Raw genomic sequence first — 114,826 nt, 5'->3', positions numbered from 1 at the left:
CAAGGCCGGCTTGTTCGGCAATGGCCTTTTCCAGCACGGGCGCGCTGTCGACAAAGGCGCGAAAGCCGAAAGGGCCGATCTGCGCCTGGATGCGGTCGGCCAACTGCTGCACGCGCTTGCGGATCAGCTTGTGGTAGTCGCGGCCCAGGGCATACCGGGAGATGTAGGCTTTTTCCGGTTTTGCCAGCAGTTGCGCCATCTGCGTGTCGCCGGGCAGGTAATCCATGCGCAGCGACACCACGCGCAGGGTACCCGGCACCAGTTCGTCCGGGTGCGAGCGTTTGCTGCCATGGGCGCCCATGTAGTCCATCTCGCCGTGGTAGCCCGCGTCGAGCCAGCGTTGCAGATGGTGTTCATGCTCGGCCAGGTCCAGGCCGCTGATGCCGACTTGTTGAAAGCCCAGCTCGCGGCCCCAGTCTTTGATCGATTGGGCGAGGGCGGGCAGATCGGAGGTAATAGCGGGCATGAGACACGGGAAACCACAGGTTAGATGCGTATAATTCTGCCAGACATCGGAGCTTGAAGACGCATGCCGCAGACAAAACACGAAATAACCGACGTTCAGCCTTTGTTGCACGGCCATTTGCCGCAACTGGCTGCGCGTTCCCCGGACGCCCATAAAGGCCAGCTCGGTCACCTGCTGATGATTGGCGGCGACCGGGGCTTTGGCGGTGCCGCGTTGCTCGGCGCCGAAAGCGCCTTGCGCAGTGGTGCGGGCATGGTGTCCCTGGCCACTCGCCTTGAGCATGTGCCGGCCGCGCTGGCCCGTTTGCCGGAAGTCATGAGCGTCGGTGTGAGCTCTGCCAACCAGTTGATGGGCTTGCTGGAAAAAATCTCGGTAATCGTCATTGGCCCCGGCCTGGGCGAAGCCGCCTGGGGTAAAAGCCTGTTGTCCGTTGCAGCCAATGCACGGCAGCCGCAGGTCTGGGATGCCGATGCGCTCAATCAACTGGCGACTGGCAGCGTGAGCCTGCCGGCCGATTGCGTGATCACTCCGCATCCTGGGGAAGCGGCGCGCTTGTTGGGGATTTCGACAGCCGAGGTTCAGGCCGACCGTCTTAAGGTGGCGCGCGCGTTGAGCCAGAAATTCAATGCAGTGGCTATCCTCAAGGGTGCTGGCAGTTTGATTGCCAGCCCGGACGGGCGCGTTTCACGCTGCGATCAAGGCCATCCGGCGATGGCGACGGCGGGCCTCGGTGACGTTTTGGCCGGCCTGGTAGGTGCGCTGCTGGCCCAGGGCATGCCGGCGTATGAAGCCAGCTGCCTGGCCGTCTGGTTGCACGCCACGGCGGGAGATCGCCAGGGCAGCTTTGGTCGCGGGCTGGCCGCCAGCGACCTGATACCCGCCATTCGTCAATTGCTGGAGGAACAGTCGCCGTGTCTGAAGTAATTCTTTTCCTGGCCGATGAAGACGCCATGGTGGCGTTAGGTCAGCGTATTGCCCAGGTCACGGCCGGGTCAGGCCTGATCTTTCTTGAAGGCGACCTGGGGGCGGGCAAGACCACGCTGTCCCGGGGGATCATTCGCGGTCTGGGCCACACGGGGGCGGTCAAGAGTCCCACGTTCACCCTGGTTGAACCCTACGAGATCGGCGCAGTGCGGGCGTTCCATTTCGATCTCTACCGCCTGGTCGATCCCGAAGAACTCGAATTCATGGGCATCCGTGATTACTTCGATGAAGACGCGCTGTGCCTGATCGAGTGGCCAGATAAAGGCACAGGCTTTTTGCCAAAGCCGGACCTGACCATTACCATTACGCCGCATGATCACGGACGTCAGCTGAAGTTGTTGCCCCAGGGTGCGCGCGGTGAGTCGTGGTGCGCCGCTCTGGCTTTGGAATTCAAATAATTGGTGGGGTTAGGTATGCGCTTTCGCGCGTTGGTTGCTGTCGTAGGGGTGTTGCTTGCGGCAATGACTGTCAATGCTCTGGCTGCTTCACAGGTGAAGAGTGTTCGCCTGTGGCGAGCGCCGGATAACACGCGACTGGTGTTCGACCTGTCTGGCCCGGTCCAGCACAGTGTCTTTACCCTCACGGCGCCCGATCGCCTGGTGATCGACATCAATGGTGCGACCCTGGCCGCGCCGTTGAACGTGTCCACCGCCAACACGCCGATTACCGCCATGCGCTCGGCGCAGCGCACGCCGACCGACCTGCGGGTGGTGATCGACCTGAAAAAGGTCGTGACCCCGAAAAGCTTCTCCCTGGCGCCAAACGCCCAATACGGCAACCGGCTGGTGGTCGATCTGTTCGACAACGCCGCCGATGCCGCGCCGCCGCCGGCGCCAACCCCGGCCGTGGCGACAGTGCCGGCCGTACCGGTCAACCCGTCCCAACCCCAGGTCAAGCTGCCACCGCCGCCGCCAGCGCCGGCCGGCAAGCGCGACATTATCGTGGTGATCGATGCCGGCCACGGCGGTGAAGACCCGGGCGCGTCCGGCTCGCGCGGCCAGCATGAGAAAGACGTGGTGCTGGCCATCGCCCGTGAGCTGCAGCGCCAGGTCAACGGCATGAAAGGCTACCGCGCCGAACTGACCCGTACCGGCGACTACTTCATTCCGTTGCGCGGCCGTACCGAAATCGCCCGTAAGAAGGGCGCCGACCTGTTCGTCTCGATCCATGCGGACGCCGCGCCTTCGACGGCGGCCTTCGGTGCCTCGGTGTTTGCCCTGTCGGATCGCGGCGCCACGTCCGAGACCGCGCGCTGGCTGGCCGACAGTGAAAACCGTTCCGACTTGATCGGCGGGGCCGGTAACGTGTCCCTCGATGACAAGGACAAGATGCTCGCCGGGGTACTGCTTGACCTGTCGATGACGGCCTCGCTGACCTCCAGCTTGAACGTCGGCCAGAAGGTGTTGAGCAACATCGGTCGGGTGACCTCGTTGCATAAGCAGCGTGTGGAACAGGCCGGGTTCATGGTGTTGAAGTCGCCGGACATCCCATCGATCCTGGTGGAAACCGGGTTTATCTCCAATGCCAACGAAGCCTCGAAGCTGGCCAGTGCCAGCCACCAGCAGGCCTTGGCACGCTCCATCAGTGCTGGCGTGCGCCAGTTCTTCCAGCAGAACCCGCCGCCGGGCACCTACATTGCCTGGTTGCGCGACTCCGGCAAAATCGCCCAGGGCCCGCGCGACCATCGCGTGCAGCCCGGCGACACCGTGGCCATGCTGGCCGTGCGTTTCCAGGTCTCGGCCGCGTCCCTGCGCAGCGCCAACAACCTGAAGAGCGATGAGTTGAAAATCGGCCAGGTATTGACCATCCCCGGCACTGAATTGGCGGCGCAGTAATGAGCGAATCAGTCTTGAACAGCGGGTCGCGCATTGAATTGCTCAGCCCGCGCCTCGCCAACCAGATTGCGGCGGGCGAGGTCGTTGAACGGCCGGCCTCGGTGATCAAGGAGTTGCTGGAGAACAGCATCGACTCCGGCGCCCGACGCATCGATGTCGATGTGGAGCAGGGCGGCGTCAAGCTGCTGCGCGTCCGCGACGATGGCAGTGGGATCTCCTCCGATGACCTGCCGCTGGCCCTGGCCCGTCACGCCACCAGCAAGATTCGCGACCTGGAAGACCTGGAGCGGGTGATGAGCCTGGGCTTTCGCGGTGAGGCATTGGCTTCCATCAGCTCCGTGGCGCGCCTGACCCTGACGTCGCGCACCCGTGATGCCGAGCAGGCCTGGCAGGTGGAAACCGAAGGCCGCGACATGGCGCCTCGGGTCCAGCCGGCTGCACACCCGGTGGGCACCTCGGTGGAAGTGCGCGACCTGTTCTTCAACACCCCGGCGCGGCGCAAATTCCTCAAGGCCGAAAAAACCGAATTCGATCACCTGCAAGAAGTCATCAAGCGCCTGGCCCTGGCGCGTTTCGATGTGGCGTTTCACCTGCGCCACAACGGCAAGACCATCCTCAGCCTGCACGAAGCCAACGACGACGCCGCGCGTGCTCGCCGTGTCGCGGCAGTGTGCGGTGCGGGGTTCCTGGAGCAGGCGCTGCCGATTGAAATCGAACGCAACGGCCTGCGCCTGTGGGGTTGGGTGGGCTTGCCGACCTTCTCCCGCAGCCAGGCGGACTTGCAGTATTTCTTTGTGAATGGCCGGGCGGTACGCGACAAACTGGTGGCCCACGCGGTGCGCCAGGCTTATCGCGATGTGTTGTTCAACGGTCGGCATCCGACCTTTGTGCTGTTTTTCGAGGTCGACCCTTCGGTAGTGGACGTCAACGTGCACCCGACCAAGCACGAAGTACGCTTCCGTGACGGGCGCATGGTGCATGACTTCCTCTATGGCACCTTGCACCGTGCCTTGGGCGATGTGCGCCCGGATGACCAGTTGTCTGCGCCCATCGTGACGGCGGTGGTGCGGCCGAGCGGCCCCGAAGCGGGCGAGTTTGGCCCTCAGGGCGAAATGAGCCTGGCGGCAAACCTGCTGCAATCGCCGCAACCCCAGCCGAGCTATACGGCGCCGGGCTCTGGCTCGGGAGCGGGTTATCAGTACCAATACACACCGCGTCCGCAATCGGCCGTGCCGGTCGCCGAAGCGCAGGCTGCCTATCGTGAATTCTTTGCGCCGTTGCCGGGTGCCGAGCCGGGCGCCGTGGCCTTGCCGGAAGGTGGCGGTGATATCCCACCCCTGGGCTACGCGTTGGCGCAGCTCAAGGGCATCTACATCCTCGCGGAAAATGCCCATGGCCTGGTGCTGGTGGACATGCACGCCGCCCACGAGCGGATCATGTACGAGCGTCTGAAGATCGCCATGGCCAGCGAAGGCCTGAGTGGCCAGCCGTTGCTGGTGCCGGAATCCCTGGCCGTCAGCCAGCGTGAGGCCGATTGCGCCGAAGAGCATCACGATGTGTTCCAGAAACTGGGCTTCGAGTTGCAGCGCCTGGGCCCGGAAACCCTGGCGATCCGCCAGATTCCCGCGCTGCTCAAGCAGGCCGAGGCCAACCGGCTGGTGGCCGATGTATTGGCTGACCTGATGGAGTACGGCACCAGTGACCGTATCCAGGCACACATCAACGAACTGCTCGGCACCATGGCCTGCCACGGTGCCATCCGCGCCAATCGCCGCCTGGCCCTGCCGGAAATGAACGGCCTGCTGCGCGACATGGAAAACACCGAACGCAGCGGCCAGTGCAACCATGGCCGTCCGACCTGGACCCAGATGGGCCTGGATGATCTGGACAAACTGTTCTTGCGCGGCCGTTGATGAGTGCCTTGCCCCCCGCGATCTTCCTGATGGGCCCCACGGCCGCCGGCAAGACCGACCTGGCCATCGAGCTCACCAAGGTGCTGCCGTGCGAGCTGATCAGTGTCGACTCCGCCCTGGTTTACCGGGACATGGACATCGGCACCGCCAAGCCTTCCAAAGCGCTGCTGGCGCAGTATCCGCACCGGTTGATCGACATCATCGACCCGGCCGAGAGCTATTCCGCAGCGGATTTCCGCACCGACGCCCTGGCCGCCATGGCCGAGATCACCGCGCGGGGCAACATCCCCTTGCTGGTGGGCGGCACGATGCTCTACTACAAGGCTTTGCAGGAAGGGCTGGCCGACATGCCGCCCGCCGATGCCCAGGTGCGCGCCGAACTCGAAGAAGAGGCTGCACGCCTTGGCTGGCAAGCCCTGCACGACCAGTTGGCAGCGGTTGACCCGGTATCTGCCGCGCGTATTCACCCCAATGATCCCCAGCGCCTCAGTCGCGCCCTGGAAGTCTGGCGGGTCAGCGGGCAGACCATGACTGAACTGCGGCTGAAACAAACTGCGCAAAGTGCTGATGCAGGCGCATCTGGACAGTCACAATTGCCCTATACTGTGGCGAATCTGGCCATCGCTCCGGCAAATCGCCAGGTGCTGCATGAACGAATTGCACAAAGATTCACAATTATGTTGGAACAGGGGTTTGTGGACGAGGTCGTAGCACTGCGTTCAAGAGGTGACCTGCATCCAGGGTTACCTTCGATACGTGCTGTAGGCTACCGCCAAGTCTGGGATCATCTGGATGGCAAGCTGACGTCAGCCGAAATGCAGGAGCGCGGCATCATTGCCACGCGCCAATTAGCGAAGCGCCAGTTCACCTGGCTGCGCAGCTGGAGCGATTTGCACTGGTTGGACAGCCTGGACAGCGACAATCTGTCACGCGCCTTGAAATACTTGGGAACGGTCTCCATATTGAGCTGAGTCCTTGCAATTGCCGTCTATCCTTGGGGGTGTGACGGCCATAAGCTATCTATTTTCCGATTTTTTATTATTGATCCTTAAAGGAGTGCGGCACATGTCAAAAGGGCATTCGCTACAAGACCCTTACTTGAATACTTTACGTAAAGAGAAAGTGGGGGTTTCCATCTACCTGGTCAACGGTATCAAGCTGCAAGGCACGATCGAGTCGTTCGACCAGTTCGTGATCCTGCTGAAAAACACCGTCAGCCAGATGGTCTACAAGCACGCTATCTCGACAGTGGTTCCAGTTCGTCCAATCCGTCTGCCTAGCGCCGCCGGTGATGATGCAGCTGACGCTGAGCCAGGTAACGCCTGATAGGAGTCTCCTTTGTTCTTTGAGCGCCACGGTGGTGGTGAGCGAGTCATCCTCGTTCACTTGGATGGACAGGACCCTGAGGCGCGCGAAGATCCGCAGGAGTTTCAGGAGCTGGCAAATTCGGCCGGCGCCGAGACCGTTGCGTTTTTTAACGTGCCGCGTCATCGGCCAACCGCCAAATTCCTGATTGGCAGCGGCAAGGTCGAGGAACTGCGCGACCTGGTCCATGCCGAAGAAGCCGATCTGGTGATCTTCAATCACACCCTCACGCCCAGTCAGGAACGTAACCTCGAACGTGTATTCGAGTGTCGCGTGATCGACCGCACCGGCCTGATTCTCGATATTTTCGCCCAACGCGCCCGTACCCATGAGGGCAAGCTCCAGGTCGAATTGGCCCAGCTTGACCACATGAGCACTCGGCTGGTTCGCGGTTGGACTCACCTTGAGCGTCAGGGTGGCGGTATCGGCATGCGGGGCCCGGGTGAAACCCAGTTGGAAACCGACCGGCGCCTGCTGCGGGTTCGCCTGCGTCAGATCAAGGGCCGACTGGAGAAGGTGCGCAGCCAGCGCGAGCAATCGCGACGTGGCCGTTCGCGTGCCGATATCCCTACCGTATCGCTGGTGGGCTACACCAACGCCGGCAAGTCCACGCTGTTCAACAACGTGACCAAATCGGACGTGTACGCGGCTGACCAACTGTTCGCGACCCTCGACCCGACCTTGCGCCGTCTGGATATCGACGACCTGGGGCCGATTGTCCTGGCCGATACCGTGGGTTTCATTCGGCACCTGCCCCACAAGCTGGTCGAGGCATTTCGGTCTACGCTCGAGGAGTCGAGCAATTCCGACCTGCTGTTGCACGTGATCGATGCGGCCGAACCGGATCGCATGTTGCAGATTGAACAGGTGATGGTCGTGCTGGGCGAGATTGGCGCCCAGGACTTGCCGATCCTCGAGGTCTATAACAAACTCGATTTGCTTGAAGGCGTCGAGCCACAAATCCAGCGCGACGAGAACGGCAAGCCCCAGCGGGTCTGGCTGTCGGCGCGCGATGGCAGTGGTTTGGAGCTGCTTGAACAAGCCATTGCCGAATTGCTCGGCAGCGATTTGTTCGTCGGCACCTTGCGCTTGCCTCAGCGTTTTGCTCGACTGCGTGCACAGTTTTTCGAGCTGGGCGCGGTACAGAAAGAAGAACACGACGAAGAAGGTGTCAGCTTGCTGGCCGTTCGATTGCCGCGCTCGGAGCTCAATCGGCTGGTCAGCCGTGAAGGCGTAGTACCGACAGAGTTCATCGAACAACACACTTTGCAATAAAAGCCTCCGAAAGCGGTTGTGCCGCAGTAGCAGGCATTCTGTAGCATTGGTCGGCGCGCCGTGGGTGCGTCTTTGCTTTATCAGATGGAGAGCGCTATGGCTTGGAATGAGCCGGGTGGCAACTCGAATAATCAGGATCCTTGGGGTGGTAAGCGCCGCAATAATGGCGACCGCAAGGGGCCACCAGATCTCGACGAGGCCTTCCGAAAGCTGCAGGAAAGCCTGAATGGGTTGTTCGGTGGTGGAAAAAAACGGGGTGGTGATGAAGGTGGTCGCACCGGCAAGGGCGGCGGCTACGGCCTGCTGGGCCTGGGTCTTGTCGTGCTGGCGGCCGTATGGCTGTACAGCGCCGTATACGTCGTGGACGAGCAGGAGCAAGCCGTGGTGCTGCGCTTCGGCAAGTACTACGAGACTGTCGGTCCTGGCCTGAATATCTATTTCCCGCCGATCGACAAGAAGTACATGGAGAACGTCACGCGTGAGCGTGCCTACACCAAGCAGGGCCAGATGCTGACCGAAGACGAGAACATCGTCGAAGTGCCGCTGACCGTGCAGTACAAGATCAGCAACCTGCAGGACTTCGTGCTGAACGTCGATCAGCCGGAAATCAGCCTGCAACACGCAACCGAAAGCGCCCTGCGCCACGTGGTGGGTTCCACCGCCATGGACCAGGTGCTGACCGAAGGCCGTGAACTGATGGCCAGCGAAATCAAGGAGCGCCTGCAACGGTTCCTCGATACCTATCGCACCGGTATCACCGTCACCCAGGTGAACGTACAGAGCGCAGCGGCACCGCGTGAAGTGCAGGAAGCCTTCGACGACGTGATCCGCGCCCGTGAAGACGAGCAGCGTTCGCGCAACCAGGCTGAGACCTACGCCAACGGCGTCGTGCCGGAAGCCCGTGGCCAGGCCCAGCGTATCCTCGAGGATGCCAACGGTTACCGTGATGAAGTGGTCTCCCGCGCCAAAGGTGAAGCGGATCGCTTTACCAAGCTGGTCGCCGAGTACCGCAAGGCGCCTGAAGTGACGCGTGAGCGTCTGTACCTGGACACCATGCAGGAAGTCTTCAGCAACACCAGCAAGGTCCTCGTGACCGGCAGCAAGGGTGGGCAGAACAACCTGCTGTACCTGCCGCTGGACAAGATGATCGAAGGTGGTCGCAGCAGCTCCAGTGCACCGTCCAGCGGTTCCAATGCCGCTGCCAATGAAGCGAGCGCCCGTGCGGCCGCTGACTTGCTGCAACAGCAAACACGTACCAGGGAGAGTCGTTGATGAGCAATAAATCGCTGACCGCCCTGATTGTGGGCGTCGTCGTGGTCATCGCTGCCTGGAACTGCTTCTACATCGTGGCTCAGACCGAGCGTGCGGTGCTGCTGCAATTCGGTCGCGTGGTCCAGGCGGATGTCCAGCCGGGCCTGCATGTGAAAGTCCCCTACGTCAACCAGGTGCGCAAGTTCGACGCGCGCCTGATGACCCTGGATGCACCGACACAGCGCTTCCTGACCCTGGAAAAGAAAGCCGTGATGGTTGACGCCTACGCCAAGTGGCGCGTCAAGGATGCCGAGCGCTTCTACACTGCGACCTCCGGCCTCAAGCAGATTGCCGACGAGCGTTTGTCGCGCCGTCTGGAGTCGGGCCTGCGTGACCAGTTTGGTAAGCGCACCCTGCACGAGGTGGTGTCCGGTGAACGTGATGCGCTGATGGCGGATATCACCCGTTCGTTGAACACGATGGCGGAAAAAGAGCTGGGGATCGAAGTTGTCGATGTTCGGGTCAAGGCCATCGATTTGCCGAAGGAAGTGAACCGCAGCGTGTTCGAGCGCATGAGCACCGAGCGTGAGCGTGAGGCCCGTGAGCACCGTGCCAAGGGTAACGAGCTGGCTGAAGGTATCCGTGCGGATGCCGACCGTCAGCGCCGTGTACTGCTGGCAGAAGCCTATCGCGAGTCTGAAGAGGCCCGTGGTGATGGTGATGCTCAAGCTGCGGCGATCTACGCCAAGGCTTACGGCCAGGACCAGGAGTTCTACGCGTTCTACCGTAGCCTGCGTGCCTACCGTGAAAGCTTCGCGAACAAAACCGACGTCATGGTGCTGGACCCAAGCAGCGACTTCTTCCGCTACCTGGAAAAGTCCAAGTAACCAGCCCGTGATTTTGTAGGGCGCACTCCGTCGGGCGGCTAAAACGCCTGGCGGGGTGATCCTTTCAGAAAACGGGTGTATGATGCGGCAGCCGGGAAATTCCCGGCTTTTTTGCGTCTGCATGTTTGATTCGGCAGGCGTGACAGGTTTTTCGAGGAAAGTGCCCGACGAGGCCGTTAACAGGTCGTTCGTCACGTCGCTCTTGCGCGTGGTTTATGCAGGGGGCGGGTATTTTCTGCTTCACTCAAGGCTCGGCCGAGGGCTGGCCGCCCGGATCATAGGGGAATGGCGTAATGGCAACGGTAGACCGCTGGCTGCTGCCAGATGGCATCGAAGAAGTACTGCCACCAGAAGCTGCGCGCATTGAAGTAGCGCGTCGCCAGGTGTTGGATCTGTTCCAGAGCTGGGGTTACGAGTTTGTCGTGACCCCCCATATCGAGTACCTGGAATCCCTGCTGACCGGCGCGGGCCAGGACCTGGATCTGCGCACCTTCAAGGTCATCGACCCGCAATCGGGCCTGCAAATGGGGTTCCGTGCCGACATCACGCCGCAAGTGGCACGCATCGATGCGCACACCCTGCGCCGCGAAGGCCCGAGCCGCCTGTGCTACGCCGGCAGCGTGCTGCACGCTCAACCGCGTGCCTTGTCGTCCTCCCGCAGCCCGATCCAATTGGGCGCGGAGTTGTACGGTGATGCCAGCCCGAGCAGCGACGTTGAAGTGATCAGCCTGATGCTGGCCATGCTGCAACTGGCTGATGTGCCAGATGTCCACATGGACCTCGGTCACGTGGGTATCTACCGTGGCCTGGCCCGTGCGGCCGGTTTGTCCGGTGAAGCCGAGCAACAGCTGTTCGATGCCCTGCAGCGCAAGGCGATCGATGAAGTCATCGCCCTGACCGCTGGCGTGCCTGCGGATCTGGCCGAGATGCTGCGTGCACTGGTCAACCTGTGTGGCGGCCGTGAAGTGCTGGTGGCTGCACGTGAACGCCTGGCCAAGGCGCCGGCGCCGGTATTGGCTGCACTGGATGACCTGTTGGCGATTGCTGAGCGGTTGTCGGCGCGGTTCCCGCAGTTGCCGCTGTATTTTGATTTGGGCGAGCTGCGCGGCTACCACTACCACACCGGTGTGGTGTTCGCGGTGTTTGTGCCGGGTGTTGGCCAGGCCATCGCCCAAGGTGGTCGTTACGACGACATCGGCGCCGACTTCGGTCGTGCGCGTCCGGCCACCGGCTTTTCCACCGATTTGAAAACCCTGGTGACCCTGGGGCGTGCTGAGGTCGAGCTGCCGTCTGGTGGCATCTGGATGCCCGACAGTACGGACGCAGCACTCTGGCAGCAGGTTTGCCAGTTGCGCAGTGAGGGTCAGCGTGTTGTCCAGGCATTGCCTGGGCAGCCATTGGCCGCCGCCCGTGAAGCGGACTGCGACCGGCAATTGATTCTGCAGAACGGGCTTTGGCAAGTATCGCCACTGGCTTCTTGAGTTTTCCTGCCGGCCATCGCCGGCACCAAGTTTGCGCGAATGAGGACAAGTGTTATGGGTAAGAATGTCGTAGTCCTGGGCACCCAATGGGGTGATGAGGGCAAAGGCAAGATCGTTGATCTGCTGACCGAACATGCTGCCGCCGTAGTGCGCTACCAAGGCGGTCACAACGCTGGCCACACCCTGGTCATCGACGGCGAAAAAACCGTCTTGCACCTGATCCCGTCGGGCGTCCTGCGCGAAGGCGTGCAGTGCCTGATCGGCAACGGCGTCGTGGTTGCGCCGGATGCCCTGCTGCGTGAGATCACCAAGCTGGAAGAGAAAGGCGTACCGGTGCGCGAGCGCCTGCGTATCAGCCCGTCCTGCCCGCTGATCCTGTCCTTCCACGTTGCGCTGGACCAGGCCCGTGAAAAGGCCCGTGGCGAGCTGAAGATCGGCACCACCGGTCGCGGCATCGGCCCGGCCTACGAAGACAAGGTCGCGCGTCGTGGCCTGCGTGTGGGCGACCTGCTCAACATGCCGCGCTTTGAAGACAAGCTGCGTGAACTGGTGGATTACCACAACTTCATGCTGGTGGGTTACTACAAAGAGCCAGCCATCGAATTCGACAAGACCCTGGCCGAGTGCAAGGAATACGCTGAGCTGCTCAAGCCGCTGATGCTGGATGTGACCGCCGAGCTGCACGACCTGCGTCGCGCCGGCAAGGACATCATGTTCGAAGGCGCCCAGGGTTCGTTGCTGGACATCGACCACGGTACCTACCCGTACGTGACCAGCTCCAACACCACTGCCGGCGGCGTCGCTACCGGTTCGGGCGTTGGTCCTATGTTCCTGGACTACATCCTCGGCATCACCAAGGCCTACACCACCCGTGTAGGTTCGGGCCCGTTCCCGACTGAACTGTTCGACGAAGTCGGTGCGCACCTGGCCAAGCAGGGTCACGAATTCGGCGCGACCACCGGCCGTGCTCGTCGCTGTGGCTGGTTCGACGCCGTTATCCTGCGTCGCGCGATCGATGTGAACAGCATCTCGGGCATCTGCTTCACCAAGCTGGATGTACTCGACGGCCTGGAAACCATCAACATCTGCGTCGGCTACAAAGATGCCGAAGGCAAGGACGTTGCCCCGGTTGACGCCGACAGCTACGTGGGCCTGCAGCCTGTGTACGAAGAAGTGCCGGGCTGGAGCGAGTCGACCGTGGGTGCCAAGACCCTGGAAGAGTTGCCAGCCAATGCCCGTGCCTACATCAAGCGCGTTGAAGAGCTGATCGGTGCGCCGATTGACATTATTTCGACGGGCCCGGATCGCAACGAGACCATCGTTCTGCGTCACCCGTTCGCTTAATAAGCTATTGATGTAAAAAGCAAAGGGCTCCTTCGGGAGCCCTTTGTCGTATCTGCATGCCAAGCGGCACGACCCTTGCTATGTTTCTTTCTTTCGCGGTGCTATCAAATTAATGGCACCCGTGGTGGAGGGATTCCCGATGTCTGCCGTTCTCTCGTTGTTACAAAGCCGTCTGTTGCGGCCGGTGTTCGTTACCCTAGGTATCGCTCTTTTGGTGCAAGTGCTGGTGGCGGTCGCTCTCACCCGGAGCACGGTCACGGCGCTGGAGGCCGATTTAGGCAGTCGCCTGGGCATCGACAGCCAGAAGCTGTCCGGTGAATTGGCCCAGGCCGGCAAGGAAGTCACGTCGAGCCTGGACAGCTTGTCCACCAGTACCCGTCAGCGTCTGACCGCCGGGCTTTCCGAGCGCCTGCAGGCAGAGCAGAAACAGTTGCGTGCGACCCTGGAAAAAGACCTGCAAGACTCCGCCAACGATATGGCGCAACTGCTGGCCTCGGTGGCGCCCCGCGCCATGTGGGACAGCGATGTGCCAACGCTGTCCGAGTTTGCCCGACGCGCCCAGCGCAATCCCAACGTGCTGTTCGTGGTCTATGACGACGCGGCGGGTGAGCACCTGACTCGTTATCTGAATCGCGAAAATCCGATCAACAAGGCCTTGCTGGAAAAAGGCCAGGGCGATCGCGCCCTGGACAAAGTCCTGAACGCCGCGAAGAACGATCCTTCGGTGTTCTACGTCGAGGCGTCCATCAGTCCTAACGGCGTGGAGATTGGCAAGGTGCTCATGGGGGTGTCGACCGCGTCGGTCGAGGCCGATCTGCAAGCGCTGGACAAGCGTTTTGCCGCACTGATAGCCAGCGGTGATCAGTTGGTCGGCGACAGCCTCAAAGGTGCCGCGGCGGATAGCGCGGCGGCCATGGGCGCTCGCCTGCAGTCGGCGCAAGCCACTGCGACCCAGATGACCGTCAACACCACCGGCGCCGTGCAGGAGGCTGCCGGCACCTTGCGTTGGCGCATCGGCATGGGGCTGGCGGTGGTCGGTTTCGGCGTATTGCTGCTGATCGCCGTGGTTCTCGGCCGTCGTGTAGTCAATCGCCTGAAACTGCTTATCGCGGCCATGGATGACCTGGCAGCAGGCGAGGGCGACCTCACCAAGCGCGTGCAGATCAACAGCAAGGACGAAATCGGCGACATGGCCTCGGCGGTCAATCGTTTTGTGGATAAGTTGCAACCCATCGTGCGCGAGGCGGGCGATGTGGCCCAGCGTACCGGCGTGGAAATCGGCGCCATGACCTTGCGCAATGCCGGCGCCGATGCGGCCGCTGGCTTGCAGCGTGATGAGGTGGCGGAGAGTTTGCGCGCGCTGTCGCAAATGGCCGACGAGGCCCAGGCCGAAAGCCACGCCATGCAGGCGGCGTTGCAGCAGGTGGTGGATATTCGTCAGGCGACGGACGAGAACTCGCGCACGTCGGCCGAAGTCGGCAGTTTGATCGAAGCGTTGGCGGGGCAGGTCCAGGCCGGGTCCCAGGTTATCGAGCGCCTGGCCCAGCAAAGCGAGCAGATCGAAGTGGTGCTGACGGTCATCCATGGTATCGCCGAGCAGACCAACCTGCTGGCGCTCAACGCCGCCATCGAAGCAGCGCGTGCCGGCGAAACGGGGCGTGGCTTTGCGGTGGTGGCGGACGAAGTGCGTGCGTTGGCCAGCAAGACCCAAAGCTCTACCGGCGATATCCAGGCCCATATCGTCGCGTTGCAGCAGGGCGCTCGGGAGGCGGTGGAAACCATCGGCAAGGCCGGGCGCCAGGCCAACGAAGGTTTGCTGGTGCTGCGCGACAGCGTGCGCTTGCAGCAGACGGTGCAGGCCTCGGTGGAGCAGGTGCATGCAGCGATTGGCCTGGCTACCCGCGCCGCCGAGCATCAGGCCCAGGGCGCCCATGCGGTACGAGGCCGGGTCGAGGTGATCCATGCCCAGGCCGAGCGTGCGGCGCAGGCGGTGGTGGAGACTACCGCCAGTGGCAAGGTGCTGGATGGGTTGGCGGCGCAGTTGAAGGCGAGTCTGGGGCAGTTCCGGGCTTAGCGTCGTCTGTTCAGGTCTCATCGGGGGCTTGCCCCCCGATAGCGATCTCAGCGGCTCAAGTACATCCGAGTTGTCAGCAGATAGACCGGCAACCCCGACACCACGATCAACAGCGCCGCATAAGGCGCCGCCGCCGCAAACTCCACATTCGAGGTGTGCGCCCACACGGCAGTCGCCAAGGTATTCAGCCCGGTGGGGCTGAGCAGCAGCGTCGCCGTCAATTCCTTCATGGCGTCCAGGAACACCAGCGCAAATGCCGCACCCAATGCCGGAAAAATAATCGGCAGCGTCACTCGGCAAAACGCACTGAACGACGATGCCCCCAGCGTGCGTGCAGCCTCTTCCAGTTGCGGTGCGGCTTTGTTCAAGGCCGTGCGGATCGGCGCCTGGGCCAATGGAAGAAACAACAAGGCATAGGCGATCAGCAGCAACGCAGAGGTCTGGTACAGCGCCGGCACGTAATGCAGGGCGAAATACACCAGTGTCAGTGCAATCACCAGGCCGGGCAGGGCGTGCAGCAGGTACGGCAGGCGCTCGGCCCAGATTGCCAGTCGGCCCTTGTAGCGCACCACCAGCAGCCCCACCGGTACCGCCAGCGCCAGGCACAGTGCCGCGCCACCCAGCGACAGCATCAGGGAGGACAGCAATGCCTCGCCAATCTCGGCCATTGGAAATGCCGCCGATGAACCTACCGCCAGCCAATAGCCGAGCATGCCCAAGGGGATGCCGCTGCCGATGATCGCCAGCGCCAGGCAATACACCTGGCCCAGTGGCGCCCACTTGCCCAGTCGCACCTGCTCCCCATGCCGCGCCGCGCCCTGGCCGATGCGCACGTGCCGGCCCTTGCCGCGCACGCGCAGTTCCAGCCACAGCAGGGTCAGGCACATCACCAGCAATACCGCCGAAAGCATCGCCGCATTGGCATTGCTGAATTCCAGCTCGAATTGCTGGTAGATCGCGGTGGTGAAGGTTTGCAGGCCGATGATCGACAGCGCGCCGAACTCGACCAGCATATGCAGGGCAATCAGCAGTGCCCCGGCCAGCAGCGACGGCCACAGCAAGGGCAGGGTGATCCGCAGGAATATGCCCCAGCGATTCAGCCCCAGGGTGCGGGCCGATTCTTCAAGGGAGGGGTCCAGGTTGCGCAAGGTTGCCGCCACTGGCAAAAACACCAGCGGGTATTTGGACAGGGTCATCACCAGGATCGCGCCGCCGAGCCCTTCGAAGTTGGCGCTCAGGGATACCCAGGTGAAGCTGCTGACAAACGCCGGCACCGCGAACGGCAGGCACAGGACCACGCCCCAGAATCGGCGCCCTGGCAGATTGCTGCGTTCCAGCAGCCAGGCCAGGGACAGGCCGATCATGCCGCACGCCACCGTCACGCCGACCATCAGCGCCAGGGTATTGCGCAGCAGCCCGAACACATAGGGGCGCCAGAGCAGATGCACCGCCTGCGCCCAGCCCGCATGCCAGGCCTTCAGCCCGACGTACACCAGTGGCAGCAGGCTCAGGCCAACCAGTAGCAGGACGGGGAGCAGTAGCCAGATCGAAGGGCGCTTGCGGCGCGGGCTGAGCCCCCCGCGCAGGGCGGGGGTGGGTAGCGATGGGTTCATCAGTTCAAGCCAACCTCACGTTCCAGGTCCAGGGCTTCTTCTGCGTTGCCCAGGTCGGCAGGCGTGACTTTCGGCGGCTGCAGTTCGCTGAAGGGCTTAAGGCCGCGGTTGGATTCCATGCCTTTGCGCAGCGGGTACTCGGCCGAGGTAGTGGTAATCACGCGCTGGCCTTCTTCGCTGGCCATGAACGCCAGCAGTTGCTGGGCTTCTTTGGGATGCTTGCTGGACTTCAGCGCGGCCGCCGAAGACACGGTGATCAGGCCGCCGGCATCGCCATCGGTGAAGTAGTGCAGTTGGGAATCGAGGTTGGTTTTTTCTTTCTTCAGGGCAAACCAGTAGTAGTTGTTCACCAGAACGGTGGCTACTTCGCCGTTTTCCACGGCCTTCAGGGCGACCATATTGTTGCTGTACACCTTGCCGAAGGCACGCAGGCCGGTCAGCCATTCTTCGGCGGCTTCACGGCCGTGCAGCTTGATGATCGCCACGGCCTGTTCCTGGAAGGCACCGCTGGTAGGTACGAAGCCGACCTTGCCTTGCCACTCGGGGCCGGCGAAATCCAATACCGACTTGGGCAGGTCTTTCTCGGCAATCAGTTTGGGGTTGAAGGCTACGACGCGGGTGCGTGCGGTCACGCCCATCCAGTCGCCGTTACGACCCACGTAATCCTTGGGCAGGACGTCGAGCGTGCCTGCATCGATCTTGGCCAGCAGGCCTTGCTCGCCAAGTTTGTTCAATGGCGGCGATTCTTCGGTGTAGATCACGTCGGCAGGGGAGCGGTCGCCTTCCTCCACGACTTGGCTGGCCAGTTGGTTGCTGCTGCCCTTGCGTACGTTGACGTGAATACCGGTCCTGGCTTCGAAGGCCTTGGCGAGTTCATCGCCGACTTCTTTGTGTTGGCCGTTGTACAGGGTCAGGGAGACTTTGTCGGCGGAGTAGGCGGCGGGGGAGAGTAGGGTCAGGCCGAGCAGAGTGATGGTCAGGCCACGCAGAAGGGATGTCTTGAGACGGGTATCGCGGATTATCATCCGGGGTTTTCCTCACTTGAGTGCAACAAATCATTGCAAGGATAAACGATAAAACTTCTCAAGTGCGCCAAAGGGGGGAAATTGCTGGTGGAGGTTTTCAAACCCCGGAAACGAAAAAACCCGCTTTCGCGGGTTTGATCTGAATTTGGTGCCCAGGAGAAGACTCGAACTTCCACGACCTTGCGATCACCAGCACCTGAAGCTGGCGTGTCTACCAATTTCACCACCTGGGCATTATCAAGCAACGTTGCCGCTGTTGATGGGGCGAACTATACGGCGGGCTTTTTAATCTGTAAACCCCTGATTCGAAAAATATAAATCGTTTTTCTCGTTAAAAATCAGAAGCCTGAAATGAAAAAACCCGCTTTCGCGGGTTTGATCTGAATTTGGTGCCCAGGAGAAGACTCGAACTTCCACGACCTTGCGATCACCAGCACCTGAAGCTGGCGTGTCTACCAATTTCACCACCTGGGCAGCATCAACAACGTTGCCGTCGTCGATGGCGCGCACTATACGGAGCGGTTTTTTAACTGTAAACCCCTGCTATGAAAAAAACCTGGAAAATTTCGCCAATGGTCGTGCAAGGTGCGCGGCGAGGGCTGTAAAAGGCTTTTAAACGCTTGTTGATGCCTGAAATTTCCCGTTTCAATACGCGTATGCCAAACTAACCCGCATATAGACAAGGTGAAAAATCTCTAATGGCCGATTGGCAGTCCCTCGATCCCGAGGCCGCTCGTGAAGCGGAAAAATATGAAAACCCTATTCCTAGCCGCGAACTGATCCTGGCGCACCTCGCCGATCGGGGTTCGCCTGCTAGCCGTGAGCAGCTGGTCGAAGAGTTCGGTCTGACCACCGAAGACCAGCTCGAAGCCCTGCGCCGCCGCCTGCGTGCCATGGAGCGCGATGCTCAACTGATCTACACCCGCCGTGGCACCTATGCGCCCGTGGATAAGCTCGACCTGATCCTCGGCCGCATTGCCGGCCACCGTGACGGCTTCGGCTTCCTGATCCCGGATGACGGCAGTGACGACCTGTTCATGAGCCCGGCGCAGATGCGTCTGGTGTTCGATGGCGACCGTGCCCTGGCGCGGGTTTCCGGCCTGGACCGTCGCGGTCGCCGTGAAGGCGTGATTGTCGAAGTGGTGTCCCGTGCCCACGAGTCCATCGTCGGCCGCTACTTCGAAGAAGGCGGTATCGGCTTTGTTGTGCCGGATAACCCGAAGGTCCAGCAGGAAGTGCTGATCACCCCGGGCCGCAATGGCGCTGCCAAGGTCGGCCAGTTCGTCGAGGTGAAAATCACCCACTGGCCGACTGCGCGCTTCCAGCCCCAGGGCGATATTGTTGAAGTGGTCGGCAACTACATGGCGCCGGGCATGGAGATCGACGTCGCGCTGCGCACCTACGACATTCCTCACGTCTGGCCTGAGGCTGTGCTCAAGGAAGCCGCCAAGCTCAAGCCGGAAGTCGAAGAGAAGGACAAGGAAAAACGCATCGACCTGCGCCATCTGCCGTTTGTCACGATTGACGGTGAAGATGCCCGCGACTTCGACGATGCGGTCTACTGCGAAGCCAAGCCCGGCAAGCTGCGCCTGTTCTCCGGTGGCTGGAAGTTGTTCGTCGCGATTGCCGACGTCTCCAGCTATGTGAAGATCGGTTCGGCCCTGGATAACGAGGCCCAGGTACGCGGCAACTCCGTGTATTTCCCTGAGCGCGTGATCCCGATGCTACCCGAGCAGCTGTCCAACGGCCTGTGCTCCCTGAATCCGAAAGTCGACCGTTTGGCCATGGTCTGCGAGATGACTATCTCGAAAACCGGCGAAATGACCGATTACCAGTTCTACGAAGCGGTGATCCACTCCCAGGCACGCCTGACCTACAACAAGGTCAGCACCATCCTGGAGCAGCCGAAAACCAGCGAAGCCAAGGCGTTGCGTGGTGAGTACGGGCATGTGGTGCCGCACCTCAAGCAGCTGTACGCGTTGTACAAAGTGTTGCTGGGTGCCCGTCATGTGCGTGGCGCGATCGATTTTGAAACCCAGGAAACCCGGATTGTCTTCGGTTCCGAGCGCAAGATCGCCGCGATCACCCCGACCACCCGTAACGATGCGCACAAGCTGATCGAGGAATGCATGCTGGCGGCCAACGTGGCCACCGCTGAATTCCTGAAAAAGCACGAAATCCCTGCGCTCTACCGTGTACACGATGGCCCGCCACCGGAGCGCCTGGAAAAACTGCGCGCGTTCCTCGGCGAGCTGGGCCTGTCCCTGCACAAAGGCAAGGACGGCCCGACGCCGAAGGACTACCAGGCACTGCTGGCCAGCATCAAGGACCGTCCGGATTACCACGTGATCCAGACCGTGATGCTGCGCTCCCTGAGCCAGGCGGTGTACAGCGCCGACAACCAGGGCCACTTCGGCCTGAATTACGAGGCGTACACCCACTTCACCTCGCCGATTCGCCGTTATCCGGACTTGCTCACGCACCGCGCAATCCGCAGCGTGATCCATTCCAAGCAGAACACCCCGCACGTCAAGCGTGCCGGTGCCATGACCATTCCGAAGGCGCGGATCTACCCGTACGACGAAGCGGCCCTGGAACAGTTGGGCGAGCAGTGCTCCATGAGCGAGCGCCGCGCCGACGAAGCCACCCGCGACGTGGTGAACTGGCTCAAGTGCGAGTTCATGAAGGACCGCGTGGGCGAGTCGTTCCCAGGCGTGATCACCGCCGTGACCGGCTTTGGCCTGTTCGTCGAGCTGACCGACATCTACGTCGAAGGCCTGGTGCACGTCACCGCCTTGCCGGGTGACTACTACCACTTCGACCCTGTGCACCACCGCCTGGCGGGCGAGCGTACCGGTCGCAGCTTCCGTTTGGGCGATACCGTGGAAGTGCAGGTCATGCGCGTCGATCTCGACGAGCGCAAGATCGACTTTGGCATGCCTGACAAGCCCGCCGAAGCGCCGGGCCGTAAAAAGCGTGGCAGCGAGACGACTTCGCCTGCAAGCAAAGGCAAAGGCACTCCCGCCAAAGCGGCAGTTGCAGAGCCCGCTCCAGCCAAGGCCGGGCGCCGTCCAGCAGCCAAGGACAAAGCCCCCGAGGCCTACCGCCCAAGCGACGCGGCGGCGAAAAACGCCGAACTGCGCAAAAGTCGTGAGTTGAAGCAGCAGTTGCTCAACGAAGCCAAAAGCGGTGGTAAAGCGGCGTCTGGGGGAAAGTCCCAAGGGGCGGAAAAGCCGTCGAGCAAGCCCAGTAAACACCGTAAAGGCCCGCCAAAAGCGGGTTCGGCCCCCGCGAAAAGCGGCGGGTCGCGCAAACCTAAGGCCAAGTCATGAGTCTGGAAAAAATCTACGGCGTCCACGCCGTAGAAGCACTGCTGCGTCACCATCCTAAGCGCGTCAAGCAAGTCTGGCTGGCCGAAGGTCGCAGCGAGCCGCGCGTACAGGCGTTGGTCGAGTTGGCCAGCCAAAACAAAGTCGCCATCGGCCAGGCCGAACGGCGTGAAATGGACGTGTGGGTCGAAGGCGTTCACCAGGGTGTGGTGGCGGACGTCAGCCCGAGCCAGGTCTGGGGCGAAGCGATGCTCGATGAGCTGCTCGACCGTACCGAAGGTGCACCGCTGCTGCTGGTGCTGGACGGCGTGACCGACCCGCACAACCTCGGCGCGTGCCTGCGCTCGGCGGATGCTGCGGGTGCGTTGGCGGTGATTGTGCCGAAGGACAAGTCGGCTACCTTGACGCCGGTGGTGCGTAAAGTCGCCTGTGGCGCGGCGGAAGTGATTCCGCTGGTGGCCGTGACCAACCTGGCGCGCACCCTGGAGAAACTCCAGCAGCGCGGCCTGTGGGTCGTGGGCACGGCGGGAGAGGCCGAGGTCAGCATTTATGACCAGGACCTCACCGGTCCGACCATCCTCATCATGGGGGCCGAAGGCAAGGGCATGCGTCGCCTGACCCGTGAACATTGCGATTATCTGGTGCACCTGCCGATGGCCGGTAGCGTCAGCAGCCTGAACGTGTCGGTCGCGACCGGCGTGTGCCTGTTTGAGGCCCAGCGTCAGCGTGGTGCCAAGGCCAAGGCGAAGAAGTAATTCCAAGCCTGGCGTAGAACCAGCATGTGGGAGGGGACTGTCCCCTCCCACATTTGCTTTTGTGGTGCCTGGGCGATTGTTCAAATAATCACCAATCACCTTGCGCCCGTTCTTCCCCTTCTCTACAATTGCGCCCCTTGCCTTCCTGGCAGGCACCGATGTGCCTCCCTGCGGCAAGATCCATAAGTGTCATTCACTCCTTGTCTGACCGTTTTTGAGCGGCAGGCTACAACCCGTAAGGAGCATTCATGCGTCATTACGAAATCATCTTTTTGGTCCACCCGGATCAAAGCGAGCAAGTCGGCGGCATGGTTGAGCGTTACACCAAGCTGATCGAAGAAGACGGCGGCAAAATCCACCGTCTGGAAGATTGGGGTCGTCGTCAACTGGCCTACGCAATCAACAATGTTCACAAGGCTCACTACGTGATGCTGAACGTTGAGTGCACTGGCAAGGCCCTGGCCGAGCTGGAAGACAACTTCCGCTACAACGATGCAGTGATCCGTAACCTGGTCATCCGTCGCGAAGAAGCCGTTACCGGCCAATCCGAGATGCTCAAGGCTGAAGAAAACCGCAGTGAGCGCCGTGAGCGTCGCGACCGTCCTGAGCACGAAGGCGCTGATAGCGCTGATAGTGATGACAGCGACAGCAGCGATAACGCTGACGAGTAATCCACGGACCTTATTAAGGAGCCTATCAAATGGCACGTTTCTTCCGTCGTCGTAAGTTTTGCCGCTTCACCGCTGAAGAAGTGAAGGAGATCGACTACAAAGATCTCAACACTCTGAAAGCCTACGTATCCGAGACCGGCAAAATCGTTCCAAGCCGTATCACCGGTACCAAAGCACGTTATCAGCGTCAGCTGGCTACCGCTATCAAGCGCGCCCGCTTCCTGGCCCTGCTGGCCTACACCGACAGCCACGGCCGCTGAGACCGGGCAGTCGACAAGTAGTAAGGGATTGAATGCATGCGCGCCTTAGCTGAGTTCATCATGCGCGGTCGTGTGCAGGCCACTCTGGTAGTGGCTGGATGTGCAGTGTTGCCGTTGTTGTTCTGGTTGGGTGCCGCCGCGGGTTGCCTTGTGCTCCTGCGGCGCGGTTCGGACGCCTTGAGCGTCCTGGGTCTGGGGTTGTTGTCAGTGTTGGTGAGCTGGCATTTCCTGCAAGACCCGACAGCGCTTCTGGTGCTGTTGGGGAGTTGCAGCCTGGCGTTGGTTTTGCGCGCCGGGCATTCCTGGAATCGCGTGCTGCTGGTCAGCACGGCCGTGGGGTTGTTGTGTGCGGTGAGCCTGGGGACCGTCTTCGGTTCCTTCATCGAGTCGCTGGCGCAGACGTTTCAACACGTCTTGCCGGTGGTGATGGGTGAGTCTTACGAGAAGTTCTCGGCAGATCAGAAAGCAGCACTCGCTTCACTGGCAGTTCCGATGTTGATCATTTCGACAGCGGTTTCGGTGCAGGTCTTTAGTGTGTTGTGCCTGATTCTTGGGCGCTATTGGCAGGCGTTGTTGTATAACCCCGGCGGTTTCGGAAGCGAGTTTCGCGCAATCCGGATCCCCAAGCGTGTTGCGCTGTCACTGCTGGCCGTCATGTGTGTTGCCCCGTTTATCGGGTGGCACACCTTGATCCTGTTGCCGTTGTGCGGTGTGCCATTGTTCTTCGCTGGCTTGTCCCTGATTCACGGGCTTGTCGCGCAGAAAAGACTGGCCAGTTTCTGGCTGGTGGGGATCTACGTCACCGTCCTGCCGCTCATGCACTTGATCGGTCCGTTACTCGTGGTCTTGGCCATTGTCGACAGCCTGATTGATTTTCGCGGACGTTCTGCGCCGAAAGACGCCGATAACGCGAACGGTGAAGGTTAAAAGTTAGAGGATTTTCACATGCAACTGATCCTTCTGGAAAAAGTCGCCAACCTGGGCAACCTGGGCGACAAAGTGAACGTTAAGGCCGGCTACGGTCGTAACTACCTGCTGCCATACGGCAAAGCCACCGCTGCAACCGCTGCCAACCTGGCTGCGTTTGAAGAGCGTCGCGCTGAGCTGGAAAAAGCAGCAGCAGACAAGAAAGCTTCGGCCGAAACTCGCGCTGCCCAACTGGCTGAGCTGGAAGTGACTATCACTGCCACCGCCGGTGACGAAGGCAAGCTGTTCGGTTCGATCGGCACCCACGACATCGCTGATGCACTGACCGCCTCCGGCGTCGAAGTGCAGAAGAGCGAAGTTCGTCTGCCGAACGGCACCATCCGCAACGTAGGCGAATTCGACGTAGCCGTGCACCTGCACGCCGAAGTTGAAGCCACCGTACGCGTTGTCGTGGTAGCAGCTTAAGTCGCACCTAACTGACTGGCACCTCGTGTGCCGGGCAGTTAACATCGGGCACGATCCTGTTTACAGGTCGTGCCTTTTGTTTTTCTACAATCCCCTAATTCCAAGTGGCCATGAACGATATTTCAGCTCCTGAGCAATACGATCTGCAAACCGCTGCCCTGAAGGTGCCGCCGCATTCCATCGAGGCCGAACAGGCCGTGCTCGGTGGCCTGATGCTGGACAACAACGCCTGGGAACGCGTGCTGGATCAAGTCTCGGACGGTGATTTCTATCGTCATGACCACCGTCTGATCTTCCGTGCCATCGCCAAGCTGGCCGACCAGAACTCCCCCATCGACGTGGTGACCCTGGCCGAGCAGTTGGACAAGGAAGGCCAGACCTCCCAGGTCGGCGGCCTGGGCTACCTGGGTGAGCTGGCAAAAAACACGCCGTCCGTCGCCAACATCAAGGCCTATGCCCAGATCGTTCGCGAGCGCGCCACCCTGCGCCAGCTGATTGGCATCAGCACCGAAATCGCCGACAGCGCCTTCAACCCCGAAGGCCGCACCGCCGCCGAAATCCTTGACGAGGCCGAGCGCCAGATCTTCCAGATCGCCGAGGCGCGCCCGAAAACCGGCGGCCCGGTCAGCGTCAACGACCTGTTGACCAAGGCCATCGACCGCATCGACACCTTGTTCAACACCGACAACGCCATCACCGGTATTTCCACCGGCTACACCGACCTCGACGAGAAGACCAGCGGCCTGCAGCCGTCCGACCTGATCATCGTCGCCGGCCGTCCATCCATGGGTAAGACCACCTTTGCGATGAACCTGGTGGAAAACGCCGTATTGCGCAGCGACAAGACCGTCCTGGTGTACTCCCTCGAGATGCCAGGCGAATCGCTGATCATGCGTATGCTTTCTTCCTTGGGCCGAATCGACCAGACCAAGGTGCGTGCCGGTCGCCTGGAAGACGACGATTGGCCGCGCCTGACCTCGGCGGTCAACCTGCTCAACGACCGCAAGCTGTTTATCGATGACACCGCCGGTATCAGCCCGTCCGAGATGCGTGCACGTACCCGCCGCCTGGTACGTGAGCACGGCGACATCGCCCTGATCATGATCGACTACCTGCAATTGATGCAGATCCCGGGCTCCAGTGGCGATAACCGCACCAACGAAATTTCCGAAATCTCCCGGTCCCTCAAGGCCCTGGCCAAGGAATTCAACTGCCCGGTAGTCGCCCTGTCTCAGCTCAACCGCTCCCTGGAACAACGTCCCAACAAGCGCCCGGTGAACTCCGACCTGCGGGAATCCGGAGCGATCGAGCAGGATGCCGACGTGATCATGTTCGTGTACCGCGACGAGGTGTATCACCCCGAGACCGAGCACAAAGGCATTGCCGAGATCATTATCGGCAAGCAGCGTAACGGCCCGATCGGCTTTATCCGCCTGGCGTTCATCGGTAAATACACGCGCTTCGAGAACCTGGCGCCGGGCAGCTACAACTTCGACGACGACGAATAACCCGTCTGTTCAATTCCGACCATTACCGTCGGAATTGGTCAAAATTTGTGCTATATTCCGCGCCCGCGATTTTTCATCTCAACACCGGTCACCGTCATGCAAACAGCCAAGCCGTTATTTGACTATCCCAAGTACTGGGCCGAATGTTTCGGCCCTGCGCCATTCCTGCCGATGAGCAGGGAGGAGATGGATCAGCTTGGCTGGGATTCGTGCGACATCATCATCGTCACCGGTGATGCCTACGTGGACCACCCGTCGTTCGGCATGGCCATCATCGGCCGGCTGCTGGAGTCCCAGGGCTTCCGCGTCGGGATCATTGCGCAGCCGAACTGGCAGTCCAAAGACGACTTCATGAAACTGGGCGAGCCGAACCTGTTCTTCGGCGTCGCGGCCGGCAACATGGACTCGATGATCAACCGCTACACTGCCGACAAGAAAATCCGTTCCGATGACGCCTACACCCCAGGCGGCATGGCCGGCAAACGCCCGGACCGCGCCAGCCTGGTGTACAGCCAGCGTTGCAAGGAAGCCTACAAGAACGTGCCGATCGTACTCGGCGGCATCGAAGCATCCCTGCGCCGCATCGCCCACTACGACTACTGGCAGGACCGCGTGCGCAACTCGATCCTGATCGACGCCACCGCCGATATCCTGCTGTACGGCAACGCCGAGCGGGCCATCGTCGAAGTCGCCCAGCGCCTGTCGTGGGGCCACAAGATCGAAGACATTACCGATGTGCGCGGCACCGCGTTCATCCGTCGCGATACCCCAGCCGGCTGGTACGAAGTGGATTCCACACGTATCGACCGCCCGGGCAAGGTCGACAAGATCATCAACCCGTACGTCAACACCCAGGACACCCAGGCCTGCGCCATCGAGCAGGAAAAGGGGCCGGTCGATGATCCGGAAGAAGCCAAGGTCGTGCAGATCCTGGCCAGCCCGCGCATGACCCGCGACAAGACCGTGATCCGCCTGCCCTCGGTGGAAAAAGTCCGTGGCGACGCCGTGCTCTATGCCCACGCCAACCGCGTGCTGCACCTGGAAACCAACCCAGGCAACGCCCGCGCCCTGGTGCAGAAGCACGGCGAAGTGGACGTATGGTTCAACCCGCCGCCCATTCCGATGACCACCGAAGAAATGGACTACGTGTTCGGCATGCCGTACGCCCGTGTTCCGCACCCGGCGTACGGCAAGGAGAAAATCCCGGCCTACGACATGATCCGTTTCTCGGTGAACATCATGCGTGGCTGCTTCGGCGGCTGCACCTTCTGCTCGATCACCGAGCACGAAGGCCGGATCATCCAGAACCGTTCCGAAGAGTCGATCATTCGCGAAATCGAAGAGATCCGCGACAAGGTTCCAGGTTTCACCGGTGTGATCTCCGACCTCGGCGGCCCGACCGCGAACATGTACCGCATTGCCTGCAAGAGCCCGGAAATCGAATCCGCGTGCCGCAAGCCGTCGTGCGTGTTCCCCGGTATCTGCCCGAACCTGAACACCGACCACTCGTCGTTGATCCAGTTGTACCGCAGCGCCCGTGCATTGCCGGGGGTGAAGAAGATCCTGATCGCTTCCGGCCTGCGCTACGACCTCGCGGTCGAGTCGCCGGAATACGTCAAGGAGCTGGTCACCCACCACGTCGGTGGCTACCTCAAGATCGCCCCGGAACACACCGAGGAAGGTCCGCTCAACCAGATGATGAAGCCGGGCATCGGCAGCTATGACAAGTTCAAGCGCATGTTCGAGAAGTACACCAAGGAAGCGGGCAAGGAGCAGTACCTGATCCCGTACTTCATCGCCGCCCACCCGGGCACCACCGATGAAGACATGATGAACCTGGCCCTGTGGCTCAAGGGCAACGGCTTCCGCGCCGACCAGGTGCAGGCGTTCTACCCGTCGCCGATGGCCACCGCCACCGCGATGTATCACTCGGGCAAGAACCCGCTGCGCAAGGTCACCTATAAGAGCGACGCGGTGACCATCGTCAAGAGCGAAGAGCAGCGCCGCCTGCACAAGGCGTTCCTGCGCTATCACGACCCGAAGGGCTGGCCGATGCTGCGTGAAGCGCTGACCCGCATGGGCCGTGCCGACCTGATCGGGCCGGGCAAGGACCAGCTGATCCCGCTGCACCAGCCGAGCACCGACAGCTACCAGAGCGCCCGTCGCAAGAACTCGACGCCGGCTGGCAGCCACAAGGTCGCCAAGGAAACCACCACCAGGATCCTCACCCAGCACACCGGCTTGCCGCCCCGTGGCAGTGACGGCAGCAACCCGTGGGACAAGCGTGAGCAAGCCAAGGCGGCGGCCCAGGCGCGTAACAAGCAGGCGGCCAAGGAACGCAGCGATGCGGCCAAGGGCAAGGGCGGCAAGCCGGCCCGCAAGCCGGTCGTGCCGCGTTGATCGTCGCTTGAAAATGCAAACGCCAGCCTTGTGCTGGCGTTTTGCTTTCTAGGCGGTGGGGAGGCTGTTTGGTAAGGTGGCGCCCATTAAATCGCTATCGGGGGCAAGCCCCCTCCCACATTGGATTGCGAATACAGACAAGTGTCGGAGGGGGCTTGCCCCCGATAGCGTCAGTCCAGTCTCCACCCCTTCAAGGAAGAACACCCCATGGGCAACCCCCTGGCCGGCATCGGCATGGACTCCAACCGCTCCCAGTTCATGGCGCGCCAGCGCATCGAAAGCCAGATCAACCTGCCACGGCTGTTCGCGGCCATCGACGCCGACCCCAGCATCGTCGGCGCGGGGGTGGTGTATATCGACGCTGACTTCAATGTCATTACCCTGCGCGAATTCAAGCCCATCTGCAGCATCAAGCCCAAGCGCATCATTTTGCGTGAAGCGCAGAAGTACATTGCGCCAACACAGTTTGCTCAACATGTCGTGAGCAATCCTCGAGAATCGCGACTGATTGGCGAAGCCGTGAATACCGGAATCTCCTGCTTGGGGGCGGTCATCAGTTGGGCTGCGATCGCCAGTGGAACAATTCTGGTGCCTTTCAGCGCTGGCGCCAGTTCCGTCATCGTTGTAGTGGGGTATGCGGCTGCCGGCGCAAGTACGCTTCAGTGTTTCAACGGCATTGCCCGAACAGCGCTGGAAGTCGCCAAACCGGAGGTCAAGGATTCGCTCGACAGTGAAGGCTGGTACCAGAATGCGTCCATCGTGCTGGACGCCGTATCACTGGCTGGCGTGGGCGCTTCGGCCCTGACGACGGTCAAGCTGGTCAGGGCCGCCAAAGCATCGACGGGCAAGAGCCTGCGTGATGTGCTTCGCGGTTTGAATCGCCAGGAAAGAGCCAAGCTGACGAAAGAGCTGCTGAGCATCAACCATCCCAGCTTGACCGCGAAGATGATCAAATTGAGGCAGGCGTCGGGCGAACTCACCAAGCGTTTCACCCCTACGCAGCTCAAGCACAGCACCACTACCCAGATCAAAGACGTCCTGGGCGCAAGCGTTGGGTTTGGCGGGAGTGCCTACTCCGGAAACGTCAACACCATCGCGATTGGACTGTACGAGGAGGTAAGCGAATGAGCGAATTGATGACGCTACGCGACTTTTTCAGACAATACTTTCTGACGTTTATGAGCGGCGTATTTGCTGCGTGTTTTTCTTTAGCGTTGGCTGTGGCGCTGGCGTTCATCACCTATTTTCGTGATGCGCCGATGGCTCAAGTGGGGCTCAAGATCATGTCTGCCGGGGCGCTGCTCATTCTGTTGACGGTCCATAGCAACTTTATGATTTTGCGGGGCCGACCCTCCTGGGTGTGGGTAATGGTCGGTATCTATGTCGCCTGTCTGCTGTTTGTAGTTCCGATGGTTCAATTCCAGCCTCACAAAGTCCTGTATGGGTTGGCGCTGTTATTCCCATTGCTCGGATTATTGACACTTAACAGCAAGGTTCAGCGAGAGATGCGCATGAAACTCGTGGGAATCCGTCGTATTCGGCAGGCGGTTAAACCAGCCGTAATCGCAAAGCGCAAAACCCGTTGATTGGGTAGATTCGCCACCCATCCTCACATTAACGCCACAAATATGTGCGGCGCCTGCACCACGACACCACCGTTGGCGCCGTTTTGGTGCTGTACTGCACCGGGTCTTACGATAAAGCGCAATGACCGCCGCTCTGGCATAAGTCTTGCGCGCGTTGTGTCCATGCCCTGGCTCGCAGGAGGCCGCCGTGTCGATTCATGTCGCGTTGCACCACGTTACGCATTACCGCTACGACCGCGCGGTCGAACTCGGCCCACAGATTGTGCGTCTGCGCCCGGCGGCCCATAGCCGCACGCGGATTTTGTCCTACGCACTCAAAGTGCTGCCCGAGCAGCACTTCATCAATTGGCAGCAGGACCCCCAGGGCAATTACCTGGCGCGTCTGGTGTTCCCGGAAAAGACCGATGAACTGCGCATCGAGGTTGACCTGGTCGCCGAGATGGCGGTGTTCAACCCGTTCGATTTTTTCCTTGAGCCCTACGCCGAAAAAATCCCCTTCAGCTACGCCGCCGATGAACAGCGCGAACTGGCGCCGTACCTGGAAACCCTGCCGCTGACGCCGAGGTTTGCCGCCTACCTGGCGGGTATCGACCGCACGCCGTTGCCGGCCGTGGACTTCCTGGTGGGCCTCAACCAGCGCCTGGCCGCCGACATCGGCTACCTGATCCGCATGGAACCGGGGGTGCAAACCCCGGAATTCACCCTGGAAAATGCTTCCGGCTCCTGCCGTGATTCGGCCTGGCTGCTGGTGCAATTGCTGCGCAACCTCGGGTTGGCGGCGCGGTTTGTGTCCGGTTATCTGATCCAGCTGACCGCCGACGTCAAAGCCCTCGACGGCCCCTCCGGCACCGAAGTCGACTTCACCGACCTGCACGCCTGGTGCGAAGTGTATTTGCCCGGTGCCGGCTGGATCGGCCTGGATGCCACCTCCGGGCTGTTCGCCGGTGAAGGGCATATCCCGTTGGCCTGTAGTCCCGATCCATCGTCCGCCGCGCCGATCAGTGGGCTGGTGGAACCCTGCGAGTGCGAATTTACCCACGAGATGTCGGTGGAGCGCATCTGGGAAGCGCCACGGGTCACCAAGCCCTACACCGAAGAGCAATGGCTGGCGATCCAGGCCCTGGGCCGGCAGATCGATGGCGACCTGCTCAAGGATGATGTACGCCTGACCATGGGCGGCGAGCCGACCTTCGTCTCCATCGACGACCCTGACGGCGCCGAGTGGAACACCGCAGCCCTCGGGCCGGACAAGCGGCGCTTGTCCGCCGAGCTGTTCCAGCGCATGCGCAAGCACTACGCACCCAAGGGCCTGGTGCACTTCGGCCAGGGCAAGTGGTACCCCGGCGAGCAATTGCCGCGCTGGTCGCTTAACTGCTACTGGCGCCGTGACGGCGTGCCCATCTGGCACAACAGCGCGCTGATCGCCGATGAACAACAGGACTACGGCGCCGATGGCGTAATGGCCGGGCGCTTCCTGGCCAGCGTCGCCGAGCGCCTGAAGTTGCCGGCGCGCTTTGTATTCCCGGCCTACGAAGACAATTTCTACTACCTGTGGCGCGAAGGTGCGTTGCCGCAAAACGTCACGGCCCAGGACCCGCGCTTGAGTGACGAGCTGGAGCGCGAACGCCTGCGCAAGGTGTTCAGCCAGGGCCTGGATAAAGTCATCGGCCAGGTACTGCCGCTGGCGCGTACGGCGGCCAATGACCGCTGGCAGAGCGGGCGCTGGTACCTGCGCGATAACCATTGCCGCCTGGTGCCGGGGGATTCGCCGCTGGGCTATCGCCTGCCGTTGGCCTCGCAGCCGTGGGTGACGGCGGCGGAGTATCCGTTCGTGCACCCCACCGACCCTAACCAGGATCAGCCGGAACTGCCGACCAGTGCGCAACTGCAAAGCCATGGCGAACCCGCGCCGAACGACGAGCGAGTGCCCGAGGTCGACGAGTCCGCCGACTGGCTGACCCGCACTGCCCTGTGTGCCGAAGCGCGGGAAGGGCGCCTGTACCTGTTTATGCCGCCCCTGGAACGCGTCGAGGATTACCTGGAACTGGTGGCCGCCATCGAAGCCACCGCCGAGGAATTGCACTGCCCGGTGCTGCTGGAAGGCTACGAACCGCCGTTCGATATGCGCCTGAGCAACTTCCGCGTTACGCCGGATCCGGGTGTGATCGAGGTCAACGTGCAGCCGTCCGCGACCTGGGACGAGTTGGTGGAACGCACCGAATTCCTCTACGAGGAGGCGCGGCAAACCCGGCTGACCACCGAGAAGTTCATGATCGACGGCCGCCACACCGGCACCGGCGGCGGCAACCACTTTGTGCTGGGGGGCGCGACGCCCAAGGACTCGCCATTCCTGCGCCGGCCCGACCTGCTGCGCAGCCTGATCAGCTATTGGCATAACCACCCCTCGCTCTCGTACCTGTTTTCCGGCCTGTTTATCGGCCCGACCTCCCAGGCACCGCGGGTGGACGAAGCCCGCAACGACGCGCTGTATGAGCTGGAAATCGCCTTTGCGCAAATGCCGCAGCCGGGTGAAGAATGCCCGCCCTGGTTGGTGGATCGCCTGCTGCGCAACCTGTTGATCGACGTGACGGGCAACACCCACCGCGCCGAATTCTGTATCGACAAACTCTATTCGCCGGATGGCGCCACCGGCCGCTTGGGCCTGCTGGAGTTGCGTGCCTTTGAAATGCCGCCCCACGCACGCATGAGCCTGACCCAGCAATTGCTGCTGCGGGCCTTGGTCGCGCGCTTCTGGCGTGAACCCTATGCGCCGCCGAAACTGGCGCGCTGGGGCACCGAATTGCATGACCGCTTCCTGTTGCCGCACTTTATCGAGCAGGACTTTGCCGATGTGATCGTCGAGTTGAACGCCGCCGGTTACCCGTTGCGCGCCGAATGGTTCGCCGCGCACCTGGAGTTCCGCTTCCCCAAGGTGGGCGATTACGCCGTCAGCGGGATCGAGCTGGAACTGCGCCAGGCCCTGGAACCTTGGCATGTGCTGGGCGAAGAGGGCGCGGTGGGCGGCACGGTGCGCTATGTGGATTCGTCCCTGGAGCGCTTGCAGGTGAAGGTGAGCGGGCTGCCGCCGCAACGCTACCTGCTGACCTGCAATGGCATCCCGGTGCCACTGCAACCGACCGGGCGCATTGGCGAGTTCGTCGCCGGCGTGCGTTACCGCGCCTGGCAACCTGCCAACTGCCTGCAACCGACCATCCCGGTGCACGCGCCGCTGGTGTTCGACCTGCTGGACACCTGGATGCAACGCTCCCTGGGCGGCTGCCAGTACCATGTCGCGCATCCGGGCGGGCGTAACTACGACAGCCTGCCGGTAAACGCCAATGAGGCGGAGAGCCGGCGCATGGCGCGGTTTTTCCGTCTCGGCCACACGCCTGGCAAGCTCACCGTGCCGAGTGTTGTGATCAATGACGAATTGCCGATGACCCTGGATCTGCGGCGTCACCCCAATAAAAATGACTAAAAGCGATCACAATGTGGGAGGGAGCAAGCGCCCTCCCACATTAGATTGCAGTGAATTTGAATTAAACTGAGCCCCTTTGCCTCTGCCGAGCGTTCCATGCCCGACTTGCTCGACCAATACCCGCTGACCGCGGGTACTTATCACGAACTGCTGGACGACAGTGGCGCAGTACGCGCCCATTGGCAGCGCTTGCTCGATCACCTGCAACGCAGCACACCCGCGCAACTGGCCCAGCGCCAGGCGCTGCTGACAAGGCAGATCCAGGAAAACGGCGTCACCTATAACGTCTACGCCGACCCCAAGGGCGCCGATCGCCCGTGGGAACTGGACCTGCTGCCCCATGTGCTGGCGGCCGATGAATGGCAGCAGCTGTCAGCCGGTATCGCCCAGCGTGCGCGCCTGCTCAACGCCGTACTGGCGGACCTCTACGGGCCGCAACGCTTGATCAAGGAAGGCCTGCTGCCGGCCGAGCTGGTGTTCGGGCATAACAATTTCCTCTGGCCGTGCCAGGGCATCCAACCGCCTGATGGTGCGTTTCTGCACCTGTATGCCGTGGACCTGGCGCGTACCCCGGATGGCCGCTGGTGGGTCACCGCCGACCGCACGCAGGCGCCTTCGGGCGCCGGTTATGCGTTGGAAAACCGCACCATCGTGTCCCGCGCCTTCCCGGACCTGTACCGTGATCTGCAGGTGCAGCACCTCACCGGTTTCTTCCGCACGCTCCAGGAAACCCTGGCCCGCCAGGCGCCGAGCGATGACCAGCCGCCGCTGATCGTGCTGCTCACCCCTGGGCGTTTCAACGAGAGCTATTTCGAACACCTGTACCTCGCGCGTCAGCTCGGCTACCCGCTGGTGGAAGGCGGCGACCTCACGGTGCGCGACAGCACGGTGTTCCTGAAAACCCTCAGTGGCCTGCGCCGGGTGCACGCGATCATGCGTCGCCTCGACGACGACTTCTGCGACCCGCTGGAGCTGCGCACCGACTCCGCCCTCGGCGTACCCGGCCTGCTCGACGCCGCGCGCCAGGGCAATGTGCTGGTGGCCAATGCCCTGGGCAGCGGCGTGCTGGAATCCCCCGGTTTGCTCGGCTTTCTGCCCAGGATCAACCAGTTCCTGTTCGGCGAAGAATTGCTCTTGCCCTCCATCGCCACCTGGTGGTGCGGTGAGGCGCCGGTGCTCGCCGAAGCCCTGGAGAAACTGCCGGAACTGCTGATCAAGCCAGCGTTTCCGTCGCAAAGTTTCACCCCGGTATTCGGTCGCGACTTGAACGACGAGCAACGCCAGGCCCTGGCCGAACGCATGCGTGCGCGGCCTTACGCCTACGTCGCCCAGGAGCTGGCGCAACTGTCCCAGGCACCGGTGTGGCACACCGTGGAGGATCACCTGCAACACCGCGCCATCGGCATGCGCGTGTATGCCGTGGCCAGCGCGGAGGGCTACCGTGTATTGCCCGGCGGCCTGACCCGCGTGGCGGCCGACGCCGATGCCGAAGTGGTATCGATGCAGCGCGGCGGCGCCAGCAAGGACACCTGGGTGCTGGGCGAACGTGCCAGCAGTGGCGAGCATTGGCGCGCCCAACGCGCGATCGGTGCACACGACCTGGTGCGCCGCGACCCTTATCTGCCGTCCCGCGTGGTGGAAAACCTGTTCTGGTTCGGCCGTTACTGCGAACGCTGCGACGACAGCGCACGCTGGCTGCGCATCGTGCTGGCGCGCTATGTCGACGGCGATGACCCCCTGGCCTTGCAGGCGGCGGTCGAGTTGGGTGAAAACCTGCGCCTGCTGCCGGAGGAGGGCGAGCTGCCCGAGCGTTTGCAGGCGGCCTTGCTCGGCGATGATTGGCCGTCGAGCCTGCGCGCCAACCTGCAACGCTTGCAGTGGGCGGCGTCCCAGGTGCGCGGCAAGCTGTCCCGTGAAAACTGGCAGGCCCTGGTGGAGTTGCAGCGCGAAGCCCTGGAGCTGGAGAGCGAAAGCCCGGATTTTGGTGAGTTGCTGGACTTCCTCAACCGCCTGGTGATGTCCCTGGCGGCGCTGTCCGGGTTTGCTCTGGACGACATGACCCGCGACGAAGGCTGGCGCTTCCTGATGATGGGCCGGCGCATCGAGCGCCTGCAATTTCTCAGCAGCAGCCTGGCGGCATTCCTGCGCGGCGTGGCGGTGTTCGATCAAGCGGGCCTGGAGTGGTTGCTGGAGCTGGGCAACAGCAGCATCACCTACCGCTCGCGCTACCTGGCGGTGCCGCAGCTGATCCCGGTACTCGACCTGCTGCTGCTGGACGAGCAGAACCCCCACGCGGTGCTGTTCCAGCTCAAGCTGGTGAGCCGCACGCTGCGACGTCTCAACGACGATTTTGGTGTGCCTCGGGAAACCGGCCTGGGCCCATTGGTGGAGCGCCTGGCGCGTTTCGACCTGGCGTGCCTGGAGAACCCGTTGTTTGGCGAATCCAGCGTGCGTGCTGCACTTGAAGGCCTGGCCGACCTGCTGCAGGCGGTCGCCGATGAGAGTGGGCAGGTATCGGATCGTCTGGCTTTGCGCCACTTTGCCCATGTGGATGATGTCAGTCAGCAAACGGTGTCGGTGTGATGAGTGCGCGCTACCAGATTTTCCACGATACCCATTACCACTACGACAGCCCGGTGTCCCTGGCCCAGCAGCTCGCGCATTTATGGCCGAGGCCGTGCGCCTGGCAGCGTTGCAGCGCCCAGCAACTGGATATCAGCCCCCCGCCGTCCGCACGCCGGGATGAGCTGGACGTGTTCGGCAACCCGATCACCCGCCTGGCGTTCGAGCGGCCCCATGATGAATTACTGGTGAACGCCGGGCTGACCGTGGAAGTGCTGGCGCGGCCGGTGCTGGATTTCCAGCAGTCGCCCGCCTGGGACCAGACCCGCGACAGCCTGACCTACGGCAGCCAGCCGCTGTCGCTCGAGTTGATCGAAGCCTGTCGCTATCGCTTCGAATCGCCCTACGTGCACTTGAAGAAAACCTTCGTCGAATTTTCCGAAAGCTGTTTTCCCCCTGGCAAACCGTTGCTGTTGGGTGTGCAGGCGCTGATGGAAAAGATCTTCAGTGAATTCACCTTCGATGCCGAAGCCACCCAGGTCGCCACGCCGCTGGTGGAAGTGCTGGAGCGTCGCCGCGGCGTGTGCCAGGACTTCGCCCACCTGATGCTCGCCTGCCTGCGCTCGCGCGGCCTGGCGGCGCGTTACATCAGCGGCTACCTGCTCACCCAGCCACCACCCGGCCAGCCACGGCTGATCGGCGCCGATGCCTCCCACGCATGGGTCTCGGTGTATTGCCCGGTATCGGGGTGGGTGGATTTCGATCCGACGAACAATGTGCAGCCGGCACTGGAGCACATCACCCTGGCCTGGGGCCGGGACTTCTCCGATGTGTCGCCGTTGCGTGGGGTGATTCTGGGGGGAGGGAGCCATGACCCGGAGGTGCGGGTGACGGTGATGCCGCTGGAATAGCAGGGGAGCGTGGTGAGCCGGGGTGGCCTGCTCACCACAACGAAAATTATTCAGCTGGATCTTTTGGTGTTTCAGTCTCGTCGTTCGTTACTTCACCATCAGCATCCGGGTTGAGTGCGCCCGCTTCTTCATCTACCGCGGCTTTCTTGCGTTGCAGTTTTTCCTCTTTCTTCTGTTCCTTGGCCAAGTCTCTCTGACGTTTGGCGAAGGAGTAATTAGGTTTGGCCATGGGCGATCCTCTAGGGTCGAAGGTGAGGGTGGCGGCGCGCAGCTGCCTTGGGACGACATGGTAGCAGCTTCAAGGGGCGCTTGGCCTTCACTTACCGCAGGCGTACGCGGCCAGGAGGCCATTGAACAGTTGGTTGAGGTGCATGGCTCGGGCTCCAGTGGGTGATGGGCCGATCATAGACAGCCTGCGGCACTTTGGCTGGTTGATTGTGTCGATAAGTCTGATAGCCTAAAGTTGTATACAATCTGTTGATTCAGGTCATAAGAATTTTTGCCTGCCTCAGGCACCCTTGTCGCATTACGCGTTGTTTAAACCCTGCCTTGGAGATTCACATGTTTGCCAAACTCGTTGCTGTTTCCCTGCTGACTCTGGCCAGCGGCCAGTTGCTTGCTGCAGAGTGCAAGGTCACCGTCGACTCCACTGACCAGATGTCCTTCAACACCAAGGAAATCACGATCGACAAGAGCTGCAAGACGTTCACTGTCGAGCTGACTCACTCCGGCAGCCTGCCGAAAAACGTCATGGGTCATAACTGGGTGTTGACCAGCGCCGCCAACATGCAGCCGGTTGCCACTGATGGCATGGCCGCTGGCATCGACAAGAACTACCTGAAAGAGGGTGACGATCGCATCATCGCCCACACCAAGATCATTGGTGCCGGCGAGAAGGATTCGGTGACCTTCGATGTCTCGAAACTGGCGGCCGGTACGGATTACGCGTTCTTCTGCTCGTTCCCAGGCCACATTTCGATGATGAAGGGCACTGTGGTCCTGAAGTAAGACCGCGTTATCGTTCATCGGGGGCTTGCCCCCCGATGACTGCCTGCCAATCAACACACCACTATCTGGCTCACCTCACGGCGCAAACGGCATCACCCGCTTGTGCTCGGTCTTGCGGTACGTCTCGCAGATGATCCGGAACGCTTCCTCGCGCACCGGCTCACCGTGCAGGAACGCATCGATCTCGGCATAGGTCACGCCATGTGACGCTTCATCCGGCTTGCCTGGCGACAGGTCTTCCAGATCGGCCGTCGGCACCTTCTCCACCAACGACTCCGGCGCACCAAAGAACCGTGCAATCGCGCGTACCTGGTTTTTCACCAGGCCGCTCAACGGCGCCAGGTCGCAGGCGCCATCACCGAACTTGGTGAAAAAGCCCATCACCGCTTCCGCCGCATGGTCGGTACCGATCACCAGGCCGCTGGCCGCGCCGGCGATGGTGTACTGCGCCACCATGCGCATGCGCGCCTTGGTGTTGCCGAGCACGAAGTCGCGGGACACCGCCGCCTTGCCTTCAAACGCCGCCACTTCATTGGCCAGGGCTTTCACCGCCGGGCCGATATTCACGGTGTGGCGCTCGTCCGGGTCGATAAAGTCCACCGAGGCCTGGGCATCGATTTCATCGAACTGGGTTTCGTAGGGCAGGCGCACGGCGATAAAGCGGTAGGCCTCGTCACCGGTGCGGGAGCGCAGTTCCTGCATCGCGCGTTGGGCCAAGAGGCCGGCAGTCAGGGAGTCGACGCCGCCGCTGATGCCCAGCACCAGTGTCTTGAGCCCGGAATTACGCAGGCAGTCCTGGATAAACGCTACGCGCCGGGCGACCTCGGCCTCGAGGGCGGCCTGGTCCTTGAACGGTGCTTGGACCTTGAGCTGTTCAGCAATCTCACGCTGTACGGCTTGCATGATTCACTCCTTGCTAGAGATGGCAGGTACTTTGAAAACATGACGCAAATAGGCGACAAAATTCGGGTCGGTGCAGTGGGTCTTGCCCGCTTCATCGGAGATCTTCGCGACGGGCTGGCCATTGCAGGCGGTCATTTTAAGCACGATGCTCATCGGTTCCACCCCTGGAATATCGCAGGTCAGGTTGGTGCCGATGCCGAAGCTCACATTAATGCGACCACGCAGCGCGCGGAATATTTCCAAGGCCTTGGGCAACGACAGGCTGTCGGAGAACACCAGGGTCTTGCTCATCGGCTCGATGCCCAGTTTGTGGTAGTGGGCGATGGCTTTTTCGGCCCACTGCACCGGGTCGCCGGAGTCATGGCGCAGGCCATCGAACAGCTTGGCGAAGTACAAGTCGAAGTCGCCAAGGAAGGCGTCGGTGGTGATGCAATCGGTCAGGGCGATACCCAGCAGGCCACGGTATTCGCGGACCCAACAGTCGAGGGCGGCGATCTGGCTGTCGATCAGGCGCGGGCCGAGTTGCTGGTGGGCCATGATCCATTCATGGGCCATGGTGCCCAGTGGCTTCATATCGAACTCGCGGGCCAGGTGTACGTTGCTGGTGCCGACAAAACGCCCGGGGAAGTCATGCTTGAGCACGCTGACCACCTCTTCCTGCACGCGGTACGAGAAGCGTCGGCGCGTGCCGAAGTCGGCCACTTGCAGCTCGGACAGCTCATCGCTGCTGGCGTTGGCCGTCAGCCAGTCGAACTTGCGGTACAGCTGCTCGCGGGCCTGTTCGAGGATCACCGTCTGGTAACGGTAGCGGTTGCGCACTTCGCTGACGATCGCCAGCATCGGCACTTCAAACAGAATCACATGCAGCCACGGCCCGCGCAGGCGGATAAACAACTCGCCGTTCTCGATGCCGGTCTGCACATAGCGCAGGTTGAAGCGAAACAGCCCGAGAAAGCGCAAAAAGTCCGGCTTCATAAAGCTGATGCGTTCCAGGAACCCCAGTTGATCCGGGCTCAAGCTCAGCTCGGCGAGGCGCTCGATCTGGTAGCGGATCTCCGCCAGGTACGGGCGCAGGTCTTCGCTGTTGCGGCAACGAAACTCCCATTCAACTTCCACGTTGGGGTAGTTGTGCAGCACCGCCTGCATCATGGTCAGCTTGTAGAAGTCGGTGTCGAGCAAGTTCTGCACGATGCGATCGGCAAACACACTCTCGCTCATAACGGGAATCTCCAGACAGGTCGGCGATGGGGGCGGACCTTTACGCATAATTAAGGAAGAGGGCTAGTGGCGCATAGACGCGGGTAGGTTTGCCAGTGATTTTTTTCCAAGGCCACTGGCGCCATCGGGGGCAAGCCCCCTCCCACACTTGGAATGCGTTCCAGATGTGGGAGGGGCGGTGCGACGATTCGACTTGCTCCCGATAGCGATTTTCCAGGCGCTAAATAACCTGCTCCATCATCCACTTCACAAACTCCCGCACCTTGGGCACCTCCGCCGCGTGTTCCGGGAAGGCCAGGTAATAAGCGTCGTGGCTGGGCATTGCATGCTGCCAGGGGATCACCAGCTTGCCGTCGGCCAGTTCTTCTTCCACCAGAAAGCGCGGCAACAAGGCCACGCCGCAACCGACCTGCGCCGCACGAATGCACATATAAAAGGTGTCGAAACGCGGCCCGTGGTAGCTGTGTTCGGTGTGATAACCCTGGTCGGCAAACCAGTCGTGCCAGCCCTGGGGGCGCGAGGCGTTTTGCAGCAGCACCAGGTCGCTCAGTTGCGTGGGATCGGTGAACGGCTGCGCCGGCAGGCTTTCCGTGGCGCAGACCGGTACCAGCTCTTCGCTGAACAGTTTCAGGCTCTCGGTGCCGGGGCGCGAGCCCTGGCCGAAGTAGAAGGCCATGTCGGCCTTGCCTTGCAGCAGTTCGTCCGGCTCCTGTTCGTTGCACAGGTCCAGGTGGATCTGCGGGTGGCGCAGTCGCCAGCCCTTGAGGCGCGGCACCAGCCAGCGCGCGCCAAAGGTGTAGGGGGTGGACACGCGCAACACTTCGGTCTCGCCGCCATAGGAGCGCAGGTAGTGGGTGGACATCTCCACCTGCGTGAGGATCTTGCGTACTTCCACCAGGTACAGGTCACCTGCCGGAGTCATCTGCAAGCGGCGGCGTACGCGGCGGAACAGCAGGTGCTGGAGTAATTCCTCCAACTGCGCGACCTGTTTGCTCACTGCGCTTTGCGTGAGGTTCAGCTCCTCGGCGGCGCGGGTGAAGCTCAGGTGGCGGGTGGCGGCCTCGAAACACTGCAGCGCGGTGATCGAGGGCAAATGTCTTTTGTTCAGCACGGCATGCCTCTTTTTATTCTTTGCATGAATAAACGGAATGATATCTCGCCTAATCGTCGTTTGTTGGCAAGTCTTGGGCCAGCTACAAATAAGGCCTGGATCGCCGTGCGTGCCGCGGTGCGATTTTTTGTTCGAAGATTAAAGGAGTGACCCATGGTTGCAGCATTGCTTGATCGTCTCGGGGTAAACCCGGCGCTGTACCAGGCGGGTAAACAACCCGTGCATTCGCCCATTGATGGCAGCCGTATCGGCAGTGTGCACTGGGAAGGTGCCGCCGAGGTGGAGCAACAGGTCAGTCGCGCCGAGCATGCATTCGAGGCCTGGCGCAACGTGCCGGCACCCCGTCGCGGCGAGTTGGTGCGCCAGTTCGGCGATGTACTGCGCGAATACAAGGCCGATCTGGGCGAGCTGGTGTCCTGGGAAGCCGGCAAGATCACCCAGGAAGGCCTGGGTGAAGTGCAGGAAATGATCGACATCTGCGACTTCGCCGTGGGCCTGTCCCGCCAGTTGTACGGCTTGACCATCGCCTCCGAGCGCCCAGGCCACCATATGCGTGAAACCTGGCACCCGCTGGGCGTGGTCGGGGTGATCAGCGCCTTCAACTTCCCGGTGGCCGTGTGGGCGTGGAACACCACACTGGCGCTGGTGTGCGGCAACGCAGTGATCTGGAAACCGTCGGAAAAGACCCCGCTCACCGCCCTGGCGTGCCAGGCGCTGTTCGAGCGTGTGCTGAAGAATTTCAAGGATGCGCCGCAGTACCTGAGCCAGGTCATCATCGGCGGCCGCGATGCCGGCGCTGCGCTGGTGGATGACCCACGCGTGGCCCTGATCAGCGCCACCGGCAGCACCCGCATGGGCCGCGAAGTGGCGCCGAAAGTTGCCGCGCGGTTTGCCCGCAGCATCCTCGAGCTGGGCGGCAACAACGCCATGATCCTCGGCCCGAGCGCCGACCTGGACATGGCCGTGCGCGCCATCCTGTTCAGCGCCGTCGGCACCGCCGGCCAGCGCTGCACCACCCTGCGCCGCCTGATCGCCCACGAGTCGGTCAAGGAAGAAATCGTCACCCGCCTCAAGGCCGCCTATTCCAAAGTGCGCATCGGCCACCCGCTGGAGGGCAACCTGGTCGGCCCGCTGATCGACAAGCATGGCTTCGACGCTATGCAGGACGCCCTGGAGCAGGCCTTGAGTGAAGGCGGCAAGGTGTTCGGCGGCGAGCGCCAGTTGGAAGACAAGTTCCCCAACGCCTACTACGTGTCACCGGCCATTGTCGAAATGCCTGAGCAAAGCGATGTGGTGTGCACCGAAACCTTCGCGCCGATTCTGTATGTCGTCGGCTACAAGGACTTCGCCGAAGCCCTGCGCCTGAACAACGCCGTACCCCAAGGCCTGTCGTCGTGCATCTTCACCACTGACGTGCGCGAGGCCGAGCAATTCATGTCGGCGGTGGGCAGCGACTGCGGAATCGCCAACGTCAACATCGGCCCGAGCGGCGCGGAGATTGGCGGCGCGTTTGGCGGTGAGAAAGAGACCGGTGGCGGGCGCGAGTCGGGTTCGGATGCATGGCGCGGGTATATGCGCCGCCAGACCAATACCGTGAACTACTCGCTGGAGTTGCCACTGGCTCAAGGCATCACCTTCGACTGACCTCCTCAAGACGGAATGCGGTCAAGATTGTTGTTTGTTGGGTCTCACCGGAGTCTGGCAATGGCACTACGCGAAACATGTTTGTGGGAACACCTCACCCCTGGCCGGCCGGACCGTACCGCGCTCCAGGGCGAGGTCAAGGTGGATGTGTGCGTGATCGGCGCCGGCATCACCGGTTTGTCCGCCGCCATTCATTTGCTGGAACAGGGTAAAAGCGTCGCCGTGCTGGAGGCTCATCGCACCGGCCACGGTGGTTCGGGGCGCAACGTCGGGTTGGTGAATGCCGGCCTGTGGATCCCCCCGGACGAGATCGAAGCCGGTTTCGGCGAAACGGTGGGCAGCCAGCTCAACCGCATGCTCGGCGCGGCACCGTCGCTGGTGTTCAGCCTGATCGACAAATACACCATCGATTGCCAATTGCGTCGCGAGGGCACCTTGCACATGGCACATAACGCCCGTGGCGAGGCGGATTTGCGCAGTCGTGAAGAGCAGTGGAAGCGCCGTGGCGCGCCGGTGGAATTGCTCACCGGCCAGGCCTGCGAACACGCCACCGGCACCAAGAAAATCGCTGCCGCCTTGCTGGACCGGCGTGCCGGCACCTTGAACCCGATGGCCTACACCAGCGGTTTGGCGAATGCCGCCGTGGGACTTGGCGGCCAGTTGTTCGACCATTCGCCGGTCACCCGGTTGGAGCGCCAAGGTGCGAGCTGGTCAGTTCAGACCGCCAGCGGTTCGGTGCAGGCTGCACAAGTGGTCATCGCTTCCAACGCCTACACCGAAGGTGAGTGGACCGAGCTGCGACGCAATTTTTTCCCCGGCTACTACTACCAGGTCGCCTCCGCGCCGCTGACCGACGCCGCCGCCGAGCAGATTCTGCCCGGTGGCCAAGGCTCATGGGACACGCGCCAGGTACTGAGCAGCATCCGCCGCGATGCCGATGGTCGTCTGTTACTCGGCAGCCTGGGCAACGGCAACCAGAAACCGGCCTGGTTCCTCAAGGCGTGGGCTGATCGGGTGCAGCAACATTACTTCCCGTACCTCAAATCGGTGCAATGGGAGTTCACCTGGACCGGCTGCATCGCGTTCACCCCCGATCACCTGATGCGCCTGTTCGAGCCCGCCCCCGGCCTGGTGGCGGTAACCGGCTATAACGGGCGCGGCGTGACCACCGGCAGCGTGGTCGGCAAGGCGTTCGCCGACTATTTGTGTCACCAGGATCCCCAGGCGTTGCCGATTCCGTTTGCACCCATGCAACCGCTGGCCGGGGTTGGGCTGCGCAGTTGCCTGTATGAAGCCGGATTTTCGCTGTATCACGCCGGGCAATGCCTGAGGATCGTGATCTGATCAGCGAAATACCGCTCAGAAGCCTGCATTTTCTTAGCCGGCTACTAATCTGTATTGGTGCAGGTCGTAGCAGTTGCGCACTGTAAATGTGCAGTTCCGTTACGCAGGCTGTTACAGCTGTAGGAACTGTCGTTTATTGCTTTGGTTGCAGGTGCGACCCGTCAGGGTTGTACTTTTTCGGCCCATGGGTTGCACCTATTGATGCTAGAGGGTTGCACGTCCTGGCGAGCGGAGCCGAAACGCCTGCAATAACAATGACACCGTGTCTTTTTGAAGAATAAAAACGTAATGGCACGAGGCTTGCTCTGGGCTTTCAGTGAAAAGTTTGAACGCAAGTTGTCGTGCCAAAAATCAAAAATATCGGAGCACCACTCATGTCCCAGACGTTTTACAAGAAAGGTTTTCTGGCCCTCGCCGTTGCAGCGGCGCTGGGTGTTTCTACGTTTGTTCAAGCTGATGTGAAGATTGGCGTTGCGGGGCCGATGACCGGCGCCAACGCCTCGTTCGGTGAGCAGTACATGAAGGGTGCCCAGGCGGCAGCCGAGGTGATCAACAAGGCCGGTGGCATCAACGGCGAGAAAGTCGTGCTGGTGGCAGGCGACGACGCATGCGAACCCAAGCAGGCCGTGGCCGTGGCCAACCGCCTGGCTGACCAGGACAAAGTGATTGGCGTAGTCGGGCACTTCTGCTCGTCGAACACCATCCCGGCCTCCGAGGTCTACGACGAAGCGGGCATCATCGCGATCACCCCAGGTTCTACCAACCCACAAGTGACCGAACGCGGCCTGGGCGCCATGTTCCGTATGTGCGGGCGTGACGACCAGCAAGGCATCGTCGCCGGCGACTACATCGTCGACGTGCTCAAGGGCAAGAAAGTCGCCGTCATCAACGACAAGGACACCTACGGCAAAGGCCTGGCCGACGCCACCGCTGCCCAGTTGACCAAGCGCGGCGTCAAGCCTGTGCTGGAAGAAGGCCTGACCCGTGGCGAGAAAGACTTCAGTGCGCTGGTCACCAAGATCCGCTCCCTGGGCGCCGACGTCGTGTACTTCGGTGGCCTGCACCCGGAAGCCGGTCCATTGGTTCGCCAGATTCGTGAAGCGGGCCTGAAGGACGTCAAGTTCATGTCCGATGACGGCGTAGTGACCGATGAACTGGTGGCCACCGCCGGCGGCGCGCAATACGTCGATGGCGTGTACATGACCTTTGGCGCCGACCCGCGCCTGCTGCCGGACAGCAAGGCCGTGGTGGAAGAGTTCCGCAAGGCCGGCTACGAGCCTGAGGGCTACACCCTGTACGCCTACGCCTCGCTGCAGGCCCTGGCTGCCGGCTTCAACGGCGCCAAGTCCAACAAGGGCGAAGACGCGGCCAAATGGCTGAAAGCGCACCCGGTCAAAACCGTGATGGGCGAGAAGACCTGGGACGCGAAGGGCGACCTGAAAGTCTCCGACTACGTGGTTTACCAGTGGGATAAAGACGGCAAATACCACCAGCTGGAAAAGCAGAAGTAATCCATGTGGGAGGGGGCTTGCCCCCGATAGCGGTGGGTCAGTCAACAGTTGTTCAGCTGACCCACCGCATCGGGGGCAAGCCCCCTCCCACATTGGGACAGCGTTGTTATTGAGATCTGTCTTTTCCTCCAGAAGCGCCGCACACCGATTGGTGTGCAGGTGCTCACCGCGTGAGATTGCGTTATGGATGGTATTTTCCTGCAGCAACTGGTCAACGGCCTGACCCTCGGGTCGGTCTATGGCCTGATCGCCATCGGCTACACAATGGTCTATGGCATCATTGGCATGATCAACTTCGCCCACGGCGAGGTTTATATGATTTCCGCTTACCTCGCGGCGATCAGTCTGGCACTGCTGGCTTACTTCGGCATCGAATCCTTCCCGCTGCTCATTCTCGGCACCCTGATCTTCACCGTGGTCGTCACCGGCGTATACGGTTGGGTCATCGAACGGGTCGCCTACAAACCGCTGCGCAACTCCACCCGCCTGGCTCCGCTGATCAGCGCCATCGGCATCTCCCTGATCCTGCAGAACTACGCACAGATCGCCCAGGGCGCGAAACAACAAGGCATTCCAACCCTGCTGGCCGGCGCCTGGCGCGTCGACATCGGCAGCGGGTTCGTCCAACTCACGTACACCAAGGTCTTCATCCTCGTGGCGGCGTTTGCCGGCATGGCGTTGCTCACCTACATCATCAAGTACACCAAGCTCGGCCGCATGTGCCGCGCCACCCAGCAAGACCGCAAGATGGCCTCGATCCTGGGGATCAACACCGACCGCGTGATCTCCTACGTGTTTGTCATCGGTGCCGCCATGGCGGCCCTGGCCGGCGTGCTCATCACCCTCAACTACGGCACGTTCGACTTCTATGCCGGCTTCATCATCGGCATCAAGGCGTTTACCGCAGCGGTACTCGGCGGCATCGGTTCCCTGCCTGGGGCGATGCTGGGCGGGATCATCCTGGGTATTTCCGAGTCGTTGTTCTCGGGGTTGATCAACTCCGACTACAAAGACGTGTTCAGTTTCTCCCTGCTGGTGGTGATTCTGATTTTCCGTCCCCAGGGCCTGCTTGGTCGCCCACTCGTGGCTAAGGTGTAAACATGTCTGCTGCCAAACCCATCGATATCAAGAAAAGTGTGGTCGATACGGTCCTTGCCGGGCTGATTTCGTTGATCGTGTTCGGTCCGATCGTCGGCGTGGTCCTCGACGGCTACAGCTTCAACCTGGAACCGGCCCGTGTGGCTACCCTGGTCGCCATCGTGATGGCCGGGCGCTTTGCCCTTAGCCTGTTCCTGCAAACCCCCAAGGGCCTGAAGATTCTGCAGGGCTTCGAGAGCAGCGGCTCCGGCGTGCATGTACTGCCACCGGACTACAAGTCGCGGCTGCGCTGGATCATCCCGGCGCTGATCGTGATCGCCATCGTGTTCCCGATCTTCGCCAACAAGTACCTGCTGACCGTGGTGATCCTCGGGCTGATCTACGTATTGCTGGGCCTGGGCCTGAACATCGTGGTCGGCCTGGCCGGGCTGCTCGACCTGGGTTACGTGGCGTTCTACGCCATCGGTGCCTACGGCCTGGCGCTGGGTTATCAATACCTCGGCCTGGGCTTCTGGAGCGTGTTGCCGCTGGCAGCCATCGCAGCGGCTTTAGCGGGGTGCATACTCGGCTTCCCGGTGCTGCGAATGCACGGTGACTACCTGGCCATCGTGACCCTGGGCTTCGGTGAAATCATTCGCCTGGTGCTCAACAACTGGCTGTCGTTCACCGGCGGCCCCAACGGTATGCCGGTGCCTTCGCCGACCTTCCTGGGCCTGGAGTTCGGGCGCAAGGCCAAGGAGGGCGGGGTTCCGTTCCACGAGTTCTTCGGCATCGATTACAACCCCAACATCAAGTTCATGTTCATCTACATCGTGCTGTTCCTGGTGGTGCTGGCCGTGCTGTACATCAAGCACCGCCTGACCCGCATGCCGGTCGGCCGCGCCTGGGAAGCCTTGCGCGAAGATGAGATCGCCTGCCGCTCCATGGGCCTGAACCACGTGCTGGTCAAGCTCTCGGCCTTCACCATCGGCGCGTCCACTGCCGGTTTGGCCGGGGTGTTCTTCGCCAGCTACCAAGGCTTCGTCAACCCGTCGTCGTTCACCTTCTTCGAGTCGGCGCTGATCCTGGCCATCGTGGTACTGGGCGGCATGGGCTCGACGGTCGGCGTGGTGATCGCGGCGTTCGTGTTGACCGTCGCGCCTGAACTGCTGCGCAGCTTCAGCGAATACCGCGTGCTGCTGTTTGGCGTGCTGATGGTGGTGATGATGATCTGGCGACCGCGCGGCCTGATCCGGATCAGCCGCACCGGTGTGACACCGCGCAAGGGGGTAGCGCCATGAGCAAGGAAGTCGTCCTCTCCGTGGAACACCTGATGATGCACTTCGGTGGCATCAAGGCCTTGAGCGATGTGAGCCTCAAGGTCGAACGCAACTCGATCTTCGCCCTGATCGGCCCCAACGGCGCGGGCAAGACCACCGTGTTCAACTGCCTCACCGGCTTCTACAAAGCCAGCGGCGGCAAGATCGAACTGAACATCCGTGGCAAGCAGACCAATGTGATCCAGCTGCTCGGCGAGCGCTTCAAGGCCGTCGACTTCGTATCGCCGAAAAGCTTCTTGAGCCGGGTGTACTACAAGATGTTCGGCGGCACCCACCTGGTCAACCGCGCCGGTCTGGCCCGGACCTTCCAGAACATTCGCCTGTTCAAGGAAATGTCGGTGCTGGAAAACCTGCTGGTGGCCCAGCACATGTGGGTCAACCGCAACATGCTGGCGGGCATCCTCAACACCAAGGGCTACCGCAAGGCCGAAAGCGATGCCCTCGACCACGCGTTCTACTGGCTCGAAGTGGTGGACCTGGTGGACTGCGCCAACCGCCTGGCCGGTGAGCTTTCCTACGGCCAGCAGCGCCGCCTGGAAATCGCCCGCGCCATGTGCACCCGGCCGCAGATCATCTGCCTGGACGAACCGGCAGCGGGCCTCAACCCCCAGGAAACCGAAGCCCTCAGCGCGATGATTCGCCTGTTGCGCGACGAACACGACCTGACGGTGGTGCTGATCGAACACGACATGGGCATGGTGATGAGTATTTCCGACCACATTGTGGTGCTGGACCACGGCAACGTGATTGCCGAAGGCGGGCCGGAAGCGATCCGCAACGACCCGAAAGTGATTGCCGCCTACCTGGGCGCCGACGAAGAGGAGCTGGTATGAGTGCACCTATCCTCGAAATGAAGGACCTGGACGTGTTCTACGGCCCGATCCAGGCCCTGAAAAAAGTTTCGCTGCACATCAACGAAGGCGAAACCGTCAGCTTGATCGGCTCCAACGGCGCGGGTAAATCCACGCTGCTGATGTCGATCTTCGGCCAGCCACGGGCCGAGTCGGGGCAGATCCTCTACAACGGCGTCGACATTACCCACAAGTCGTCCCACTACATCGCCTCCAACGGCATTGCACAGTCGCCGGAAGGGCGGCGGGTGTTCCCCGACATGACCGTCGAGGAAAACCTGCTGATGGGCACCATCCCCATTGGCGACAAGTTCGCCCAGGACGATATGCAACGCATGTTCGAGCTGTTCCCACGGCTCAAGGAACGACGTAACCAGCGCGCCATGACCATGTCCGGTGGCGAGCAGCAAATGCTCGCCATCGCCCGCGCGCTGATGAGCCGACCCAAGCTGTTGCTGCTGGACGAACCGAGCCTGGGCCTGGCGCCGATTGTGGTGAAGCAGATCTTTTCCACCCTGCGCGAGCTGGCCTCCACCGGGATGACCATCTTCCTGGTGGAGCAGAACGCCAACCATGCACTGCGTTTGTCGGATCGGGCGTATGTGATGGTCAACGGTGAGATTCGCCTTACCGGCACCGGCAAGGAGCTTTTGGTGAACGAGGAAGTGCGCAACGCTTACCTCGGTGGCCACTGATCCAAATAACGACGCAGTACCCCTGTGGGAGGGGGCAAGCCCCCTCCCACATTTGTTTTGTGTCGCCTGCAAGACCGATCCCAAATTGTGGAAAACAAATCCAGCCCCCCTCCAAAGCGCGACATATAGCCGCCGCAAATCCCTGTTTTGTCACACTTTTGACTTGTCCCCATCCACTGTGGAACCGGCTGTGGGTAACGTGGGAGTAGCTGGCTGAACCCCTTTAAAACCGTGGCTTTCAGCTGTGTGGTTGTTTTTTGATCAGTGGCTTTTTCGCGGCCGATCGAGGGGTTTGTCAACCTGTTTAAAGACACAGGTATATGACTGAAATATGTCCCGCCAGCCTGTGGATAAGTCTGTGACTAAACTCTGGAAAGACGGCCGCAGAGGCCGGAATGACTGGCCTGGAGCCATCGCTCGATTTGTCCCGCCGCCCCTGGGCCTACATACGCCTTCGTCCAGGTCAAGCAAAAAACTTTCTAAAATCGCCTGGAAGCCTTGTACACAGCGGCCTGAAGCGTTTTGCACTTGCCCCCAGAGACTGTGGGCGCAGCTGTGGATAACCTGCGCGCATATGGCTGCAAGCCACGGTTCATAAGGCTTTGCTCTGAATGATTAAAAAATGACCAGTCGTGCATGAAGTTCTGTGCATGGCGGTTGCCGCAACCGCGGCGTAAGGGCATTCTGCTGGCTGATTTTTTTCCCGATGCCCGCAAGGAGAACACCATGTCCAACACGCTGTTTATTACTGGCGCCACCTCAGGTTTCGGCGAAGCCTGCGCCCGCCGGTTTGCCGAGGCCGGCTGGAAACTGGTGCTTACCGGTCGTCGTGCCGAGCGTTTGAATGCGCTGGTCGAGGAGCTTTCCAAGCAGACCGAAGTGCACGGCCTGGTGGTGGACGTACGGGATCGCACAGGCATGGAAGAGGCGATCGCCAACCTGCCGCCATCGTTCGCCACCCTGCGCGGGCTGATCAACAACGCCGGCCTGGCCGTGGGCACCGACCCGGCGCCCAAGTGCAACCTCGACGACTGGGAAACCATGGTCGACACCAACATCAAAGGCCTGCTGACCACCACCAGCCTGCTGCTGCCGCGTTTGATCGCCCATGGCCGTGGCGCCGGGATCATCAACCTGGGCTCCATCGCCGGCAGCTACCCGTACCCGGGCAGCCATGTGTATGGCGGTTCCAAGGCGTTCGTGAAGCAGTTCTCCCTGAACCTGCGGTGTGACCTGCAGGGCACCGGCGTGCGTGTGACCAACATCGAGCCGGGCCTGTGCGAAAGCGAGTTCTCCCTGGTGCGCTTCGGCGGTGACCAGGCGCGCTACGACGCGACCTACGCCGGTGCCGAGCCGATCCAGCCGCAGGACATTGCCGACACCATCTTCTGGGTGCTGAACACGCCGGCGCACGTCAACATCAACCGCCTGGAACTGATGCCGGTGAGCCAGACCTGGGCGGGGTTTGCGATTGAGCGGGGGGCCAAGTAAGGCTCTAGACCGCGTTGCTGCCATCGGGGGCTTGGCGAATCGTCGCACCGCCCCGATGGCGTCAAATCGGCCAAAACAGGCCATAAGGTACACTCCACCCCTGAAAACCCCACCGCACCCTGCGGTTTAAAGGTTTTGACGGGAGGAAATGTGAGTAACCGAGGTGAGCAGTCACTGCTCAAGCAATCGACGATCCTGATGTTCGCGGTAGCGATCGCCGGGATTGTCACGGGTGTGATATCTGGCGCCCAATCCATTCTGTTCGACGGCTTTTTCTCGCTGATCGCCACCGCCATCAAGGTGTTGATGCTGATCACGGCCAAGCTGATCGCCAAGAAAAGCAACGAGCGCTTCCAGTTCGGCTATTGGCATCTGGAGCCCATGGTGCTGCTGATCGAAGGCAGCTTCCTGCTGCTGATCGCCATCTATGCGTTCCTGAACGGTGTGTTCGGCATTATCAATGGCGGGCGCGAGATCGAGTTGGGCCTGGTGATCATCTACGCGGCGGTGTTTACCGTGGTCGAGTTCGCCTACTTCTTCTATGTGCGCTATCGCAACCGCAGGCTGAAATCCTCGCTGATCCAGTTCGACAACATCAGTTGGCTGGTGGACGCGATGCTCTCGGTGGGCCTGCTGGTCAGCTTTCTCGCCGCGCTGTTGCTCAAGTCCCAGGGCTATGGCGAGTGGGCGGTGTATGTCGACCCATTGATCCTGATCCTGCTGGCCCTGAGCATGCTGGCACCGGCGTTCAAGATCCTGCGCCCGGCGTTGCGCGAGGTGCTGGGGATCGCGCCGGATCACCTGGATGACAAAGTGCGCGAGGTGATGGACGCGGCGCAGGCCAGGCATGGGTTCGATGACTACGTGCCCTACGTGCAAAAGCACGGTCGGGCGCGGTTTATCGAAATCCATGTGGTGCTGCCGGCGGATTACCCGGTGGATAACGTCGCGACCCTGGATGGGCTGCGTGAAGAGATATCCACAGGGCTCGGCGCACCGGATGCGGCGCGCTGGCTGACGATCAGCTTTACCGGGGATCGCAAGTGGATTGCGTGATGGGTCGTTAGACCGAGGCCCTGCAGGTCACCCGAGAGGCTGGATCAGCCCCTGGTAGCAGGTTGCCAAATGATAAGGGGTGGTCGATGGCATATCCCGTCGGCTCACCGCGCCGTTGGCATCCAGGCATTCATGCCAGCCTTTCTCATGCAGGAAATGCTGTTGCAGCGCCAGCAGCTGGCGCTGCAGCACCGCCTCACTGCCAGGGCGCAAGGTCAGTGCCCGCAGGTACTCGGCCTGGGCCCAGATACGCTGGGTGCCGTCGCGCACGCTGCCGTCGAGTGCCAACATGCCGCTGACCGCTCCGGTCGCGCTGTCCACACCCTTTTGCTCAGCGTAGGCAAACGCCCGCGTCAGTGACGCATGCAGCGGGGTGCCGCGCAGCACGGGCGACGATTCGAGCAAAAAGAACCACTCGAACTGGTGCCCCGGCTCAAACCAGTTATCCACAGCGCCCAGCGGCTTTTCCATCATCACGCCGTGCCGGCGGTTGATGAAACGCTGCTGCATGGCCGTCGCCAAGGCCAGCAGGGCCGCTTGCACAGGGGCATCCTCGCGCACCGCGAGGGTGGCGAGGAAACCTTCGGCCAGGTGCATCAACGGGTTTTGCAGCGGGCCGGACTGGAGGGACGACCAGTTGCGTTCCAGCACCGCCTCGTACAGGCCGTCCTCGGTGGCGAAGCGCTGGGCGACGACTTCGAGGGCGGCGTTCAGCACCGATTCCACCAGCGGTTCACGCACCTTGGCCCAGTAATGGGCGCAGGCAAAGATGATGAAGGCGTGGGTGTAGAGGTCTTTGCGCTTGTCCAGCGGCTGGCCGGCGGGGTCGACGCTGTAGAACCAGCCGCCGTGTTCGGCATCGTGGAAATGCCGTTGCAGGGAGCGGAACAGCACCGCCGCGCGCTCTTCAGCGAAAGCCGCCCCTGGCGCGCCGATCAGGCTGGCGAACAGGTACAACTGCCGCGCGCAGGCCATGGCGCGGTAGCGTTGCGGCGGCAGTGGGCGGTGATCGGCGTCCAGCGCCTCATAGGGCAGCGCCAATTCGGCATTCCAGCCCGGGCCCTGCCAGAGCGGCACGATCAGGGTGTGGAAGTGCGTGAGCACGGCATTCAACGAAGGCTGGGGGGCGGAGCTTGGAGCGATGGGCATCGGCTGGCGTCGTCACGGCAGGGGTGTAGGCGCGCATGGTAGCAGGCTTGGGAACTGTGGTGTCTGCGCCACCGCTATCGGGGGCAAGCCCCCTCCCACTTTTGACTGCGTTCCACAGGTGGAACTCGGTCGAATGTGAGGGAACTTGCCCCGATAAGGGCCTTATAAGCGCTGCAAATCTTAGCCTGCCAGCAACCACACCCCAGTCGCCGCCGAAGCCGCTCCGGCAATCCGCACCAGCGGCGCCGCTGCGGCCGGCAGCCAGCGCACCAGCGCATACCCGGCCGCGTGCAGTGCAGCGGTCGCGCCGACAAAACCGGCGGCATACGCCCAAGGGCTCGACATGTCCGGCAGCTCCAAGCCATGGGCCACACCATGGAACAACGCAAACAACGCCGTCGCACCCATGGCCATGAACAACGGCGGACGCACCGCCAGTGCCACCGCCAGGCCCAGGGCCAGCACCGAGGCGGCGATCCCGCTTTCCAGCGCGGGCAATTGCAGCCCTTCAAAACCCAGCACGCCGCCCATCAGCATGGTGCCGACAAAGGTGCACGGCAGGGCCCAGCGCGCGGCACCCTTTTGTTGCGCGGCCCACAGGCCGACCGCAAGCATGGCCAGCAGGTGGTCGAGGCCGCCCAGCGGGTGGCTGATACCGGCCACCAGGCCGTTGTCGCCGTGGCCAGGGTGAGCGAAGGCCAGGGCGGGCGCGAGCAGCAGGGTGGCGGCTGCGAGGAGTTTATTGAGGTTCATAAACAGGTTCCTTATGGGTTGATCAGGCGGCGGTCAGCAGGCCTTGGCGTTCGATGAAGGCGACGATTTCTTCCAGGCCTACCCCGGTTTTCTGGTTGCTGAACACAAAGGGTTTGCCGTTGCGCATGCGCTGGGTGTCGCTGTTCATCAGCTCCAGCGACGCGCCCACCAGCGGCGCCAGGTCGATCTTGTTGATCACCAGCAGGTCGGATTTGCAAATACCAGGCCCGCCTTTGCGCGGCAGCTTGTCGCCGGCGGACACATCGATCACATAGATGGTCAGGTCCGACAGCTCCGGGCTGAAGGTGGCCGACAGGTTATCGCCGCCGGACTCCACCAGGATCAGGTCCAGGCCGGGAAAGCGGCGGTTGAGTTGGTCCACCGCTTCCAGATTGATCGAGGCGTCCTCGCGAATCGCCGTGTGCGGGCAGCCGCCGGTTTCCACGCCGATGATGCGCTCCGGCGCCAGGGCCTGGTTGCGCACCAGGAAGTCGGCGTCTTCGCGGGTGTAGATGTCGTTGGTGACCACCGCCAGGTTGTAGCGATCGCGCAGCGCGAGGCACAGGGCCAGGGTCAGGGCGGTCTTGCCGGAGCCGACCGGGCCACCGATACCGACACGCAGGGGTTGTGTGTTCATGTCTGATTCTCCAAAAAAACCTTAGGAACGGAACAGGCGGCTGTACTGGCGCTCGTGGGCCATGCTCGCCAAGGACAGGCCGAAGGCGGCGCTGCCGAAATGCTGGGGGTCGATGCGGGCGGCGTCCTGCCGGGCCTGTTGCAGCTGGGGCAGCAGCTCGCTGGTCAGGCGTTGCGCGGCTTGCTGGCCCAGGGGCAGGGTTTTCATCAGCACGGCCAATTGGTTTTCCAGCCAGCTCCAGAGCCAGGCGGCGAGGGCGTCGTCGGCGCTGATCGCCCAGGCGCGCGCGGCCAGTGCCCAGCCGAGGGCCAAGTGCGGTTCGCGGCGTTGCTCCAGGAAGCGGCGGGCGTCGCTGTCCAGTTCCGGCAGGCCATTGAGCAACTGCTGCAGGGAATAACCCATCTGCCGACTTTCCTGATACAGCTCCCGGGTTTCGCGGCTGGCTTGATGCGCTTCGCACAGCTGCGCCAACGCTGGCCAGTCCTGCTCTGCGGCGGCGCGGCAATGGGCGAGCAACAGCGGAGCTTCGAAGCGCGCGAGGTTGAGCAGCAATTGGTCGCTGATCCAGCGCCGAGCGCTGGCGGCATCGTTGACGCGGCCGTTCTCCACGGCCATTTCCAGGCCCTGGGAATAGCTGTAGCCGCCAATCGGCAATTGCGGACTGGCCAGACGCAACAGCGCCCAGGCTGGGTTCATAGACGTACGCCGAACTGATGCAGCTTGGGCGGGTAGTTGAAATCTTCATCGCCATGCCGGGAGTGGTGGTGACCGCCGCCATAGGCGCCGTGTTCCGGTTGGAACGGCGCCTCGATGGTTTCGGTGTGGGCGCCCAGTTGCTCAAGCATGGCCTTGAGCACGTAGTCATCGAGCAGGCGCAACCAGCCGTCTCCCACTTGCAAGGCCACATGGCGGTTGCCGAGGTGGTAGGCGGTGCGGGTCAGTTCAAACGCGTTGCTGCAGGTGACGTGTAGCAGGTGTTCAGGGCGGGCGCACACGCGTACGACACGTCCGTCTTCGGCTTGCAGGAATTCGCCATCGTGCAGCGGCGGCTGGCCGCGCTCCAGAAACAGGCCGACGTCTTCACCGTCGGCACTGAAACAGCGCAGGCGGCTCTTGCTGCGTGCTTCGAAATTCAGCAGCAGCTCAGCGGCCCAGAGGGCTTGGGGGGCGATTCGGCGGTGGATCACCAGCATCAGGAAGCTTCCAGCTATGAGCGATGGAAGTGCTAGAGCAAGGGCCTTGCCAATCAGGTATTGATGTAGGAATTCTCTGTCGGTGCGCGAGGAGATGCCACTGAATAGGGCGGGGTTGAGTGCTGCGAGTGCTTACTGTTGGTGCGCTGCCGGCTATTCAGCACTTAAATGGTGCTCTTTTTGTTGGCGAGTGGTGTTTATCACATCAAGTTCCTTCCGTTTTTTTCGTATATGGGATTTTCGGATTTGTCCTACTGGATGTAAGGATTCGGCGTTCATCTGCTTACGCGCCAGACCGTTAGGATTTGCGCCGTGCTAAACATCCACGGCGAGTTCCAGTATGTTCAAATCAATTGTGTGTTTATTCATTTTCAGTCTTTACCTGGTCACTCCCTCGTCCTCGGCCAATATCCAGCCGCGCGGGGCAGCCCCTCTCGAGATCGCGACGCCCCTGCAGTCGCTGCAAAAGCGCCCAGCCATCGACAATGTGATCGACCGCGCCCATCAATTGCTGGGCACCTCGTATAAATGGGGCGGGAACACCGTGGAGCAGGGCTTCGACTGCAGCAGCTTGCTGGTCTACCTGTTCAGGACCGAAGCCAATATCCGTATACCCCGCACCACGGCGGCGATGCACCGTTCCAACGCCATGACGATCAAGCGTAACGCGCTCAAACCTGGGGATGCGGTGTTCTTCAAAGGTAACGGGCGCAGTCAGGTCAGCCATGTCGGCCTTTATATAGGCGAGGGCAAATTCATTCATTCGCCGCGCGCCGGCAAGACGGTGCGAATCGACTCACTGAGCAATCGCTACTGGAACAAGAACTACAGTACCGCCAAGCGCTTTCACTCGGCGGGATAGCCGGCTTACTCCGTACTGCCCAGGCCTTGCCAATGCTTGAGGCCGATAAAGATAAAGCGCAGTTGCTGGGTGATTTTCGCCTGGGGCGTGAGGTGGGCAGGCAAGGCCTGGGCCGGTGGATCAATGATGTCGGGAAGGGTGGCGAACACGCTCTTGACGATCAGGTCGGCCATTACATGCAGGCCATCGGCGTCCAGGTGCTGCAACTTGGGCATCAGGGTCAGGTCGGCCGCCAGGTCGCGGGTGATGTCTTCACGCAGGGCACCGATGGCTTGGCGCACCGCCAGGCAACCGCCGTATTGCTCGCGGGCCAGGAACAGGAATTGCGAGCGGTTGGCCGAGACCACATCGAGAAAAATCCGCACTGAGGCATCGATAATGCCGCCCATCACGAATTCGTTGTGGCGCACCAGGCGAATGGTGGCGCGAAAGGTCTGGCCCACCTCACTCACCAATACAAGTCCAAGCTGGTCCATATCGGCAAAGTGGCGATAGAAGCCGGTGGGGACAATGCCTGCGGCCTTGGCCACTTCACGCAGGCTCAGGCTGCCAAACCCACGGCCACACTCCATCAGATGGCGGGCAGCGTCCATCAGGGCGAGGCGGGTCTGTTGCTTCTGTTCGGCACGGGGCAGCATGGGCGGGCGGGCTTTGTCGGCAAGTACAGCGACGCACTCTAGCAAAACAGCTTCATTGACGTCGAACTTGGCGGGGAATAGGTGGGGAGTGTTGCGTGACAGGCGCTACAAAAAGTCAAAAGCCCGGTCGGTAGATCGGGCTTTTTTCTGGGCCACCACAGGGTCAGCTCTGAGCTTGATGCAGTTCTTGCAGGCGATCAGCACCACCTTCGGCAACACCTTCGGTGTAGGCACGTTCGTTGGCTTGTTCCGCACCACCTTCAACCAGGCCTTTCTGTTCCAGGCGATCACGGCCACCTTCGGCAACACCTTCAGTGTAGGCACGCTTGTTGGCGTGTTCCGAACCGTTTTCAGCGACAGCACCTTTGGCGTAGTCACGGTTCTCGTCTTCTTGCGAACCGCTGCGGGCCAGGGGCTGGTTGAAGTGAACGGCGTCGGCCTTGGCTTGTGGGGTAACCTGTTCGGCGGCTGGCAGGGCAAAGGCGCTGGAAGCCAGGATGGATAACAGGACGGTAGCAAGTACTTGGCGTTTCATGATGGGTTGCTCCTTGGGAGGGCGATAAAGTGGGTACGGGGCTAATGCTACTCTCGATAAGTCGATATAAAAGTTCATAAACACAATGGTAATAATCAACAGAATTGATTGTTCTTCAGGGAGGCTCTAGATCGGGCCTCTCAAGCACGCGGTTTTGCACCGAGGTGGGTATTTTCGACACGAATCCGGGTAACAATGGTGCGCCGTGGAGGATCGAATCTGTCGAAACGGTCAGGAAAGCAGGTTTTCAAGGGTAAATCGGAGATTGGGTTAAACCCACGAGCGGTTTGCCAGTCGTAGTTTTATAAGCTGTCCTACAGGTGTTGGTTCAGCCGGTCGTATTCAGGAGTCCTGTGCAATGACGCGCACTCGTAAAATCGTCATGTGGAGCTGCGCCAGCTTCGTTGTGTTAATCGCTGTGGTGGTACTGGTCCTGGTGTTCTTTGACTGGAACCGCATCAAACCGCCCCTCAATGCCAAAGTCTCCGAAGAACTGCATCGCCCGTTTGCCATCAACGGTAACCTGGCGGTGGTGTGGGCGCGTGAGCCCGATGAAGGCGGCTGGCGCGCCTGGGTGCCGTGGCCCCATGTGATTGCCGAGGACCTGACCCTGGGCAACCCCGACTGGTCGAAAAAACCGCAGATGGTCACGCTGAAAAAGGTCGAGCTGCGCATTTCGCCGCTGGCGTTGCTGGTGCAGCGCGTGGTGATCCCGCGTATCGACCTCACCGAACCGAGTGCCGAGTTGCAGCGCCTGGCCGATGGCCGCGCCAACTGGACGTTCACGTTCGACCCCAAGGACCCCGACGCCGAACCTTCCAACTGGGTGGTGGACATCGGCGCCATTGGCTTCGACAAAGGCCACGTGACCCTCGACGACCAGACCCTCAAGACTCAGTTGGACGTGATCATCGACCCCCTGGGCAAGCCGATTCCGTTCGGCGAAATCGTCGGCGACGCCGATGCCAGGAAGGCCCTGGAAAAAGGCTCCGCGCCCCAGGACTATGCGTTCGCCCTCAAGGTCAGGGGCCAATACCACGGCCAGAAACTCGACGGCAGCGGCAAGATCGGTGGCCTGCTGGCCCTGCAGGACGCGGCCAGGCCGTTTCCGCTGCAAGCCCAGGTCAGGATTGCCGATACCAGCATCGCGTTGGCCGGCACCTTGACCGACCCGTTGAACCTCGGCGCCCTGGACCTGCGCCTGAAACTGTCCGGCAGCAGCCTGGGTAACCTCTACCCGCTGACCGGCGTCACCTTGCCGGATTCGCCGGCCTACTCGACTGACGGCCACTTGATCGCCAAGTTGCACGAGGCCAGCGGCGCGTCATTCAGCTACGAAAACTTCAACGGCAAGATCGGCAACAGCGATATTCACGGCAACCTCGCCTATGTCGCCAGCCAGCCACGTCCCAAGCTCAGCGGTGCGTTGGTGTCCAACCAATTGCTGATGAGCGACCTCGCCCCCCTGATCGGTGCCGACTCCAACGCCAAGCAAAAAGCGCGTGGCGGTGAGAGCAAACAGCCGGCGACCAAAGTGCTGCCGGTGGAAGAGTTCCGCACCGAGCGCTGGCGCGACATGGATGCCGATGTGGAATTCACCGGCAAACGCATCGTGCACAGTGCCGAGTTGCCCTTCACCGACCTGTATACTCACCTGGTGCTCAACGACGGCGAACTGAGCCTGGAACCTCTGCGATTCGGCGTGGCCGGCGGCAAGCTGGATGCGCAGATCCGCTTGAACGGCCGCACCACGCCGATGGAAGGCAGCGCCAAACTGACTGCGCGCAACTTCAAGCTCAAGCAGTTGTTCCCGACCTTCGAACCGATGAAAACCAGCTTTGGTGAACTCAACGGCGATGCCGATATTTCCGGGCGTGGCAACTCCGTCGCGGCGCTGCTGGGCACCTCCAACGGTGACCTGAAGATGCTGATCAACGACGGCGCCATCAGCCGTGGCCTGATGGAAATTGCCGGGCTCAACGTGGGCAACTACGTGGTGGGTCGCCTGTTCGGCGACAAGGAAGTGAAGATCAACTGCGCGGCGGCGGACTTCGGGATCAAGACCGGCCTGGCAACCACGCGCTTGTTTGTGTTCGATACCGAGAACGCGATCATCTATATCGATGGCACCGCCAACATGGCCACCGAACAGCTCGACCTGACCATCACCCCCGAGTCCAAGGGCTTCCGCCTGTTTTCCCTGCGTTCGCCGTTGTACGTCAATGGCCCGTTCATCAAGCCCAATGCGGGTGTAAAGGCCATCCCCCTGGCCCTGCGGGGCGCGGGCATGGTGGCACTGGGCGTGATCGCCGGCCCGGCAGCGGGTCTGTTGGCGCTGGTGGCACCGAGCGCCGATGCGCCGAACCAGTGTGCACCGTTGTTGCAGCAGATGAAGGAAGGCAAGGCGCCGAAGACGGTGAAGGGCTAGCATATAGAACACAAACCCCAATGTGGGAGGGGGCTTGCCCCCGATGACGGAGTGTCAGTCACCAGATGCAGTGGCTGAAACGACGCATCGGGGGCAAGCCCCCTCCCACATGTTTTGAATTGCGCTGCTTAGAGACTTTCGAGGATGTCGGCCATATCGTCCGCATGCTCTTCTTCCTGAGCCAGGATCTCTTCAAACAGACGGCGCGTGGTCGGATCCTTATCACCGATGTACTGGATGATTTCGCGGTAGCTGTCCACCGCGATCCGCTCGGCCACCAGGTCTTCGTAGACCATTTCCTTCAAGCTGTTACCGGCCACGTATTGGGCATGGGAGTTCTTCGACAGCAGGTCCGGGTTGAACTCCGGCTCGCCGCCCAGCTGCACGATGCGTTCGGCGAGTTTGTCGGCGTGCTCGGCTTCCTGGGTGGCGTGTTCGAGGAATTCCTGCGCGGCGACGGCAGCTTTAACGCCGCTGGCCATGAAGTAGTGGCGCTTGTAGCGCAGCACACACACCAGTTCAGTGGCCAGGGAGCCGTTGAGCAGGCGGATGATCTCTTCGCGGTCGGCGTCATAGCCCTCGGTCACGGCACCGTTTTCGACGTTCTGGCGGGCGCGGCTGCGCAGGGTCGCAACGTCAGTCAAGTTTGCTTCAGTCATCTCAATCTCCTGGGGCTAATCCGGTTTTACGCCACGCTCTGTCGGCGTGATCGCTCCCAGTTGTGAGTCACGGGCGCAGCAAAAAGTTTTATTGGATTTGCCAGGCGTGTCATCAGCGCGTCGCCGGAATTGGGCTAGCCTGCCATCATCCTCTCTTGATCAAGGACGTTCGCTTCATGTCGCAGTCGTTAGCCACGCGTTATCCCTTGGTGCTGGTGCCCGGCATGCTCGGGTTTGTGCGCCTGGGGTTCTTCCCCTACTGGTATGGCATTGTCCCGGCACTGCGGGCGGGTGGGGCGCAGGTGTTTCCCATCCAGGTGGCGCCGCTGGACTCCAGCGAGGTGCGTGGCGAGCAGTTGCTGGCGCAGATCGAGCGGATTCGCCTTGAGACCGGCGCCGACAAGGTCAACCTGATCGGCCATAGCCAGGGCGCGCTGACCGCCCGTTATGCGGCGGCCAAGCGCCCGGAGTGGGTGGCGTCGGTGACGTCGGTGGCCGGGCCCAACCACGGTTCGGAACTGGCGGACCATATCCACGCCCATTATCCGGCCGACAGCGTGAAGGGCCGGCTGATGAGCGCGCTGTTTCATCTGGTTGCAACGGTGATGAGCCTGCTGGAAACCGGCTATCGCGGCCCGCGTTTCAAGGCGGACTTGCAGGCGTCCCACCATTCCCTGACCAGCGCAGGCGTGGCGCTGTTCAACCGCAAGTATCCCCAAGGGTTGCCGCATACCTGGGGCGGGCACGGGGCGGAGGTGGACAATGGCGTGCGCTACTACTCATGGTCCGGCACCTTGCAACCGGGCAAGACCGATCGCGGACGCAACCTGCTGGACGGGACGAATCGCAGCTGCCGATTGTTCGCCCGCAGCTTCGTGCGCGAGAAGGGCCAGTGCGACGGCATGGTCGGGCGCTGCAGCTCGCACCTGGGGCGGGTGATCGGCGATGACTACGCCCTGGACCACTTCGATATCGTCAACCAATCCATGGGCCTGGTCGGCAAGGGCGCCGAGCCGATTCGGTTGTTCGTCGAGCATGCCCAGCGCCTGAAGGCGGCCGGGGTTTAAGCCTGGCGGCGCACCGGCGTGGTCCAGCGCTCCGACAAAATCACCCCGCCCAAGGTCAGCAAACCGCCCACCAGGTGATACAACGCCAATTCTTCCCTGAGCACCACGGCCGCAATCAATGCGGTAATCAACGGCAGCAGGTTGAAAAACAACGTGGTGCGGCTGGGGCCCAGGGTCTTCACCGAGTGCATCCACGCCAGTGGCGCCAGCATCGAAGCCAGCAAGCATGCATAGAGCACCAGCGGAATATTCGTCCAGCCCAGGCCGGCTTTTGCCGAGAACAGAAACAGCGGAAACAGCACCACCACCGCCACCAGCACCTGCAGATACAGGAGCACCAGCGGCGGCAGGCGCAGTTGCCATTTTTTCAACAGGGTGCTGTAGACCGCGTACGCCAGGGTCGCGACCAGCATCATCGCATCGCCCAGGTTCACGCCGTGCTGCAGCAACGCGCCGAGGCTGCCGGCCGACACCACCACCACTACCCCTGCGAATGACAGCACCGCCCCCGTCAGTGCGCCCAAGGTCAGGCGCTGGCCCAGGCTGATGATGGCCGCCGTCAAGGCCATCAACGGCATCAACGACAGGATGATGCCCATATTGGTGGCGCTGGTCAGCGAGGCAGCGTAGTACGCCAGGCTCTGGTACACCGCCATGCCCAGCACGCCAAGGATGCCGATCTTGCCCAGGTTCGGGCGGATCAGCGGCCAGTGGGCGATGACCGGCTTGAGCATGAACGGCGTAAAGAGCAGGGCCGCCAGCAACCAGCGATAAAAGCCGATTTCAGCCGGGAAGATCGAACCCACGGCCAGTTTATTGACCACGGTATTGCCGGCCCAGATAAAGATGGCCAGCAGGGGATACGCGTATTGCATCGAAAGAAACCAGATGTGTTGATGAGCCAGGATTATCCCTTGTCTGGATCGAAGCCTATACTGCGATCCAGACAAACGACCTCTGTATCCAGACAATATGGCCCGACACACCGTACGCCTTGCGGATTTTGGCAGCCTGCCAAGCCCCGTGTACTTCCGTTACTCCGACTTTGCCCCCGACACGGAGTGCACCCCGCACCAGCATGTCTGGGGCTCGCTGGACTACTCCGCCAGTGGCGTAATGCGCATGGAAGTGGCCGGCAACCGCTTTATGTCGCCACCGCAGTACGCGGTGTGGATCCCACCCAATACCGAACACAGTTCCTACAATGCCCAGGCGATTGTCTACCGTTCGGTGGGCCTTTCACCGCAGCTTTGCGAGCAATTACCCCAGCAGCCCTGCACCCTGGCGATCAGCGACATCCTCAAGGCCATCCTCAGCGACTTCGCCCAGCGTGACGTCAATATCCCGCACACCGACGCCGATATTCGCCTGGCCCAGGTGCTGGTCGATCAGCTCAGGCAGGCGCCGATCCACGAGGGTTTTTTGCCCTACGCCCGCCACCCCGGGCTGCTCGGCGTGTTGGAAGGCATGCAGGCCGACCCCGCTGACAATCGCCCCCTGGCGCACTGGGCCGACCAGGTGCATGTGAGCGAGCGCACCCTGGCGCGACAATTTGTGCGCGAGCTGGGCATGAGCTTCGGCGAATGGCGCCAGCGCCTGCGCTACCTCGCCGCCATCGAAGCCCTCGACAGCGAGCGCAGTGTGCAAAATGTGGCGTTTGACCTCGGCTACAGCAGCGCCTCGGCGTTTATCGCGATGTTCCAGCGCCAGGCCGGCTGCACCCCGGAGCAGTACCGGCGGACGAATATTCGCAGCCGATGAAGATGTAACAAGGTTTGGCTACACTGCTGGGTAGGCCGTGCCTCCCGGCACGGTAACAGGGAGAAAACTCCATGAAGATGCTGCGTATTCCGCTGTTGATGATGGGCCTGCTGCTGTGTTCCCAGGGCTTTGCCGCCACTGCCCAGCAAAACAAGATGACCACCTGCAATGCCGAAGCCACTACCAAGACGCTCAAGGGCGACGAGCGCAAGGCTTTCATGAAAACCTGCCTGTCGGCGCCGGCGGCCAATGATGCGAAGACGCTCACCCCGCAACAGCAGAAGATGAAGGATTGCAATGCGTCGGCGAAAACCAAGGCGCTGACCGGCGATGCCCGCAAGACGTTCATGAGCACCTGCCTGAAGAATTGATAGCCCCAGGCCCCAGAAGGCTGCGACACTCGCACACAGCCCCTCTGTAGGAGCGAGCTTGCTCGCGAAGAACGCAATTACCCCGCGTTTATTCAGAATAAACGCGTTATCGTTGGCGACCTTCGCGAGCAAGCTCGCTCCTACACATCCTTTAACGCCGTTCGTTTTGAGGCTGTATGCCAACGTTTTCTCAGCGTCACGTGTTATTGCTGGCCAGCTACATCATCATTTTCGGCGGGTTGCTGCTGGTATTGCCGCTGAAATTGCTGCCCAGCCTGCTGGCCGGCCTGTTGGTCTATGAACTGGTCAACATGCTCACCCCCCAACTGCAACGGCTGATCGAAGGGCGCCGCGCGCGCTGGCTGGCGGTGGCCTTACTCGGCACCCTGATCGTCAGCGTGCTGGCCCTGATCTTCGCCGGCGCCATCAGCTTCCTGCTTCATGAAGCGGAAAACCCCGGGGCTTCCCTGGATAAATTCATGGGCGTAGTCGACCGCGCGCGCGGCCAACTGCCGCCGTTCCTCGATGCCTACCTGCCCGCCAGCGCGGCCGAGTTCCGTGTAGCCATCGGCGACTGGCTGAGCAAGCACCTGAGCGAACTGCAACTGGTCGGCAAAGACGCCGCCCACATGTTCGTCACCCTGCTGATCGGCATGGTGCTCGGCGCGATCATCGCCCTGCAGCGGGTGCCCGACCTGACCAAGCGCAAACCCCTGGCCGCGGCGCTGTTCGACCGCCTGCACCTGCTGGTCCAGGCCTTTCGCAATATCGTCTTCGCGCAGATCAAGATCGCCGCGCTCAACACCGCCTTCACCGCCGTGTTCCTCGCCGTGGTGCTTCCGCTGTGCGGCATCCACCTGCCGCTGACCAAGACCCTGATCGTGCTGACCTTCCTGCTCGGCCTGTTGCCGGTGATTGGCAACCTGATGTCCAACACCCTGATCACCATCGTCGCGCTGTCGTTGTCGATCTGGGTGGCGGTGGCGGCGCTGGGGTATCTGATCGTGATCCACAAGGTCGAGTACTTCCTCAACGCGCGCATCGTCGGCGGGCAGATCAGTGCCAAGTCGTGGGAGTTGCTCCTGGCGATGCTGGTGTTTGAAGCGGCGTTTGGTTTGCCGGGGGTGGTGGCGGGGCCGATTTACTATGCGTATCTGAAGAGTGAGCTGAAGCTCGGTGGTATGGTTTAAGGCGTGTGTTGCCTGGGCGGGCCCCATCGGGGGCAAGCCCCCTCCCACATTTACTGTGTCTACACAGGTCGACTTGTGAACACGGTCAGTGTGGGAGGGGGCTTGCCCCCGATGAAGTCGCCACGGTATTTCAGGTAAAACTCAGCAGCCGTAGCGCTTGCTCGCCTCGATCGCCAAACCACTGCCGATACTGCCGAAGATATTCCCCTCCACATGCCGGGCATTCGGCAGCATGGCCGAGATGCTGTGGCGCAGCGCCGGGATGCCGCTGGAACCGCCGGTGAAGAACACCGTGTCCACCTGGGCCACCTCCACGGAAGCGTCGGTGAGCAACTGCGTCACGCTGTTGCGCACGCGCTCCAGCAAGCCATCGATGGCCGACTCGAACAGTGCGCGGCTCAGGTCCACGCTCAACCCCGCTTCAACCCGGTCCAGCGGCACGTGGCGGCTGTCTTCGTGGGTGAGCTGGATCTTGGTCTCTTCCACTTCCATGGCCAGCCAGTGCCCGGCGCGCTGTTCGATCAGCTTGAACAGGCGATCGATGCCGCCGGTGTCTTCGATGTCATAGCGCATGCTGCCCAGGGCCAGCTGGGATTTCTGCGAGTACACCGAGTTGATGGTGTGCCAGGTCGCCAGGTTCATGTGGTGGCTGGTGGGCATGTAGGCACCGCTTTTCATGCGGCTGCCATAGCCGAACAGCGGCATCATGCCGGCCAGGGACAGTTGCTTGTCGAAGTCGGTCCCGCCGATGTGCACGCCGCCGGTGGCGAGGATGTCGTCCTGGCGGTTGTCGTTGTGGCGGCGCTCCGGGGACAGGCGCACCAGCGAGAAGTCGGACGTACCCCCGCCGATGTCGACGATCAGTACCAGCTCTTCCTTCTCGATGGTGGACTCGTAGTCGAACGCAGCGGCAATCGGTTCGTACTGGAACGAGATGTCCTTGAAACCGATCTTGCGCGCTACGTCGACCAGGGTGTTTTCGGCTTCCTGGTCGGCCATCGGGTCGTCATCGACGAAAAACACCGGGCGGCCCAGCACCACTTCTTCGAATTCGCGGCCGGCGGTGGCTTCGGCGCGGCTCTTGAGTTGGCCGATAAACAGCGCCAGCAGGTCGGTGAACGGCATCGCCGTGCCCAATACGCTGGTGTCGTGCTTGATCAACTTGGAACCCAGCAGGCTCTTGAGCGAGCGCATCAGCCGGCCTTCGTAGTTCTCCAGGTATTCGTGCAGGGCCAGGCGACCGTAGACCGGGCGGCGCTCCTCGAAGTTGAAGAACACCACCGACGGCAGGGTGATCTTGTCGTCCTCCAGCGCGATAAGCGTTTCCATGCCGGGGCGGATCCAGCCGACGGTGGAGTTGGACGTGCCGAAGTCGATACCGCAGGCACGGGCTGGGGATGGGTTTTTCATGTCTATCGGGTTCCGGTTGAAAAACGGCCGCGCAGTGTATGCCAGTCGAGGGCGGATGCGTAGGCCGACCATCCGTTAAATCGTGCTTGAAAGTTCAGCATTCGCCCCCACATCTGGTGCATACGGCAAGCGCCGATAACACTTTGACGCACCCCCAGGCCACAAGACTCAACAGGTGCAAACCAGCGCACGTTGTGCCCCGGGCTGTGCGATCTCGATTAAGGATGGTGAACCGCCGATGGATTTCAAAGACTACTACAAGATTCTGGGTGTCGAGCCGAGCGCCGATGACAAGGAAATCAAGGCCGCCTATCGCAAGCTCGCGCGCAAATATCACCCGGACGTGAGCAAGGAAAAAGACGCCGAAGCCAAGTTCAAGGACGCGTCCGAAGCCTATGAAGCGCTTAAAAGCGCCGACAAGCGCGCCGAATACGACGAACTGCGCAAATACGGCCAGCATGGCCAGCCGTTCCAGGGCCCGCCAGGTTGGCAGAGCCGTGGCGGGTTTGGCGGTGGCCAGGGCACCGAGGATTTTTCCGACTTCTTCAGCTCGATCTTTGGCGGGCGTGGCGATGCCTTCGGTGGCGGCCAGCGCCGTCCAACCGGGCGTAAAGGCCAGGACGTGGAGATGCAGCTGTCGGTGTTCCTCGAAGAGACACTGTCCACCGAGTCCAAGCAGATCAGCTTCCAGGTGCCGCAATACGACGCCTCGGGCCGGCATGTCAGCAACACCACCAAGAGCCTGAACGTGAAGATCCCCGCCGGCGTGGCCGACGGTGAGCGTATTCGCCTCAAGGGCCAGGGCGCACCGGGTGTTGGCGGCGGGGCCAACGGTGACCTGTACCTGATCGTCAAGTTTGCGCCGCACCCGAAGTTCGAAGTGGATGGCGAAAACCTGATCATCAACCTGCCGCTGGCGCCGTGGGAGTTGGCGTTGGGCGCGGAAGTGGCCGTGCCGACCCTGACCGGCAAGATCAACCTCAAGGTGCCGGCCGGCAGCCAGAACGGCCAGCGCATGCGCGCCAAGGGCCATGGTTTGCTGAACAAGGCCGGGCAGCGCGGCTTCCTGTACGTGCAGCTCAAGGCGGTGATGCCGCCGGCAGGCGATGACGACGTGAAAGCGTTGTGGCAGGAGCTGGCAAAAAAAGCCGCGTTCAATCCGCGCGAGCAGTTCTAAGGGGATTTGTGGTGAGGGCACAAGCTCCCTCACCACAGGTTTCAAGTCAGAACAGGAAATACCGCTGCGCCATCGGCAACACATCCGCCGGCTCACACCACAGCAGCACCCCGTCGGCCTTGACCTGATAGGTCTGTGGGTCCACCTCGATGTCCGGCAGGTAATCGTTGTGGATCAGGTCGGTTTTCTGCACATCGCGACACCCTTTCACCACCCCAATCTGTTTCTTCAGGCCCAGGGCTTGCGGCAAGCCTGCGTCCAGGGCTGCCTGGCTGATAAAGGTCAGGCTGGTGGCATGCAATGAGCTGCCGAAACTGGCGAACATCGGGCGATAGTGCACCGGCTGCGGGGTGGGGATCGATGCATTGGCATCGCCCATCAGGCTGGACGCAATCGCGCCGCCCTTGAGGATCAGGGTCGGCTTGATGCCGAAGAACGCCGGGCGCCACAGCACCAGGTCAGCCCACTTGCCCACTTCGATGGAACCGACGATATGGCTGATGCCGTGGGTGATCGCCGGGTTGATGGTGTACTTGGCGATGTAGCGCTTGGCGCGGAAGTTGTCGTTGCCGGGGCCGTCGCCGGGCAGGGCGCCGCGCTGTTTCTTCATCTTGTCGGCGGTCTGCCAGGTGCGCGTGATCACTTCACCGACGCGGCCCATGGCCTGGCTGTCGGAGCTGATCATCGAGAACGCGCCGAGGTCGTGCAGGATGTCTTCGGCGGCGATGGTCTCGCGGCGGATGCGGCTTTCGGCGAAGGCCACGTCTTCGGCAATGCTCGGGTCCAGGTGATGGCAGACCATCAACATGTCCAGGTGCTCGTCGATGGTGTTGCGCGTGAACGGCCGCGTCGGGTTGGTGGAGCTGGGCAGCACATTGGGAAAGCCGCAGGCCTTGATGATGTCCGGCGCGTGGCCGCCGCCGGCACCTTCGGTGTGGTAGGTGTGGATGGTGCGGCCCTTGAGCGCGGCCAGGGTGGTTTCGACAAAGCCGGATTCGTTGAGGGTGTCGCTGTGGATCGCCACCTGTACGTCGTACTGGTCGGCGACGCTCAGGCAGTTGTCGATGCTGGCGGGGGTGGTGCCCCAGTCTTCGTGCAGCTTCAAGCCGATGGCGCCGGCCTTGACCTGCTCGATCAACGGCTCGGGCAAGCTGGCGTTGCCCTTGCCGGTCAACCCTATGTTCATCGGGAACGAGTCGCTGGCCTGCAGCATGCGCGCCAGGTGCCAGGGCCCGGAGGTGCAGGTGGTGGCGTTGGTGCCGGTGGCCGGCCCGGTGCCGCCGCCGATCATGGTGGTGACGCCGCTGGTCAGCGCCTCTTCGATCTGCTGCGGGCAGATGAAATGCACGTGGGAGTCGATGCCGCCGGCGGTGAGGATCATGCCTTCGCCGGCGATCACTTCGGTGCTGGCGCCGATGGCCATGGTCACGCCGGGCTGGATATCCGGGTTACCGGCCTTGCCGATCGCGTGGATGCGGCCGTTCTTCAAGCCGACGTCGGCCTTGACGATGCCCCAGTGATCGATGATCAGCGCGTTGGTGATCAGGGTGTCGACGACTTCATGGGCGAGCAATTGGCTCTGGCCCTGGCCGTCGCGGATCACTTTGCCGCCGCCGAATTTCACTTCTTCGCCGTAGACGGTGAAGTCCTGCTCGACTTCGACGAACAGCTCGGTGTCGGCCAGGCGGACCTTGTCACCGACGGTGGGGCCGTACATGTCGGCGTAGGCTTGGCGGCTGATTTTCATGTGTGTGCCCTGAAATATTTGTGTTGAATGTGAAATCGCTATCGGGGGCAAGCCCCCTCCCACCTTTGGAATGCGTTCCCCTGTGGGAGGGGGCTTGCCCCCGATGAGGCCCTAAAGGTCGCCCATGATCCGCCCGGCAAACCCGAACACCCGCCGCCCGCCGCTCAAATCCACCAGCTCGACCTCACGGCTCTGCCCCGGCTCGAACCGCACCGCCGTGCCCGCCGGAATATTCAGGCGCATGCCGCGGCTCAATGGGCGGTCAAATGTCAGCGCGTCATTGGTCTCGAAAAAATGGTAGTGCGAACCCACCTGGATCGGCCGGTCGCCGCTGTTGGCCACGCTGAGGGTGACGGTGCGTCGGCCGACGTTGAGTTCGATCTCGCCAGGCTGGATCTGATATTCGCCAGGAATCATGCAGGTTGCCCCAGGGTCTTGAAGTAGATGGCGGTCGGGCTGTAGCGCCCGTCCGGGCTTTGGCAGTAGTCGGGCAGTTCACCGATCTTGGTGTAGCGCAGCGACTGGTAGAAGGCTTCGGCAGGCGAGCCGGCTTCGGTGTCCAGGTACAGCAGGCCGCGCTTGTGCTGACGCGCGGCGAGTTCCAGGGTGTTCATCAATTGTTGGCCCAGGCCGTGGCGCCGCGCGTTGCTGTGCACCAGCAGCTTTTGCACTTCGGCGCGGTTCAGGCCGTTGGCTTTCTGGCACAGCGCCAACTGTACGCTGGCGATCACCTGCTCATCGCGCACCACCACCCACAGCAACAGGCTGGCGTCTTCAATGCTCGCCTGTACCCCGTCCAGATAGGCACGGGCCTGGGCCTCATCGAAGTCGGCCATGAAACCCACCGACGCACCGTGCTTGACCGCATCCAGCAACAGCTCGATCAGGCCCCGACGGTAGTGGGCAAAACTTTCAGCATTGACTCGACGCAGTTGCGCGGCGTTCATCGAACTCACTCCTTGGGCGGTTGCGCGCCCGGATTCAATGTCAGTTGCATAAAGGTCAGGTCCAGCCAGCGGCCGAACTTGATGCCCACTTGGGGCATTTGCCCGGTGGTGACGAAACCCAGGCGTTCATGCAGGCGGATCGAGGCCCGGTTGCCGCTTTCGATGGCCGCCACCATTACGTGTTTGCCGCCACTGCGGGCGCGCTCGATCAGGGTTTGCATCAGGCGTGGGCCGAGGCCCTTGCCGCGCTGGTCGTTGCGTACGTACACCGAGTGTTCGACGCTGTAGCGAAAGCCTTCGAACGGGCGCCAGTCGCCGAATGAGGCGTAGCCGGTGACTTCATCGTTCTCCACTGCGACCAGGATCGGATAGCCCTGGGCCTGGCGTGCACTGAACCAGGCCTGGCGGTTGCCGAGGTCCACCGGTTGTTCGTTCCAGATTGCCGTGGTGTTGAGTACCGCGTCGTTGTAGATGTCGCGGATCGCCGGCAGGTCTTGCTCGGTTGCATCACGAATCATGGCCGTGCCTCACGCGATGGGTTGGTGGACGGTCACCAGCTTGGTGCCATCGGGGAAGGTGGCTTCCACCTGGATATCCGGGATCATTTCCGGGATGCCTTCCATCACCTGTTCACGGCTGAGCAGGGTGGTGCCGTAGTGCATCAGGTCGGCCACGGTGCGGCCATCGCGGGCGCCTTCCATCAAGGCGGCGGAGATATAGGCGATGGTTTCCGGGTAGTTGAGCTTCACACCGCGCGCCAGGCGCCGTTCGGCGACTAAGCCGGCGGTGAAGATCAGCAGTTTGTCTTTTTCCCGTGGGGTCAGGTCCATGGTTCAAGGTCCTTCAAAGAATGCATTCTTAAATACAACAGAGATCAAGTGTGGGAGGGGGCTTGCCCCCGATGGGGGGTGTCAGGCAATACATCTTTCACTGACCCACCGCCATCGGGGGCAAGCCCCCTCCCACATTTTGATCTTCATGTGCTCCATATTCGTGGTGAGACTGCTTCCCGTCCTAGCACCGCCGGGCGTAACAATTTCCATAAATCAATCAACCACCCCCGCGCCAGCAGCGCTTCGCTGGCCAGGCAGCGGGCGACCAGCAAGCCGGGCAGTTGGGTCAGGTCGCCGCGCACGGCGTGGGGCAGGGCGCGGCAGTGTTCGAGTAATTCGGGCTCGATATCGCCGGTCACCAGCAGCGTGGCGAACACCGGTTGGCCATCCAGGCCGATGGGCGAGTCGAGCAGGCCATCGGCGCCCACAATGCGCTGGCGCTCGTGCCAGAGCAACTGGCCGTCGCGGCGGATATCCAGGTGCGATTGAAAGTGGCCCAGGTCGAAGCGCTCGCCACTGGCCGGGCGCCCCAGGGCGATCACGTCCCAGTAGAACAGCCGGGCATCGCCGTGCAGGTCGATGCGGGTGCTGAGTTCGGCCTGGGCGGCGCTGAATACGATGGTTTCCTGGGGCAGCCATTCCAGGGTCGCGCCGGCTTCCACGGTGAGATCAAGTTGCTGATACGCCGGGCCGCTGGCGCGATACCACTTCGCCGCGCCGGGGCTGGTCAATTGCGCCCAGGCACCCTCGGCGACATGGGCGCGGATGTCCAGGCGGTCGCCGCCGGCAATCCCGCCGGGCGGGTGCACGATGATGTGCTGGCACACCTCGGGGCCTTCGGCGTACAGGTGCTTTTGCACCCGCAGCGGGCCAAGGTGACGGCGCATCACCGGGCGCGTGGTGTCGCCGAAACGCGCGTAGCCGAGGTCCAGCTCGGCGTGCCAGCTGGGGGTGAACAGGGCAGGGGAAACGGGCAGGTTCATGGTTTCTTGTGCTTATCGTCAGGACGCTACAGGTTAGATGGTAACCAAACCGCGCACACCCTCACTCTCCATATTTTCACCACGGCCCTGCTGCACGATTTCACCGCGCGACATCACCAGGTACTGGTCGGCCAGTTCGGCGGCAAAGTCGTAGAACTGCTCCACCAGCAGGATCGCCATATCGCCGCGCGCCGCGAGCTTCTTGATCACGGCGCCGATCTCCTTGATCACCGAGGGCTGGATGCCTTCGGTGGGCTCATCGAGGATCAACAGGCGCGGGCGGCTGGCCAGGGCGCGGCCGATGGCCAACTGTTGCTGCTGGCCGCCGGACAAATCGCCGCCACGTCGGTGCTTCATTTGCAGCAAAACCGGGAACAGTTCGTAGATAAACGCCGGCACTTCCTTGGCTTCGGAACCGGGAAAACGCGACAGCCCCATCAACAGGTTTTCTTCCACCGTCAGCCGCCCGAAAATCTCCCGGCCCTGGGGCACGTAGGCGATGCCGGCGTGCACGCGCTGGTGCGGCTTGAAGCCGGTGATGGCCTTGCCCTCCCAGTTCACCGCGCCTTCCTTGGCCGGCAGCAACCCCATCAGGCATTTGAGCAGGGTGGTCTTGCCCACGCCGTTACGGCCGAGCAGGCAGGTGACTTCGCCGATCTTCACGTCGAAGGACAGCCCGCGCAGGATGTGGCTACCGCCGTAGTACTGGTGCAGCTTGTCGACTTGCAGCATGTTCAGTTCTCCTTAGCGACCGAGGTAGACCTCGATCACCCGCTCATTTTCCTGCACCTGTTCCAGCGACCCTTCGGCCAGCACGCTGCCCTGGTGCAACACGGTGACGTGGTCGGCAATCGAGCCGACAAAGCCCATGTCGTGTTCCACCACCATCAACGAATGCTTGCCCGCCAGGCGCTTGAACAGTTCGGCGGTGAATTCGGTCTCGGCGTCGGTCATGCCCGCCACCGGTTCGTCCAGCAGCAACAGTTGCGGGTCTTGCATCAGCAGCATGCCGATTTCCAGGAACTGCTTCTGGCCGTGGGAGAGCAAGCCGGCGGGCCGATGCATTGAGGCGGTGAGGCGGATGGTATCGAGCACTTCATCGATTCCATCCTTTTGCTCGCCGCTCAGGCGCGCACGCAGGCTGGCCCACACTGACTTGTCGGTCTTCTGCGCCAGCTCCAGGTTTTCGAACACGCTCAGGGCTTCGAACACCGTGGGCTTCTGGAACTTGCGGCCGATGCCGGCCTGGGCGATCTGCACTTCGCTCATGCTGGTCAAGTCGAGGGTTTCGCCAAACCAGGCCTTGCCGTGGCTGGGCCGGGTCTTGCCGGTGATCACGTCCATCAGGGTGGTCTTGCCCGCGCCGTTGGGGCCGATGATGCAGCGCAATTCACCGACGCCGATGTACAGGTTCAAGTCGTTGAGCGCCTTGAACCCATCGAAGCTGACGCTGATATCTTCCAGGGTCAGGATGGTGCCGTGGCGGGTGTTCAGGCCGGTGCCTGCGGCCTGGCCGATGCCGATGGCATCGCGGCCGCTGCCCGCATCGAAAATAGGTTCGAGCATGACGTTCCTCATTTCTTCAACAGCCCGATAACGCCCTTGGGCAGGTACAGGGTGACGATGATGAACAGCGCCCCGAGGAAGAACAGCCAGTACTCCGGGAAGGCCACGGTGAACCAGCTCTTCATGCCGTTGACCACGCCGGCGCCGAGCAACGGCCCGATCAGCGTGCCACGCCCGCCCAGGGCCACCCACACGGCGGCTTCGATGGAGTTGGTCGGCGACATTTCACTCGGGTTGATGATGCCCACCTGCGGCACGTACAACGCGCCTGCCAGGCCGCACAGCACCGCGCTCAGCACCCACACGAACAGCTTGAAGCCGCGCGGGTCGTAGCCGCAGAACATCAGGCGGTTCTCGGCATCGCGCAGGGCGGTCAGCACCCGGCCGAACTTGCTCCGGGCCAGGCGCCAGCCGATGTACAGGCTCGCCACCAGCAGCACCACCGTGGCCACGAACAGCACGGCCCGCGTGCCCGGTTCGGTGATGCCGAAACCGAGGATGCTGCGGAAGTTGGTGAAGCCGTTATTGCCGCCGAACCCGGTCTCGTTGCGAAAGAACAACAGCATCCCGGCAAAGGTCAGCGCCTGGGTCATGATCGAGAAATACACGCCCTTGATCCGCGAGCGGAACGCGAAGAAACCGAACACCAGCGCCAGCACGCCCGGCGCCAGCACCACCAGGCACAGGGCCCAGAGGAAGTGCTCGGTGCCGACCCAATACCAGGGCAATTCGGTCCACGACAAAAACGTCATGAACGCCGGCAGCTCACTGCCTGCGGCCTGGCGCATCAGGTACATGCCCATGGCATAACCGCCGAGGGCAAAGAACAGGCCGTGGCCCAGGGACAACATCCCCGCGTAGCCCCACACCAGGTCCAGGGCCAGGGCGACAATGGCGTAGCAAAGGATCTTGCCCACCAGTGTCAGGGTGTAGGCCGATACATGCAGCGGGTTTTCCGGCGACAGCAGCGAACACACCGGCAGGGCCAGCAGCAGCAACAGCACCACCGCGCCGACTGCAATCGTCACCTGGGGGCCGGCCTTTTGCGTGGCCGTAAGCATCAATGGCTGGTTCATCAGTCGATCACCCGTCCTTTCAGTGCGAAGAGTCCCTGCGGGCGTTTCTGGATAAACAGAATGATCAGCGCGAGGATCAGGATCTTGCCGAGCACGGCACCGATCTGCGGTTCCAGGATCTTGTTGGCGATACCCAGGCCGAACCCTGCCATCACGCTGCCGGCCAACTGGCCGACGCCGCCGAGTACCACCACCAGGAACGAGTCGATGATATAGCTCTGGCCCAGGTCAGGGCCGACGTTGCCGATCTGGCTCAGCGCCACGCCGCCCAAGCCCGCGATACCGGAGCCCAGGCCAAACGCGAGCATGTCCACCCGCCCGGTGGGCACGCCGCAGCAGGCGGCCATGTTGCGGTTCTGGGTCACGGCGCGCACGTTGAGGCCCAGGCGCGTCTTGTTCAGCAGCAGCCAGGTGAGCACGACCACAAACAGCGCGAAGGCGATGATCACGATGCGGTTGTAGGGCAGCACCAGGTTGGGCAGCACCTGGATCCCGCCGGACAGCCACGCAGGGTTGGAGACCTCGACGTTCTGCGCACCGAACACCAGGCGCACCAGTTGGATCAGCATCAGGCTGATGCCCCAGGTGGCGAGCAGGGTTTCCAGCGGGCGTCCATACAGGTGACGAATCACCGTACGCTCCAGGGCCATGCCGATGGCGGCGGTGACGAAGAACGCCACCGGCAGTGCGATCAACGGGTAGAACTCGATGGCCTGGGGCACATAGCGCTGCATCAGCAGCTGCACCACGTAGGTGGAGTAGGCACCGAGCATCAGCATCTCGCCGTGGGCCATGTTGATCACGCCGAGCAGGCCGAAGGTGATCGCCAGGCCCAGGGCCGCCAGCAACAGGATCGAGCCCAGGGACATGCCGCTGAAGGCCTGGCCGAGGATCTCACCCAGCATCAGTTTGCGTTTGACCTGGGCCAGGCTGGTCTCGGCGGCGGTGTGCACGGCGGCGTCGGTTTCCACCCCGGGCTCCAGCAGCGCTTCGAGGCGCGTGCGGGCCAGCGGGTCGCCGGTACTGCCGAGCAGACGCACGGCGGCGAGGCGCACGGCCGGGTCGGTGTCGACCAGTTGCAGGTTGGCCAGGGCCAGGCTGAGGGCGGAGTGCACGTCCTCGTTGGTCTCGGCGGCGACCTGCTGGTCGAGGAATTTGAGTTGCGCCGGTTGCGCGCTTTTTTGCAGGGTGCGTGCCGCGGCCAGGCGCACCTTGGGGTCGGCGGCGAGCAGTTGCTGGCTGGCCTGCACGTTGTCGATCAAGCCGCGCAGGCGGTTGTTCAGGCGTACGGTCCTGGTCTCGCCGTTGAGCGTGAGCTGGCCCTGTTGCAGGGCGTCCACCAACTCGATGCGCGCCGGGTCGGGCTGGGCGGCCCAGTCCTGGAGGAGCTTGGCTTGTTGCGTCGGGTTGGCGGCCAGGAAGTCTTCGGCGTCGCCGGCATGTACCGCCAAAGGCAGCAATAGCAGGGCCGTGAGGATGAAACGGTGCAGGGCAGTGGGCATACAAATTGTCCTGATCGTACGCGGTCAATTGTGGGAGGGGGCTTGCCCCCGATTGCGGTGCATCAGTCAGCACATGCAGTGCCTGACACTCAGCTATCGGGGGCAAGTCGAATCGTCGCACCGCCCCTCCCACATTTTTGATCTGTCGTGAGACTTAGTTGCTCTTCACCGCATAGTCCGGCTTCTTGTCATTGCCAGGAATGTACGGGCTCCACGGCTGCGCCCGGATCGGCTCCTGGGTCTGCCACACCACCGAGAACTGCCCGTCGGACTGGATCTCGCCGATCATCACCGGCTTGTGCAGGTGGTGGTTGGTCTTGTCCATGGTCAGGGTAAAGCCCGATGGCGCGGCAAAGGTCTGGCCGGCCAGGGCTTCGCGCACTTTGTCGACGTCGGTGGACTTGGCTTTCTCGGCTGCCTGCGCCCACATGTGGATGCCCACGTAGGTGGCTTCCATCGGGTCGTTGGTCACCGCTTTGTCCGCGCCCGGCAGGTTGTGTTTCTTCGCGTAGGCTTTCCAGTCGGCGACAAACTTCTTGTTCACCGGGTTCTCCACTGACTGGAAGTAGTTCCAGGCCGCGAGGTTGCCCACCAGCGGCTTGGTGTCGATGCCGCGCAGCTCTTCTTCACCCACGGAGAAGGCCACCACCGGTACGTCGGTCGCTTTCAAGCCCTGGTTGGCCAGCTCCTTGTAGAACGGCACGTTGGAGTCGCCGTTCACGGTGGAAATCACCGCCGTCTTGCCGCCGGCGGAGAACTTCTTGATGTTGGCGACGATGGTCTGGTAATCGGCATGGCCGAACGGGGTGTAGACCTCTTCGATGTCCTTGTCCGCCACGCCTTTGGAATGCAGGAACGAACGCAGGATCTTGTTGGTGGTGCGCGGGTACACGTAGTCGGTGCCGAGCAGGAAGAAACGCTTGGCGCTGCCGCCTTCTTCGCTCATCAGGTATTCCACCGCCGGGATCGCCTGCTGGTTCGGCGCCGCACCGGTGTAGAACACGTTCGGCGACATCTCTTCACCCTCGTATTGCACCGGGTAGAACAGCAGGCCGTTGAGCTCTTCGAACACCGGCAATACCGATTTGCGCGACACCGAGGTCCAGCAGCCGAACACCACGGCGACCTTGTCCTGGGTCAGCAGCTGCCGGCCCTTTTCCGCGAACAGCGGCCAGTTCGACGCCGGGTCCACCACCACCGGCTCAAGCATCTTGCCGTTCACCCCGCCCTTGGCGTTGATCTCGTCGATGGTCATCAGCGCCATGTCTTTGAGGGACGTTTCGGAGATGGCCATGGTCCCGGACAGCGAGTGCAGGATGCCGACCTTGATGGTCTCGGCGGCCTGCACGGTCCAGGTCAGGCCCATGGCGACAATGGAGGCGGACAGGGTGAAAGCCTTGATCAAGCTGCGACGCTTCATGGTGCGGTCTCCGTAAACGTTTAGTTTTTTTTGATAGGCCGATGTGAACGCTGAAGGGGTACTAGCAAGGGCTGTGCCCGATGGCGCAACGCCCGGTTTTGCGGGGGCTGGAGCCCGGTGCCTGGCGTTGGCGCACCAATGCGGAGCGTGCGGGCGTTGGCGGTGCAGGGGATGCGCCTAAAGAGTGCCGGTGGCCTCGATAACTATGCAGCGCCCTGCTGGCGGTTCAAGCGAGGACGCTTCTGCATGGCAAGCGTTGTGCGAGCCCGGTGCCCATGGGCACCGACGACGAACATGATCAAGGGAGTGTCATGCAAGAGCATTTATCCAGAGAGGAGCGCGCGGCAGCGAGGGGCCTTCGATATACCCTCAGCCCTGGGTTTATCAGTGCCGACGATGCTGCACGCTATGTGCACGAGCGCATTGGCGACAAGCGCGACCGCGAGTACGGCAGTGTCATTCTCCAGCGCCTGGCCGATAGCAAAGTGTTTGCCACCGAGCCGATTCCCGGCAAGGCGGCGACGTTCGACTTTTCGCTGTTGCTGGAGCGCGGGGCGCAGAACGAGTTCCTCGATCCTGAGGGCTACAAACTGGTGGGCGGGGTGCATTCTCACCCTGACCAGTTTGCCCAGCTCAAGGCCCTCAATCCCGGTTATCGGGACCGCCAGGTGCGTATCTTCAACAGCTTTTTTTCCACCCGCGATGTGGTCTTCAACCACTACGAAGGGCGTGCGTTCGGCACCGCCTACTTGTCGGGCCCCCAGGGCGTATTGCTCAAGTACCAGCCGGGTTTTTCCGAGGCCGAGCGCAAGTTTGTCGACTGGATCGACGACGTCAGTACAGCCGTGCCCGCCGATGGTCACGATGGCACGCTCGAAGGCTTTATCAGGAAAGTGGCGTCGGTAGGCCGCCTGTCGTTGCTGGTCGCCAGCGATGACTGGGGCGGGGTGCCCGGTGTCATCGATCAGCGCTGGCGGCCCTATCTGCCATTGAACAGCGGCCAGCCCACCATCGCCTGCGGGGCGGTGTATCCCGAGGTCACCCAGGCGCTCAACGCCGTGCAGGCGCGCATGCGGCGCATGCCGAATGTCAGCCAGATGGCCCTGCTGCTCAAGCATGAGCTGCGCGATGAGTTCGCCGCCACCCAGCCCTTCGTACTCAGCAGTGCAGAGCAGTTGCCCACCGACAACCACCTGCCTTTGCTGGCGGGCGGGCCACCCTTGCCGGAGGGCTTTCACCTGCAGGGCTTCTTCTATCTGTCGCGGCCGGTGCCGGCGCAGTTTCCGACGGTGGAACCGTGGCTGTACCAGCAGTTCTTCAGCCCTCGGGAGCTGGCGGCCTACATCGCCAAGGCCCGCCGCTACATGCATACGGCGCCCTCCGTGCTGGGCATCTCGCTGTACCTGCGCACCAAGGACAATGCCTTGCTGCGCTACCGGTTCAGCGGCTCACCGGCGGAAACGCGATTGTTCACCACCGATGAGCCCGGCCTTGACCTGGCCCTCGCGGCGGGAACCCTGACCCCGCGCCAGTTTGTGAAACAGGTGGCCGAAGCCGGTGAGTTGAGCGTCGAACAGACCAGCCCGCTGTGGGACGTGGAAGGCGTGGTCGAGAACAACTGGACGCCCTATGCACGCTTCCCCTTCAAGCAGGCCAGCCTCGGCCAGGCGTTTTCGTCGGCCGACAAGGCCGCACAGTTTGCCCATGCGCAGGTGGGCGAGCGCCGTGACCGCGCCTATGTGGCGCTGATTCTGAAGCACCCCGACCAGCACTTTGTACTGACGCAATTGCTGCAGGCGGGCACCAACCCTTATGGGTTCCAGGGGTTCTATCCGTGGGACGCTTACAGCAAACAGTTGGCGTTGCCCGGTGGTTATCAACTGCACGCCTGGTTCGGCTCGCACATGGCGTTGTCATGGGAGAACCTCGATGCCGACTTCAAGACGAAGTGGACCCGCGACGATGCCAGTGTCTACTTCCAGGGCTTTACTGACGTCGAGGCCCACAGGATTCATCAACTGCGCGTGCCGGGCTACCTCTCCGGCGCTGCAGACAGCCTGCTTGTGCTGGAGCCGGAAGGGGCGGACCAGGCCGCATTCACGCGATTGTTCGCGCCGGCGCCGGGCGGCAGCCTGATTGCCAGAGACCTGGCGGACGGTACCTATGCGCCTGCCGAAGGCGTGCGCAAGTTGGCTGGGGTCAGTCGCCTGCGGGTGGTCCTGGGCAATGCGCTATGGGGGCCGCCTGGCGCCATTGACCGGCACTGGCGAGCGTTTGCCGCTGCGCCGTCCCTGCCGAGCGCCGCGACCGCCGTGGCTTCCCTGCCGGCCTTGAGCCCGGCGTTTGTGTCTGCGGATGATGCGGCACTGTGGGCTCACCGGCGTATCGGGACGCGACGCGAGCGTGAGTTCGGTGGAGTCATCCTGAAAAAGCCTGGCGGGCATTTCTTTGCCACCGAGCCGCAAGTCAGCACCGGCGTGCGGTTCGACTTCCTCACCCTCCTGGGCACGGATGATCGCGCCCGGTTCATTGCTCCGCCCTCTTATGAATGCCAGGGCTTCTACCGTTCCTATCCGGCCGAGCCTGGCGAGGTGGAGCGCTACAACCCGGGCTTCAACCCGGACCAGGTTGCGCTGACCGGCAGCTTCTTCTCGAATGCCGATCAGGTGTTTGCCCTGTCCCACCGTGATTTCACCCCGGTGCATTATCTGTCCGGTCCTGACGGCGCATTGCTCAAGTACACGAGCAGCGGTTCCCAGGCCGAACAATCCCTGTTGCGGCAGTTGACGGGGATCGAGCCGGCGCAGCCTCTCACCGCGTTCGAGGGGGCGGTGTGGAACCTGGCGCAGGCCGGGGACCTGCGGGTCGTGGTGGGCAGCAAGGTCTGGGGTGGGGTGCGGGGGCGTGTGCTGCACGGCTGGACCCTGGGCAGCCCTGTCACCTCGGTGCAGGACCTGCCGTTTTTTACCCCGCTGCTGTCGATGGGGCACAGCGCGGTGCTGGTCGCCCTGAGCAGCGTCGACTTGCTGGGGCAGGCGGCGGTGGGCGTGGTGCTGAAACACCGTACCACCTCGAATTACATCGCTACGTTGCCGGCGCCGTTGGGGACGACCCTGGACAGTCTGTTTCCCGTGGGGGACCGCGGTGAGCCAAGGCTGGTGCCGAATTATCGCCTGGTGGGCCTCTACCACGCCCAGCCGGCCCAGGCGCCGGAGCGCCTTCCGCCCAAGGAGGCGTGGCTGTACAAGCGGTTTGCTACGCCGCCGTTGCTGGTGGACGCCATGAGGCAAGCGATCGCCAGCACCGGTATCCAGCTCGCTGAGCTTGGTCTCAAGCTGTATCTGCGCACCGCTGATAACGCTTTGCTGCACTGGCAGGTGCCGAGTGCCTCGTCTGCCAACGAGCTGTTTGTCGTCGACGGCCAAACCGTGACCGACAACGGCAATGAAGCGGCCTTGCTCGACGGCACGTTGTCGCCGCGGGACTTCGTGCGCCGAGTGATTCGCGCGGGCGCGTTGTCGGTGGTCCAGCAAGGCGGCCTGTGGAACACCCTCGGGCCGTTGTATGACAGCGAGCACTTGCCGCTCGGTTCAGGCGCGCTGCCCTTGAGCGGGATGTTCCTGACCGCGGACGACGCCGCGCGGCATGCCCATGAACGCATCGGCGTTCGCCGCAGCAATGCCTATGCCGGGTATGTCCTCAAGCGGGACGATGGGCGATTTGTATTCACTGAGCCGGTGGCCATTTCCGGCGACGGCTTCGCCTCCGACCTGCTGCGCCCTGCCAACGGCAGTGCTTATCTGGTGCCGCCTGCGGGCCATCAGCTGTATGCGCGCTACAGTTCGCATACCGCGTTATCCGTGGCTGACCTGGAACGCCAGCGGCGTCTTGGCTGGACGCTGGCCGATCTGGAAGTCAACGCCACGCTGTTCTCCGATGTGGAGATCCGTTCGGTGATCGAGTCGCGGCTGCCGGCCTATCTGAGCGGTTCGCCGAATAACCTGATCAGCTATCGCCCCAGTGGCTCGGCCAATGAGCTGCTGGTACTGAGCAATACCCGGCGCGAAGCAGGCCAGCATGGCTATTTCGAGCGGTTGGAGAGCGGCCGGCTCAAGCCGGTGGACATCGTCGCCCGGCTGGCCGATGCCGGCACCTTGAGCGTGCTGGTGCGCAGCGCGTTGTGGGGGCCGCGCGGCCGGGTCTACAACGACTGGACGCCCAACTTCGACTACGCCGAAGTCGATCTGCAGGCACCGGCGTTCGGCGCGATCTTCGACAGTCTCGATGCCGCGGCACTCAATGCCCATGTGCGCTGGTACGGCAGGAACCTGGATGCGCAACGCTGCACGGCGTACATCCTCAAGCATCCGCAGCGCGATGAGTTTGTGGTCAGTGAACTGCTGGCGATCACCTCCGGCGGGCGTTGGTTGAGTGACTCCTCCAGGGGCGTCGGTTATCTGGCCGGTGGCGAATTCGCCAAGGGGTTCGAGCTGGCCGGCCTGCTGTTTTCGCAGCAATGGGTGCCGGCGGGATTGCCCACCCCCGAGGCCTGGCTGGCACGGTTCTTCATCACCCCCGAGGTGCTGCTGCGCGCCGAACAGGATGCCCGGCATCTGCCGCGCCCGGCAGCCACTGCGATACTGCCGGTGTATGTGTCGACACACGATGGCGCCTTGTTGCGCTACCAACCTCCGGCATCCTCCCTGCTCAAGGAGGCCACCGACGGCACGGGCGTGATCATCGCCGGGATGAACCTGCACAACGGGACGCTGGACGTCCAGCGCTATGTGTCACAGGTCGCCCAGCCTGCGGACCTGCGGGTGCTCTACACCAGCCAGTGCTGGGACCGCCGGGGAGCGGTAGGCCAGGGTGGCGTGGCCTGGCGCCCCTACGCCAACTTCATCCGCCGTCGCCTGGGCCCGGCCTTTCATTCCCAGGACGATGCGGCCCGGCACGTCCGTTCGCTGCTGCAGGGCAATGGTCTGCTGGGCGGGTTGATTCTGCAGCGTCCCGATGGCCTGTTTGTCGCCACCGAACCGCTCAAGGTGCCCCAGGAAGACTTCGACCCCAAGTGGATTTTCCCGGATGAGGTGGTCAGTACCGGTGGCTTCCCGGCGGCCCATACGGTGGTTGCACGTTACCGCTCCAGCCCGGCCCGGGAGTTGCCCTTCGTACTCGAACTGGCGCAGGCCGGCCTCTATCGCAACATGCTGTCCACCCGCGTGATTTCTTCGGCCCTCGCAGGCCAGGACGCACGCCTGAACCGCGAGTACCTGCTGGGTTCCGATGGCTGTGTGGTGAGCTACACACGCAGCCACTCCGCGCTGGAGGAAGCGCTGAGAAAACAGCTTTTGCCCCTCGACGAGACACGACGCGATCGCCTGGAAAACCTGCTCGAACGTCAGATTCGCAACGCCGCGCTGGCGCCTGGCGAATTTGTCACGCGCCTGGCCAATGCGGGTGTCTTGCGGGTGGTGGAGGGCAGCCCGACGTGGGGCACGCCACGCCGGATCCTTGGCGCCTTCATCGTCAATAGCGACCGCCCCGCGCCATTGGCGATCCGGAACGCACTGGCAGACCCGGCGTTCAGCCCGCTGTTCACCCAGGAGCAGGACGCGGTGCGGTATGCCCATCAGCATCGTCGGCATGGCGAACACCTGCAGTTCGGCTACGTGTTCAAATCGCAGAAAAACGGGCACTACATGGTCAGCATGCCGCTGGTGCGCCAGAGTTATCGTGACTTTGCGCAAGTCTTTCCCGACGGTCTTTTCCCCCAGGGCTATGGGCTGGAAGGCTTCTACCTGTGTGCCAGCAGCGACAGCGTCACGCCGGCCACGGATCCGTTGCACCAGGCATTTTTTTCGCCCACGGACATGGACATCGGCATCCGCTTCTCGATTCACGGAATCAGGGGCAAGCAACTCACGTTTTACCTGTCATGCGCGGATGGTGCCCTGCTCAGGTATCAATACCTGGGCACGGATGCGCAGCTGGATTCGTGGGGCTCGCTGCTTGAAACACGGCAGCAGTTGCGCGCAGGCCGGATGACCCTGCTCAGTTACGTCCATCGCCTGCTCGACAAAGGGGTCCTGGATACGCTGGTCCGAGGCGAGGTCTGGACCACGCGCAATCGTGTCGATACGTTCTGGAAACCCGGTGTCGATGAGGTGTTTGTGCCGCCTTGGCGTGCGGCCTGCGGTCCGGTTTTTTCCGATGGGGATGATGCCGCGCGCTATCTCCGGCGCCAGCTTTCGCCGTATCAGGGCAAACAGTACCTCTCGGCGATACTCGCCAATGCGGCGGGCACGTCGTTCCTGGCTACCTTGCCGGTAGCGGCCGGGGCCGACCAGTCGCTGATTCTGCGCCTGTTCTACAGCGGGCCGCTGGGCCCTGTACAACCGGCGGTGCCGCCAGCGCCCCTGCCGGACTTTCCGCAGCCATATGCGGTTGCGGGTGTCCATCTGCTCTACAACAGCATGCCGGCCACCGACAGCCGGGCGCCGAAAGATATCGCCCTGACGCGTCATTTCGTGGCGCCGACCTTCCTGAGTTATTTCATCAGGGTGTTGCGCGGGCTGTCGCGGCCGTCGCCGGGTCTGTATCTGTCGAGCCAGGCCGGGGCGTTGTTGAAGTACCTGCCCAGTTATTCGGCGCAGGAAAGCCGGGTCCTGGTGGGCGGTCCCGACGTGTATCCCACCGTGTTCCTGAAGGGCGTGGCCAGGACCGGCAAGCTGTTCGTGCTGGACAAGGACGACTTCTGGATGAACGAGGGTCTACTGTCCGAACGGCAAGTGGAGCGCTCCAATGGCCTGGAAGTCGCCGTGCCCGAGGTCGACGAACCGCTGAGCCTGCGCGACCGCGACGAGCTGTAAACGTCAGCGCTTGCGCATCAGGCCGATGAAGAACAGGCCGCCGATCGCCGCCATGGCCACGCCGATCGGCAGGTCTTCGGGGGCGATCAAGGTGCGCGCCGCCACATCGACCCAGATCAGGAACAGGCTGCCCAGCACTGCACACACCGGCAGCAAGCGACGATGCTCGGCGCCCACCAGGCGCCGGGCGATGTGCGGCACCATCAGCCCGACAAAGCCGATGGAGCCGCTGATGGACACCAGCACGCCGGTCATCAACGAGGCGACCAGGAACACCTTCAGCCGTACATTGCGGGCGTTCAGGCCAAGGGTCACGGCGGTCTGTTCGCCGGCCATCAGCGCGTTCAACGGGCGGGCCATGCCCACCAGCACCAGCAGCCCGAGCACTACGCTGGCGCCCGGAATCGCCAGCAGTTCCCAGCGTGCCAGGCCGAGGCCGCCGAGCATCCAGAACATCACCGCCGAGGCGGCGCGATGGTCGCCCATGAACAGCAGCAGATTGGCCGCCGCCATCATCACGAACGACACTGCCACGCCGCACAGCAACAGGCGATCACTCTCCAGCCGGCCATTGCGACTGGCTACCGCGAGCACCACGATCATGCTCGACAGGGCGCCGATAAAGGCGGCGATGGGCAAGGTCAGCAGGCCGATGATCTCGCCTACATGCAGCACCACGATCACCGCGCCCAGGGTCGCGCCGGAAGTGACACCCAGCAGGTGCGGATCGGCCAGCGGATTACGCGTGACCGCCTGCAACACCGCACCGATCAACGCCAGCCCGGCCCCCACCAACGCCCCCAGCAGCATGCGCGGCACGCGGATCAGCCAGACGATAGGTGCCTGCCCGGCCGACCAACTCACTTCGCCGATGCCGAAGACCTTGTACAGCAGGATGCGCCACACCACGTCCGCGGGTACCCGCGCCGGGCCAAAGCCCAGGGATATCACACAGGACACCAGCAGCAATGCGCCCAGGACGGCAAGCAACAGGGGGTAACGACGGGTGATCATTCGCCGTGGAACCCCTTGGCCAGGGTTTCCACCGCCAGCACGTTATCGATGCCCGGCGTGGCTTGTACATACGGGATCACGATAAAGCGCTGGTTCCTGATCGCGTCCACCCCTTGCAGCGCCGGGTTGTTGAGCAGGAACTGCTGTTTTTGATCGGCGGTGACTTCGCTGTAGTCGACGATCACGATCACCTGTGGATTGCGCTCCACCACCATCTCCCAGTTGACGCGGGTCCAGCTGGCGTCGACGTCATCGAGGATGTTGCGCCCGCCGGCCGCGTCGATCAGCGCCTGGGGCATGCCGAGGCGGCCGGAGGTCATGGCGCGGTCTTCACCGCTGTCGTAGAGGAACACGCGCGGCTTGTGGGCGGGCAGGTCTGTCTGCACCTCGGCGACCTGTGCCTGCATCTGCGCGATCAAGGCATTGGCGCGGTCCTGCACGTCGAAAATCCTGCCCAGGTTGCGCAGGTCGTTATAGGTGTCGTCCAGGGTCGCGGCCGGGCGCTTCATCACGAAGGCGCACGACTCGGTCAGCTCGTACACGTTGATCCCCAGCGGCTGCAGGGTGTTCGGCGTCAGGTCGCCGCCCACGCGCATGCCGTAGTCCCAGCCGGCAAAGAAGAAATCCACATTGGCATTGAGCAGGGTTTCCACTGACGGGTACTTGCTCGCCAGTTCCGGCAGGCCATCGAGAGTCCGGGCCATGTCCGGGGTGACCGACTTCCAGCCGGTGATGCCGCTGTAGCCGGCCATCCGCGGTTTGAGGCCCAGGGCGAGCATCATCTGGGTCATGTTGATGTCATGGCTCACCGCATGCTTCGGCGCCTCCCGGAAGGTCACGTCGCGGTTGCAGCTTTTGACGGTGACCGGGTAATGGGTGGCTTCAGCGAAGGCTGACGAAGCACCGAACAGCAGGGCCACAAGGGCGAAGGCGCGCAGGATCATGGTTGGGTTATCCAGGTGATGCGGGGATGGTCGGCCAGGGGATGAGTGTCGATCAGCGCCTCGACGCCGAACACATCGCGCAGCAGTTCAGTGGTCAGCACCTGGTGAGGCGTGCCGCTGGCGACGATGCGCCCGTGGTCGATCACGTAGAGCCGATCACAAAAAGCGGCGGCCAGGTTGAGGTCGTGGATGCTGGCCAGGGTGCCGATACCCAGGCGCTTGACCAGCCTCAACAGCTCAAGCTGGTAGCGTGGATCGAGGTGGTTGGTCGGCTCGTCGAGGATCAGTAATTGCGGTTGCTGGGCCAGGGCGCGGGCGAGGATGACGCGCTGTTTTTCACCGCCCGAGAGGGTGGCGAAGGCATGCGCTTCAAAGCCCTGCATGCCCACCGATACCAGCGCCTGTTGCACCAGCTGCCGATCCTCCAGGGTGTCGCTGTCGAACAGGCCCTTGTGGGGCGTGCGGCCCATGGCGACCACTTCATCGACTCGCAGGCCAAAGGCATCCGGGAACTCCTGCAACACCACGGCGATACGTTGCGCACACCACTTGGCGCCTTGCTTCCACAGGTTCCGGTGGGCGAGCAATACGTCGCCGCGCTCCGGCTGGGTGAACCGATAGGCGCAGCGCAACAGGCTGGTCTTGCCGCTGCCGTTGGGGCCGATCAGCCCGACGAACTCCCCCGCAGCGACGTGAAGGCCTGCGTCACGCAGTTGGAACGGGTGTTGGCAGTGGTTCGCCGGGGCCCAGTTGATGCGGGTGAGGGTGAGTGAAGTCATCAAGTCTCTCAAGGCCTGCAGGGATCCAACGGTGTTTGGGTCAGTTAGAAGGTGTAGTCCGCCGTGACGAAGAACGAGCGCGGTTCACCGAGGATCCATTGCTGGCCGTCGTTGTACTGGCTGACCGCGTAGGTGCGGTCGAACAGGTTGTTCAGTTGCAGGCCCAGGGTGGTGTTGCGCATCGCCTTCCACGACAGCGTGGCATCGACCACGGTGTAGCTCGGCAGCTCGCTCTGGTTGGCCTTGTCGGCATACCGTGCATCGACATAGCGCACCCCGGCACCGGCGCGGATGTCGTCGCTCAGGGCCTTGCTCAGCCACAGGTTGGCGGTGCGGCGTGGCACGTCCACCGGGCGATTGCCGTCGCGGGACACTTGTACGCCGTCGACATCCTGTTTGAAGTCGTCGTACTGCGCCCGCACGACGGCTGCGTTGGCTTGCAGCGCCCAGGCGTGCGGCAGTTGCAGGTCGAGGCTGGCTTCCAGGCCGCTGGAGGATTGCTGGCCGACTTGCTGCTTGAGGTCCGGGTTGCCGGGGACGTCGGTGAGCAGTTTCTTCTTGACGATATGGTAGGCCGCCACTGTCCATTCGCCGCGTTGATCCCAGAAGGCCTGCTTGAGGCCGATCTCGGTTTGCCTGGCGGTGGAGAGGTCGAACTGCTGCTGGCCAGGGCTCAGGGAAATCAGGCCGCCGACCCCGTCGGTGCTGGTGGCGTACTGGCCGTAGACCGAGGTGTCGGGGGTGATTGCGTAGACCAGGCCGGCCTTCCAGTTATTACCGGTGAGGGTCTTGTCGCTTTGGCTGGCGTCACGCAAATCATCGCGCTCGACGTGGGCATAGTCGCGGCGGATGCCGGTGACCAGCGCCAGTTGGTCGGTGAGTTGCAGGCGGTTTTCGGCGAAACCGGCGACCGTTTTGGTGGTGGTGGCGAACAGCGGTTTGAACGGGTTCTGGCTGTCGAACCGAGCGGGCGCCGGATCGTTGATATCCACCGGCTGGCCGCCGGGCAGTGCGTCGTTGAACGGTGAGTTGCTGGCCAGGCGGAAACGGATGCGGTTGTATTCCACGCCCGTCACCGTCTGGCTGTCGAGGCCGAACAGGCTGTGCTTGAAGGTGAAGGTCTGGCGATCGCCGACCTGTTCCTGGTTGTGCTTGATGCCGAAGTTGCCGCTGCGGGTCAGTTGCCCGTTGGTGACGTTGTAGTTCTCGGCGTTCTGCCAGCGGCGCTGGTTCTTCAGGTAGAACAGTTCATTGGTGGCGCTGACGTTGTCAGTGATCTGCCACTCGCTGGTCAGGCGCGTCCACTGGTCGTTGTAGTGCTGGGTGTCGTTGCTGACGTTGTAGTTCTTGTCGCGCAGGCCCTTGTGCAACTGGCCATTGATCAGCGGCGTGCCGAAGTAGTTCTGCGGGCGCTGGTCGCCGTAGTCGCTGGCCAGGGTGAAGCTCAGGTTGTCCGCCGCCTGCCAGCGCAGGGCGCCGCTGACGAAGTCGCTGCTGGAGTCGCCATGGTCGATAAAGCCGTGGCTGCGCAGGCGGTTGAGGTTCAGGCGATAGCTCAGGGTGTCGGTCAGCGAGCCGCCGCTGTCCAGGGCTTGTTGCTGGCGATCGTAGGCGCCGTAGCCGAGGCGGAGGTGGTTTTCGATCTCGCCTTCGAAGGGTTTTTTCGGCACGGTATTGATCACCGCACCGGTGGCGCCTTCGCCGTACAGCACCGAGGCCGGGCCGCGCAAAACGTCTACGCGTTCCACCGCCCAGGTGTCCACCGGGAAGGTCGAGGTGCCCATGCCCATGTACATGCGGGTGCCGTCGTACAGTTGCATCACCGAGCCCTGGCCGGTAAAGCCACGGGCCGCCAGCGAGGTGCCGCCATCGCCCGGTGTGCCGGTGCGGCTGATGCCGGTGGCACGGGAAATGGAGTCCTGCACGCTGGCGTCGCCACGCGCGCGGATCTGCGTGCCGGTCTGGCTTTCGACACTGCCCGGGGTTTGCAGCGCGCTGAGATTCAGGCGCGAGCCTGCGGTGGTCGGTGTGTTCAGGTCGACGTGTTGGTCATCCACGGCCGCTGCGGTCACCGGGCTGGCGGGCAGGGTCAGGGCCTGGGCGCTGTCATGCAGGGCGAGCAGGCACAGGCCGGACACTAGGTACTTGTTCATTGGGCGGAAAATCGCTTCTTCGAGGCGGTGCTCGCCGCTGGGCGCGGCGAGCTGAGGTATGCAGTAAGTGTTATAAGTTAACACTTCCTGCGTCTTTGGCGAAAGCCCGCGTAAGACTACCTAACGCCTCTATGTAGGGCATCTCGCCTACTTCATAGCGAACCTGAGGTGGATTCACGTTGGCTGAACAACCGTGAAAACACCAGGCGATCCAGCGCCCAGACCGCGATCAACGAGGCGCCCACCAGCGGGAACAGGAGCGCCAGCCCGAGCATGATCACCATCGCGGTTTTCCACTTCGGCAGGTCATGACGCAACGGCGGAACTCCCAGGCCGCCCTGGGGCCGACGCTTCCACCAGATCAACACGCCACTCACCGCGCTGAGCAGGATCATCAGGCAGATCAGCAGCACGATCAGCTGGTTCACCCAGCCGAACATCTTGCCCTCGTGCAGCATCACGCCGGTCTCGGTGGCCCGCGCCACGGTGTTGTAGTGCGCCCAGCGCACATCGGCGAGGACTTTGCCGGTGTACTGGTCCACATGCAGGGTGGCGTCGTTGCGCGGGTCGTCGGCGAACACCGCGACGGTGAACACGCCTTCGGCAGTGGTGGGGAAAGTGATGCTGTAGCCGGGCTCGACCTTGCGTGCCGTGGCCAGGTCCACCACCTGTTGCAGGCGCACCGTGGGCGCGGCGGGAGCAGCGTGCATGGCGCCGTGGTTCATGTGTTCGGCATGGTCGCCGGACATCGGCATCGGCGTGTTTTCCATGGCCCAGGGCACGGTCTGTTGCGTTGCGGTATTGAGCACCCGCGCCTGCTGATCGGACTGCGGCACGTTGTTCCACATCGCCGCCGGGAAAGTGTTCCAAAGGTCGGCGTATTGCTTGCCCCAGAAGCCGGTCCAGGTCATGCCGCTGAGCAGCATCACCAGCAGAAACGCCGCGCCCCAGAAGCCGGCGACGGCATGCAGGTCACGCCAGAACACGCGGCCACGGCTCGTGAAACGCGGCCATAACACCCCGGCCGACGTTTTGCCGCGCGGCCACCACAGGTACAGGCCGGACACCACCAGCATCACGCCCCAACCGGCGGCGAGCTCCACCAGGCGATCGCCGACGGTGCCGATCATCAGCTCGCCGTGCAGGGCGCGGGCGATGGCTTGCAGGTTGTTTTTCGCATCCTGCTCACCGAGTACGGTGCCACGATAGGGGTCGACGAACACTGTCACTTCGCGCCCGCCGTCGTGCATCACGAACTGCGCGCTGCTGGTGGCGTCGGCGGGTGGCAGGTACTTGCTGATCTTGCCCTGGGGAAAGGCCGCCTGGGCGCGTTGCAACTGTTCGTCGGCGCTCAAGGCGTGCTCGGCGCTTTGCACCTTGAGCAGGTCGCTGTACATCAGCGGATCGAGCTGGGGTTTGAACAGGTAGATGATGCCGGTCAGGGCCAGCAGCACCATGAAAGGGGCGACGAAGAGGCCGGCGTAGAAGTGCCAGCGCCAGGCCAGGTTGTAGAAGGAAACTTTTTGAGTGGTCATCAGGGATGCTCCGCAAAGCTTGAATTTTTTGTCGTTGGTCAGACTGCTATCGGGGGCAAGCCCCCTCCCACATGTGGAATGCATTCCAACTGTGGGAGGGGGCTTGCCCGCGATGCTTTTAGAAGCTCATGTCAACCTTGGTCCACAGGGTGCGCCCCGGCTCCTTGATGGCCTGCGGGTCGTTGGCCGGGTAGCCGAACCCGGCGTTGCCGGCCAGGTTCAGGTGCTCGGCGTAGGCTTTGCCGAACAGGTTGTCGACGCCGGTGCTGACCTTGAAATTCTTGTTGATGCGATAGGCGCCATTGACCGAGAACACGCCAAAACCGCCGCTCTTGTCGTAGTCCTTGCCGACCACATTGCCCTTGTTCTGGTCGATGCGGTTCTGCGCCGCCACTACCCGCCACAACGCGCCGGCACTCCAGTCGTCTTCGCTGTAGGTCAGGCCGAAGCGTGCATCCAACGGTGGCATTTGCGGCAGGGCCTTGCCGTCGCTGCTGTTCTTGCCCCAGGCGTAGGCGAGGGTGGCATCGGCTTTCCAGTTCTGCGTCAGTTTGTAGGCCGCGCCGAGTTCACCGCCCATGATGCGCGCGTCCACATTGCGCGCCTGGGAGGTGGTGCCCATCATCCCCGCCCGGTAGTCGAACAGGATGAAGTCACGCACCTGGCCGACGTAGCCCGAGGCCCAGGCTTCGAGGTTGTCGGCTTTGTACTGCGCGCCGACGTCGAGCTGGGTGGTTTTCTCCGGCTTCACGCCGTCGAAGGCGTTGACCGAGCCGACTGCGCCGGTGTTGGGCGAGAACAGCTCCCAGTAATCCGGGAAGCGCTCCGAGTGGCCCAGGCCGGCATAGAGGGTGGTCGGGCTGTCGGCCAGGTCGTGCTCATAACGCATAAAACCCGAGGGCAACGTATCGGCGCGGGTGTCGTCGGCGGTCGGGTTGGCGCGTGCACTCATCCCGGAGCCGGTGGTTTGCCGGAAATCCTTGGCCGAGGTGCGGTCCAGGCGCGCGCCGGTGATCAGGCGGTCACGGTCGGCGGCGTACCACGTCAGTTCGCCGAATACGCCGTAGTTGTGGAAGTTGGCGTCCTTGACCTTGGGCAAGTCCTTGTAGGTGTCGATGCCCATGCTGCTACGTTGGCGGTGTTCGTTGGTCTGCGCATCCAGGCCGCTGATCAGTTGCACATCGGCCCAGCGCCAGGTGGCCTTGATGCGCGCGCCGAGGGTGCGGCGGTCGACGTTGGAGGCCATGGGGCCGGCCATCATCCCGGTGCCCGAGGGCGTGCGCAGGCTGTAGTTGTCCATCACATGGTCGGCGTAGTTGTAGTAGACCTGGGCTTCGACCTTATCCAGCACTTCGCCGATATTCGATTTTTCGAAGCGCAGACCCAGGCTTTCGCGCAGGAACTGCGAACCGTCCATGCCGCGCCCGGCGTAACGCGCTTCGCCGTCGCCACGGCCGGCGGTGAGCTCCAGCAGGGTGTCGGCATCCGGGGTGAAGCCGACGGCGACGTCGCCATTCCATTTGTCGTAGCGCGAGGCGACGGTGTCGTTGTTGCCGTCCTTGTAGTCATCGGCATGGGCCTGGTTGCCGATCACCCGCACATAGCCCAGCGGCCCACCGGCGGCGGCATCGATGACCTTGTCGAAGCGCCCGTTGGAGCCGGCCAGCACACTCGCGTTGAGCCGCGTGCCGAGTTCACCGAAGTGTTCCGGTTCGCGCTCGAACAGGATGGTGCCGGCTGAAGCACCGGGGCCCCAGAGTACGGTCTGCGGGCCTTTGATCACGGTGAGCTTGTCGTAGGTTTCCGGCGAAATGTAGGAGGTCGGCGCATCCATCCTGCCGGGGCAGGCGCCGAGCATCATGCTGCCGTTGGTGAGGATGTTCAGGCGCGAGCCGAACATGCCGCGCAGCACCGGGTCGCCATTGGTGCCGCCGTTGCGTACCAGGGCGAAGCCGGGGATGGTCTTGAGGTAGTCGCCGCCGTCGCTGGCGGGCACCGGTTGGCGTGGGTCTTTGGGGTTGGTGACCACGGTCAGCGGCGAGCTGGGCGCAATGGCGGTGATCACCGTGGGCGTCAGCTCATGCTCGGCGTGTTCATCGGCCTGGGCGTGGGGAACGAGCAGGGCGCCGCATAGGGCAGCGAGCACAGAGGTGCTTCCCAAACGGGAGTCAGCAGTAAACCTGGACATGACAAATTCCATCAATCAATCGTAAACAACACGGCCAGCAGCCTGCGGCTGTCTGTCTAAAGTCGGCCGGGGTGAAGTAACGGTGTCAGGTGCTTACGAGGCGATGGGCGGGGCGCGGCTGCGGGCGCCGGGGAAGATGCTCTGCCGGGCATGGCCCAGGCGCGGTGCGGGGGTAAGGGCATTGGCCGGCGGCGGGGTACCGATGGCCGTGAATGACACGCTGCCGGGCAGGGCCGGGCAACTGTAGAGCAAGTCGCAATAGCCGCACTTGGACCAGAGCGCGTGGTGTTCGTCAGGGGCTTTCTTGTGATGGACGTCGCCGTGGTCGCCGGGCATGTCCATGGACATGTTCATCGACATACCGGCGTGATGATCCATCGGCATCGCTTGGGAAATCAGCGGACCGATAAAGATCATCAGCATGGCGAACAGGCTGATCCAACTGCCGCGCTTCACGCGGCGGTGTGGGGATAGCCTGGCGCGAGGGGCGCCCATCTGGAGTCAGTCTATTGAGGGTGCTTGTGCGCGTGGCCGGCCATCGGCGGTACTTTCTGTACCGACACTTCCACCTCGACCTTGCCGGCTTTTTCAAAGGTCAGGGTCAGCGGGAATTGCTTGCCATCGGCCAGCAGGCTGCGGTCCTTGAGGCCCAGCAACATGACGTGATACGCCATGGGCGCGAAGGTCAGGTCACCCTTGGCCGGTACGGCAACGCTGGGGACTTGCTGCATCTTCATCAAGTCGCCCTGCATCACATGCTCATGCAGCTCGGCCTTGTCGGCCACTGGTGTGTCGACACTGAGCAGGCGGTCCGGGGTAGCGCCGGTGTTATGAATCACGAAATACGCGGCGACGGTGGGCGCGTTGGGCGGCAATTCCTGGGACCAGGGATCGCTGACCAGCAGGTCGCCGGCCTTGTAGTCTTCGGCATTGGCAGCACTGAACACCGGCAGCAGCAACGCAGCCAGAAGCAGGGAAGATTTAAGCATGGCAGTTCTCCAGAACGGTTCTAAACGCAGTTCACTTGCGAAGAAGATCAGGACGTTGGAGAGGCGCGGGGGTTAAGGCTCGGCCATTGCTGGCGCGGGGTGGGGGTTTGCAATGGGGTGTGTGGTTGACGCTGTACCGTCTCGAATCGCGTGAGATACAACTGCGGCACATGCCCCGGCAACGCCACCAACGGCGCCGAGCCCGAGCAACACCAGCAATGCTGCATGGTGGAATGATCGTCCGGCTGCGGCGCCGGAATCTCCAGCTTGCCCAGGGCAATGGTCTTCAGGCTGGCGCCATTGGACGAACAGAAACTGCCCCACAGCAATTGCTGCACGGGGTCCTTGGATTGTTGCATCGCGCTGGCCATTGGCATGGCAAAGGCGTTGAACAGCACTGCAAGGCAGGCGATCCAGGCAATTGCAAAGCGTTGACGGGCCATGGCGGACAATCCGTAGGGTTAAACGATCAGGCGGGTATTTAGCCTGATCGGGGGGGATAAGTAAAAAGTGGTGGTGTGGTTTGGTGTCGCAGTGCTGGGTTTGAGGATAGACGGGGAATCGAGAGGATGCCGATCTTCAAGTCAACGCCCCTCCCACATTTTGGATTGTGTGTGGCTATTGCTTCGCGTTGAGCCTGCGAGTCGCGCGGGCAATGTCGGCTCGCGCCACCTTGATCAATGAGCCATCGCCTGGGTCTTCTTCGATACAGGCTTCAAGGAAAGCATCCATCTCTTCTTGTGTGTGGAGATGGTCAGCAGCGTCGAAAACTGTGAACGTCGTCTTTCTGTCAGATAGGTATTGGGCTTTTTCCAGCCATTGGTTTAATCGAGCTGCGACTTCGGGTTCATCCAATTTTAGTTCGTCGGCCTCAAGGCTTAGCGCGTGCGCGAACTCTGGGTTCGCGATTATGTGCTCGATAATTGTGCTTTCAGCAGGTCGAGTCAGGTGCTGCGTACGGGGTTTGTTAGTCATGTGAACCTCATGTTTACGCCGTAGGACAAAGCGTCGAGGATCATCGCCAAGGGTATGCGGTTCTAGGTAGTCAGCGGGTTCCGTTACGCATGTAGGTAAATTCTCCTTGATCCGCCGCGCAGCCCGAATATGAGGTCGTTCCACAGAAACTTCCGACAACTCTTTGAGGTTGCCGGTAGGAAACTCAATCTCTAGTCTTCGTACACCGCTGCAAATGCCGCGGACGGGCGTCGCGGCCCGACTTCCTAAGAGCAAAAGCGCTATCGTCTGCTTTCAGTTGATGCTTTTTTATCGTCTACTGTGCGGCGCTATGGCGGCTGTGCGCGGGATACCTTTGGGTATGCCGGGTTGCCTCGGGACCGGTCCGCGAACCTGCGTACAGCTGCCACCCTATCGCGTCGCGGCGAATCAGTGGCAGCTCCACATTCCTGAGGAGCTTCACAATGATCAAACCCACCCCCAATCCCCCCGTCCGGCTGTTCACCGTGGCCGATGGCATCAGCACCGAAGACCTGTTGGTCAACCTCAGCGAAACACTTGCCTCGGCCAACGCGCTGAGTTGCGACCTTGCCTTTAACCTGGAAGGCGCACCACGCGAGGAATTACTGGGCGTTGCGCAGTTGATCGAGCTGGCACAATTGCTCGCTGACAGGGTGCACGAAGGAGCAGGGCAGGCAACCGCCGCGAGTAGTTAACAAGTTCGATGAGCGATCGTTCCTGCGCATATGTGTGGGAATGATCGTGTGGCAGGTCTTAGACCTCCCAGCTGGCTTCCCGTATATGATTGAAGTTGACGACATCTACGCAGTGCTGATGAGCAAACCCAGCGACTCTGAGATCGTCAGTCAAAACCAGATAGTTATCTTTTGCTGCGGCAACAATGCCAACGTCGGTAAGGCCGTAGGGTGAAAGCTCATAATCGCGACTTATATCCAAGGCTGGATGATGGACCTCGATTATTGTTGATAGTGAGTTTTTTAACGTTGCATAAAAATCGCGCAGCTTGTTTCCATGAAGTCCATTTGTCAGGTTGCTGACTTCAGCGAGAATGTGAGGGGTTGAAACAAGTTTTTCGAACTGGTCAATCACTTTGAGCAAAAGTTGATAGTCTGCATCGCTGTAGCCGCGTGTTCTCTTGAACTCCACGATGCTGGACGTTCCTCCTATCAGTGCCAGAAGCAGCAAGTTAGTATCAACGATGATTCCTTTTCTTCGGTATTGCTTGATGTAGGCTTCGATCATACTTCGCGAATCTTCATGGAGCGGAACTCGCCAGTCTCCGAGTCGATGATGAATGTTTTGTATTTTCTTGCATGCATTTGTCCGGCTAAAGATGCGCCTAGCCTTTCATAGTTATTAGGGGTGGGGACATTGAAGCCCAGTGTTATTGCCCAGGTTTTATTGTCTGGGTCTAACTCTACTTCCTCAAGCATCAGGTCTTGTAGTGCTGTTTCTTGCCCGAGAAAGTCGTTTGCGACCGCCTTGGCGAGTTGTACGGCTTCTTTAACTTCTATCATGTCAGCTCCTGAATACCGTTGGGCCTGGCTTGAACTGTTCCTGGAGTTTAGCACTTCGTGTTGTGGGTTCATCGCCGTCCCTTGAGGTAACAAAAAGATTGGATAGAGGGTGGCGGATGATCCTGATCTATCGAATGAAATCTGCCAACGAATCGATTGTTTCTGCGGGCGACAAAAGCTCCCGATCCACCGCCGCCAACACCGGCCGCTTCAACACCAACACCGGCACCCCCCGTTCCCGCGCCACTTCCAATTTCGGCTCGGTGGCGGTGCTGCCACTGTTCTTGCTGATCAGCACATCGATCCCACGCCGTTCAAACAACGCGCGTTCATCTTCGATCAGAAACGGTCCGCGCGCGCCGATCACTTCACAGCGATCATTCCCCGGATACACATCCAGCGCGCGCAACGTCCAGAACTGCTCGGCGGGGATTTCGTCGAGATGCTGCAATGGCTCGCGACCCAAGGTGAACAGCGGACGCTTGAAGGGTTTCAAGGCGTCGATCAACTCAGCCCAGTCACTGACCTCCCGCCAGTCATCGCCGACCTGCGGCTGCCACGCCGGGCGACGCAATGCCCAACACGGCACACCGCTCAACCGTGCAGCCTCGGCGGCATTGCGGCTGATCTGCGCCGCATACGGATGGGTCGCGTCGAGGATCAGGCTGATCTGTTCGTCGCGAACAAACTGCGCCAACCCTTCGGCGCCGCCATAACCGCCGACACGCACCTGGCAGGTAAGATCGGTAGGCACACGCCCCACACCCGCCAGGCTGTAGATATGCGCCGGCCCCAAGGTGCGCGCTATAGCCAGCGCTTCGGTCACACCGCCCAGCAGCAGGATGCGTTTCATCGCGGCTTGACCACTTCCAGCAGGGTGATTGGAAGCGCCTGGCGCCACGTATCGAACTCACCCAGTGGCTGGGCCTGAGCGACGTGGATGCGCGTCAGTTCGCCGCCATGCGCCGCGCGCCAGTTCATCAAGGTCATTTCGCTTTGCAGGGTGACGGCATTGGCCACCAACCGACCCCCGGGGCGCAGGTGTTGCCAGCAGGTGTCGAGCACGCCGTCGCGGGTGACGCCGCCGCCGATGAAGATGGCGTCGGGAGCTGTAAGGCCGTGCAACGCTTCCGGGGCTTTGCCACGAATCAACTGCAAACCGGGCACGCCGAGGGCGTCGCGATTGTGTTCAATAAGGCCCTGTCGGCCTTCGTCTGCTTCAATTGCCAATGCTCGGCAGCTCGGATGGGCGCGCATCCATTCGATACCGATGGAGCCGCTGCCCGCACCCACGTCCCACAGCAGTTCGCCGGGCATCGGGGCGAGGCGGGCGAGGGTCATGGCGCGCACATCGCGTTTGGTCAGTTGGCCGTCGTGCTGGAAGGCGGAATCGGGCAAGCCAGCGAGGCGCGACAGACGTGGTGTGTCGCTGGAGGCCACGCAGTCGATGGCGACCAGGTTCAAATCGGCGACACAGGCGTGCTGCCAATCCTCAGCCAAACCGTCGATGCGCCGCTCATTTGCGCTGCCCAGGTGTTCAAATACTGTCAATCGGCTGGGCCCAAACCCGGATTCAGCCAACAACGAAGCAATCAACGCGGGACTGCCGCCGTCATTACTCAGTACCAATAAACGCACACCTGTGGCCAGATGCGCATTGATCGCCGCCACTGGCCGGGCCACTACTGACAGCGTCACCACCTCCTGCAACGGCCAGCCCAGCCGCGCCGCCGCCAACGACACCGACGACGGCGCCGGCAAAATCAGCAGTTCTTCAGCCGCCACCTGTCGCGCCAGGCTGGCCCCCACGCCATAAAACATCGGGTCACCACTGGCCAGCACGCACACAGGCTCGCCACGCCGCGCCAGTACCGGTTCCAGGGAGAACGGGCTCGGCCACACCTGGCGCTCACCGCGAATACACACCGGCAACAGGTCCAACTGGCGCTGACCACCTATAATCCGCGAAGCGCGCAACAGGGCATGCCGGGCATTCCTGCCCAGCCCCTTGAAGCCGTCTTCACCGATGCCTACAACCGTCAGCCAGGGCGACATATCAATTCCTTGAGCGACATCCGACGGGCAGGCTTTTCATGCCGCCGGACAAAGCAGGCATAATACCGCGCCTTTACCCGTCAACCGGTAGCCCCGTGAACCCAACGCCCGCTGTGAATACCTTGCGCCCCTCGGCTTGTCCGGGGTTGCTGCGTATCGTCCAGGCGCTGGATGGCGGCATCTGCCGGATCAAACTGGCCGGTGGCTCGATCAGCGCCGCCCAGGCCTGTGCCGTGGCAGACGCGGCCCAGGCCTATGCGGGCGGGGTGATCGAGGCGACCAACCGCGCCAACTTGCAGATACGTGGGATCGGTGCCGAGCAAGACGCCTTGATCGCCATGCTGCTGGCCGCCGATCTGGGCCCGAGTAACGCCGCTGGCGATGACGTGCGCAACCTGATGCTCAGCCCCAGCGCCGGTATCGACCCGCAGATGCTGTTCGACACCCGGCCGCTGGCCGAGCAGATTCTCGCCAGCCTGCAAAACCGTCCGCGTTTCCATGAGCTGTCGGCCAAGTTCGCCGTGCAACTGGATGGCGGCGAGGCCCTGGCGATGCTCGAGCATCATCATGATCTGTGGCTGTCGGCGTTCGTACGCAATGGCGAGACGCTCCTTGCGTTCGGCCTGGCGGGTTGTCCAGGGCAGGATGCGCCGTTGGCCGCCGTGCCGTTGGCACAGGGCCATGGGTTGGTGGTGGCGGTGCTGGAGGCGTTTCTTGACCTCGCCACCCCAGAACAAACCCGCATGCGCCACCTGGCTGTGGATAAGTTGCTGAGCCGCCTCAGCCTGCCGCTGCTGCCGGCCGATGGCTTCAAACGCCCGCCCAGCGGCGCTTTGCTGCACCTCGGGAGTTATCCACAGGCTCAAAGCAATCAATTCTACGTCGCGGCCATCGCACCCTTGGGGCGCCTGGATTCGACGATGCTCACAGGCGTGGCGCAGCTCGCCAGCGAATATGGCGACGGCACCGTGCGCTTCACCCCCTGGCAAGGTGTGTTACTGCCCAACGTCGAAAAACCTCACGCCGTGACCCAACGCCTGGCGCAACTGGGTTTCCTCTGCACCGTCGACCAACCCTTGGCCCGCGTGATCGCCTGCACCGGTTCCAGCGGCTGCGCCAAAGCCCTCGCCGACACCAAGCCCGACGCCGTGCACTTGGCCGCGCTGCATCCCGGCCATGACGTGCACCTGTCCGGCTGCTCGCGTTCCTGCGCCGCCGCACATATCGCGCCGGTCACCTTGCTGGCGGTGAGCCCCGGCCACTACGACCTGTATTTTCGCGATGCAGCCCACCCCGGTTTCGGCCGGCTGCACGCACGCACCCTTTCCATTGAAGCGGCGGGCGCCTTGCTGCGCGCTCACCCACGGAGCAACACCGATGATTGATTACATCCGCGACGGTCAGGAGATCTATCGCAACTCCTTCGCCATTATTCGCGCGGAAGCCAAGTTGGAGCGTATCCCGGCCGACCTGGAGAAACTCGCGGTGCGGGTGATCCATGCCTGCGGCATGGTCGAGGCCATTGATGGCCTGCAGTTCTCCACCGGTGCGGGCAAGGCCGGGCGCGATGCGCTGGCCGCTGGTGCGCCGATTCTGTGTGATGCGCGGATGGTCTCCGAAGGCGTGACCCGTGCGCGCCTGCCGGCCAACAACCCGGTGATCTGCACCCTGCGCGACGACAGCGTGCCGGAGTTGGCGCGGGAGCTGGGCAATACCCGTTCCGCTGCGGCCCTGGAGCTGTGGCGTCCGCACCTGGAAGGCAGCGTGGTGGTGATCGGCAATGCGCCGACGGCGTTGTTCTACCTGCTGGAAATGCTCGACGCGGGTGCACCAAAACCGGCGTTGATCCTCGGCTTCCCGGTCGGCTTTGTCGGCGCGGCCGAATCCAAGGCGATGCTGGCAGCGGACAGCCGCGGCGTACCGTTCGTGATCATGCAGGGCCGCCTGGGCGGCAGTGCCATGGCCGCCGCGGCGGTGAATGCGCTCGCCACGGAGGTCGAATAATGCCGGCACGCGGACGTTTGATCGGCCTGGGCGTCGGCCCCGGCGACCCGGAACTGATTACCCTCAAGGCCCTGCGCCTGCTGCGCGAATCGCCGGTGGTGGCGTATTTCGTGGCCAAGGGCAAGAAGGGTAACGCCTTCGGCATCATCGAAGACCACCTGGTGCCACAGCAAACCCTGATGCCGCTGGTGTACCCGGTGACCACCGAAGCGCTGCCGGCGCCGTTGTCCTATGAACAAGTGATCAGCGACTTCTACGACACCGCCAGTGTCGAGGTGGCCGTGCACCTGGACGCCGGTCGCGACGTGGCGGTGATCTGTGAAGGCGACCCGTTCTTCTACGGCTCCTATATGTATTTGCATGACCGCTTGGCCGAGCGCTACGAAGCCGAGGTTATCCCCGGTGTGTGCTCGATGCTTGGCGGCGCCTCGGTGCTGGGCGCGCCGTTGGTGTATCGCAACCAGAGCCTGTCGGTGCTGTCGGGCGTATTGCCCCACGAAGACCTCAAGCGCCGCCTGGCGGATGCCGACGCGGCGGTGATCATGAAGCTGGGGCGCAACTTCCCCAAGGTGCGCCAGGTACTCGAAGAACTCGGCCTGGCCGAGCGCGCACTGTATGTGGAGCGCGCGACCATGGCCAACCAGAAAATCGTGGCGCTGGACCAGGTGGAGCCGATGTCTTCGCCGTACTTCTCGCTGATCATCGTGCCGGGTGAACGGTGGCAAGGTTGATGACCCCGGCGATTGTCATTCTGGGCCAGGGCAGCCTGGCCACCGCGCGCAGGATCCAGCAGGTTTACCCTGGGGCACTGATCCACGGCCTGGCCGGGCGGGTTGAGGGGGCGGACCAGCCTTACGGCGAATTCGGCGCGACCCTGCGTCAGCTCTACCAGCAGGGCACGCCGCTGATCGCCCTGTGTGCGGCCGGCATCGTGATCCGCACCCTGGCGCCGCTGCTGCTGGAGAAAGGCGAAGAACCCGCCGTGCTGGCCGTGGCGGAAGATGGCAGCGCCGTGGTGCCGTTGCTCGGTGGTCTTGGCGGTGTGAACGTCATGGCGCGGGACATCGCGGCAGCACTGGGTGTCGCTGCGGCGATCACCACCAGTGGCGAGCTGCGTTTCGGCACCTGCCTGCTCAACCCGCCTGCGGGTTATGAGCTGGCAGACCTGGAACTGGGCAAGCGCTTCGTGTCCGACCTGCTGGCGGGCGAAAGCGTGCGCATCGAAGGTGCGGCACCGTGGTTGGACCAGGCGAATTTGCCTCAGGACCAACAGGCGCATCTAGCCATTCACGTGGGCAGTGCCGAGCGTGTGCCTGCCGCCAACGAGTTGCTGATCTATCCAAAGACGGTGTGCGTGACCTGCAAGCCGGGTGCGCAGTTGGCCGAGCGTGTGCGCGCGGCCTTGCACGAGGCGGGTATTGCCGTGCAATCCCTGGCGTGCCTGTTGGCCAGCGATACGCAGATGGCTGACCCGTCGTTGCACGAAGCCGCGTCGGCGTTGGGCGTCCCGCTGCGCTTTGGCGGCGTTACCCAGGCTGCCGATATTGTCATCGAGGTGGCTGACCAACCGCTGGAGCTGGCCCAGGTTGGCCGCCGCCGCGGCCGCCTTGCCGTGATCGGCCTGGGCCCTGGCGCCGCCGAGCTGATGGTGCCGGCGGTCAAGGCCGAACTGGCGCGCTGCACCGATGTGCTGGGCTATGAAACCTACGTGCGCATGGCCGGGCCGTTCCGTGACGATCAGGTACAGCATTGCACCGATAACCGCGAAGAGATGCAGCGCGCCCGCCACGCCTTCGAGCTGGCCGCCCAGGGGCGTTCGGTGGTGGTGGTGTCGTCCGGCGACCCGGGCGTCTTCGCCATGGCGGCGGCGGTGATCGAGGCGTTGCACGAGTCCGGCGATCCGGCGTGGCATCAGGTCGACCTGGAAATCCTGCCGGGGGTTTCGGCCTCCCTGGCCACTGCCGCCCAGGCCGGCGCGCCGTTGGGCCACGACTTTTGCGTGATGTCGCTGTCGGACAACCTCAAGCCCTGGTCGATCATCGAAAAGCGCCTGGACCTCGCGTCCCAGGCCGACCTGGCCCTGGCGTTCTACAACCCGATCTCGCGTTCGCGGCCTTGGCAGCTGGGGCGCGCCCTGGAAATCGTCGCGCAACACCGCAGGCCTGAGACCCCGGTGGTGCTGGGTCGCGATATCGGTCGCCCCGGCCAGACCCTGCGCGTCACCACCCTCGGGCAACTCACGCCAGACCAGGTGGACATGCGCACCATGGTGCTGGTCGGCTCATCCACTACCTGCACATTCCCTCGCGCCGGTGGCGGTGAATGGGTGTACACACCGCGCTGGTACGGTGCAAAACCCGCCTCCTGAAAACGCCTGGATGGCTGCACGAAAGCTCCGAATGACAATGGGTGATCACCTGCTGTTGCTCGGGGCTTTTTCTTTTTTGAGTGACGAAAGCCGGAAGGCCACGAGGGGCGCCCTGTCATTGCTGGGCAGCGTTTTTTGCCGCGTTCCGGCAAGCGATGTTTGTGGCATGGAAGAGCCGCCGCTGACTGGACTAGTGTGGACACAAGCCCCGAGCCGGGGTGTTTGTGGAGAACTGAAATGGAGCGACATCACAGAAGGATCAACAACACAAAACGGCGCAAGTTGATTGCGCGCTACACATTGCCGAGGGCGCGAGGTGCGCAGCCCTCATTGCCGCTCGACACGGAGGACGACTGCAACGCGGCGGTGGTCAACAACAGCGTGATTTCGTTTGCCGAGGGGCTGTCCGGGTTGAACCGGGAATACATCCGCAAAAGCTATCTGCTGGCCAGCAGCTACGTCAGCGATGTATTGAAGATCCAGCGAGGTACCGAGGCCTGGTACGACGAATTTATCAAGGTGATGATCAGCCTGGGCTGGCTGCCGGTGCGCAGCAGTTTCAAGCGGGTCTCACAGTCGGGCAAGGGCCTGACCGTGCAATTGGCGGCGCTGAATATCATCGCCACGATACTGGCGGGGGCGTCGGTTTCGGGACCGCTGGTTACGGCGCTGCCGAAACTGGCAGCCGATGCGCTGGAGGCACTGAAGCAGCAACCGAGTTCATTCGAACTGTTCAAGCGCAACAGTACGGTGCACCAGGGCGGTGATTTCGGCCTGGCATCCTGCGCCGAAACCGACGGCGAATTGATGATGGTGCTGGTGACGTACAGCACCCAAGGCGTGAACAAACAGGTGGGGCTGCCGTTTCTGGAGTGGGACAGTTCCTCGTTCGAGGCCTTCAGCGGGCAGACCTGCCTGGTGCTGAATACCTCGATGGTCAACGAAAAAACCATCCAGCTGATGCGCGAGAGCGCGGGCGACAAGGTGCAGTCGGCGATCGCCAAATACCGGATCTAAGGCACCAGGTAGCCGCGCACCCCGGTAAAGATGATTTGCGCGGCGAGGGCACACACGAACAATCCCATCAACCGACTGACAATCTGCAAGCCCTGGTCACCGAGAATCCGTTCGATACGGTTGGACAGGTACAGCACCACACCGACCGTGAGGCTGGCCAGGGCGATGCTGAGGATGGCCGTGATCTTGTCATCCCAGTGCGGTTGGCTGACGCCCATGACCAACAGCGCACCGATGGTGCCGGGGCCGACCGTGAGGGGAATGGTCAGCGGCACGATGGTCACGTCCTGCTGCACATTGTCGGTCTGCACGGCCGACTTGCCCTGGGCCATGCCCAGGGCGGAGATAAACAGCACACTGCCGGCGCCGATGCGAAAGGCATCCACGGTGATGCCGAACACGCTGAAGATCACCCGGCCGAACAGGTAGAGCAACACGCTGGACACCAGGGTCGCCAGCGCTACTTTCCAGGCCAGGCGCCGCCGCTCTTTACTCGAATAACCACGGGTCAGGCTGATAAAGCAGGACAGCACGAAGAACGGGCTGTAGAGCACCAGCATCTTCAGGTAAACGCTGAATAACACGTGGAGCATGGGGGGGGCTCGCGGGCGGGGAAAGTGTGGAGAGTCTATCAGGCGCCAGAGATCAAATGTGGGAGGGGGCTCGCCCTAATTCCAGTCAGTTACAGTGTTCGCTCTTGACTGAAGCAAGCCCCTACCCAGATTGGAATTGCATTTAAAGTCAGGACGGGGCGTGTTCAGGCCGTTGTTGACGCTGCGCCACCCAGAACTCCACCAACTCACGCAATTGTGATAACTCCACCGGCTTGGCCATGTGCCCGTCCATCCCCGCCTGGCGTGCGCGCTCTTTGTGCTCCGAGAGGATATGCGCCGTGAGCGCTACCACGGGGGTACGAATGCGCTGGTGGCTGACTTCCCACGCCCGCAGTTGCTGGGTGGCCGAGAAACCATCGAGAACCGGCATCTCACAGTCCATCAACACCAGGTCATAACGCTGGGCCTTCATCGCCTCTAGGGCTTCCTCACCGTTGCTGGCGGTATCCGGGTCGAGGTTGAGCTTGCCGAGCATGCCGCGAATCACTTTGGTGGAGATGCTGTTGTCTTCGGCCACCAGGATCCTGAAGTCGCTGGGCACGGTCACCGCCGCCGGGACGCTGAGGGGCGGACGGGGCTGCACGCCACCTTTGCTGCGTTGGGTCAACTCGTCGGCCAGGGTGGTCTTGAGGGTGTAACCGGCAACCGGCTTGGCGAGGATGCGCTTGATCCCGCAGTTACGCGCGATGATCTTGCTCGGCGCATTGCTGATGCCGGTGAGCATGATCAGCAGGATGTCGTGGTTCAGGCTCGGGTCTTCCTTGATCTTCGCCGCCAGTTGCATGCCGGTCATGCCGGGCATGTTCTGGTCCAGCAGCACCACATCGAAGTAATCGCGCAGGTGCGCCTTGGTCCGCAGCAACGCCAAGGCCTCTTTACCCGACGGCACGGCGCTGACATTCAGGCCCCAGGCCGAGCATTGCTGCACCAGCACTTTGCGGCACGTATCGTTGTCGTCCACCACCAGCACGCGCGCGCCTTTGAGCGGGCCGTCGAGGTCGGAGGTGGGGTGTTCCAGGCGTTCCGGGTCCAGCGGCAGCGTCAGCCATAGCGTGCTGCCCTGATGGCTGCCGCTCTTGATGCCGAACTCACCGTTCATCAACAGGATCAACTGGCGCGCGATCACCAGGCCCAGGTGGCCGCTCAAGCGGGTGGCCGAGAGGAAGTTCTTGCTGTGCAGCTCGCTGTGCAGCAGGGCCTCGCGTTCAGCGGCTTCCATTGGCAGGCCGCTGTCCTGCACGGCAATGCGCAGGCGCGGCTTGGTGCTGCGGTCGTCCAGGGCGACGACGATCAGCACTTCGCCTTCGTCGGTTTTGTGCAGGGCGTTTTCCAGCAGGCTCAGCAGCGCCTGGCGCAGGCGGGTCGGATCGCCGCTGATGACGCGGGGTACCTGGGGCTGGATGAAGCTGATCAACTCGACGTTCTGCTGCTCGGCCTTGGCGCGGAAGATGCTCAGGCAGTCTTCGATCAGCGCATTGAGGTCGAATTGCACGTCATCCAGCTCGATCTGCCCGGATTCGAGCTTGGAGATGTCGAGGATCTCGTTGATCAATGTCAGCAGCTCGTTACCGGCGCTGTGGATGGTTTGTACGTAGTCGCGCTGCTTCACCGACAGTGGCGTGCCCAGCAGCAGTTCGGTCATGCCCAGCACGCCGTTCATGGGGGTGCGGATTTCGTGGCTGATCTTGGCCAGGAATTCGGCCTTGGCGGCGATCTCGGCATTGCTGGCGGCCAGGTCGCGGCTGAGGCTGAAGCGGGCCTCGACAATCGCACGCTGGCGCTCGCCCAGGGCCAGGCTCATCAACAGGCCGCTCAGGCAGATGAAGGCCAGCAATGTGACGATCAAACCCTGGGGCGACACCATCGTCAGCCCCAGCAACGCCGGGAGAATGATCAGCGTACCAATGTTGAACACCACCATGCCCGCCACGAACAAGCGCGCCGGGCGATAGCCTTTCTGCCAGTGATACGCCGAGACAAACAGCATGCTCAGGCCCGCCAGGGCCACCAGCGCGTAGGTGATGATGTTCAGCGGCAGGGTACTGACGAACAACAGCAGCAGGCCGCACAGCACGATAAACAGGATGTCGGCCATCAACAGCTTGTTCAGCGGGTGCGGACCCAGGGGCATGAAGAAGCGATAGGCAAACATCAGCCCGCAGGGCGCGGTCAGCAGCAGGGCCAGGTAGGCGCCCGGGGTCTGGACCGCGTGCCAGTTCGGCAGCCATGGGCCTACCAGGTTGAGCAGCAGCGCCAGGCTGAGCATCAGCAGCAGTTCGCAGGCCGCCAGCCACAGGCTGCTGCGCGAGCGGTGGTAAGCGAAGCGCGTGAGGTTGTGCAGGATCAGCATCAGCAGGCAGCCGAACAGCAGGCCGTAGATCAATGTCTGGGTCTGGTCGGCGGCGGCCAGCACGGCCGGTTCCAGGGTGATATAGGGGCGCAGTTCGTGCTCGGAAACCAGGCGCAGGTAGACGTCGAGGGTCTGTTGGCTCTGGGGCATCGGCAGCATGAAATCGTTGCTGGGCAGCGGGCGTTCCGCCTGGGGCTGGCGGTTACCGCTGCTTTGTTGCTCGATCAGGGTGTCGCCGTCCAGCACATAGAGGCTCAGGTGCGCCAGGTCCGGGGCGAATACCCGCAGCACCTGCTCGTGCTTGCCGGGTTGCAGCTTGAAACGTACCCACAACGCACCGTCCGGTTCCGCGGCGGTAATGCGGTCCAGTTCGATGGGGCTGAATTGATTGGTGTAGCGCGAGGAGCGGATGTCGCTCAGCTGCAGGTCGGCCTGTTCATCAAGCAATACTGCCCAGCCACTGCCTTGCGCGGCGGCCTGGGCCGGGAACAGGCAGAGCAGCGTCAGCAGACTGACAGTGAAACCTATGGCGATCCTGAGCCAGCGCACGGCGAAATCCCTTCGTAGGTTGATGCACGGTTAACTATGCGCGGGGAGGCCTGTATACGGCAAGGGCCAGAAGCCCTTGCCTAACCGAACGGATAGCTAGCGTTACAGGCTTTCGCCACGTTCACGGGCAATGGCGCGGTAGCCGATGTCCGTGCGGTAGAAGCAGCCTTTCCAGTCGATTTTTGCAGCCAGCTTGTACGCCTGTTGCTGTGCGGCGTCGACGCTGGCACCCATGGCGGTGGCGCACAGCACACGGCCTCCGGCGGTCACGACCTTGCCGTCCTTGAGCGCGGTGCCCGCATGGAACACCTTGCCTTCCAGGGTAGCAGCCGCGTCCAGGCCTTCAATCACATCGCCCTTGGCGTAGTCGGCCGGGTAACCACCGGCGGCCAGCACAATGCCGACGCTCGGACGTGGATCCCACTGCGCTTCAACCTTGTCCAGGGCCTGGGCCAGCGCGGCTTCCACCAGCAGCACCAGGCTCGATTGCAGGCGCAGCATCACCGGTTGGGTTTCCGGGTCGCCGAAGCGGCAGTTGAACTCGATGACTTTCGGGTTGCCGGCTTTGTCGATCATCAGGCCGGCGTAGAGGAAACCGGTGTACACATTGCCTTCATCGGCCATGCCACGCACGGTCGGCCAGATCACCAGGTCCATCACGCGCTGGTGCACCTCGGCGGTCACCACCGGGGCAGGGGAGTAGGCACCCATGCCGCCGGTGTTCGGGCCAGTGTCGGCGTCGCCGACGCGTTTGTGGTCCTGGCTGGTGGCCATCGGCAGCACGTTCTTGCCGTCGACCATCACGATAAAGCTGGCTTCTTCGCCGTCGAGGAATTCCTCGATGACGACGCGCGAACCCGCGTCACCAAAGGCGTTACCGGCGAGCATGTCACGCACGGCGTCTTCGGCTTCCTGCAGGGTCATGGCGACGATCACGCCTTTACCGGCGGCCAGGCCGTCGGCCTTGATCACGATCGGCGCGCCTTTTTCACGCAGGTAGGCCAGGGCGGGCTCGATCTCGGTGAAGTTCTGGTAGTCGGCCGTCGGGATCTTGTGGCGCGCCAGGAAATCCTTGGTGAAGGCTTTCGAGCCTTCCAGCTGGGCCGCGCCGGCGGTTGGGCCGAAGCAATCCAGGCCGCGGCTGCGGAACAGGTCTACGACACCGGCAACCAATGGCACTTCCGGACCGACGATGGTCAGGGAGACGTTTTTCTCGGCGAAGTCGGCCAGTTGCTCAAGGGCCAGTACGTCGATGGCGACGTTTTCGCACTTGGCTTCGATGGCGGTACCGGCGTTGCCGGGGGCGACGAAGACTTTCTGGACCCGTGGGTCCTGGGCAACTTTCCAGGCCAGGGCGTGTTCACGGCCACCGCTGCCAATGATCAAAACATTCATTTCAAAAACCTCAAATTCTGTAGGCGCTGCACGAGCGCTTTAATGTGGAGCCGGACTCTTGTGGCGAGGGCGCTTGCTCCCGTTCGACAGCGCAGCTGGAGCCCGCTTTTGGGGGCGCTTCGCACCCCAGCGGGAGCAAGCTCCCTCGCCACAAAACCGGCTGCCACATTTCGCTCGAGTTGGATCAGTGACGGAAGTGGCGCATGCCGGTGAAGACCATGGCAATGCCGGCTTCATCGGCAGCGGCGATCACCTCGGCATCACGCATCGAGCCGCCCGGTTGGATCACGGCAGTCACGCCGGCTTTCGCGGCGTTGTCCAGGCCATCACGGAACGGGAAGAATGCATCCGATGCCATCACCGAGCCGGCCACCTGCAAACCGGCGTGCTCGGCCTTGATCGCGGCGATACGCGCCGAGTTCACGCGGCTCATCTGGCCAGCGCCGACACCGATGGTCTGGCGGTTCTTGGCGTAGACGATGGCGTTGGATTTAACGTACTTGGCCACTTTCCAGGCGAAGATCAGGTCGTTGATCTCTTGCTCGGTCGGGGCGCGCTTGGTCACTACCTTGAGGTCTGCGCTGCCGATCATGCCGATGTCGCGGCTCTGTACCAGCAGGCCGCCGTTGACGCGCTTGTAGTCCCAGGCAGCGGCAGTTTCAGCCGACCACTCGCCGCAGGCCAGCAGGCGCACGTTGGCTTTGGCCGCCACGATGGCGCGGGCTTCTTCGCTCACGGAAGGGGCGATGATCACTTCGACGAACTGACGCTCGACGATGGCCTTGGCCGTCTCTGCATCCAGTTCACGGTTGAACGCGATGATGCCGCCGAACGCGGATTCGGTGTCGGTGGCGTAGGCCAGTTCGTACGCCTGGCGAATGCCACCTTCAGCGTCCGGGCTCACGGCCACGCCGCACGGGTTGGCGTGCTTGACGATCACGCAGGCCGGCTTGACGAAGCTCTTCACGCATTCCAGCGCGGCGTCGGTGTCGGCCACGTTGTTGTAGGACAGTTCTTTGCCTTGCAGTTGGGTCGCAGTGGCGATGCCCACTTCGGCAGGCTTGGCTTCCACGTAGAACGCCGCGCTCTGGTGCGGGTTCTCGCCGTAGCGCATTTCCTGGGCCTTGATGAACTGGCTGTTGAAGGTGCGCGGGAACTGGCTGCGGCCTTCTGTGCTCAGGGTTTCGGCGGCCTGGTTCACGGTGCCCATGTAGTTGGCGATCATGCCGTCATAGGCGGCGGTGTGTTCGAACGCCTTGAGCATCAGGTCGAACCGCTGGGCGTAGGTCAGGCCGCCGGCTTTCAGGCTTTCCAGCACCTGGGCGTAGTCGCCGGCGTTGACCACGATGGCCACGTCTTTGTGGTTCTTGGCCGCCGAGCGAACCATGGTCGGGCCGCCGATATCGATGTTTTCGATGGCGGTCGGCAGGTCGCAGCCCGGCTTGTTGATGGTGGCTTCGAACGGGTAGAGGTTGACGGCCACCAGGTCGATCGGCTTGATGCCGTGCTCGGTCATGATGGCGTCGTCGATGCCGCGACGGCCGAGGATGCCGCCGTGGATTTTCGGGTGCAGGGTCTTGACGCGACCGTCCATCATTTCTGCGAAACCGGTGTAGTCCGCCACTTCCACTGCGGCCACGCCGTTGTCCTGCAGCAGCTTGAAGGTCCCGCCCGTGGAGAGGATTTCCACGCCCAGGGCTTCCAGCTCCCGGGCAAATTCGAGGATCCCGGTCTTGTCGGAGACACTGATCAAGGCGCGGCGGATCGGCAGGCGGGTAGTCTGGTCGGTCATTTCAATTTCCATCAAAAGCAAAGGAGTCAGCAAAAAAGGCGACCGGTTTTACGCGGGCGCCTTTCTGGTTTGATTGAATGCTTACAGCAAATCGTATTGCTTGAGCTTTTTGCGCAAGGTGCCACGGTTGAGGCCCAGCAGCTCACTGGCTTTGGTCTGGTTGCCCTTGACGTAGTTCATCACGCTTTCGAGCAGGGGCGCCTCGACTTCGGAGAGCACCAGGTTGTACACGTCCGTGACGGAAGCGCCCTCAAGGTGGGCGAAATAATTATGCAGCGCCTTCTCGACACTCCCGCGAAGGGTCTGGCCTTCTTCGCTCGGCGTGTTGAGGTGCTGTTTCAAATTGACGTTGTCGCTCACGGGTGTTGTTCCACTCACTAAAGTCTCGGTCATCATCGTCATGCGGCCACCCATTCTCCGTCCCCTGCTCTCAGGCTCTTGTCTCGTTCGGCAAAAAACTCACGAACGGCGGTGACCTGTGCTTGCGTTTCATCCAAACGATTGAACCCGGCGCGAAACTCCCTGGCGCCTGGCAGGGTTGCGAGATACCAACCCACATGCTTGCGAGCAATACGCACGCCCATCACCTCTCCATAGAAGGTGTGAAGTGCAGCCAGATGCTCTAGCAGAATACGTTCCACCTCGACCAGTTCCGGCGCCGGCAGGACTTCACCCGTACGCAGGAAATGCTCGACCTCACGAAAAATCCACGGCCGCCCCTGGGCGGCCCGGCCAATCAACACACCATCGGCACCGGTGGCGTGCAGCACGCGCCGGGCTTTTTCGGCCGAGTCGATGTCGCCATTGGCAAATACCGGCATCGACACCGCCTGCTTGATCGCGGCGATGGTGTCGTACTCGGCTTCACCGGTGTAAAGGTCGGCGCGGGTGCGACCATGCACCGCCAGCGCTGTAATGCCTGCCTGTTCGGCGATCTTCGCCACCGTCAGGCCGTTCTTGTTGTCCCGGTCCCAACCGGTACGAATCTTCAGGGTCACCGGCACATCCACTGCGGCAACAACGGCCTGCAGGATCTCGGCAACCAACTGCTCATCTTTCAACAGCGCGGAACCGGCGGCCTTGTTGCAGACCTTCTTGGCCGGGCAGCCCATGTTGATATCGATGATCTGTGCGCCCAACTCCACGTTGGCCCGGGCTGCATCCGCCAGCATCTGCGCATCACCGCCGGCGATCTGGACCGAGCGGGGCTCGGGATCACCTTCGTGGATCATGCGCATCCGCGATTTGCGGGTGTTCCACAAGCTCATGTCGCTGGTGACCATTTCCGAGACTACTAGACCCGCGCCCAAACGCTTGCACAGCTGACGAAAGGGCTGGTCGGTGACGCCCGCCATCGGGGCGAGAATCAAGCCATTCTGCAATGTATATGGGCCGATGCGTACCGCCGACATAGGACTTCCCTGTTGTGGGGCCGGATCATTAGAGTTCGAAAAAGGGTTGGCATGATACCCGCTCTCGATGACTGGATAAAGGCTGAATTGGATAAAATCTGAACAGTTATTTCTTTATCGCCGCCGGTTTGGATGGGCGGGGCCCAGTCAATACTCCACCGTCAAGCGACGGTGTGTAGGCCGATTCACTCGGGCGAGTGGAAGCTCAGGCTGTAATTCACGGCTTTATTGCCCGGATCGAGGATATCCAGGGAGATATGGATCGGGGTCTGTGATGGCATTTCGCTCACCCCGGCCAATTCGCCGCTCAGGTATTCGGCGGGCTTGAAGCGACGACTGGCAATCAGGTTGCCGTTGAGGTCGGCGAAACGCAGTTCCAGCAGCGGAAAGGGCTGGGAGAACGTCGCGCGGTTATAGATGATCGCATCCACCACCAGCGCCCCGGCGAACTCCGGGTGGCTGCGTACCACCAGGTTACTGCTCTTGATATGGGCGATATCGACCCGCGACGGCACCGTGCAGCCCAGTGTCGGGCACAGTTGCTGGAACCACGGGCGGTAAGCGTCCTGGCGGGCCAGATCGTCGAACTGATAGGCAATGTACTGCGCGGCCAGGCCGGCGGCGGCGATCAGTACCAGCAGCATCCAGATCAGGCGACGGCCCAGGCCCTGCGGGCGTTTTTGCGCGTACAGGTGCAGAGGGTCGTCTTCCAGGTCCTGGAGCAGGTCGTCATGGACGCCGGCCTCGGGGCGTGGGCGCTTGCGACGGGGTTGCGCGCGCTCTTCGGGCTCCGCTTCATCCGCTGCCGCTGTCAGGGGCGTGAACGGAGGGTCGATGTGTTCATCTTCCGGGGTTGAGCGCAGCGCGGGCTCATCGTCGAGGTGCAACGACATGGAGGGCTCGGTGCGCTGCCGGGTCGCAGTGGCTTTGGTCGGTTCAGGTTCGTCTTCGGCGGCGGAGGCGCGTTCTTCAGGCGGTTCGCTGAACAGGCTGGCGGCCCATTTTTCTTCTTCGGCCTTGACGGTTTCGCGGCTGGCGCTGAGGGCGTCTTCTTTCTGCCGACGGTCGGCACCGGGCTGGCGGCGTTCCGCGCCCACGGGCAGTGTGTGCTGAATCTCGCGGCGTTCCAGCTTGGCCAGTTCCTGGTCCAGGTCCAGGTTGTCCAGGTCCAGCTCTTCGGCGCTCCATTGCTTCTGGCTGATTGCCCGCTGTGGCTCAGGCGCGGCTTCGCGCACGGGCTCGATCGTGGTCGGCTGCTCCGGCGCAGGCGCCTGGGCGCGCTGCTCCAGCAGCTGGCGGGCAGCGTTGAAGACTTGCAGGCACGAGCCGCAGCGAACCACGCCGCGAGCCACGCTCAATTGGGCGTGGTTGACGCGAAAGCGGGTTTGGCAATGCGGGCACTGGGTGACGAAACTGTCGGTCATGCGGCCATCCGATTCAGGCAAGCGCTCATTCTAGCGCCGACGTCCGCTGATGCGTACCCAGCCATCACGGTTAGCGATCGGATCCAACTCGAAATCCTTGGCGTAGGCGGCGGCGACATCTTCGCCCTGCTCGGCGAGGATGCCCGACAGCGCCAGGCGCCCGCCCGGCTTGACCAGGCTCGACAGTTGCGGCGCCAGGGACACCAGCGGGCCGGCGAGGATATTGGCGACCAGCACGTCGGCCTGCACCTGGGGCAAATCCTGCGGCAGGTAGAGCGGGAATTTGCCTTCAGGAATGTTGTTGCGCCCGGCGTTATCCCGGGACGCTTCCAGGGCCTGCACGTCGATGTCGGTGCCCACGGCTTCCTTGGCGCCCAGCAACAGGGCGGCAATCGCCAGGATCCCCGAGCCGCAGCCGAAATCCAGCACGTGGCTGTCCGTCAGGTCCTGGCCGTCCAGCCACTCCAGGCACAACGCGGTGGTGGGGTGGGTGCCGGTGCCGAATGCCAGGCCCGGATCCAGCAGCAGGTTGACCGCGTTCGGCTCCGGGGCGGCATGCCAGCTCGGCACGATCCACAGGCGCTGGCCGAAGCGCATCGGCTGGAAGTTGTCCATCCAGCTGCGTTCCCAGTCCTGGTCTTCGATGATTTCGCTGTGATGCTCGGGCAACGGGCTGCCGGTGAGCAATTCCATATGGGCCAGTACGGCGGCGGCGTCGGTGCCGTCTTCGAACAGGGCCAGCAGATGGGTGTGGGACCACAGCGGGGTGGTATTCAGCTCGGGTTCGAAGATCGGCTGGTCTTCGGCGTCCATGAAGGTCACCGAGACGGCGCCCACTTCGAGGAACGCGTCTTCGTAGGTTTCGGCTTGTTCTGGGCTGATGGCGAGACGGACTTGCAGCCAAGGCATGGCGGGCACCTTTGAAAAAAATGAGTGTGCAGCGGGGTAGGCTGCGAAAGCGCGCAAGTTTACGCGAGCGGCGGGCAGAAGACGACACTACTGACTGCACGCCGGTCAAATGTGGGAGGGGGCTTGCCCCCGATTGCAGTGTGTCAGTCTCAGCATCTGTAACTGATCCACCGCCATCGGGGTGTAGAACCGTAGACATCGTTTACATCTGAAACCGGGGACATCGTTTACACATTTGAGGCCTGGACGCGGGTCATACCTCGTCCAAGCCTCCCCAAGGGATAATCACACAGGTACAAATCCCAAGCATCATCTTCAGCTTCTTTGAGCCCTATCCTTTCCCCGGACAGCGCCTCGCTGATAAATACCAACTTGCCGTTCCACTTGATCGATCCGTCCTGCCTGACGCTTCGAACTTTCATTTCTGCCGGATATTCCACATCGGGCAAGCAC

99 protein-coding genes, 2 tRNA genes and 1 pseudogene (1 of these 102 cut by a window edge) are annotated in these 114,826 nt (G+C 62.3%); 49 read left to right on the top strand and 53 right to left on the bottom strand.

Annotated elements, in window-relative coordinates; all coding sequences use genetic code 11:
* Positions 1-466 carry the 5' end (the start) of a tRNA epoxyqueuosine(34) reductase QueG gene (gene queG, locus B9N88_RS12940; protein WP_027604905.1) on the bottom strand. Its footprint begins 599 nt before the window's first position, so only the first 466 of its 1,065 coding nucleotides appear in the window; the start codon lies at positions 464-466; its stop codon lies off the left edge, out of view.
* 63 nt (positions 467-529) lie between these two features.
* Between queG and B9N88_RS12935 the strand changes: the two genes are divergently transcribed.
* From B9N88_RS12935 to B9N88_RS12880, 12 genes are all read left to right on the top strand, one after another.
* Complete coding sequence (locus tag B9N88_RS12935) at positions 530-1,390, top strand: NAD(P)H-hydrate dehydratase (RefSeq protein ID WP_027604904.1); 861 nt, start codon at positions 530-532, stop codon at positions 1,388-1,390.
* Complete coding sequence (gene tsaE / locus B9N88_RS12930) at positions 1,378-1,848, top strand: tRNA (adenosine(37)-N6)-threonylcarbamoyltransferase complex ATPase subunit type 1 TsaE (protein ID WP_027604903.1); 471 nt, start codon at positions 1,378-1,380, stop codon at positions 1,846-1,848. Before B9N88_RS12935 ends, tsaE begins: the two co-directional genes overlap by 13 nt.
* Before the next feature lie 15 nt (positions 1,849-1,863).
* Positions 1,864-3,285, top strand: a complete 1,422-nt coding sequence (locus B9N88_RS12925) for an N-acetylmuramoyl-L-alanine amidase (protein ID WP_027604902.1) — start codon at positions 1,864-1,866, stop codon at positions 3,283-3,285.
* Positions 3,285-5,198 carry a DNA mismatch repair endonuclease MutL gene (gene mutL / locus B9N88_RS12920; protein WP_027604901.1) on the top strand — a complete coding sequence of 638 codons (1,914 nt, stop codon included), beginning with the start codon at positions 3,285-3,287 and terminating at the stop codon, positions 5,196-5,198. Before B9N88_RS12925 ends, mutL begins: the two co-directional genes overlap by 1 nt.
* Positions 5,198-6,169 (top strand): tRNA (adenosine(37)-N6)-dimethylallyltransferase MiaA, encoded by a 972-nt coding sequence (gene miaA, locus B9N88_RS12915; RefSeq protein WP_027604900.1) that lies wholly within the window; start codon positions 5,198-5,200, stop codon positions 6,167-6,169. The genes mutL and miaA overlap by 1 nt, the downstream gene beginning before the upstream one ends.
* Positions 6,170-6,263: 94 nt before the next feature.
* Positions 6,264-6,524: an RNA chaperone Hfq gene (gene hfq / locus B9N88_RS12910; RefSeq protein WP_003171355.1), complete on the top strand. Its 261-nt coding sequence runs from the start codon at positions 6,264-6,266 to the stop codon at positions 6,522-6,524.
* 12 nt (positions 6,525-6,536) lie between these two features.
* Positions 6,537-7,838 (top strand): ribosome rescue GTPase HflX, encoded by a 1,302-nt coding sequence (hflX, locus tag B9N88_RS12905; RefSeq protein WP_027604899.1) that lies wholly within the window; start codon positions 6,537-6,539, stop codon positions 7,836-7,838.
* A 96-nt stretch (positions 7,839-7,934) separates the two neighbouring features.
* Entirely contained in the window at positions 7,935-9,110 is a 1,176-nt protein-coding gene (gene hflK, locus B9N88_RS12900) for an FtsH protease activity modulator HflK (RefSeq protein ID WP_027604898.1), read from the top strand.
* On the top strand, positions 9,110-9,976 hold the full coding sequence (gene hflC / locus B9N88_RS12895) for a protease modulator HflC (protein ID WP_010213607.1): 867 nt from the start codon (positions 9,110-9,112) through the stop codon (positions 9,974-9,976). Before hflK ends, hflC begins: the two co-directional genes overlap by 1 nt.
* Before the next feature lie 293 nt (positions 9,977-10,269).
* Positions 10,270-11,457, top strand: a complete 1,188-nt coding sequence (locus tag B9N88_RS12890) for an ATP phosphoribosyltransferase regulatory subunit (RefSeq protein WP_027604897.1) — start codon at positions 10,270-10,272, stop codon at positions 11,455-11,457.
* Between the two features lie 54 nt (positions 11,458-11,511).
* Positions 11,512-12,801: an adenylosuccinate synthase gene (locus tag B9N88_RS12885; protein ID WP_027604896.1), complete on the top strand. Its 1,290-nt coding sequence runs from the start codon at positions 11,512-11,514 to the stop codon at positions 12,799-12,801.
* 139 nt (positions 12,802-12,940) lie between these two features.
* Entirely contained in the window at positions 12,941-14,875 is a 1,935-nt protein-coding gene (locus B9N88_RS12880; protein WP_027604895.1) for a methyl-accepting chemotaxis protein, read from the top strand.
* Between the two features lie 47 nt (positions 14,876-14,922).
* Here the strand turns inward: B9N88_RS12880 and B9N88_RS12875 are convergent, their stop codons facing one another.
* From B9N88_RS12875 to B9N88_RS12860, 4 genes are all read right to left on the bottom strand, one after another.
* The gene (locus B9N88_RS12875) at positions 14,923-16,488 is read right to left on the bottom strand and encodes an ABC transporter permease (protein ID WP_027604894.1); all 1,566 of its coding nucleotides are present in this window, start codon (positions 16,486-16,488) and stop codon (positions 14,923-14,925) included.
* Positions 16,488-17,513 (bottom strand): iron ABC transporter substrate-binding protein, encoded by a 1,026-nt coding sequence (locus B9N88_RS12870; RefSeq protein ID WP_027604893.1) that lies wholly within the window; start codon positions 17,511-17,513, stop codon positions 16,488-16,490. The genes B9N88_RS12875 and B9N88_RS12870 overlap by 1 nt, the downstream gene beginning before the upstream one ends.
* A gap of 146 nt (positions 17,514-17,659) precedes the next feature.
* Positions 17,660-17,746 (bottom strand) — tRNA-Leu (locus tag B9N88_RS12865).
* A gap of 154 nt (positions 17,747-17,900) precedes the next feature.
* A tRNA-Leu gene (locus B9N88_RS12860) sits at positions 17,901-17,987 on the bottom strand.
* Between the two features lie 224 nt (positions 17,988-18,211).
* Here B9N88_RS12860 and rnr point away from each other — a divergent pair.
* From rnr to B9N88_RS12795, 13 genes are all read left to right on the top strand, one after another.
* A complete protein-coding gene (gene rnr, locus B9N88_RS12855; protein ID WP_027607687.1) occupies positions 18,212-20,845 on the top strand; it encodes a ribonuclease R in 2,634 nt (877 codons plus the stop codon).
* Positions 20,842-21,597 carry a 23S rRNA (guanosine(2251)-2'-O)-methyltransferase RlmB gene (gene rlmB / locus B9N88_RS12850; protein ID WP_027607688.1) on the top strand — a complete coding sequence of 252 codons (756 nt, stop codon included), beginning with the start codon at positions 20,842-20,844 and terminating at the stop codon, positions 21,595-21,597. Before rnr ends, rlmB begins: the two co-directional genes overlap by 4 nt.
* A 248-nt stretch (positions 21,598-21,845) precedes the next feature.
* The gene (gene rpsF / locus B9N88_RS12845; RefSeq protein WP_003171371.1) at positions 21,846-22,268 is read left to right on the top strand and encodes a 30S ribosomal protein S6; all 423 of its coding nucleotides are present in this window, start codon (positions 21,846-21,848) and stop codon (positions 22,266-22,268) included.
* A 29-nt stretch (positions 22,269-22,297) separates the two neighbouring features.
* On the top strand, positions 22,298-22,528 hold the full coding sequence (gene rpsR, locus B9N88_RS12840) for a 30S ribosomal protein S18 (protein ID WP_003171373.1): 231 nt from the start codon (positions 22,298-22,300) through the stop codon (positions 22,526-22,528).
* 36 nt (positions 22,529-22,564) lie between these two features.
* Complete coding sequence (locus B9N88_RS12835; protein WP_027607689.1) at positions 22,565-23,455, top strand: YybS family protein; 891 nt, start codon at positions 22,565-22,567, stop codon at positions 23,453-23,455.
* A gap of 18 nt (positions 23,456-23,473) precedes the next feature.
* The gene (rplI, locus tag B9N88_RS12830; RefSeq protein WP_003171376.1) at positions 23,474-23,920 is read left to right on the top strand and encodes a 50S ribosomal protein L9; all 447 of its coding nucleotides are present in this window, start codon (positions 23,474-23,476) and stop codon (positions 23,918-23,920) included.
* Positions 23,921-24,030: 110 nt separating this feature from the next.
* Positions 24,031-25,428: a replicative DNA helicase gene (dnaB, locus tag B9N88_RS12825; RefSeq protein ID WP_017526410.1), complete on the top strand. Its 1,398-nt coding sequence runs from the start codon at positions 24,031-24,033 to the stop codon at positions 25,426-25,428.
* A gap of 96 nt (positions 25,429-25,524) precedes the next feature.
* Entirely contained in the window at positions 25,525-27,828 is a 2,304-nt protein-coding gene (locus B9N88_RS12820; protein ID WP_027607690.1) for a YgiQ family radical SAM protein, read from the top strand.
* Between the two features lie 207 nt (positions 27,829-28,035).
* Positions 28,036-28,956 carry a hypothetical protein gene (locus tag B9N88_RS12815; RefSeq protein ID WP_027607691.1) on the top strand — a complete coding sequence of 307 codons (921 nt, stop codon included), beginning with the start codon at positions 28,036-28,038 and terminating at the stop codon, positions 28,954-28,956.
* Positions 28,953-29,414 (top strand): hypothetical protein, encoded by a 462-nt coding sequence (locus B9N88_RS12810; RefSeq protein ID WP_027607692.1) that lies wholly within the window; start codon positions 28,953-28,955, stop codon positions 29,412-29,414. Before B9N88_RS12815 ends, B9N88_RS12810 begins: the two co-directional genes overlap by 4 nt.
* A gap of 187 nt (positions 29,415-29,601) precedes the next feature.
* On the top strand, positions 29,602-32,892 hold the full coding sequence (locus B9N88_RS12805) for a transglutaminase family protein (RefSeq protein ID WP_027607693.1): 3,291 nt from the start codon (positions 29,602-29,604) through the stop codon (positions 32,890-32,892).
* 96 nt (positions 32,893-32,988) lie between these two features.
* A complete protein-coding gene (locus B9N88_RS12800) occupies positions 32,989-35,475 on the top strand; it encodes a circularly permuted type 2 ATP-grasp protein (protein ID WP_027607694.1) in 2,487 nt (828 codons plus the stop codon).
* Entirely contained in the window at positions 35,475-36,365 is an 891-nt protein-coding gene (locus B9N88_RS12795) for a transglutaminase family protein (RefSeq protein ID WP_043293780.1), read from the top strand. Before B9N88_RS12800 ends, B9N88_RS12795 begins: the two co-directional genes overlap by 1 nt.
* Positions 36,366-36,411: 46 nt before the next feature.
* Here the strand turns inward: B9N88_RS12795 and B9N88_RS12790 are convergent, their stop codons facing one another.
* The gene (locus B9N88_RS12790) at positions 36,412-36,594 is read right to left on the bottom strand and encodes a hypothetical protein (RefSeq protein ID WP_027607695.1); all 183 of its coding nucleotides are present in this window, start codon (positions 36,592-36,594) and stop codon (positions 36,412-36,414) included.
* 332 nt (positions 36,595-36,926) lie between these two features.
* On the opposite strand from B9N88_RS12790, the gene azu reads away from it, so the two are divergent.
* Positions 36,927-37,373, top strand: a complete 447-nt coding sequence (gene azu / locus B9N88_RS12785; protein ID WP_027607696.1) for an azurin — start codon at positions 36,927-36,929, stop codon at positions 37,371-37,373.
* Positions 37,374-37,448: 75 nt separating this feature from the next.
* Here azu and nadE read toward each other — a convergent pair whose 3' ends face one another.
* The 3 genes from nadE to B9N88_RS12770 all read right to left on the bottom strand — a co-directional run bounded on the left by nadE (position 37,449) and on the right by B9N88_RS12770 (position 40,605).
* Entirely contained in the window at positions 37,449-38,276 is an 828-nt protein-coding gene (gene nadE / locus B9N88_RS12780; RefSeq protein WP_027607697.1) for an ammonia-dependent NAD(+) synthetase, read from the bottom strand.
* 3 nt (positions 38,277-38,279) lie between these two features.
* A complete protein-coding gene (gene pncB / locus B9N88_RS12775) occupies positions 38,280-39,494 on the bottom strand; it encodes a nicotinate phosphoribosyltransferase (RefSeq protein ID WP_012721934.1) in 1,215 nt (404 codons plus the stop codon).
* 220 nt (positions 39,495-39,714) lie between these two features.
* The gene (locus B9N88_RS12770) at positions 39,715-40,605 is read right to left on the bottom strand and encodes a LysR family transcriptional regulator (protein ID WP_027607698.1); all 891 of its coding nucleotides are present in this window, start codon (positions 40,603-40,605) and stop codon (positions 39,715-39,717) included.
* A 153-nt stretch (positions 40,606-40,758) separates the two neighbouring features.
* Here B9N88_RS12770 and B9N88_RS12765 point away from each other — a divergent pair, with 153 nt between their 5' ends.
* From B9N88_RS12765 to B9N88_RS12720, 9 genes are all read left to right on the top strand, one after another.
* Positions 40,759-42,249, top strand: coding sequence for an L-piperidine-6-carboxylate dehydrogenase (locus tag B9N88_RS12765; RefSeq protein ID WP_027607699.1), 1,491 nt, complete (start codon positions 40,759-40,761; stop codon positions 42,247-42,249).
* Positions 42,250-42,309: 60 nt separating this feature from the next.
* A complete protein-coding gene (locus B9N88_RS12760; RefSeq protein ID WP_027607700.1) occupies positions 42,310-43,593 on the top strand; it encodes an L-pipecolate oxidase in 1,284 nt (427 codons plus the stop codon).
* A gap of 374 nt (positions 43,594-43,967) precedes the next feature.
* Positions 43,968-45,104, top strand: a complete 1,137-nt coding sequence (locus B9N88_RS12755; protein ID WP_027607701.1) for a branched-chain amino acid ABC transporter substrate-binding protein — start codon at positions 43,968-43,970, stop codon at positions 45,102-45,104.
* A gap of 183 nt (positions 45,105-45,287) precedes the next feature.
* Positions 45,288-46,202 carry an ABC transporter permease subunit gene (locus B9N88_RS12750; protein ID WP_003236186.1) on the top strand — a complete coding sequence of 305 codons (915 nt, stop codon included), beginning with the start codon at positions 45,288-45,290 and terminating at the stop codon, positions 46,200-46,202.
* Between the two features lie 2 nt (positions 46,203-46,204).
* Positions 46,205-47,482 carry a high-affinity branched-chain amino acid ABC transporter permease LivM gene (gene livM, locus B9N88_RS12745; protein WP_027607702.1) on the top strand — a complete coding sequence of 426 codons (1,278 nt, stop codon included), beginning with the start codon at positions 46,205-46,207 and terminating at the stop codon, positions 47,480-47,482.
* The gene (locus B9N88_RS12740; RefSeq protein WP_027607703.1) at positions 47,479-48,354 is read left to right on the top strand and encodes an ABC transporter ATP-binding protein; all 876 of its coding nucleotides are present in this window, start codon (positions 47,479-47,481) and stop codon (positions 48,352-48,354) included. The genes livM and B9N88_RS12740 overlap by 4 nt, the downstream gene beginning before the upstream one ends.
* Positions 48,351-49,067 (top strand): ABC transporter ATP-binding protein, encoded by a 717-nt coding sequence (locus B9N88_RS12735; protein ID WP_027607704.1) that lies wholly within the window; start codon positions 48,351-48,353, stop codon positions 49,065-49,067. Before B9N88_RS12740 ends, B9N88_RS12735 begins: the two co-directional genes overlap by 4 nt.
* Before the next feature lie 726 nt (positions 49,068-49,793).
* Positions 49,794-50,558, top strand: a complete 765-nt coding sequence (locus B9N88_RS12725; protein WP_027607705.1) for an SDR family oxidoreductase — start codon at positions 49,794-49,796, stop codon at positions 50,556-50,558.
* Between the two features lie 150 nt (positions 50,559-50,708).
* Positions 50,709-51,614 carry a cation diffusion facilitator family transporter gene (locus tag B9N88_RS12720; protein WP_027607706.1) on the top strand — a complete coding sequence of 302 codons (906 nt, stop codon included), beginning with the start codon at positions 50,709-50,711 and terminating at the stop codon, positions 51,612-51,614.
* A gap of 27 nt (positions 51,615-51,641) precedes the next feature.
* Here B9N88_RS12720 and B9N88_RS12715 read toward each other — a convergent pair whose 3' ends face one another.
* The 5 genes from B9N88_RS12715 to ureE form a co-directional block, all read right to left on the bottom strand.
* Entirely contained in the window at positions 51,642-52,763 is a 1,122-nt protein-coding gene (locus tag B9N88_RS12715) for an AGE family epimerase/isomerase (protein WP_027607707.1), read from the bottom strand.
* Between the two features lie 180 nt (positions 52,764-52,943).
* Complete coding sequence (locus tag B9N88_RS12710) at positions 52,944-53,516, bottom strand: HupE/UreJ family protein (RefSeq protein ID WP_027607708.1); 573 nt, start codon at positions 53,514-53,516, stop codon at positions 52,944-52,946.
* Between the two features lie 22 nt (positions 53,517-53,538).
* Entirely contained in the window at positions 53,539-54,153 is a 615-nt protein-coding gene (gene ureG / locus B9N88_RS12705; protein WP_012721947.1) for an urease accessory protein UreG, read from the bottom strand.
* 21 nt (positions 54,154-54,174) lie between these two features.
* The gene (locus B9N88_RS12700; protein ID WP_027607709.1) at positions 54,175-54,849 is read right to left on the bottom strand and encodes an urease accessory protein UreF; all 675 of its coding nucleotides are present in this window, start codon (positions 54,847-54,849) and stop codon (positions 54,175-54,177) included.
* Entirely contained in the window at positions 54,846-55,346 is a 501-nt protein-coding gene (gene ureE / locus B9N88_RS12695) for an urease accessory protein UreE (RefSeq protein WP_027607710.1), read from the bottom strand. Before ureE ends, B9N88_RS12700 begins: the two co-directional genes overlap by 4 nt.
* A 340-nt stretch (positions 55,347-55,686) precedes the next feature.
* Here ureE and B9N88_RS12690 point away from each other — a divergent pair, with 340 nt between their 5' ends.
* Positions 55,687-56,208: a C40 family peptidase gene (locus tag B9N88_RS12690; protein WP_027607711.1), complete on the top strand. Its 522-nt coding sequence runs from the start codon at positions 55,687-55,689 to the stop codon at positions 56,206-56,208.
* Positions 56,209-56,213: 5 nt separating this feature from the next.
* Here the strand turns inward: B9N88_RS12690 and B9N88_RS12685 are convergent, their stop codons facing one another.
* A complete protein-coding gene (locus B9N88_RS12685) occupies positions 56,214-56,846 on the bottom strand; it encodes a TetR family transcriptional regulator (protein WP_027607712.1) in 633 nt (210 codons plus the stop codon).
* 163 nt (positions 56,847-57,009) lie between these two features.
* Positions 57,010-57,381: a hypothetical protein gene (locus B9N88_RS12680; protein WP_027607713.1), complete on the bottom strand. Its 372-nt coding sequence runs from the start codon at positions 57,379-57,381 to the stop codon at positions 57,010-57,012.
* Between the two features lie 358 nt (positions 57,382-57,739).
* On the opposite strand from B9N88_RS12680, the gene B9N88_RS12675 reads away from it, so the two are divergent.
* On the top strand, positions 57,740-59,809 hold the full coding sequence (locus tag B9N88_RS12675) for an AsmA family protein (RefSeq protein ID WP_027607714.1): 2,070 nt from the start codon (positions 57,740-57,742) through the stop codon (positions 59,807-59,809).
* A 128-nt stretch (positions 59,810-59,937) separates the two neighbouring features.
* Here the strand turns inward: B9N88_RS12675 and B9N88_RS12670 are convergent, their stop codons facing one another.
* A complete protein-coding gene (locus B9N88_RS12670) occupies positions 59,938-60,468 on the bottom strand; it encodes a ferritin-like domain-containing protein (RefSeq protein WP_027607715.1) in 531 nt (176 codons plus the stop codon).
* A gap of 176 nt (positions 60,469-60,644) precedes the next feature.
* Between B9N88_RS12670 and B9N88_RS12665 the strand changes: the two genes are divergently transcribed.
* Positions 60,645-61,535 carry an esterase/lipase family protein gene (locus B9N88_RS12665; protein ID WP_027607716.1) on the top strand — a complete coding sequence of 297 codons (891 nt, stop codon included), beginning with the start codon at positions 60,645-60,647 and terminating at the stop codon, positions 61,533-61,535.
* On the opposite strand, the gene B9N88_RS12660 is transcribed toward B9N88_RS12665, so the two are convergent.
* Complete coding sequence (locus B9N88_RS12660; RefSeq protein WP_027607717.1) at positions 61,532-62,410, bottom strand: DMT family transporter; 879 nt, start codon at positions 62,408-62,410, stop codon at positions 61,532-61,534. The genes B9N88_RS12665 and B9N88_RS12660 overlap by 4 nt on opposite strands.
* Before the next feature lie 97 nt (positions 62,411-62,507).
* On the opposite strand from B9N88_RS12660, the gene B9N88_RS12655 reads away from it, so the two are divergent.
* From B9N88_RS12655 to B9N88_RS12645, 3 genes are all read left to right on the top strand, one after another.
* Positions 62,508-63,296, top strand: coding sequence for an AraC family transcriptional regulator (locus tag B9N88_RS12655; RefSeq protein WP_027607718.1), 789 nt, complete (start codon positions 62,508-62,510; stop codon positions 63,294-63,296).
* A 71-nt stretch (positions 63,297-63,367) separates the two neighbouring features.
* A complete protein-coding gene (locus B9N88_RS12650) occupies positions 63,368-63,667 on the top strand; it encodes a PsiF family protein (protein WP_027607719.1) in 300 nt (99 codons plus the stop codon).
* A gap of 176 nt (positions 63,668-63,843) precedes the next feature.
* Entirely contained in the window at positions 63,844-64,857 is a 1,014-nt protein-coding gene (locus B9N88_RS12645; RefSeq protein WP_027607720.1) for an AI-2E family transporter, read from the top strand.
* A 141-nt stretch (positions 64,858-64,998) separates the two neighbouring features.
* Here the strand turns inward: B9N88_RS12645 and B9N88_RS12640 are convergent, their stop codons facing one another.
* Positions 64,999-66,267 (bottom strand): Hsp70 family protein, encoded by a 1,269-nt coding sequence (locus B9N88_RS12640; RefSeq protein WP_027607721.1) that lies wholly within the window; start codon positions 66,265-66,267, stop codon positions 64,999-65,001.
* Between the two features lie 238 nt (positions 66,268-66,505).
* Here B9N88_RS12640 and B9N88_RS12635 point away from each other — a divergent pair, with 238 nt between their 5' ends.
* The gene (locus B9N88_RS12635; protein ID WP_027607722.1) at positions 66,506-67,444 is read left to right on the top strand and encodes a DnaJ C-terminal domain-containing protein; all 939 of its coding nucleotides are present in this window, start codon (positions 66,506-66,508) and stop codon (positions 67,442-67,444) included.
* 46 nt (positions 67,445-67,490) lie between these two features.
* Here the strand turns inward: B9N88_RS12635 and ureC are convergent, their stop codons facing one another.
* The 11 genes from ureC to urtA all read right to left on the bottom strand — a co-directional run bounded on the left by ureC (position 67,491) and on the right by urtA (position 77,518).
* Positions 67,491-69,191 (bottom strand): urease subunit alpha, encoded by a 1,701-nt coding sequence (gene ureC / locus B9N88_RS12630; RefSeq protein WP_027607723.1) that lies wholly within the window; start codon positions 69,189-69,191, stop codon positions 67,491-67,493.
* Between the two features lie 111 nt (positions 69,192-69,302).
* Positions 69,303-69,608, bottom strand: coding sequence for an urease subunit beta (locus B9N88_RS12625; protein WP_027607724.1), 306 nt, complete (start codon positions 69,606-69,608; stop codon positions 69,303-69,305).
* Positions 69,605-70,138 (bottom strand): GNAT family N-acetyltransferase, encoded by a 534-nt coding sequence (locus tag B9N88_RS12620; protein WP_027607725.1) that lies wholly within the window; start codon positions 70,136-70,138, stop codon positions 69,605-69,607. Before B9N88_RS12620 ends, B9N88_RS12625 begins: the two co-directional genes overlap by 4 nt.
* A gap of 5 nt (positions 70,139-70,143) precedes the next feature.
* Positions 70,144-70,656 (bottom strand): GNAT family N-acetyltransferase, encoded by a 513-nt coding sequence (locus B9N88_RS12615; RefSeq protein ID WP_027607726.1) that lies wholly within the window; start codon positions 70,654-70,656, stop codon positions 70,144-70,146.
* A gap of 9 nt (positions 70,657-70,665) precedes the next feature.
* The gene (gene ureA, locus B9N88_RS12610) at positions 70,666-70,968 is read right to left on the bottom strand and encodes an urease subunit gamma (protein ID WP_003171437.1); all 303 of its coding nucleotides are present in this window, start codon (positions 70,966-70,968) and stop codon (positions 70,666-70,668) included.
* Positions 70,969-71,114: 146 nt separating this feature from the next.
* Positions 71,115-71,954 (bottom strand): urease accessory protein UreD, encoded by an 840-nt coding sequence (locus B9N88_RS12605; protein ID WP_027607727.1) that lies wholly within the window; start codon positions 71,952-71,954, stop codon positions 71,115-71,117.
* Positions 71,955-71,987: 33 nt separating this feature from the next.
* Positions 71,988-72,686, bottom strand: coding sequence for an urea ABC transporter ATP-binding subunit UrtE (gene urtE / locus B9N88_RS12600; RefSeq protein WP_027607728.1), 699 nt, complete (start codon positions 72,684-72,686; stop codon positions 71,988-71,990).
* Between the two features lie 12 nt (positions 72,687-72,698).
* Positions 72,699-73,532 (bottom strand): urea ABC transporter ATP-binding protein UrtD, encoded by an 834-nt coding sequence (gene urtD, locus B9N88_RS12595; protein ID WP_043293781.1) that lies wholly within the window; start codon positions 73,530-73,532, stop codon positions 72,699-72,701.
* Complete coding sequence (gene urtC, locus B9N88_RS12590; RefSeq protein WP_027607730.1) at positions 73,529-74,596, bottom strand: urea ABC transporter permease subunit UrtC; 1,068 nt, start codon at positions 74,594-74,596, stop codon at positions 73,529-73,531. Before urtC ends, urtD begins: the two co-directional genes overlap by 4 nt.
* A complete protein-coding gene (urtB, locus tag B9N88_RS12585; protein ID WP_027607731.1) occupies positions 74,596-76,098 on the bottom strand; it encodes an urea ABC transporter permease subunit UrtB in 1,503 nt (500 codons plus the stop codon). Before urtB ends, urtC begins: the two co-directional genes overlap by 1 nt.
* Before the next feature lie 154 nt (positions 76,099-76,252).
* Complete coding sequence (urtA, locus tag B9N88_RS12580; RefSeq protein ID WP_027607732.1) at positions 76,253-77,518, bottom strand: urea ABC transporter substrate-binding protein; 1,266 nt, start codon at positions 77,516-77,518, stop codon at positions 76,253-76,255.
* 311 nt (positions 77,519-77,829) lie between these two features.
* Here urtA and B9N88_RS12575 point away from each other — a divergent pair, with 311 nt between their 5' ends.
* The gene (locus tag B9N88_RS12575) at positions 77,830-84,390 is read left to right on the top strand and encodes a DUF4329 domain-containing protein (protein ID WP_159457358.1); all 6,561 of its coding nucleotides are present in this window, start codon (positions 77,830-77,832) and stop codon (positions 84,388-84,390) included.
* Between the two features lie 3 nt (positions 84,391-84,393).
* Here B9N88_RS12575 and B9N88_RS12570 read toward each other — a convergent pair whose 3' ends face one another.
* The 10 genes from B9N88_RS12570 to B9N88_RS12525 all read right to left on the bottom strand — a co-directional run bounded on the left by B9N88_RS12570 (position 84,394) and on the right by B9N88_RS12525 (position 94,967).
* A complete protein-coding gene (locus B9N88_RS12570) occupies positions 84,394-85,404 on the bottom strand; it encodes a FecCD family ABC transporter permease (RefSeq protein ID WP_027607734.1) in 1,011 nt (336 codons plus the stop codon).
* A complete protein-coding gene (locus B9N88_RS12565; protein ID WP_027607735.1) occupies positions 85,401-86,348 on the bottom strand; it encodes an ABC transporter substrate-binding protein in 948 nt (315 codons plus the stop codon). The genes B9N88_RS12570 and B9N88_RS12565 overlap by 4 nt, the downstream gene beginning before the upstream one ends.
* Positions 86,345-87,127 (bottom strand): ABC transporter ATP-binding protein, encoded by a 783-nt coding sequence (locus B9N88_RS12560; RefSeq protein WP_027607736.1) that lies wholly within the window; start codon positions 87,125-87,127, stop codon positions 86,345-86,347. The genes B9N88_RS12565 and B9N88_RS12560 overlap by 4 nt, the downstream gene beginning before the upstream one ends.
* A gap of 44 nt (positions 87,128-87,171) precedes the next feature.
* Positions 87,172-89,280, bottom strand: a complete 2,109-nt coding sequence (locus B9N88_RS12555; RefSeq protein WP_027607737.1) for a TonB-dependent receptor — start codon at positions 89,278-89,280, stop codon at positions 87,172-87,174.
* Between the two features lie 152 nt (positions 89,281-89,432).
* On the bottom strand, positions 89,433-90,815 hold the full coding sequence (locus B9N88_RS12550; protein ID WP_027607738.1) for a PepSY-associated TM helix domain-containing protein: 1,383 nt from the start codon (positions 90,813-90,815) through the stop codon (positions 89,433-89,435).
* 118 nt (positions 90,816-90,933) lie between these two features.
* Positions 90,934-93,003: a TonB-dependent copper receptor gene (locus B9N88_RS12545; protein ID WP_027607739.1), complete on the bottom strand. Its 2,070-nt coding sequence runs from the start codon at positions 93,001-93,003 to the stop codon at positions 90,934-90,936.
* 93 nt (positions 93,004-93,096) lie between these two features.
* On the bottom strand, positions 93,097-93,498 hold the full coding sequence (locus B9N88_RS12540; protein ID WP_027607740.1) for a DUF2946 domain-containing protein: 402 nt from the start codon (positions 93,496-93,498) through the stop codon (positions 93,097-93,099).
* 11 nt (positions 93,499-93,509) lie between these two features.
* Positions 93,510-93,992 carry a copper chaperone PCu(A)C gene (locus B9N88_RS12535; protein ID WP_027607741.1) on the bottom strand — a complete coding sequence of 161 codons (483 nt, stop codon included), beginning with the start codon at positions 93,990-93,992 and terminating at the stop codon, positions 93,510-93,512.
* Positions 93,993-94,039: 47 nt separating this feature from the next.
* Entirely contained in the window at positions 94,040-94,435 is a 396-nt protein-coding gene (locus B9N88_RS12530; protein WP_027607742.1) for a DUF2946 domain-containing protein, read from the bottom strand.
* A gap of 175 nt (positions 94,436-94,610) precedes the next feature.
* Positions 94,611-94,967: a helix-turn-helix domain-containing transcriptional regulator gene (locus B9N88_RS12525; RefSeq protein WP_043293782.1), complete on the bottom strand. Its 357-nt coding sequence runs from the start codon at positions 94,965-94,967 to the stop codon at positions 94,611-94,613.
* Positions 94,968-95,410: 443 nt separating this feature from the next.
* Here B9N88_RS12525 and B9N88_RS12520 point away from each other — a divergent pair, with 443 nt between their 5' ends.
* A complete protein-coding gene (locus tag B9N88_RS12520; protein ID WP_027607743.1) occupies positions 95,411-95,662 on the top strand; it encodes a DUF6124 family protein in 252 nt (83 codons plus the stop codon).
* A 58-nt stretch (positions 95,663-95,720) separates the two neighbouring features.
* Here B9N88_RS12520 and B9N88_RS12515 read toward each other — a convergent pair whose 3' ends face one another.
* The 4 genes from B9N88_RS12515 to B9N88_RS12500 form a co-directional block, all read right to left on the bottom strand.
* Positions 95,721-96,209: a PIN domain-containing protein gene (locus B9N88_RS12515; RefSeq protein ID WP_027607744.1), complete on the bottom strand. Its 489-nt coding sequence runs from the start codon at positions 96,207-96,209 to the stop codon at positions 95,721-95,723.
* Positions 96,206-96,484 (bottom strand): hypothetical protein, encoded by a 279-nt coding sequence (locus tag B9N88_RS12510; protein WP_027607745.1) that lies wholly within the window; start codon positions 96,482-96,484, stop codon positions 96,206-96,208. Before B9N88_RS12510 ends, B9N88_RS12515 begins: the two co-directional genes overlap by 4 nt.
* A gap of 127 nt (positions 96,485-96,611) precedes the next feature.
* Positions 96,612-97,337: a cobalt-precorrin-6A reductase gene (locus tag B9N88_RS12505; protein ID WP_027607746.1), complete on the bottom strand. Its 726-nt coding sequence runs from the start codon at positions 97,335-97,337 to the stop codon at positions 96,612-96,614.
* A complete protein-coding gene (locus tag B9N88_RS12500; RefSeq protein ID WP_027607747.1) occupies positions 97,334-98,539 on the bottom strand; it encodes a bifunctional cobalt-precorrin-7 (C(5))-methyltransferase/cobalt-precorrin-6B (C(15))-methyltransferase in 1,206 nt (401 codons plus the stop codon). The genes B9N88_RS12505 and B9N88_RS12500 overlap by 4 nt, the downstream gene beginning before the upstream one ends.
* Before the next feature lie 38 nt (positions 98,540-98,577).
* On the opposite strand from B9N88_RS12500, the gene cobG reads away from it, so the two are divergent.
* The 5 genes from cobG to B9N88_RS12475 all read left to right on the top strand — a co-directional run bounded on the left by cobG (position 98,578) and on the right by B9N88_RS12475 (position 103,928).
* A complete protein-coding gene (cobG, locus tag B9N88_RS12495) occupies positions 98,578-99,924 on the top strand; it encodes a precorrin-3B synthase (protein ID WP_027607748.1) in 1,347 nt (448 codons plus the stop codon).
* On the top strand, positions 99,917-100,543 hold the full coding sequence (locus B9N88_RS12490; protein ID WP_027607749.1) for a precorrin-8X methylmutase: 627 nt from the start codon (positions 99,917-99,919) through the stop codon (positions 100,541-100,543). The genes cobG and B9N88_RS12490 overlap by 8 nt, the downstream gene beginning before the upstream one ends.
* On the top strand, positions 100,543-101,274 hold the full coding sequence (locus B9N88_RS12485; RefSeq protein ID WP_027607750.1) for a precorrin-2 C(20)-methyltransferase: 732 nt from the start codon (positions 100,543-100,545) through the stop codon (positions 101,272-101,274). Before B9N88_RS12490 ends, B9N88_RS12485 begins: the two co-directional genes overlap by 1 nt.
* The gene (cobJ, locus tag B9N88_RS12480) at positions 101,274-102,911 is read left to right on the top strand and encodes a precorrin-3B C(17)-methyltransferase (RefSeq protein WP_027607751.1); all 1,638 of its coding nucleotides are present in this window, start codon (positions 101,274-101,276) and stop codon (positions 102,909-102,911) included. Before B9N88_RS12485 ends, cobJ begins: the two co-directional genes overlap by 1 nt.
* A gap of 237 nt (positions 102,912-103,148) precedes the next feature.
* Positions 103,149-103,928, top strand: a complete 780-nt coding sequence (locus tag B9N88_RS12475) for a hypothetical protein (protein WP_027607752.1) — start codon at positions 103,149-103,151, stop codon at positions 103,926-103,928.
* Here the strand turns inward: B9N88_RS12475 and B9N88_RS12470 are convergent.
* From B9N88_RS12470 to B9N88_RS32735, 9 genes and pseudogenes are all read right to left on the bottom strand, one after another.
* Entirely contained in the window at positions 103,925-104,521 is a 597-nt protein-coding gene (locus B9N88_RS12470) for a MarC family protein (RefSeq protein WP_003217330.1), read from the bottom strand. The genes B9N88_RS12475 and B9N88_RS12470 overlap by 4 nt on opposite strands.
* A gap of 148 nt (positions 104,522-104,669) precedes the next feature.
* Entirely contained in the window at positions 104,670-107,441 is a 2,772-nt protein-coding gene (locus tag B9N88_RS12465; RefSeq protein ID WP_027607753.1) for a hybrid sensor histidine kinase/response regulator, read from the bottom strand.
* Positions 107,442-107,543: 102 nt separating this feature from the next.
* The gene (gene purD, locus B9N88_RS12460; RefSeq protein WP_027607754.1) at positions 107,544-108,836 is read right to left on the bottom strand and encodes a phosphoribosylamine--glycine ligase; all 1,293 of its coding nucleotides are present in this window, start codon (positions 108,834-108,836) and stop codon (positions 107,544-107,546) included.
* A 184-nt stretch (positions 108,837-109,020) separates the two neighbouring features.
* Entirely contained in the window at positions 109,021-110,628 is a 1,608-nt protein-coding gene (gene purH / locus B9N88_RS12455; protein WP_027607755.1) for a bifunctional phosphoribosylaminoimidazolecarboxamide formyltransferase/IMP cyclohydrolase, read from the bottom strand.
* Positions 110,629-110,709: 81 nt separating this feature from the next.
* Positions 110,710-111,030, bottom strand: a complete 321-nt coding sequence (fis, locus tag B9N88_RS12450) for a DNA-binding transcriptional regulator Fis (protein WP_002555375.1) — start codon at positions 111,028-111,030, stop codon at positions 110,710-110,712.
* The gene (dusB, locus tag B9N88_RS12445) at positions 111,027-112,040 is read right to left on the bottom strand and encodes a tRNA dihydrouridine synthase DusB (protein WP_027607756.1); all 1,014 of its coding nucleotides are present in this window, start codon (positions 112,038-112,040) and stop codon (positions 111,027-111,029) included. Before dusB ends, fis begins: the two co-directional genes overlap by 4 nt.
* A 185-nt stretch (positions 112,041-112,225) precedes the next feature.
* On the bottom strand, positions 112,226-113,464 hold the full coding sequence (locus B9N88_RS12440) for a DUF3426 domain-containing protein (protein ID WP_027607757.1): 1,239 nt from the start codon (positions 113,462-113,464) through the stop codon (positions 112,226-112,228).
* Positions 113,465-113,494: 30 nt separating this feature from the next.
* On the bottom strand, positions 113,495-114,373 hold the full coding sequence (gene prmA, locus B9N88_RS12435) for a 50S ribosomal protein L11 methyltransferase (RefSeq protein WP_027607758.1): 879 nt from the start codon (positions 114,371-114,373) through the stop codon (positions 113,495-113,497).
* Between the two features lie 227 nt (positions 114,374-114,600).
* Positions 114,601-114,826, bottom strand: a pseudogene (locus B9N88_RS32735) (IS481 family transposase); the annotation flags it as partial.

Origin of the sequence: Pseudomonas sp. LAMO17WK12:I1 (assembly GCF_900177315.1) — a bacterium.
In the GTDB taxonomy this organism is placed as follows: domain Bacteria; phylum Pseudomonadota; class Gammaproteobacteria; order Pseudomonadales; family Pseudomonadaceae; genus Aquipseudomonas; species Aquipseudomonas marginalis.
Note: the sequence above shows the minus strand (reverse complement) of the source record. Positions and strands in the feature narration are given on the sequence as shown.

What these genes read in the sequence shown, in the direction of transcription:
- B9N88_RS12875 (WP_027604894.1), bottom strand. Translation starts at nt 16,488, where the DNA reads ATGAACCCATCGCTACCCACCCCCGCCCTGCGCGGGGGGCTCAGCCCG.
- B9N88_RS12535 (WP_027607741.1), bottom strand. Translation starts at nt 93,992, where the DNA reads ATGCTTAAATCTTCCCTGCTTCTGGCTGCGTTGCTGCTGCCGGTGTTC.
- urtC (WP_027607730.1), bottom strand. Translation starts at nt 74,596, where the DNA reads ATGAACCAGCCATTGATGCTTACGGCCACGCAAAAGGCCGGCCCCCAG.
- B9N88_RS12680 (WP_027607713.1), bottom strand. Translation starts at nt 57,381, where the DNA reads ATGAAACGCCAAGTACTTGCTACCGTCCTGTTATCCATCCTGGCTTCC.
- B9N88_RS12735 (WP_027607704.1), top strand. Translation starts at nt 48,351, where the DNA reads ATGAGTGCACCTATCCTCGAAATGAAGGACCTGGACGTGTTCTACGGC.
- rnr (WP_027607687.1), top strand. Translation starts at nt 18,212, where the DNA reads ATGGCCGATTGGCAGTCCCTCGATCCCGAGGCCGCTCGTGAAGCGGAA.
- B9N88_RS12650 (WP_027607719.1), top strand. Translation starts at nt 63,368, where the DNA reads ATGAAGATGCTGCGTATTCCGCTGTTGATGATGGGCCTGCTGCTGTGT.
- rpsF (WP_003171371.1), top strand. Translation starts at nt 21,846, where the DNA reads ATGCGTCATTACGAAATCATCTTTTTGGTCCACCCGGATCAAAGCGAG.
- purD (WP_027607754.1), bottom strand. Translation starts at nt 108,836, where the DNA reads ATGAATGTTTTGATCATTGGCAGCGGTGGCCGTGAACACGCCCTGGCC.
- B9N88_RS12640 (WP_027607721.1), bottom strand. Translation starts at nt 66,267, where the DNA reads ATGAAAAACCCATCCCCAGCCCGTGCCTGCGGTATCGACTTCGGCACG.
- B9N88_RS12620 (WP_027607725.1), bottom strand. Translation starts at nt 70,138, where the DNA reads ATGAACGCCGCGCAACTGCGTCGAGTCAATGCTGAAAGTTTTGCCCAC.
- B9N88_RS12690 (WP_027607711.1), top strand. Translation starts at nt 55,687, where the DNA reads ATGTTCAAATCAATTGTGTGTTTATTCATTTTCAGTCTTTACCTGGTC.
- ureE (WP_027607710.1), bottom strand. Translation starts at nt 55,346, where the DNA reads ATGCTGGTGATCCACCGCCGAATCGCCCCCCAAGCCCTCTGGGCCGCT.
- B9N88_RS12545 (WP_027607739.1), bottom strand. Translation starts at nt 93,003, where the DNA reads ATGTCCAGGTTTACTGCTGACTCCCGTTTGGGAAGCACCTCTGTGCTC.
- B9N88_RS12510 (WP_027607745.1), bottom strand. Translation starts at nt 96,484, where the DNA reads ATGATAGAAGTTAAAGAAGCCGTACAACTCGCCAAGGCGGTCGCAAAC.
- B9N88_RS12790 (WP_027607695.1), bottom strand. Translation starts at nt 36,594, where the DNA reads ATGGCCAAACCTAATTACTCCTTCGCCAAACGTCAGAGAGACTTGGCC.
- B9N88_RS12795 (WP_043293780.1), top strand. Translation starts at nt 35,475, where the DNA reads ATGAGTGCGCGCTACCAGATTTTCCACGATACCCATTACCACTACGAC.
- B9N88_RS12645 (WP_027607720.1), top strand. Translation starts at nt 63,844, where the DNA reads ATGCCAACGTTTTCTCAGCGTCACGTGTTATTGCTGGCCAGCTACATC.
- B9N88_RS12870 (WP_027604893.1), bottom strand. Translation starts at nt 17,513, where the DNA reads ATGATAATCCGCGATACCCGTCTCAAGACATCCCTTCTGCGTGGCCTG.
- B9N88_RS12660 (WP_027607717.1), bottom strand. Translation starts at nt 62,410, where the DNA reads ATGCAATACGCGTATCCCCTGCTGGCCATCTTTATCTGGGCCGGCAAT.
- B9N88_RS12750 (WP_003236186.1), top strand. Translation starts at nt 45,288, where the DNA reads ATGGATGGTATTTTCCTGCAGCAACTGGTCAACGGCCTGACCCTCGGG.
- B9N88_RS12725 (WP_027607705.1), top strand. Translation starts at nt 49,794, where the DNA reads ATGTCCAACACGCTGTTTATTACTGGCGCCACCTCAGGTTTCGGCGAA.
- urtD (WP_043293781.1), bottom strand. Translation starts at nt 73,532, where the DNA reads ATGAGGAACGTCATGCTCGAACCTATTTTCGATGCGGGCAGCGGCCGC.
- B9N88_RS12560 (WP_027607736.1), bottom strand. Translation starts at nt 87,127, where the DNA reads ATGACTTCACTCACCCTCACCCGCATCAACTGGGCCCCGGCGAACCAC.
- B9N88_RS12675 (WP_027607714.1), top strand. Translation starts at nt 57,740, where the DNA reads ATGACGCGCACTCGTAAAATCGTCATGTGGAGCTGCGCCAGCTTCGTT.
- ureC (WP_027607723.1), bottom strand. Translation starts at nt 69,191, where the DNA reads ATGAAAATCAGCCGCCAAGCCTACGCCGACATGTACGGCCCCACCGTC.
- B9N88_RS12605 (WP_027607727.1), bottom strand. Translation starts at nt 71,954, where the DNA reads ATGAACCTGCCCGTTTCCCCTGCCCTGTTCACCCCCAGCTGGCACGCC.
- ureG (WP_012721947.1), bottom strand. Translation starts at nt 54,153, where the DNA reads ATGAACACACAACCCCTGCGTGTCGGTATCGGTGGCCCGGTCGGCTCC.
- B9N88_RS12470 (WP_003217330.1), bottom strand. Translation starts at nt 104,521, where the DNA reads ATGCTCCACGTGTTATTCAGCGTTTACCTGAAGATGCTGGTGCTCTAC.
- B9N88_RS12565 (WP_027607735.1), bottom strand. Translation starts at nt 86,348, where the DNA reads ATGATCCTGCGCGCCTTCGCCCTTGTGGCCCTGCTGTTCGGTGCTTCG.
- B9N88_RS12440 (WP_027607757.1), bottom strand. Translation starts at nt 113,464, where the DNA reads ATGACCGACAGTTTCGTCACCCAGTGCCCGCATTGCCAAACCCGCTTT.
- B9N88_RS12570 (WP_027607734.1), bottom strand. Translation starts at nt 85,404, where the DNA reads ATGATCACCCGTCGTTACCCCCTGTTGCTTGCCGTCCTGGGCGCATTG.
- B9N88_RS12710 (WP_027607708.1), bottom strand. Translation starts at nt 53,516, where the DNA reads ATGAACCTCAATAAACTCCTCGCAGCCGCCACCCTGCTGCTCGCGCCC.
- dnaB (WP_017526410.1), top strand. Translation starts at nt 24,031, where the DNA reads ATGAACGATATTTCAGCTCCTGAGCAATACGATCTGCAAACCGCTGCC.
- B9N88_RS12740 (WP_027607703.1), top strand. Translation starts at nt 47,479, where the DNA reads ATGAGCAAGGAAGTCGTCCTCTCCGTGGAACACCTGATGATGCACTTC.
- B9N88_RS12615 (WP_027607726.1), bottom strand. Translation starts at nt 70,656, where the DNA reads ATGATTCGTGATGCAACCGAGCAAGACCTGCCGGCGATCCGCGACATC.
- rplI (WP_003171376.1), top strand. Translation starts at nt 23,474, where the DNA reads ATGCAACTGATCCTTCTGGAAAAAGTCGCCAACCTGGGCAACCTGGGC.
- B9N88_RS12815 (WP_027607691.1), top strand. Translation starts at nt 28,036, where the DNA reads ATGGGCAACCCCCTGGCCGGCATCGGCATGGACTCCAACCGCTCCCAG.
- B9N88_RS12885 (WP_027604896.1), top strand. Translation starts at nt 11,512, where the DNA reads ATGGGTAAGAATGTCGTAGTCCTGGGCACCCAATGGGGTGATGAGGGC.
- urtE (WP_027607728.1), bottom strand. Translation starts at nt 72,686, where the DNA reads ATGCTGCAAGTCGACAAGCTGCACCAGTACTACGGCGGTAGCCACATC.
- hflK (WP_027604898.1), top strand. Translation starts at nt 7,935, where the DNA reads ATGGCTTGGAATGAGCCGGGTGGCAACTCGAATAATCAGGATCCTTGG.
- B9N88_RS12575 (WP_159457358.1), top strand. Translation starts at nt 77,830, where the DNA reads ATGCAAGAGCATTTATCCAGAGAGGAGCGCGCGGCAGCGAGGGGCCTT.
- B9N88_RS12665 (WP_027607716.1), top strand. Translation starts at nt 60,645, where the DNA reads ATGTCGCAGTCGTTAGCCACGCGTTATCCCTTGGTGCTGGTGCCCGGC.
- prmA (WP_027607758.1), bottom strand. Translation starts at nt 114,373, where the DNA reads ATGCCTTGGCTGCAAGTCCGTCTCGCCATCAGCCCAGAACAAGCCGAA.
- B9N88_RS12515 (WP_027607744.1), bottom strand. Translation starts at nt 96,209, where the DNA reads ATGATCGAAGCCTACATCAAGCAATACCGAAGAAAAGGAATCATCGTT.
- B9N88_RS12800 (WP_027607694.1), top strand. Translation starts at nt 32,989, where the DNA reads ATGCCCGACTTGCTCGACCAATACCCGCTGACCGCGGGTACTTATCAC.
- B9N88_RS12765 (WP_027607699.1), top strand. Translation starts at nt 40,759, where the DNA reads ATGGTTGCAGCATTGCTTGATCGTCTCGGGGTAAACCCGGCGCTGTAC.
- B9N88_RS12820 (WP_027607690.1), top strand. Translation starts at nt 25,525, where the DNA reads ATGCAAACAGCCAAGCCGTTATTTGACTATCCCAAGTACTGGGCCGAA.
- B9N88_RS12485 (WP_027607750.1), top strand. Translation starts at nt 100,543, where the DNA reads ATGCCGGCACGCGGACGTTTGATCGGCCTGGGCGTCGGCCCCGGCGAC.
- rlmB (WP_027607688.1), top strand. Translation starts at nt 20,842, where the DNA reads ATGAGTCTGGAAAAAATCTACGGCGTCCACGCCGTAGAAGCACTGCTG.
- B9N88_RS12655 (WP_027607718.1), top strand. Translation starts at nt 62,508, where the DNA reads ATGGCCCGACACACCGTACGCCTTGCGGATTTTGGCAGCCTGCCAAGC.
- cobJ (WP_027607751.1), top strand. Translation starts at nt 101,274, where the DNA reads ATGACCCCGGCGATTGTCATTCTGGGCCAGGGCAGCCTGGCCACCGCG.
- nadE (WP_027607697.1), bottom strand. Translation starts at nt 38,276, where the DNA reads ATGCAAGCCGTACAGCGTGAGATTGCTGAACAGCTCAAGGTCCAAGCA.
- livM (WP_027607702.1), top strand. Translation starts at nt 46,205, where the DNA reads ATGTCTGCTGCCAAACCCATCGATATCAAGAAAAGTGTGGTCGATACG.
- B9N88_RS12925 (WP_027604902.1), top strand. Translation starts at nt 1,864, where the DNA reads ATGCGCTTTCGCGCGTTGGTTGCTGTCGTAGGGGTGTTGCTTGCGGCA.
- hflC (WP_010213607.1), top strand. Translation starts at nt 9,110, where the DNA reads ATGAGCAATAAATCGCTGACCGCCCTGATTGTGGGCGTCGTCGTGGTC.
- B9N88_RS12635 (WP_027607722.1), top strand. Translation starts at nt 66,506, where the DNA reads ATGGATTTCAAAGACTACTACAAGATTCTGGGTGTCGAGCCGAGCGCC.
- B9N88_RS12880 (WP_027604895.1), top strand. Translation starts at nt 12,941, where the DNA reads ATGTCTGCCGTTCTCTCGTTGTTACAAAGCCGTCTGTTGCGGCCGGTG.
- cobG (WP_027607748.1), top strand. Translation starts at nt 98,578, where the DNA reads ATGCCGCCGGACAAAGCAGGCATAATACCGCGCCTTTACCCGTCAACC.
- B9N88_RS12530 (WP_027607742.1), bottom strand. Translation starts at nt 94,435, where the DNA reads ATGGCCCGTCAACGCTTTGCAATTGCCTGGATCGCCTGCCTTGCAGTG.
- B9N88_RS12700 (WP_027607709.1), bottom strand. Translation starts at nt 54,849, where the DNA reads ATGAACCCAGCCTGGGCGCTGTTGCGTCTGGCCAGTCCGCAATTGCCG.
- B9N88_RS12555 (WP_027607737.1), bottom strand. Translation starts at nt 89,280, where the DNA reads ATGAACAAGTACCTAGTGTCCGGCCTGTGCCTGCTCGCCCTGCATGAC.
- azu (WP_027607696.1), top strand. Translation starts at nt 36,927, where the DNA reads ATGTTTGCCAAACTCGTTGCTGTTTCCCTGCTGACTCTGGCCAGCGGC.
- B9N88_RS12760 (WP_027607700.1), top strand. Translation starts at nt 42,310, where the DNA reads ATGGCACTACGCGAAACATGTTTGTGGGAACACCTCACCCCTGGCCGG.
- B9N88_RS12520 (WP_027607743.1), top strand. Translation starts at nt 95,411, where the DNA reads ATGATCAAACCCACCCCCAATCCCCCCGTCCGGCTGTTCACCGTGGCC.
- miaA (WP_027604900.1), top strand. Translation starts at nt 5,198, where the DNA reads ATGAGTGCCTTGCCCCCCGCGATCTTCCTGATGGGCCCCACGGCCGCC.
- B9N88_RS12670 (WP_027607715.1), bottom strand. Translation starts at nt 60,468, where the DNA reads ATGACTGAAGCAAACTTGACTGACGTTGCGACCCTGCGCAGCCGCGCC.
- B9N88_RS12755 (WP_027607701.1), top strand. Translation starts at nt 43,968, where the DNA reads ATGTCCCAGACGTTTTACAAGAAAGGTTTTCTGGCCCTCGCCGTTGCA.
- B9N88_RS12505 (WP_027607746.1), bottom strand. Translation starts at nt 97,337, where the DNA reads ATGAAACGCATCCTGCTGCTGGGCGGTGTGACCGAAGCGCTGGCTATA.
- B9N88_RS12500 (WP_027607747.1), bottom strand. Translation starts at nt 98,539, where the DNA reads ATGTCGCCCTGGCTGACGGTTGTAGGCATCGGTGAAGACGGCTTCAAG.
- B9N88_RS12550 (WP_027607738.1), bottom strand. Translation starts at nt 90,815, where the DNA reads ATGACCACTCAAAAAGTTTCCTTCTACAACCTGGCCTGGCGCTGGCAC.
- B9N88_RS12475 (WP_027607752.1), top strand. Translation starts at nt 103,149, where the DNA reads ATGGAGCGACATCACAGAAGGATCAACAACACAAAACGGCGCAAGTTG.
- hfq (WP_003171355.1), top strand. Translation starts at nt 6,264, where the DNA reads ATGTCAAAAGGGCATTCGCTACAAGACCCTTACTTGAATACTTTACGT.
- B9N88_RS12625 (WP_027607724.1), bottom strand. Translation starts at nt 69,608, where the DNA reads ATGATTCCTGGCGAATATCAGATCCAGCCTGGCGAGATCGAACTCAAC.
- B9N88_RS12890 (WP_027604897.1), top strand. Translation starts at nt 10,270, where the DNA reads ATGGCAACGGTAGACCGCTGGCTGCTGCCAGATGGCATCGAAGAAGTA.
- dusB (WP_027607756.1), bottom strand. Translation starts at nt 112,040, where the DNA reads ATGTCGGCGGTACGCATCGGCCCATATACATTGCAGAATGGCTTGATT.
- B9N88_RS12715 (WP_027607707.1), bottom strand. Translation starts at nt 52,763, where the DNA reads ATGCCCATCGCTCCAAGCTCCGCCCCCCAGCCTTCGTTGAATGCCGTG.
- rpsR (WP_003171373.1), top strand. Translation starts at nt 22,298, where the DNA reads ATGGCACGTTTCTTCCGTCGTCGTAAGTTTTGCCGCTTCACCGCTGAA.
- mutL (WP_027604901.1), top strand. Translation starts at nt 3,285, where the DNA reads ATGAGCGAATCAGTCTTGAACAGCGGGTCGCGCATTGAATTGCTCAGC.
- pncB (WP_012721934.1), bottom strand. Translation starts at nt 39,494, where the DNA reads ATGAGCGAGAGTGTGTTTGCCGATCGCATCGTGCAGAACTTGCTCGAC.
- B9N88_RS12525 (WP_043293782.1), bottom strand. Translation starts at nt 94,967, where the DNA reads ATGACTAACAAACCCCGTACGCAGCACCTGACTCGACCTGCTGAAAGC.
- B9N88_RS12835 (WP_027607689.1), top strand. Translation starts at nt 22,565, where the DNA reads ATGCGCGCCTTAGCTGAGTTCATCATGCGCGGTCGTGTGCAGGCCACT.
- B9N88_RS12935 (WP_027604904.1), top strand. Translation starts at nt 530, where the DNA reads ATGCCGCAGACAAAACACGAAATAACCGACGTTCAGCCTTTGTTGCAC.
- B9N88_RS12810 (WP_027607692.1), top strand. Translation starts at nt 28,953, where the DNA reads ATGAGCGAATTGATGACGCTACGCGACTTTTTCAGACAATACTTTCTG.
- ureA (WP_003171437.1), bottom strand. Translation starts at nt 70,968, where the DNA reads ATGGACCTGACCCCACGGGAAAAAGACAAACTGCTGATCTTCACCGCC.
- purH (WP_027607755.1), bottom strand. Translation starts at nt 110,628, where the DNA reads ATGACCGACCAGACTACCCGCCTGCCGATCCGCCGCGCCTTGATCAGT.
- B9N88_RS12540 (WP_027607740.1), bottom strand. Translation starts at nt 93,498, where the DNA reads ATGGGCGCCCCTCGCGCCAGGCTATCCCCACACCGCCGCGTGAAGCGC.
- urtA (WP_027607732.1), bottom strand. Translation starts at nt 77,518, where the DNA reads ATGAAGCGTCGCAGCTTGATCAAGGCTTTCACCCTGTCCGCCTCCATT.
- B9N88_RS12685 (WP_027607712.1), bottom strand. Translation starts at nt 56,846, where the DNA reads ATGCTGCCCCGTGCCGAACAGAAGCAACAGACCCGCCTCGCCCTGATG.
- B9N88_RS12490 (WP_027607749.1), top strand. Translation starts at nt 99,917, where the DNA reads ATGATTGATTACATCCGCGACGGTCAGGAGATCTATCGCAACTCCTTC.
- urtB (WP_027607731.1), bottom strand. Translation starts at nt 76,098, where the DNA reads ATGCCCACTGCCCTGCACCGTTTCATCCTCACGGCCCTGCTATTGCTG.
- fis (WP_002555375.1), bottom strand. Translation starts at nt 111,030, where the DNA reads ATGACGATGATGACCGAGACTTTAGTGAGTGGAACAACACCCGTGAGC.